Source organism: Pseudomonas sp. D47, from assembly GCF_045447305.1.
Taxonomy (GTDB): domain Bacteria; phylum Pseudomonadota; class Gammaproteobacteria; order Pseudomonadales; family Pseudomonadaceae; genus Aquipseudomonas.
The window spans coordinates 339,317-449,546 of record NZ_JBJGXU010000001.1 but is presented as its reverse complement, the minus strand read 5'-3'; the positions used below and the strand labels follow the sequence as shown (position 1 = coordinate 449,546).

The 110,230-nt window shown below is 60.7% G+C and carries 108 protein-coding genes and 1 pseudogene (1 of these 109 only partly in view); 56 read left to right on the top strand and 53 right to left on the bottom strand.

Features of this window, described 5'->3' with window-relative positions:
- The 5 genes from recG to exbB all read right to left on the bottom strand — a co-directional run.
- Positions 1-265, bottom strand: partial view of an ATP-dependent DNA helicase RecG gene (gene recG, locus ACI77I_RS02120; RefSeq protein WP_406996866.1) — the 5' end (the start) only. Its footprint begins 1,811 nt before the window's first position; the window shows 265 of its 2,076 coding nt (coding positions 1-265); the start codon lies at positions 263-265; its stop codon lies beyond the left edge, outside the window.
- Between the two features lie 8 nt (positions 266-273).
- The gene (locus ACI77I_RS02115) at positions 274-1,194 is read right to left on the bottom strand and encodes a LysR substrate-binding domain-containing protein (protein WP_406996865.1); all 921 of its coding nucleotides are present in this window, start codon (positions 1,192-1,194) and stop codon (positions 274-276) included.
- 142 nt (positions 1,195-1,336) lie between these two features.
- Entirely contained in the window at positions 1,337-2,086 is a 750-nt protein-coding gene (locus ACI77I_RS02110; protein ID WP_094948700.1) for an energy transducer TonB, read from the bottom strand.
- The gene (gene exbD / locus ACI77I_RS02105) at positions 2,083-2,508 is read right to left on the bottom strand and encodes a TonB system transport protein ExbD (RefSeq protein ID WP_094948701.1); all 426 of its coding nucleotides are present in this window, start codon (positions 2,506-2,508) and stop codon (positions 2,083-2,085) included. The genes ACI77I_RS02110 and exbD overlap by 4 nt, the downstream gene beginning before the upstream one ends.
- Before the next feature lie 6 nt (positions 2,509-2,514).
- Complete coding sequence (gene exbB, locus ACI77I_RS02100) at positions 2,515-3,495, bottom strand: tonB-system energizer ExbB (protein WP_094948702.1); 981 nt, start codon at positions 3,493-3,495, stop codon at positions 2,515-2,517.
- Positions 3,496-3,683: 188 nt separating this feature from the next.
- On the opposite strand from exbB, the gene ACI77I_RS02095 reads away from it, so the two are divergent.
- Positions 3,684-4,535, top strand: coding sequence for an SDR family oxidoreductase (locus ACI77I_RS02095; RefSeq protein WP_094948703.1), 852 nt, complete (start codon positions 3,684-3,686; stop codon positions 4,533-4,535).
- Between the two features lie 123 nt (positions 4,536-4,658).
- Here the strand turns inward: ACI77I_RS02095 and ACI77I_RS02090 are convergent, their stop codons facing one another.
- The 6 genes from ACI77I_RS02090 to ACI77I_RS02065 form a co-directional block, all read right to left on the bottom strand.
- The gene (locus ACI77I_RS02090; protein WP_094948704.1) at positions 4,659-5,402 is read right to left on the bottom strand and encodes a hypothetical protein; all 744 of its coding nucleotides are present in this window, start codon (positions 5,400-5,402) and stop codon (positions 4,659-4,661) included.
- Between the two features lie 56 nt (positions 5,403-5,458).
- A complete protein-coding gene (locus tag ACI77I_RS02085) occupies positions 5,459-5,839 on the bottom strand; it encodes a RidA family protein (protein ID WP_003176922.1) in 381 nt (126 codons plus the stop codon).
- Positions 5,840-5,877: 38 nt separating this feature from the next.
- Positions 5,878-7,983, bottom strand: a complete 2,106-nt coding sequence (gene spoT, locus ACI77I_RS02080) for a bifunctional GTP diphosphokinase/guanosine-3',5'-bis pyrophosphate 3'-pyrophosphohydrolase (RefSeq protein ID WP_017735756.1) — start codon at positions 7,981-7,983, stop codon at positions 5,878-5,880.
- Between the two features lie 60 nt (positions 7,984-8,043).
- On the bottom strand, positions 8,044-8,307 hold the full coding sequence (rpoZ, locus tag ACI77I_RS02075) for a DNA-directed RNA polymerase subunit omega (RefSeq protein ID WP_003176920.1): 264 nt from the start codon (positions 8,305-8,307) through the stop codon (positions 8,044-8,046).
- Positions 8,308-8,474: 167 nt separating this feature from the next.
- Complete coding sequence (gmk, locus tag ACI77I_RS02070; protein WP_010168203.1) at positions 8,475-9,095, bottom strand: guanylate kinase; 621 nt, start codon at positions 9,093-9,095, stop codon at positions 8,475-8,477.
- A 10-nt stretch (positions 9,096-9,105) separates the two neighbouring features.
- On the bottom strand, positions 9,106-9,969 hold the full coding sequence (locus tag ACI77I_RS02065) for a YicC/YloC family endoribonuclease (RefSeq protein ID WP_406996864.1): 864 nt from the start codon (positions 9,967-9,969) through the stop codon (positions 9,106-9,108).
- 217 nt (positions 9,970-10,186) lie between these two features.
- Between ACI77I_RS02065 and rph the strand changes: the two genes are divergently transcribed.
- Positions 10,187-10,909, top strand: coding sequence for a ribonuclease PH (rph, locus tag ACI77I_RS02060; protein WP_094948706.1), 723 nt, complete (start codon positions 10,187-10,189; stop codon positions 10,907-10,909).
- A gap of 22 nt (positions 10,910-10,931) precedes the next feature.
- Positions 10,932-11,300: a DUF4870 domain-containing protein gene (locus tag ACI77I_RS02055; RefSeq protein ID WP_094948707.1), complete on the top strand. Its 369-nt coding sequence runs from the start codon at positions 10,932-10,934 to the stop codon at positions 11,298-11,300.
- A 58-nt stretch (positions 11,301-11,358) separates the two neighbouring features.
- On the opposite strand, the gene ACI77I_RS02050 is transcribed toward ACI77I_RS02055, so the two are convergent.
- Positions 11,359-12,138: an exodeoxyribonuclease III gene (locus ACI77I_RS02050; protein ID WP_003195493.1), complete on the bottom strand. Its 780-nt coding sequence runs from the start codon at positions 12,136-12,138 to the stop codon at positions 11,359-11,361.
- 82 nt (positions 12,139-12,220) lie between these two features.
- On the opposite strand from ACI77I_RS02050, the gene pyrE reads away from it, so the two are divergent.
- The gene (gene pyrE, locus ACI77I_RS02045) at positions 12,221-12,865 is read left to right on the top strand and encodes an orotate phosphoribosyltransferase (protein WP_063033848.1); all 645 of its coding nucleotides are present in this window, start codon (positions 12,221-12,223) and stop codon (positions 12,863-12,865) included.
- A 186-nt stretch (positions 12,866-13,051) separates the two neighbouring features.
- Here the strand turns inward: pyrE and argB are convergent, their stop codons facing one another.
- The 4 genes and pseudogenes from argB to coaBC form a co-directional block, all read right to left on the bottom strand.
- Entirely contained in the window at positions 13,052-13,957 is a 906-nt protein-coding gene (argB, locus tag ACI77I_RS02040) for an acetylglutamate kinase (protein ID WP_015886532.1), read from the bottom strand.
- A 19-nt stretch (positions 13,958-13,976) separates the two neighbouring features.
- Positions 13,977-15,374: pseudogene (locus ACI77I_RS02035) on the bottom strand (phosphomannomutase/phosphoglucomutase); the annotation flags it as partial.
- Positions 15,375-15,638: 264 nt separating this feature from the next.
- Positions 15,639-16,094: a dUTP diphosphatase gene (gene dut / locus ACI77I_RS02030; RefSeq protein WP_016975923.1), complete on the bottom strand. Its 456-nt coding sequence runs from the start codon at positions 16,092-16,094 to the stop codon at positions 15,639-15,641.
- Between the two features lie 5 nt (positions 16,095-16,099).
- Positions 16,100-17,308, bottom strand: coding sequence for a bifunctional phosphopantothenoylcysteine decarboxylase/phosphopantothenate--cysteine ligase CoaBC (coaBC, locus tag ACI77I_RS02025; protein WP_048723622.1), 1,209 nt, complete (start codon positions 17,306-17,308; stop codon positions 16,100-16,102).
- A gap of 143 nt (positions 17,309-17,451) precedes the next feature.
- On the opposite strand from coaBC, the gene radC reads away from it, so the two are divergent.
- Positions 17,452-18,126: a DNA repair protein RadC gene (radC, locus tag ACI77I_RS02020; protein WP_094948710.1), complete on the top strand. Its 675-nt coding sequence runs from the start codon at positions 17,452-17,454 to the stop codon at positions 18,124-18,126.
- 30 nt (positions 18,127-18,156) lie between these two features.
- Here radC and ACI77I_RS02015 read toward each other — a convergent pair whose 3' ends face one another.
- Entirely contained in the window at positions 18,157-19,749 is a 1,593-nt protein-coding gene (locus ACI77I_RS02015; protein ID WP_242153482.1) for an ABC transporter substrate-binding protein, read from the bottom strand.
- A 458-nt stretch (positions 19,750-20,207) separates the two neighbouring features.
- Between ACI77I_RS02015 and rpmB the strand changes: the two genes are divergently transcribed.
- Both rpmB and rpmG read left to right on the top strand, forming a co-directional pair.
- A complete protein-coding gene (gene rpmB, locus ACI77I_RS02010) occupies positions 20,208-20,441 on the top strand; it encodes a 50S ribosomal protein L28 (RefSeq protein ID WP_003176907.1) in 234 nt (77 codons plus the stop codon).
- A gap of 11 nt (positions 20,442-20,452) precedes the next feature.
- Positions 20,453-20,608: a 50S ribosomal protein L33 gene (gene rpmG, locus ACI77I_RS02005; protein WP_003176906.1), complete on the top strand. Its 156-nt coding sequence runs from the start codon at positions 20,453-20,455 to the stop codon at positions 20,606-20,608.
- Positions 20,609-20,714: 106 nt separating this feature from the next.
- Here the strand turns inward: rpmG and ACI77I_RS02000 are convergent, their stop codons facing one another.
- Entirely contained in the window at positions 20,715-21,077 is a 363-nt protein-coding gene (locus ACI77I_RS02000) for a cupin domain-containing protein (protein ID WP_094948712.1), read from the bottom strand.
- A gap of 230 nt (positions 21,078-21,307) precedes the next feature.
- On the opposite strand from ACI77I_RS02000, the gene ACI77I_RS01995 reads away from it, so the two are divergent.
- Positions 21,308-22,801 (top strand): aldehyde dehydrogenase, encoded by a 1,494-nt coding sequence (locus ACI77I_RS01995; protein ID WP_406996863.1) that lies wholly within the window; start codon positions 21,308-21,310, stop codon positions 22,799-22,801.
- Between the two features lie 179 nt (positions 22,802-22,980).
- Positions 22,981-24,123, top strand: coding sequence for an MFS transporter (locus tag ACI77I_RS01990; protein WP_094948714.1), 1,143 nt, complete (start codon positions 22,981-22,983; stop codon positions 24,121-24,123).
- A gap of 123 nt (positions 24,124-24,246) precedes the next feature.
- On the opposite strand, the gene ACI77I_RS01985 is transcribed toward ACI77I_RS01990, so the two are convergent.
- Positions 24,247-25,815 (bottom strand): phospholipase D family protein, encoded by a 1,569-nt coding sequence (locus ACI77I_RS01985; protein WP_406996935.1) that lies wholly within the window; start codon positions 25,813-25,815, stop codon positions 24,247-24,249.
- A 60-nt stretch (positions 25,816-25,875) separates the two neighbouring features.
- Positions 25,876-27,300, bottom strand: a complete 1,425-nt coding sequence (locus ACI77I_RS01980) for a PLP-dependent aminotransferase family protein (protein WP_094948715.1) — start codon at positions 27,298-27,300, stop codon at positions 25,876-25,878.
- A 166-nt stretch (positions 27,301-27,466) separates the two neighbouring features.
- On the opposite strand from ACI77I_RS01980, the gene ACI77I_RS01975 reads away from it, so the two are divergent.
- A complete protein-coding gene (locus ACI77I_RS01975) occupies positions 27,467-27,691 on the top strand; it encodes a DUF1127 domain-containing protein (RefSeq protein ID WP_094948716.1) in 225 nt (74 codons plus the stop codon).
- On the opposite strand, the gene ACI77I_RS01970 is transcribed toward ACI77I_RS01975, so the two are convergent.
- On the bottom strand, positions 27,692-28,984 hold the full coding sequence (locus tag ACI77I_RS01970; RefSeq protein ID WP_406996862.1) for an NAD(P)/FAD-dependent oxidoreductase: 1,293 nt from the start codon (positions 28,982-28,984) through the stop codon (positions 27,692-27,694).
- A 115-nt stretch (positions 28,985-29,099) separates the two neighbouring features.
- Here ACI77I_RS01970 and ACI77I_RS01965 point away from each other — a divergent pair, with 115 nt between their 5' ends.
- On the top strand, positions 29,100-29,453 hold the full coding sequence (locus tag ACI77I_RS01965; protein WP_003176897.1) for a YkgJ family cysteine cluster protein: 354 nt from the start codon (positions 29,100-29,102) through the stop codon (positions 29,451-29,453).
- Positions 29,454-29,519: 66 nt separating this feature from the next.
- On the opposite strand, the gene ACI77I_RS01960 is transcribed toward ACI77I_RS01965, so the two are convergent.
- The gene (locus ACI77I_RS01960) at positions 29,520-30,008 is read right to left on the bottom strand and encodes an Lrp/AsnC ligand binding domain-containing protein (RefSeq protein WP_003176896.1); all 489 of its coding nucleotides are present in this window, start codon (positions 30,006-30,008) and stop codon (positions 29,520-29,522) included.
- Positions 30,009-30,164: 156 nt separating this feature from the next.
- Between ACI77I_RS01960 and dadA the strand changes: the two genes are divergently transcribed.
- From dadA to ACI77I_RS01930, 6 genes are all read left to right on the top strand, one after another.
- Positions 30,165-31,466, top strand: coding sequence for a D-amino acid dehydrogenase (dadA, locus tag ACI77I_RS01955; protein ID WP_242153472.1), 1,302 nt, complete (start codon positions 30,165-30,167; stop codon positions 31,464-31,466).
- Positions 31,438-31,791 (top strand): RidA family protein, encoded by a 354-nt coding sequence (locus tag ACI77I_RS01950; RefSeq protein ID WP_034116404.1) that lies wholly within the window; start codon positions 31,438-31,440, stop codon positions 31,789-31,791. The genes dadA and ACI77I_RS01950 overlap by 29 nt, the downstream gene beginning before the upstream one ends.
- A 79-nt stretch (positions 31,792-31,870) precedes the next feature.
- Entirely contained in the window at positions 31,871-32,944 is a 1,074-nt protein-coding gene (gene alr / locus ACI77I_RS01945) for an alanine racemase (RefSeq protein WP_406996861.1), read from the top strand.
- A gap of 116 nt (positions 32,945-33,060) precedes the next feature.
- Positions 33,061-33,609 carry a cupin domain-containing protein gene (locus tag ACI77I_RS01940; RefSeq protein ID WP_094948720.1) on the top strand — a complete coding sequence of 183 codons (549 nt, stop codon included), beginning with the start codon at positions 33,061-33,063 and terminating at the stop codon, positions 33,607-33,609.
- Between the two features lie 181 nt (positions 33,610-33,790).
- Positions 33,791-34,243: a cytochrome c5 family protein gene (locus tag ACI77I_RS01935; protein WP_176462875.1), complete on the top strand. Its 453-nt coding sequence runs from the start codon at positions 33,791-33,793 to the stop codon at positions 34,241-34,243.
- 137 nt (positions 34,244-34,380) lie between these two features.
- The gene (locus ACI77I_RS01930) at positions 34,381-36,303 is read left to right on the top strand and encodes an acetyl-CoA hydrolase/transferase C-terminal domain-containing protein (protein ID WP_406996860.1); all 1,923 of its coding nucleotides are present in this window, start codon (positions 34,381-34,383) and stop codon (positions 36,301-36,303) included.
- Positions 36,304-36,452: 149 nt separating this feature from the next.
- Here the strand turns inward: ACI77I_RS01930 and ACI77I_RS01925 are convergent, their stop codons facing one another.
- Positions 36,453-37,025, bottom strand: coding sequence for a xanthine phosphoribosyltransferase (locus ACI77I_RS01925; protein ID WP_094948722.1), 573 nt, complete (start codon positions 37,023-37,025; stop codon positions 36,453-36,455).
- 58 nt (positions 37,026-37,083) lie between these two features.
- Positions 37,084-39,093: a DNA helicase Rep gene (rep, locus tag ACI77I_RS01920; protein WP_094948723.1), complete on the bottom strand. Its 2,010-nt coding sequence runs from the start codon at positions 39,091-39,093 to the stop codon at positions 37,084-37,086.
- 257 nt (positions 39,094-39,350) lie between these two features.
- On the opposite strand from rep, the gene ACI77I_RS01915 reads away from it, so the two are divergent.
- Entirely contained in the window at positions 39,351-41,015 is a 1,665-nt protein-coding gene (locus ACI77I_RS01915; RefSeq protein WP_094948724.1) for a bifunctional diguanylate cyclase/phosphodiesterase, read from the top strand.
- 126 nt (positions 41,016-41,141) lie between these two features.
- Here ACI77I_RS01915 and ACI77I_RS01910 read toward each other — a convergent pair whose 3' ends face one another.
- Entirely contained in the window at positions 41,142-42,545 is a 1,404-nt protein-coding gene (locus ACI77I_RS01910; RefSeq protein ID WP_094948725.1) for a NorM family multidrug efflux MATE transporter, read from the bottom strand.
- 137 nt (positions 42,546-42,682) lie between these two features.
- Between ACI77I_RS01910 and ACI77I_RS01905 the strand changes: the two genes are divergently transcribed.
- Both ACI77I_RS01905 and ACI77I_RS01900 read left to right on the top strand, forming a co-directional pair.
- On the top strand, positions 42,683-43,603 hold the full coding sequence (locus tag ACI77I_RS01905; RefSeq protein WP_406978902.1) for a LysR substrate-binding domain-containing protein: 921 nt from the start codon (positions 42,683-42,685) through the stop codon (positions 43,601-43,603).
- A 175-nt stretch (positions 43,604-43,778) separates the two neighbouring features.
- The gene (locus ACI77I_RS01900; protein WP_406996859.1) at positions 43,779-45,755 is read left to right on the top strand and encodes a methyl-accepting chemotaxis protein; all 1,977 of its coding nucleotides are present in this window, start codon (positions 43,779-43,781) and stop codon (positions 45,753-45,755) included.
- Between the two features lie 48 nt (positions 45,756-45,803).
- Here the strand turns inward: ACI77I_RS01900 and ACI77I_RS01895 are convergent, their stop codons facing one another.
- Positions 45,804-47,303 carry a PLP-dependent aminotransferase family protein gene (locus tag ACI77I_RS01895; protein ID WP_242153466.1) on the bottom strand — a complete coding sequence of 500 codons (1,500 nt, stop codon included), beginning with the start codon at positions 47,301-47,303 and terminating at the stop codon, positions 45,804-45,806.
- Positions 47,304-47,444: 141 nt separating this feature from the next.
- On the opposite strand from ACI77I_RS01895, the gene ACI77I_RS01890 reads away from it, so the two are divergent.
- Positions 47,445-48,692, top strand: coding sequence for a benzoate/H(+) symporter BenE family transporter (locus tag ACI77I_RS01890; RefSeq protein ID WP_094948729.1), 1,248 nt, complete (start codon positions 47,445-47,447; stop codon positions 48,690-48,692).
- Between the two features lie 78 nt (positions 48,693-48,770).
- Here the strand turns inward: ACI77I_RS01890 and ACI77I_RS01885 are convergent, their stop codons facing one another.
- The gene (locus tag ACI77I_RS01885; RefSeq protein WP_094948730.1) at positions 48,771-49,685 is read right to left on the bottom strand and encodes an ABC transporter six-transmembrane domain-containing protein; all 915 of its coding nucleotides are present in this window, start codon (positions 49,683-49,685) and stop codon (positions 48,771-48,773) included.
- 113 nt (positions 49,686-49,798) lie between these two features.
- On the opposite strand from ACI77I_RS01885, the gene ACI77I_RS01880 reads away from it, so the two are divergent.
- On the top strand, positions 49,799-50,377 hold the full coding sequence (locus ACI77I_RS01880) for a TetR/AcrR family transcriptional regulator (RefSeq protein ID WP_406996858.1): 579 nt from the start codon (positions 49,799-49,801) through the stop codon (positions 50,375-50,377).
- 128 nt (positions 50,378-50,505) lie between these two features.
- Here ACI77I_RS01880 and ACI77I_RS01875 read toward each other — a convergent pair whose 3' ends face one another.
- Both ACI77I_RS01875 and ACI77I_RS01870 read right to left on the bottom strand, forming a co-directional pair.
- Positions 50,506-52,002 (bottom strand): YifB family Mg chelatase-like AAA ATPase, encoded by a 1,497-nt coding sequence (locus ACI77I_RS01875; protein ID WP_094948732.1) that lies wholly within the window; start codon positions 52,000-52,002, stop codon positions 50,506-50,508.
- Between the two features lie 214 nt (positions 52,003-52,216).
- Positions 52,217-52,480, bottom strand: a complete 264-nt coding sequence (locus ACI77I_RS01870) for an accessory factor UbiK family protein (protein WP_094948733.1) — start codon at positions 52,478-52,480, stop codon at positions 52,217-52,219.
- A gap of 421 nt (positions 52,481-52,901) precedes the next feature.
- Here ACI77I_RS01870 and glnK point away from each other — a divergent pair, with 421 nt between their 5' ends.
- The 4 genes from glnK (at position 52,902) to sutA (ending at position 55,683) form a co-directional block, all read left to right on the top strand.
- On the top strand, positions 52,902-53,240 hold the full coding sequence (gene glnK / locus ACI77I_RS01865) for a P-II family nitrogen regulator (protein WP_002555808.1): 339 nt from the start codon (positions 52,902-52,904) through the stop codon (positions 53,238-53,240).
- Between the two features lie 34 nt (positions 53,241-53,274).
- Positions 53,275-54,615, top strand: a complete 1,341-nt coding sequence (locus tag ACI77I_RS01860) for an ammonium transporter (protein ID WP_094948734.1) — start codon at positions 53,275-53,277, stop codon at positions 54,613-54,615.
- 211 nt (positions 54,616-54,826) lie between these two features.
- Positions 54,827-55,252, top strand: a complete 426-nt coding sequence (locus ACI77I_RS01855) for a secondary thiamine-phosphate synthase enzyme YjbQ (RefSeq protein ID WP_065938004.1) — start codon at positions 54,827-54,829, stop codon at positions 55,250-55,252.
- A gap of 101 nt (positions 55,253-55,353) precedes the next feature.
- The gene (gene sutA, locus ACI77I_RS01850; RefSeq protein ID WP_094948735.1) at positions 55,354-55,683 is read left to right on the top strand and encodes a transcriptional regulator SutA; all 330 of its coding nucleotides are present in this window, start codon (positions 55,354-55,356) and stop codon (positions 55,681-55,683) included.
- A 127-nt stretch (positions 55,684-55,810) separates the two neighbouring features.
- Here the strand turns inward: sutA and ACI77I_RS01845 are convergent, their stop codons facing one another.
- The 6 genes from ACI77I_RS01845 to ACI77I_RS01820 are packed head-to-tail and all read right to left on the bottom strand — an operon-like array spanning position 55,811 to position 60,393.
- Positions 55,811-56,506, bottom strand: coding sequence for an HAD family hydrolase (locus tag ACI77I_RS01845; RefSeq protein WP_094948742.1), 696 nt, complete (start codon positions 56,504-56,506; stop codon positions 55,811-55,813).
- Positions 56,503-57,402, bottom strand: a complete 900-nt coding sequence (gene xerC / locus ACI77I_RS01840) for a tyrosine recombinase XerC (RefSeq protein WP_406996857.1) — start codon at positions 57,400-57,402, stop codon at positions 56,503-56,505. The genes ACI77I_RS01845 and xerC overlap by 4 nt, the downstream gene beginning before the upstream one ends.
- A gap of 2 nt (positions 57,403-57,404) precedes the next feature.
- The gene (locus tag ACI77I_RS01835) at positions 57,405-58,121 is read right to left on the bottom strand and encodes a DUF484 family protein (RefSeq protein ID WP_094948744.1); all 717 of its coding nucleotides are present in this window, start codon (positions 58,119-58,121) and stop codon (positions 57,405-57,407) included.
- 13 nt (positions 58,122-58,134) lie between these two features.
- The gene (dapF, locus tag ACI77I_RS01830) at positions 58,135-58,965 is read right to left on the bottom strand and encodes a diaminopimelate epimerase (RefSeq protein ID WP_406996856.1); all 831 of its coding nucleotides are present in this window, start codon (positions 58,963-58,965) and stop codon (positions 58,135-58,137) included.
- A 3-nt stretch (positions 58,966-58,968) separates the two neighbouring features.
- Positions 58,969-60,216, bottom strand: coding sequence for a diaminopimelate decarboxylase (gene lysA / locus ACI77I_RS01825; protein ID WP_094948746.1), 1,248 nt, complete (start codon positions 60,214-60,216; stop codon positions 58,969-58,971).
- Between the two features lie 9 nt (positions 60,217-60,225).
- On the bottom strand, positions 60,226-60,393 hold the full coding sequence (locus ACI77I_RS01820) for a lipoprotein (protein WP_017845169.1): 168 nt from the start codon (positions 60,391-60,393) through the stop codon (positions 60,226-60,228).
- 238 nt (positions 60,394-60,631) lie between these two features.
- On the opposite strand from ACI77I_RS01820, the gene cyaY reads away from it, so the two are divergent.
- The 3 genes from cyaY (at position 60,632) to rnk (ending at position 61,727) form a co-directional block, all read left to right on the top strand.
- Positions 60,632-60,964 carry an iron donor protein CyaY gene (cyaY, locus tag ACI77I_RS01815; protein ID WP_094948747.1) on the top strand — a complete coding sequence of 111 codons (333 nt, stop codon included), beginning with the start codon at positions 60,632-60,634 and terminating at the stop codon, positions 60,962-60,964.
- Positions 60,965-60,966: 2 nt separating this feature from the next.
- Entirely contained in the window at positions 60,967-61,185 is a 219-nt protein-coding gene (locus tag ACI77I_RS01810) for a DUF1289 domain-containing protein (protein WP_094948748.1), read from the top strand.
- 131 nt (positions 61,186-61,316) lie between these two features.
- Positions 61,317-61,727, top strand: coding sequence for a nucleoside diphosphate kinase regulator (rnk, locus tag ACI77I_RS01805; protein ID WP_094948749.1), 411 nt, complete (start codon positions 61,317-61,319; stop codon positions 61,725-61,727).
- Between the two features lie 11 nt (positions 61,728-61,738).
- Here rnk and ACI77I_RS01800 read toward each other — a convergent pair whose 3' ends face one another.
- The 3 genes from ACI77I_RS01800 to ACI77I_RS01790 form a co-directional block, all read right to left on the bottom strand.
- The gene (locus ACI77I_RS01800; RefSeq protein ID WP_406996855.1) at positions 61,739-64,579 is read right to left on the bottom strand and encodes a class I adenylate cyclase; all 2,841 of its coding nucleotides are present in this window, start codon (positions 64,577-64,579) and stop codon (positions 61,739-61,741) included.
- 168 nt (positions 64,580-64,747) lie between these two features.
- Positions 64,748-65,002: a TIGR02647 family protein gene (locus tag ACI77I_RS01795; RefSeq protein ID WP_014720451.1), complete on the bottom strand. Its 255-nt coding sequence runs from the start codon at positions 65,000-65,002 to the stop codon at positions 64,748-64,750.
- 151 nt (positions 65,003-65,153) lie between these two features.
- Positions 65,154-65,438 carry a hypothetical protein gene (locus ACI77I_RS01790; RefSeq protein ID WP_094948751.1) on the bottom strand — a complete coding sequence of 95 codons (285 nt, stop codon included), beginning with the start codon at positions 65,436-65,438 and terminating at the stop codon, positions 65,154-65,156.
- A 125-nt stretch (positions 65,439-65,563) separates the two neighbouring features.
- Here ACI77I_RS01790 and ACI77I_RS01785 point away from each other — a divergent pair, with 125 nt between their 5' ends.
- A complete protein-coding gene (locus tag ACI77I_RS01785; protein ID WP_242153453.1) occupies positions 65,564-66,223 on the top strand; it encodes a glutathione S-transferase family protein in 660 nt (219 codons plus the stop codon).
- 116 nt (positions 66,224-66,339) lie between these two features.
- Here the strand turns inward: ACI77I_RS01785 and argH are convergent, their stop codons facing one another.
- Positions 66,340-67,734, bottom strand: a complete 1,395-nt coding sequence (gene argH, locus ACI77I_RS01780) for an argininosuccinate lyase (RefSeq protein ID WP_406996854.1) — start codon at positions 67,732-67,734, stop codon at positions 66,340-66,342.
- A 503-nt stretch (positions 67,735-68,237) separates the two neighbouring features.
- On the opposite strand from argH, the gene ACI77I_RS01775 reads away from it, so the two are divergent.
- From ACI77I_RS01775 to rsd, 7 genes are all read left to right on the top strand, one after another.
- Positions 68,238-68,984 (top strand): LytTR family DNA-binding domain-containing protein, encoded by a 747-nt coding sequence (locus tag ACI77I_RS01775; RefSeq protein ID WP_094948754.1) that lies wholly within the window; start codon positions 68,238-68,240, stop codon positions 68,982-68,984.
- Positions 68,985-69,122: 138 nt separating this feature from the next.
- Entirely contained in the window at positions 69,123-70,064 is a 942-nt protein-coding gene (hemC, locus tag ACI77I_RS01770; protein ID WP_094948755.1) for a hydroxymethylbilane synthase, read from the top strand.
- The gene (locus tag ACI77I_RS01765) at positions 70,061-70,810 is read left to right on the top strand and encodes a uroporphyrinogen-III synthase (RefSeq protein ID WP_094948756.1); all 750 of its coding nucleotides are present in this window, start codon (positions 70,061-70,063) and stop codon (positions 70,808-70,810) included. Before hemC ends, ACI77I_RS01765 begins: the two co-directional genes overlap by 4 nt.
- Before the next feature lie 39 nt (positions 70,811-70,849).
- Positions 70,850-71,965 (top strand): uroporphyrinogen-III C-methyltransferase, encoded by a 1,116-nt coding sequence (locus ACI77I_RS01760; protein ID WP_094948757.1) that lies wholly within the window; start codon positions 70,850-70,852, stop codon positions 71,963-71,965.
- 5 nt (positions 71,966-71,970) lie between these two features.
- Positions 71,971-73,212 carry a heme biosynthesis protein HemY gene (locus ACI77I_RS01755; protein WP_094948758.1) on the top strand — a complete coding sequence of 414 codons (1,242 nt, stop codon included), beginning with the start codon at positions 71,971-71,973 and terminating at the stop codon, positions 73,210-73,212.
- Positions 73,213-73,448: 236 nt separating this feature from the next.
- A complete protein-coding gene (locus tag ACI77I_RS01750) occupies positions 73,449-73,970 on the top strand; it encodes a disulfide bond formation protein B (protein ID WP_094948759.1) in 522 nt (173 codons plus the stop codon).
- Between the two features lie 207 nt (positions 73,971-74,177).
- Positions 74,178-74,636: a sigma D regulator gene (gene rsd / locus ACI77I_RS01745; protein WP_094948760.1), complete on the top strand. Its 459-nt coding sequence runs from the start codon at positions 74,178-74,180 to the stop codon at positions 74,634-74,636.
- A gap of 52 nt (positions 74,637-74,688) precedes the next feature.
- Here rsd and ACI77I_RS01740 read toward each other — a convergent pair whose 3' ends face one another.
- Positions 74,689-75,366 (bottom strand): FKBP-type peptidyl-prolyl cis-trans isomerase, encoded by a 678-nt coding sequence (locus ACI77I_RS01740; RefSeq protein ID WP_094948761.1) that lies wholly within the window; start codon positions 75,364-75,366, stop codon positions 74,689-74,691.
- 192 nt (positions 75,367-75,558) lie between these two features.
- Here ACI77I_RS01740 and ACI77I_RS01735 point away from each other — a divergent pair, with 192 nt between their 5' ends.
- Positions 75,559-76,749, top strand: coding sequence for an AlgP family protein (locus tag ACI77I_RS01735; protein WP_406996853.1), 1,191 nt, complete (start codon positions 75,559-75,561; stop codon positions 76,747-76,749).
- Here ACI77I_RS01735 and ACI77I_RS01730 read toward each other — a convergent pair.
- Entirely contained in the window at positions 76,746-77,210 is a 465-nt protein-coding gene (locus tag ACI77I_RS01730; protein ID WP_406996852.1) for a TIGR02444 family protein, read from the bottom strand. The genes ACI77I_RS01735 and ACI77I_RS01730 overlap by 4 nt on opposite strands.
- Positions 77,211-77,260: 50 nt before the next feature.
- Between ACI77I_RS01730 and ACI77I_RS01725 the strand changes: the two genes are divergently transcribed.
- The 3 genes from ACI77I_RS01725 (at position 77,261) to ACI77I_RS01715 (ending at position 80,465) form a co-directional block, all read left to right on the top strand.
- Positions 77,261-79,171 (top strand): ATP-binding cassette domain-containing protein, encoded by a 1,911-nt coding sequence (locus tag ACI77I_RS01725; RefSeq protein WP_242153433.1) that lies wholly within the window; start codon positions 77,261-77,263, stop codon positions 79,169-79,171.
- Entirely contained in the window at positions 79,171-79,743 is a 573-nt protein-coding gene (locus tag ACI77I_RS01720) for a mechanosensitive ion channel family protein (RefSeq protein WP_094948765.1), read from the top strand. Before ACI77I_RS01725 ends, ACI77I_RS01720 begins: the two co-directional genes overlap by 1 nt.
- 89 nt (positions 79,744-79,832) lie before the next feature.
- Complete coding sequence (locus ACI77I_RS01715) at positions 79,833-80,465, top strand: LysE family transporter (RefSeq protein WP_094948766.1); 633 nt, start codon at positions 79,833-79,835, stop codon at positions 80,463-80,465.
- A gap of 138 nt (positions 80,466-80,603) precedes the next feature.
- Here the strand turns inward: ACI77I_RS01715 and ACI77I_RS01710 are convergent, their stop codons facing one another.
- From ACI77I_RS01710 to ACI77I_RS01695, 4 genes are read right to left on the bottom strand one after another with little or no spacing between them, the layout of a single operon-like run.
- On the bottom strand, positions 80,604-81,344 hold the full coding sequence (locus tag ACI77I_RS01710; protein WP_406996851.1) for a penicillin-binding protein activator LpoB: 741 nt from the start codon (positions 81,342-81,344) through the stop codon (positions 80,604-80,606).
- 3 nt (positions 81,345-81,347) lie between these two features.
- Positions 81,348-81,935 carry a penicillin-binding protein activator LpoB gene (gene lpoB, locus ACI77I_RS01705; protein ID WP_094948768.1) on the bottom strand — a complete coding sequence of 196 codons (588 nt, stop codon included), beginning with the start codon at positions 81,933-81,935 and terminating at the stop codon, positions 81,348-81,350.
- Positions 81,936-81,970: 35 nt separating this feature from the next.
- Entirely contained in the window at positions 81,971-82,342 is a 372-nt protein-coding gene (locus ACI77I_RS01700) for a YcfL family protein (protein ID WP_406996850.1), read from the bottom strand.
- Positions 82,343-82,352: 10 nt separating this feature from the next.
- Positions 82,353-83,747 (bottom strand): COG3014 family protein, encoded by a 1,395-nt coding sequence (locus tag ACI77I_RS01695; protein WP_094948769.1) that lies wholly within the window; start codon positions 83,745-83,747, stop codon positions 82,353-82,355.
- Between the two features lie 267 nt (positions 83,748-84,014).
- Here ACI77I_RS01695 and ACI77I_RS01690 point away from each other — a divergent pair, with 267 nt between their 5' ends.
- Together ACI77I_RS01690 and ACI77I_RS01685 are read left to right on the top strand one after the other, a co-directional pair.
- Positions 84,015-85,910, top strand: a complete 1,896-nt coding sequence (locus ACI77I_RS01690; RefSeq protein WP_406996849.1) for an FTR1 family protein — start codon at positions 84,015-84,017, stop codon at positions 85,908-85,910.
- A gap of 2 nt (positions 85,911-85,912) precedes the next feature.
- Positions 85,913-86,368 carry a YaiI/YqxD family protein gene (locus ACI77I_RS01685; protein ID WP_094948771.1) on the top strand — a complete coding sequence of 152 codons (456 nt, stop codon included), beginning with the start codon at positions 85,913-85,915 and terminating at the stop codon, positions 86,366-86,368.
- A 120-nt stretch (positions 86,369-86,488) separates the two neighbouring features.
- Here ACI77I_RS01685 and elbB read toward each other — a convergent pair whose 3' ends face one another.
- A complete protein-coding gene (gene elbB / locus ACI77I_RS01680) occupies positions 86,489-87,154 on the bottom strand; it encodes an isoprenoid biosynthesis glyoxalase ElbB (protein ID WP_094948772.1) in 666 nt (221 codons plus the stop codon).
- 116 nt (positions 87,155-87,270) lie between these two features.
- Here elbB and ACI77I_RS01675 point away from each other — a divergent pair, with 116 nt between their 5' ends.
- Entirely contained in the window at positions 87,271-88,506 is a 1,236-nt protein-coding gene (locus tag ACI77I_RS01675) for a sterol desaturase family protein (protein ID WP_094948773.1), read from the top strand.
- Here the strand turns inward: ACI77I_RS01675 and ACI77I_RS01670 are convergent.
- Positions 88,487-89,122 carry a DedA family protein gene (locus tag ACI77I_RS01670; RefSeq protein ID WP_406996934.1) on the bottom strand — a complete coding sequence of 212 codons (636 nt, stop codon included), beginning with the start codon at positions 89,120-89,122 and terminating at the stop codon, positions 88,487-88,489. The genes ACI77I_RS01675 and ACI77I_RS01670 overlap by 20 nt on opposite strands.
- A 208-nt stretch (positions 89,123-89,330) precedes the next feature.
- Between ACI77I_RS01670 and hemB the strand changes: the two genes are divergently transcribed.
- Entirely contained in the window at positions 89,331-90,344 is a 1,014-nt protein-coding gene (gene hemB, locus ACI77I_RS01665; protein WP_406996848.1) for a porphobilinogen synthase, read from the top strand.
- A gap of 18 nt (positions 90,345-90,362) precedes the next feature.
- On the top strand, positions 90,363-92,585 hold the full coding sequence (gene ppk1 / locus ACI77I_RS01660) for a polyphosphate kinase 1 (RefSeq protein ID WP_094948775.1): 2,223 nt from the start codon (positions 90,363-90,365) through the stop codon (positions 92,583-92,585).
- 136 nt (positions 92,586-92,721) lie between these two features.
- Here ppk1 and ppx read toward each other — a convergent pair whose 3' ends face one another.
- Positions 92,722-94,224, bottom strand: coding sequence for an exopolyphosphatase (ppx, locus tag ACI77I_RS01655; RefSeq protein WP_406996847.1), 1,503 nt, complete (start codon positions 94,222-94,224; stop codon positions 92,722-92,724).
- A gap of 483 nt (positions 94,225-94,707) precedes the next feature.
- On the opposite strand from ppx, the gene ACI77I_RS01650 reads away from it, so the two are divergent.
- The 4 genes from ACI77I_RS01650 (at position 94,708) to ACI77I_RS01635 (ending at position 99,233) form a co-directional block, all read left to right on the top strand.
- A complete protein-coding gene (locus ACI77I_RS01650; protein ID WP_242153427.1) occupies positions 94,708-95,361 on the top strand; it encodes a DUF1120 domain-containing protein in 654 nt (217 codons plus the stop codon).
- Between the two features lie 135 nt (positions 95,362-95,496).
- Positions 95,497-96,183: a fimbria/pilus chaperone family protein gene (locus tag ACI77I_RS01645; protein WP_256589191.1), complete on the top strand. Its 687-nt coding sequence runs from the start codon at positions 95,497-95,499 to the stop codon at positions 96,181-96,183.
- Between the two features lie 7 nt (positions 96,184-96,190).
- Complete coding sequence (locus ACI77I_RS01640) at positions 96,191-98,692, top strand: fimbria/pilus outer membrane usher protein (RefSeq protein WP_406996846.1); 2,502 nt, start codon at positions 96,191-96,193, stop codon at positions 98,690-98,692.
- Positions 98,682-99,233: a hypothetical protein gene (locus ACI77I_RS01635; RefSeq protein ID WP_094948780.1), complete on the top strand. Its 552-nt coding sequence runs from the start codon at positions 98,682-98,684 to the stop codon at positions 99,231-99,233. The genes ACI77I_RS01640 and ACI77I_RS01635 overlap by 11 nt, the downstream gene beginning before the upstream one ends.
- On the opposite strand, the gene ACI77I_RS01630 is transcribed toward ACI77I_RS01635, so the two are convergent.
- Genes ACI77I_RS01630 through ACI77I_RS01615 form a run of 4 tightly spaced genes read right to left on the bottom strand, consistent with a single transcriptional unit; the run spans position 99,205 to position 102,047 of the window.
- A complete protein-coding gene (locus ACI77I_RS01630) occupies positions 99,205-99,942 on the bottom strand; it encodes an amino acid ABC transporter ATP-binding protein (RefSeq protein ID WP_094948781.1) in 738 nt (245 codons plus the stop codon). The genes ACI77I_RS01635 and ACI77I_RS01630 overlap by 29 nt on opposite strands.
- Positions 99,929-100,579 (bottom strand): amino acid ABC transporter permease, encoded by a 651-nt coding sequence (locus tag ACI77I_RS01625; RefSeq protein WP_094948782.1) that lies wholly within the window; start codon positions 100,577-100,579, stop codon positions 99,929-99,931. The genes ACI77I_RS01630 and ACI77I_RS01625 overlap by 14 nt, the downstream gene beginning before the upstream one ends.
- Positions 100,576-101,244, bottom strand: a complete 669-nt coding sequence (locus tag ACI77I_RS01620; RefSeq protein ID WP_094948783.1) for an amino acid ABC transporter permease — start codon at positions 101,242-101,244, stop codon at positions 100,576-100,578. Before ACI77I_RS01620 ends, ACI77I_RS01625 begins: the two co-directional genes overlap by 4 nt.
- Positions 101,245-101,261: 17 nt before the next feature.
- Positions 101,262-102,047 carry a transporter substrate-binding domain-containing protein gene (locus tag ACI77I_RS01615; RefSeq protein WP_406996845.1) on the bottom strand — a complete coding sequence of 262 codons (786 nt, stop codon included), beginning with the start codon at positions 102,045-102,047 and terminating at the stop codon, positions 101,262-101,264.
- A gap of 255 nt (positions 102,048-102,302) precedes the next feature.
- On the opposite strand from ACI77I_RS01615, the gene ACI77I_RS01610 reads away from it, so the two are divergent.
- The 6 genes from ACI77I_RS01610 (at position 102,303) to ACI77I_RS01585 (ending at position 109,599) form a co-directional block, all read left to right on the top strand.
- Positions 102,303-102,998: a FadR/GntR family transcriptional regulator gene (locus ACI77I_RS01610; RefSeq protein ID WP_094948784.1), complete on the top strand. Its 696-nt coding sequence runs from the start codon at positions 102,303-102,305 to the stop codon at positions 102,996-102,998.
- Positions 102,999-103,119: 121 nt separating this feature from the next.
- A complete protein-coding gene (trxA, locus tag ACI77I_RS01605) occupies positions 103,120-103,449 on the top strand; it encodes a thioredoxin TrxA (RefSeq protein WP_406996844.1) in 330 nt (109 codons plus the stop codon).
- A 236-nt stretch (positions 103,450-103,685) separates the two neighbouring features.
- Positions 103,686-104,945, top strand: a complete 1,260-nt coding sequence (gene rho / locus ACI77I_RS01600) for a transcription termination factor Rho (protein ID WP_094948786.1) — start codon at positions 103,686-103,688, stop codon at positions 104,943-104,945.
- A 156-nt stretch (positions 104,946-105,101) separates the two neighbouring features.
- A complete protein-coding gene (locus tag ACI77I_RS01595; RefSeq protein WP_406996843.1) occupies positions 105,102-107,105 on the top strand; it encodes an acyltransferase family protein in 2,004 nt (667 codons plus the stop codon).
- Positions 107,106-107,164: 59 nt separating this feature from the next.
- Entirely contained in the window at positions 107,165-108,631 is a 1,467-nt protein-coding gene (ubiD, locus tag ACI77I_RS01590; RefSeq protein ID WP_406996842.1) for a 4-hydroxy-3-polyprenylbenzoate decarboxylase, read from the top strand.
- Complete coding sequence (locus ACI77I_RS01585) at positions 108,631-109,599, top strand: CDP-6-deoxy-delta-3,4-glucoseen reductase (RefSeq protein ID WP_094948789.1); 969 nt, start codon at positions 108,631-108,633, stop codon at positions 109,597-109,599. Before ubiD ends, ACI77I_RS01585 begins: the two co-directional genes overlap by 1 nt.
- Positions 109,600-109,716: 117 nt before the next feature.
- Here ACI77I_RS01585 and ACI77I_RS01580 read toward each other — a convergent pair whose 3' ends face one another.
- The gene (locus ACI77I_RS01580) at positions 109,717-110,193 is read right to left on the bottom strand and encodes a sn-glycerol-3-phosphate transporter (RefSeq protein ID WP_094948790.1); all 477 of its coding nucleotides are present in this window, start codon (positions 110,191-110,193) and stop codon (positions 109,717-109,719) included.
- Positions 110,194-110,230 lie beyond the last annotated feature (37 nt).

The following is a 110,230-nucleotide window of genomic DNA, read 5'->3' as shown; positions in this document are numbered from 1 at the left end:
CACCGGTGCCGTCTTGCAGGCGCACCACCAAACTGCGGCGTTTGCCCATCACCACATCGGCGCCACTGACGGTGCCTTCGACCACCGCGTCCTGCCCAGGGCGCAGATGGCCGATGGGCACTACGCGCGTGCGGTCCTGATAGCGCAGGGGCAGGTGGAACAGCACGTCCTGGAGGTTCTCCAGGCCGACCTTGGCCAGCTTCTCGGCCATGGCTTCACCGACACCCTTGAGTGCGGTCACCGACACCTGCGACAACTCGGTCATACGTTTACTTAGCTCGCAGCGGGCGGCTTGGCCACCGAGCACAGGCGGATCGAGTCACCGAGGATCTCAATGGTTTTCGGGCGTGGAAAGCTGGCGCGCCAGGCAATCGCCACGGTACGGAACGGCACCGGGGGCGTGAGTGGGCGCACTTCGATCACGCCGGGGGCGTAGTGGTGGCTGTCCACTGCCGACAGCGGCAGGATTGAAATACCCAGGCCGGACGCGACCATGTGGCGAATGGTTTCCAGGGAGCTGGATTCAACCGTGGTGTGTTTGGCGCCGTCGTTGCCCTTGGTCAGGGTCGGGCAGGCTTCCAATACCTGGTCACGGAAGCAGTGACCTTCGCCGAGCAGCAGCAGGCTCTTGTCATTGAGCAGGCCGGCGTCGATGGTGTCTTTTTGCGTCCACGGGTGGGAAGCCGGCATCAACACGTAGAATGGCTCGTCGTAGAGCGGCAGGGTCAGCACGTCTGCCTCGTTGAAGGGCAGGGCGATGATGATTGCGTCCAACTCACCGTTGCGCAGTTTGTCGCGCAGTACGTGGGTGAAGTTTTCTTCGATATACAGCGGCATCTGCGGCGCGACGCGGTGCAGTTGCGGGATCAGGTGCGGGAACAAGTACGGGCCGACGGTGTAGATGGCGCCGACTTTCAACGGTGCGGTCAGCTGGTTCTTGCCGGCCTGGGCCAGCTCGCGAATGCTTTGGGCTTGTTCCAGGACCTTCTGGGCCTGGGCAACGATGCCTTCGCCTACTGGCGTGAGGCGCACGGCGCTCTTGCTGCGCTCGAAAATCAGCACACCGAGTTCGTCTTCAAGCTTTTTCACACCCACCGACAGCGTCGGCTGGCTGACATGGCAACGCTCGGCCGCGTGGCCGAAGTGCTGCTCTTGGGCGAGGGTCACGATGTAGCGTAATTCTGTAAGAGTCATAGCGGGCGTCCATGAGGTTGCGAGCCAAGCATACCGGCTGCAATCGATAGACGCACGTTATCAGAACTTTGGTGGGGATTGAGCGGGGAGTGTGGGAGATTTTGCAGAAGGTGGTGAGGGTTGCCCCTCACCATTCTCATTTTTAGCGGCGGCGCTTCTCGATGTTGTAAACAAACGGCGCGACGATTTCGACGCTGCCGCCTTTCAACATGTCGGCCGGTGGCTTGGGCAATGGCTGGGCACGACGGATCATGTCCAGGGTTGCGCGGTCCAGGTCGGCGTTGCCGGAGCGGCCCACCAGCTCGTAGGACAGCACGTTGCCTTCTGCATCGACCACAAAGCGCAGGCGGTTCAGGCCTTCCTTGCCCCGCTGTTGGGCGCCTGGCGGGTACTTCTTGTACTTCGCCAAGTGCGCCAGCAGGGTGCCTTCCCAGGAAGCTTTGGCCGCGACCTGCGCTGGCGATGGGCCGGGCACGGGTTGGGCGGATTTTTCCGCCGGCGCGTTGGTCGGTGGGGTTTCGCTCGGTGGGTCCTCGGAAGGTTTTTCCTTGGGCGGCTCGGGCTTCTTCTCCACAGGCTTGGGCGGCTGCGGTTTGGGTTTGGGCTTGACCGGCTTGGGCACCTGGATCGTTGGTTTAGGCGCCTCGGCCATTTTCGGCAAAGGCAGCTCTTCCACCGGCGCGGGCGGCTGTGGCGGTGTGACCACCTTTGGCGGCGCTGGCGGCGGCGGTGCCGGCATCGGCGCCAGGTCGATGACCATGGCCGCTGGAGGCAACGTCACCTGATGCGGCGCGGACCATTGAAGCGCGATGATGATCGCGACGGCATGCACGCCCAGCACGACGGCGAGGCTGGTGCCATAACGCGTCAGTTTGTGGCGCGTCGTGATCATTTCTTGGCTGCCGTCTCAAGTCCGACCAGGCCGACCTTGAGGTAGCCGGCTGCCCGCAGGGCATCCATCACGCTCATCAGGTCGCCGTAGTCCACGCCCTTGTCGGCCTGGAAGAAGATCGTCGTGTCTTTCTTGCCTTGGGTCTTGGCGTCGAGCACCGGGCCCAGGGTTTCAGCTTTGACTTCTTCTTCGCCCAGGAACAGGCGTTGGTCCGCCTTGACGCTGAGGAAGATCGGTTTCTCCGGCCGCGGCGCAGGCTTGGCGCTGGACGCGGGCAGGTCGACTTTGATGTCCACGGTCGCCAGGGGCGCCGCCACCATGAAGATGATCAGCAGCACCAGCATCACGTCGATAAACGGCGTGACGTTGATTTCGTGGTTCTCGACGAGGTCGTCGTCGCTTTGATTCAAATGCAGGCCCATGGCCGATTACCCCACTTTCACCATGTGCGGTTGCGAGCTGCGCTCGGTAGGCAGGTGATCGAGGTCGCGGCTGACCAGCAGCAGGACTTCTGCCGACGCGTCCGATACCTGGGCTTTATAGCCGGCAATCGAACGGGCGAAGACGTTGTAGATCACCACCGCAGGAATCGCGGCAACCAGGCCCAGGGCGGTTGCCAGCAGGGCTTCGGCGATGCCTGGGGCAACGACGGCGAGGTTGGTGGTCTGGGTTTTGGCGATGCCGATAAAGCTGTTCATGATGCCCCACACGGTGCCGAACAGGCCGACGAACGGCGCGGTGGAACCGATGGTGGCCAGCACACCGGTGCCGCTGCTCATGTTACGACCGCAGGCTGCAACCAGGCGCTCCAGGCGGAAGCTGACGCGTTCCTTGATGCCTTCTTTTTCGCGGGTGTTGGCCGACAGGCGCATTTCTTCAAGCGCGTCGTGTACCAGCAGGTTGGCCAGAGTGCCCTTCTTGGTCGCGGTGTCGCTGGCTTCCTTGAGGGTGGTGGCTTTTTTCAGGTGGACGATTTCAGTGCGCAGGCGACGTTTGGCGCCCAGCAGCTCGAAGCCTTTGCCGATCCAGATGGTCCAGGTAATGATCGAGGCGATAGCCAGGCCGATCATCACGGCTTTCACCACCACGTCGGCATTCTGATACATGCCCCATGGCGACAGGTCGTGTGCCATGCCCAGGCTGTTGTCTTCTTCCAGCACTACGCCGGATTCGTCAGCGGGTGCAGGATCAGCAGCCTGAGCCGGGTCGGTAGCAACCGGTGTGGCAGCAGGAGCCGCCGGGGTTGCAGCGTTCTGCTCAGCAGCAGCCGGAGCGGCTGGGGCGGTAGCGTCAGCGAATGCGGCGGTCGGTGCCAGCATTACGCTGAACAGCAGCGCAGCAATCGCACGCCAGGCGCGGGATGGGCTGTGAAGCTTGGTTGGCGAAGCGGGTTTTGTATGACGTGTCATGCTGGCCGGACCTAAGAGAAAAAATGAGTGATCGTCCTGCCAGACCCTGTTGGGTCGAGGACAAATGGGAGGTTATTATTGCAAGTAATTCTTGTTAACAAAAGTAATACAGTTACTTTATTTGTCCTTTTCCTGGCCGCAGGTCATCTGCGAAGGCTAATCTAGACCTTTGAGAACGGAGTTTTATGATGTCTGCGCCTTCTGTTGTAATTGCCGGTTGCGGCGATGTGGGTAGTCGGCTGGCTAGCCAATTACTGGCCTCGGAATGGGAGGTTCACGGGTTGCGGCGGGACATTTCGCGCCTGCCCGACGGCGTGATCGGCATCGCTGGCGACTTGTTCAAAAAGGATTGCCCTGACACCTGGCCGATTGGCGGGGTGGATTACCTGGTGTATTGCGCCGCCGCCACCGACCACGATGAGGCCGGCTATCGCGCGGCTTACGTGCAAGGGTTGCAGCATGTGTTGGAGTGGTTGAACGATTACGGTCAGGAACCCAAACATTTGCTGTTTGTGTCCAGCAGCAGTGTGTATGGCCAGCAGCATGGTGAGTGGGTCGATGAAACGTCCGACACCCAGGCGAAAGGCTATTCCGGCCAGGTGATGCTGGAAGCTGAGCAAGTGGCCCTCAACAGCGGCATTCCGGCGAGCATCGTGCGGTTGACCGGAATCTACGGCCCCGGCCGCGAATGGCTGTTGACCCAAGTGCGCCAAGGCTATCGCGTGGCGGTTGATCCACCTTTATACGGCAACCGGATTCACGCGGATGACGCAGCGGGCTTGCTGGCCTTTTTGCTGCGGCATGTGGAGCAGGGCGGTTCGCTGGATAAGGTCTACATCGGCGTGGACGATGCGCCTGCGCCATTGGCGGAGGTGGTGGGCTGGTTGCGCGACTACCTGGGCGTGACTGAGTGGGCTGACGACGCCAGCGTGCGTCGGGCGGGCAGTAAACAATGCAGCAATGCCCGAGCCAAAGCGTTGGGCTGGGTACCGACGTATCCGACCTATCGCGAAGGGTATGCGGCGATATTGAAAGGCTGAAACGCAGTTAAAAAATGTGGGAGCTGGCTTGCCTGCGATGACGGTGTCACATCCAACACGGTGTGACCGATACACCACTATCGCAGGCAAGCCAGCTCCCACATTCAGATCTGCGTCATGCGGTTATTTCTTTTCCAGCAACCACTGCCGTGGCCCCGGCGTAAACGAAGGCACTTCATCCGTTTGCGCGGTGTTCACCGCCTGGAAAATCTCCAGTTGCTTGCCTTTGCGGGCGAAGATCCACGGGTTGCCCTGACCGTTCAGTTGCAGCCAGATGCTGTCATAGCCGCCGCTCATGGAGGCGCAGTCACCCGCCAGGCACAGCGAGTACCGATCGACACTTGGCAAGCCGGCGACCTTGCCGTCAGCCTGGAACTGTACCGTGGCGCCGTCGCCGGTGCCGTCGGTGATCTTCCAGTCGCCGCCCAAGTAGGCTGCATACAGTGCGCGTTCGAAGTTCGCACCCAGTGGCGCGCCTTCGGGGGCTGGGTCTTTGGCGCGGGCAAACAGTTGCTCAGGCTCATTGTCGTTGGCCACTTGCAGCAGTTGCTTGCCTTTACGCTTGAGTTCAGTGGCGGAGCTGCCGTAGAAATCGACGCTCCAGGCGCCGGGCTTCTCACTGAGCAGCTTGCCTTCGGCGACTTCAAAACCGTTGTAGTAGCGCGCCTGCAAAGCCTTGGTGTTGACCTCCCACTCGAGGTTCGGGCCAAAGGTTTGCAACGCTTCACGCAAAGGGCCGCCCTTGGCTGCCGCGTTGATGGCGGCCTGGTTGATCCAGGTGCCGCTCACATCCAGGTCGGCGGGGTTGCTGGCGCAGCCGCCGAGCAACAGGGCGAGCGTTGATAAGGCTACAAGCGCTTTGCGCATTACGAAATCCTTCTGAAACGAAGTCGGCGCAGCCTGTGAAAGCTGCGCCGGGTGTTTTACTCGATGACCAGAATCGCGTCCATCTCAACCTGTGCGCCCTTTGGCAGGGCGGCAACGCCGATGGCGGCGCGGGCTGGGTACGGCTGTTCGAAGTACTTGCCCATGATCTCGTTGACCTTGGCGAAGTGGCTCAGGTCGGTGAGGAAGATGTTCAGCTTGACGATGTCCTTGAACGAACCGCCGGCAGCTTCGGCAACCGACTTGAGGTTCTCGAAGACCTGTACGGTCTGTGCTTCAAAACCTTCAACCAGTTCCATGGTCTTTGGGTCCAGTGGAATCTGGCCGGACATGTAGACGGTGTTGCCCGCCTTAATCGCCTGGGAGTAAGTGCCGATGGCGGCCGGGGCCTTGTCGCTGGTGATAACAGTCTTGGTCATGTGTGACTCCTTGTAAGAGATGATGACTATTTGAAGCGCTACGCACGCATGCGGGTGATGCGAATCACCCCGGTCAGGGCGCGCAGCTTCTTGATCACGCGGGCCAGGTGCACGCGGTCGTGCACGCTGACGACCAGTTGGACTACGCTGATGCGGCCATCGCGCTCATCCATGCTGATTTTCTCGATATTGCCGTCGGCCGCGTTGACGCTGCTGGCCAGCAGGGCGATCAGGCCGCGCTGGTGCTCCAGCTCAACGCGCAGCTCGACGTTGAATTCGCCAGTCACATCCTTGGCCCAGGAGAGCTGGATGCATTTCTCGGGGTTGTGGCGGATTTCGGTGATATTGCGGCAGTTGTCCAAGTGCACGACCATGCCTTTGCCTGCGGACAGGTGGCCGACAATCGGGTCGCCCGGGATCGGCGTGCAACATTTGGCGTAGCTGAGCACCAGGCCTTCGGTGCCGCGAATTGCCAGCGGGCCTTCGGGGCTTGGCAGCTGTTCGCCTTCGCCAAGCAGGCGGCGGGCGACCACATAGGCCATGCGGTTGCCCAGGCCGATATCTTCCAGCAGGTCTTCGATGGTTTCCTGGCGATACTCGTGGAGCATCGCTTGCACACGCTCGGCCGGGATCTTATCCAGGGCGCTGTCGAAACCGTTGAGCACCTTGTTCAGCAGGCGTTCGCCGAGGCTGATGGATTCGGAGCGGCGTTGCAGCTTCAGGGCATGGCGGATGTGTGTGCGCGCTTTGCCGGTAACCACGAAGTTGAGCCAGGCCGGGTTCGGGCGCGCGCCAGGTGCGCTGACGATCTCGACCGTGGAGCCGCTTTGCAGCGGCTCGGACAGCGGCGCGAGACGACGGTTGATCCGACAGGCGATGCAGCTGTTGCCGACGTCGGTGTGCACGGCGTAGGCAAAGTCGACCGCCGTGGAGCCTTTGGGCAGCTCCATGATCCGGCCTTTGGGCGTGAACACGTAGACCTCGTCCGGGAACAGGTCGATCTTCACGCTTTCGATAAATTCCAGGGAGTTGCCGGCACGTTGCTGCATTTCCAGCACGCCTTTGACCCACTGGCGGGCGCGGGCATGGGTACCTTTTGGCTGCTCGTCGCCGCTGGATTTGTACAGCCAATGGGCAGCGATGCCGTTGTTGGCCATCTCTTCCATTTCCCGCGTGCGGATCTGGATCTCGATTGGCACCCCATGCATACCGAACAGCGTGGTATGCAGCGACTGATAGCCGTTGGCCTTGGGAATCGCGATGTAGTCCTTGAAGCGGCCCGGCAGGGGTTTGTACAAATTATGTACAGCGCCCAGCACGCGGTAGCAGGTATCGACCTTGTCGACGATGATCCGGAACGCGTACACGTCCATGATCTCGTTGAAGGCCCGGCGCTTGCCGCGCATCTTCTTGTAGATGCCGTAGATGTGTTTCTGCCGGCCGCTGACCTCGCCTTCGATCTCGTCGATCGCCAGGCAATGGCTCAGGGACTCTTCGATCTTGTTGACGATTTCCTTGCGGTTGCCCCGGGCGCGTTTGACCGCCTGGTAGATGCGCGCCGAGCGCATCGGGTGCATGGCTTTAAAGCCGAGGTCTTCGAATTCGATACGAATGGCATGCATGCCCAGCCGGTTGGCGATGGGCGCGTAGATTTCCAGGGTTTCCTTGGCGATGCGCCGGCGTTTTTCGCCGGACAGCACTTCCAGCGTGCGCATGTTGTGCAGCCGGTCGGCCAGCTTGACCAGGATCACCCGAATGTCTCGGGCCATGGCCATGGCCATCTTCTGGAAGTTTTCCGCCTGGGCTTCGGCCTTGGTCTCGAAGTTCATCTGGGTCAGTTTGCTGACCCCGTCGACCAGTTCGGCCACGGTTTCGCCAAACTGCGCGCTGAGCGCTTCCTTGGCAATGCCGGTGTCTTCGATCACGTCATGCAGCATCGCGGCCATCAAACTCTGATGGTCCATGTGCATGTCGGCAAGAATATTTGCCACCGCAAGAGGATGCGTGACATACGCCTCGCCACTGCGCCGGCGTTGGCCGTCGTGGGCTTGTTCGGCGTAGAAATACGCTCGGCGGACCAGGTTGACCTGGTCTGGGCCGAGGTAGGTCGATAAGCGATCGGCGAGGGCGTCTATGCTCGGCAAAGGATTAACTCCTGCCGTTGGCTGTGACCCCGCGCCGTGCTACGTCGACCAGGCATAGGCTTAGACGGCCTCGTTGGACTCGTCCTCGAACGCTGCAAACAGCGGTTCGTCTTCAACGATCTCGGCGTTGGCGATGAACTCGTAGCTCATCAGGCCTTCAGCGATTTCACGCAGGGCTACAACGGTAGGCTTGTCGTTTTCCCACTGGACCAGTGGCTCTTTGCCGCCAGTGGCCAGTTGACGGGCACGCTTGGTAGAGAGCATGACCAGCTCAAAGCGGTTATCCACGTGTTCTAGGCAGTCTTCAACGGTTACGCGGGCCATGGTATTCCTCGGAGCGAATGCAAGATGCGCGCTGCCCGGTTGGGCGAGCGGACTAAACAGTTTAAAAAATCACCAGCGTTTAGGGAAGCGCTGATTTTTCCCGTGCCCTCGAAAAACCGCTACAAGTGCCAATGTAAAGCCCTTGCAGCGGTTTTGGGAAGAGCCAATCAGCCGAGCAGTTCGGCGAGTAATTTGCCGAAACGCTGCTGTTGGCGCTTTTGCTGGAGCTGATTGGTGCGGAAAATCGCCTTCAAATCGTCCAAAGCGTGGGCAAAATCGTCATTGATGATCAGGTAGTCGTAGTCGACGTAGTGGCTCATTTCGCTGACGGCTTCACGCATGCGGCCTTCGATGATCTCGTCGCTGTCCTGGCCACGGTTGGTCAGGCGCTGGTGCAAGGCTTCGAGCGACGGCGGCAGGATGAAGATCGAGCGGGCTTTGGGCATCAGCTGACGCACTTGCTCGGCGCCCTGCCAGTCGATTTCCAGGATCAGGTCGTGGCCTTCGTCCAGGGTCTGCTGCAGATGGCTTTGCGAAGTGCCGTAGAGGTTGCCGAAGACTTCGGCGCGCTCGAGGAAGTCGCCGTGCTCGATCATCTTCACGAACTCGGTACGCTCGACGAAGTGATAGTGCACGCCGTTCACCTCACCCGGGCGCATGGCGCGGGTGGTGTGCGAGACCGAGATGCGGATCTGCTCGTCAGCGTCGGTCAGGGCCTTGACCAGGCTGCTCTTGCCCGCGCCCGAAGGGGCGGAAATGATGTAAAGGGTGCCGGTGCTGTGGGTCATGGAAGTTGCCTTACTCAATATTCTGTACTTGTTCGCGCATCTGCTCGATCAACACTTTGAGGTTGACCGCAGCTGTCGTGCTGCGCGGATCAAACGCCTTGGAGCCCAGTGTATTGGCTTCGCGGTTGAGTTCCTGCATCAGGAAGTCCAGGCGCCGACCGGCGGCACCGGCGGACTTGAGCACGCGGCGCACTTCGAGGATGTGGGTGCTCAGGCGGTCGAGCTCTTCGGCCACGTCACTCTTCTGCGCCAGCAGGACCATTTCCTGCTCCAGGCGCGTCGGGTCGAGGTCGGCCTTCATGTCGGTGAAGCGGTCCAGGACCTTCTGGCGCTGGGTGGCGAGCATCTGCGGCACCAGCTCGCGTAGGGTGACCACGTCATCTTCAATCGAGGTCAGGCGCTCGTTGATCAGGCGCGCCAGTTCGGCGCCTTCACGTTCGCGGCCGGCCTTGAGCTCCTTCAAACCCTGGGTGAACAGGGCGAGGGCTTCGGCGTTGAGGGCTTGCGGGTCGGTGGCGTCGGCTACCAGTACGCCGGGCCAGGCCAGCACTTCCAGCGGGTTCAGCGCGGCGGGCTGCTTGATCAGGCCGGCGATGGTTTCTGCGGCGGCGACCAATTGCGCAGCGCGGTCGCGGTCGACCTGCAGCGGTTTGCCGGTGGTTTCTTCGGTAAAGCGCAGGGTGCATTCCAGCTTGCCACGGGAGATACCCTGGCGCAGCGCTTCACGTACCGCACCTTCGAGGTCACGGAAAGATTCCGGCAGGCGCAGGTGCGGCTCCAGGTAACGGCTGTTGACCGAGCGCAGTTCCCAGCTCAGGGTGCCTTGGACGCCGGCTTTTTCGACGCGGGCGAAGGCGGTCATGCTGTGCACCATGGAGGTACCTCGCGATGCAGTCCCGAAAATACGGGCTGGTGGGTAAATTGAAGCCGACAGGCTGCGAAGGCGCAGGATTGTAGCGCAGTGAGGCGGACGCGCCCAAACAATGGGCGCCAGGCCAGCCATTCGTAACCGGATTTTTTAGAAGTGCCCCGAAACGGTTCGCGGCTCTATAATGCTCAGCAGTTTTTCGTCCTCCGTACAGGTATCCCCTATGAAACGTCCAAGTGGTCGCGCTGCCGATCAGCTCCGCTCGATCCGCATCACCCGCAACTACACCAAACACGCCGAGGGATCTGTACTGGTCGAGTTTGGCGATACCAAGGTGATCTGCACCGTCAGCGTCGAAAACGGCGTGCCGCGTTTCCTCAAGGGCCAGGGCCAGGGTTGGTTGACCGCCGAGTACGGCATGCTGCCACGCGCCACCGGCGAACGTAACCAGCGTGAAGCCAGCCGCGGCAAGCAAGGCGGCCGCACCCTGGAAATCCAGCGTCTGATCGGTCGCTCCCTGCGCGCAGCCCTGGACATGTCCAAGCTGGGCGACGTGACCCTGTACGTCGATTGCGACGTTATCCAGGCTGACGGCGGCACCCGCACTGCCTCCATCACCGGCGCCATGGTGGCCCTGGCTGACGCACTGAAGGTGATCAAGAAGCGTGGCGGCCTGAAAGCCGGCGACCCGCTCAAGCAGATGATCGCCGCCGTGTCGGTTGGCATGTACCAAGGCGAGCCTGTGCTGGACCTGGACTACCTGGAAGACTCGGCCGCCGAGACCGACCTGAACGTGGTGATGACCAGCACCGGTGGTTTCATCGAAGTGCAGGGCACCGCCGAAGGCGCGCCATTCCAGCCGGCCGACCTGAATGCCATGCTGGCCCTGGCCCAGAAAGGTATGACCGAAATCTTCGAACTGCAGAACGCCGCGCTGGCTGACTGAGCCGGCCTCAAGGAGAAACGCCATGAATGACAGTCAACTTCCCGTGCCCACGCCTTCCTACGAAGTGCGTCAGGGAGCAATGTTGTGTCACCTCGCGGCGTTTCTGGGGTTTGTGTTCCCCTTCGGCAGTGTCGTAGGGCCGCTGATCCTGTGGCAGATGAAGAAAGAAGTGGACCCGTTCATTGATGATCAGGGCAAGGAAGCCTTGAACTTCCAGATCACCGTAGCCATTGCCTGGCTGGTTTGCATCGTGTTGGCCTTCGCGGTTATCGGCTTTTTCCTGATGACTGCCTTGGCGATTGCGACCGTGGTGCTGACCATCATCGGTTCGATCAAGGCCAACAAGGGGATCGCCTATCGCTATCCCTTTACCTGGCGGCTGGTCAAATAATGAGCACCCACAAAAAAACCGACAGCGATGTCGGTTTTTTTGTGCCTGGAAAAAGACCTTAGATGGTCAGTGTCCAGTCGTAGTCCACGATCAGCGGCGCATGCTGCGAGAACCGTGGCTGACGCGGCAGGCGTGCGCTGCGAACAAAGCGGCGCAGGCCAGGTGTCAGCAGCTGATAGTCGAAACGCCAGCCCAGGTTGAGCATCTCAGCCTGTTCGTTATCCGGCCACCAGCTGTACTGGTCGCCTTCGCGGCTGACTTCGCGCAGGGCATCGACATAACCCATGTTGCCGACAATCTCGTCCATCCAGGCACGTTCCGGCGCCAGGAAGCCCGGGGATTGCTGGCTGTCGCGCCAGTTCTTGATATCCAGCTTTTGTTGCGCCACGTACAGCGAGCCACAGTAAATGTACTCGCGACGTTTGCGTCGCTGTTTATCCAGATAACGGGCGAAATCGTCCATTAGCTTGAACTTCTGGTTCAAGTCTTCATCGCCGTTCTGCCCCGAAGGGAGCAGCAAGGTTGCGATGCTGACCTTGTCGAAATCGGCTTGCAGGTAGCGCCCGTAGCGGTCGGCTGTCTCGAAGCCGAGGCCGCTGATGACCGCCTTGGGTTGCAACCGCGAGTACAAAGCCACGCCACCTTGGGTGGGCACTTCGGCATCGCAGGCATAAAGGAAGTAGCCATCCAGTTGGAAGGCTGGGTCGTCCAGTTCAAAGGCGGAGGCGCGGGTGTCCTGCAGGCAGATGACGTCGGCATTCTGTGCTTGCAGCCAACTGAGCAAACCACGCTCGACTGCAGCCTGAATACCATTGACGTTCACACTGATGATCCGCATAAATGGCCCCAAAAATCGCGTGCGTGTATGATACACGCCGTCTACCTAATTAGCTAAATCCGTGGTATCTGAGGCTTTTTTCATGCAGGCGTATCAACGCGATTTCATTCGTTTTGCCATCGATCGCGGCGTTTTACGCTTCGGTGAGTTCACTTTGAAGTCCGGGCGCACCAGCCCTTACTTCTTCAATGCAGGCTTGTTCAACTCGGGTTCGGCCCTGGCTCAGCTGGGTCGTTTCTACGCGGCAGCCATCGTTGAAAGCGGTATTTCCTTCGACGTACTGTTCGGCCCAGCCTACAAGGGCATCCCTCTGGCGGCCGCGACTGCCGTGGCGTTGGCGGAACATCATGGGCTGGATTTGCCGTGGTGCTTCAACCGCAAAGAGGCCAAGGCTCATGGCGAAGGCGGCAGCCTGGTCGGGGCTCCACTCAAAGGCGACGTGCTGATCATCGACGACGTGATCACGGCCGGCACCGCCATCCGTGAAGTGATGCAGATCATCGCTTCCCAGGACGGTGCCAAGGCTGCCGGTGTGTTGATCGCACTGAACCGCCAGGAGCGCGGCAATGGCGAATTGTCGGCGATCCAGGAAGTGGAGCGTGATTTTGGCATTCCGGTAGTGAGCATTGTGTCGTTGAACCAGGTGCTGCAGTTCCTGGAAGACGATCCGCAGCTCAAGCAGCATTTGCCGGCGGTCAAGGCATACCGCGAGCAGTTCGGCGTCTGACACCGAAACCCATCCGGCACGCGGACCCGTGTGGGAGCTGGCTTGCCTGCGATAGCATCACCTTGGTACAACTGATTTACCGAGGTGCAGGCATCGCAGGCAAGCCAGCTCCCACATTTGGATCGAGTGCCAACAAAAAAGGCCCCGCTCAATTTGATTGAGCGGGGCCTTTTTATTTTCTGCCGATTAAGGACGCTTGCGGTTGCTGATCAGCGTGCCCACACCGGTATCGGTGAAGATTTCCAGCAGGATTGCATTTGGCACGCGGCCATCCAGAATCAGCGAGCTACCCACGCCGCCTTGCACTGCTTCCAGTGCGCAACGGATCTTCGGCAGCATGCCGCCGTAGATGGTGCCGTCGGCGATCAACTCGTCCACTTGCTGGGTAGTCAGGCCGGTCAGCACCTTGCCTTCCTTGTCCATCAAGCCGGCGATGTTGGTCAGCAGCATCAGCTTTTCAGCTTTCAGCGCCTCAGCCACCTTACCGGCTACCAGATCGGCGTTGATGTTGTAAGACTCACCATTGGCACCCACGCCGATTGGCGCGATCACTGGGATGAAGTCGCCTTTGACCAGCAGGTTCAGCAGGTCGGTGTTGATGCCGATCACTTCGCCTACCTGGCCGATGTCGATGATTTCCGGCTGGGTCATCTCCGGCGTCTGACGGGTAACGGTCAGTTTTTTTGCGCGGATCAACTCCGCGTCCTTGCCGGTCAGGCCGATGGCGCTGCCGCCATGACGGTTGATCAGGTTGACGATGTCTTTGTTGACCTGGCCGCCGAGGACCATCTCCACCACGTCCATGGTCTGCGCGTCAGTGACGCGCATGCCATCGATGAAGTGACTCTCGATCGACAAGCGCTTGAGCAGGTCGCCGATTTGCGGGCCACCACCGTGCACCACCACCGGGTTGATCCCGACGGCTTTCATCAACACGATGTCGCGGGCAAAGCCGGTTTTCAGCTCGTCGCTTTCCATGGCATTGCCGCCGTACTTGATCACCAGCGTCTTGCCGACGTAGCGTCGAATGTAAGGCAACGCTTCGGACAGGACCTTGGCAGTATTGGCAGCGGCTTCGCGTTCGAGGGTCATTCAGGGCTCCGGTAAAAAATCAGAACGGTAATTGGAGATCAGGGGCAACACGTTTCAACTGGGCGTGGAACACGTCCTTGATGCGCTGCAACTCAGCCTCGGTATCCGCCTCGAAACGCAGGACCAGCACCGGTGTGGTGTTGGACGCGCGAACCAGGCCCCAGCCTTTGGCGTAATCGACTCGCACACCATCAATGGTGGTCAGGTTGGCGCCTTCACCCCATTGCGCATCGTGCAGTGCGTCAATGATGCTGAATTTGCTCTCCTCGGTCACATGGATATTGATCTCTGGCGTAGAAATATCATTCGGAAAGGTCTGAAACAGCTCCTGCGCCGTAGATTTTTCCTTGCTGAGGATCTCCAGCAGACGGGCGGCGCTGTAAATGCCGTCGTCAAACCCGAACCAGCGCTCTTTGAAGAACACGTGGCCGCTCATTTCACCGGCCAACAGCGCGCCGGTTTCCTTCATTTTCTTTTTGATCAACGAGTGGCCAGTCTTCCACATGAGTGGGCGACCGCCGTATTCCTTGATCAGCGGGGTGAGGCGGCGGGTGCATTTCACGTCGAAGATGATTTCGGCGTTGGGGTTGCGGGCCACCACGTCGCGGGCAAACAGCATCAGCAGGCGGTCGGCGAACACGTTCTCGCCGGTGTTGGTCACCACGCCGACGCGGTCGCCATCACCGTCGAAGGCCAGGCCTACATCGGCGCCGGTTTCCTTGACCTTGGCGATCAGGTCCACCAGGTTTTCAGGCTTGCCCGGGTCCGGGTGGTGGTTAGGGAAGTTGCCGTCGACGTCGCAGAACAACGGGACCACTTCGCAGTTCAGGGCTTCGAGCAGTTGCGGGGCGATCACGCCGGCCGCGCCATTGCCGCAGTCCACTACCACTTTCAGGCGACGCGCGAGTTTGACGTCGCTGGTGATTTCGTCGGAGTAGCGCTGAAGAATGTCGACCTTGGTGATACTGCCGGTGCCGCTGGTCAGATCGTTGGTCTTCAGGCGGTCGTGCAACGCCTGGATTTGCTCGTTGGCGAGGGTGTCACCGGCGATGACGATCTTGAAGCCGTTGTAGTCCGACGGGTTATGGCTGCCGGTGAGCATGACACCGGACTTGCCGGCCAGTACGTTAGCTGCGTAGTACAGCGCAGGCGTCGGCACCAGGCCGACGTCGCTGACGTGGCAGCCGCTGTCGGCCAGGCCCTGGATCAATTGTTCTACCAGCTCCGGGCCGGACAAGCGGCCATCACGGCCAACCGAGACGTTAGGCTCGCCCTGGGCCAGGCTCTGGGAGCCGATGGCGCGGCCGATCCAGTAAGCGGTTTCGGCGGTCAGGGTCTTGGGCACCACGCCACGAATGTCGTAGGCGCGAAAGATGCTGTCGGGGAATGTCGGGGCTACTCGGGCTGCGGTACTCATCGCGAGGTGAAACTCCATCTGAAGGGGGCAAAGCTGGCCTGAATGTGGCTGACCGGCGGGCTCAAACTGAAGGGTATGACGACTTTTTTGGCAGAGAGTTCGTGGTGCAAAAATGCCATCGGCGCTCGCGCTTCATGCTTTATTCCACGTAATGCATTGATTCTAATGGGGAAATATTGCTCATTAGGTCCGCGCATTCTTCGTCCTGAAAAGCCTTGCGGTGGCGTCGGGCCGGACAAGGGTGCCCGGCCTGTTTCAGCTTAGTCAGTGACTGCCGGAATGCCCAAAACCGCCTGCGCCGCGCTGGGTCTCGTCGAACTCCTGAACCAGCTCGAAGTGCGCCTGCACCACCGGCACCAGTACCAGCTGGGCGATGCGTTCGCCGACAGCAATGTTGAAGGCGGTTTGGCCACGGTTCCAGCACGATACCATCAGCTCGCCCTGGTAATCGGAGTCGATCAGGCCAACGAGGTTGCCCAGCACGATACCGTGTTTGTGGCCCAGGCCGGAGCGCGGCAGGATCAGTGCCGCCAAGCCCGGGTCGCCCACATAGATCGACAGGCCGGTGGGAATCAGAATGGTCTGGCCCGGCTCGAGGACCGTGTCTTCCTTGAGCATGGCGCGCAGGTCCAGCCCGGCGGAGCCTGGGGTGGCGTAGGCCGGCAGTGGGAATTCGTTGCCGATGCGGGGGTCGAGAATCTTGGCTTGCAAAGCGTGCATGTAAATTAAACCTGGTTCAGCCGTTGGGCGATAAATGAGATCAGTTGGCGGGCAATCTTGCCCTTGCTGGTCTGGGCGAAAACGGTGGCGTGCAACTCGCGGTCGATCACGCTGATGGCATTTTCCTCACTGTTGAAGCCGATGCTCGGGTTGGCGACATCATTGGCAACGATCAGGTCGAGGTTTTTATCTTTCAATTTGCGTGCGGCGTAGTCCAGCAGATGTTCGGTTTCGGCGGCAAAGCCGACGCTGAACGGGCGGTCTGGACGCGTGGCGATAGTTGCCAGAATGTCCGGGTTGCGCACCATTTGCAGGAGCAGGCCGTCGCCACTTGTAGGGTCTTTCTTAAGCTTTTGCGGGGCGACGACTTCCGGGCGGTAGTCCGCGACCGCTGCCGACGCGATAAACAGATCGCAGGGAATCGCTGCCTCACAGGCCGCCAGCATGTCTCGGGCGCTGACTACGTCGATGCGCGTGACCCGATCAGGCGTCGGCAAATGCACCGGACCGGTGATCAAGGTGACGCGCGCGCCTGCCTCGACCGCCGCTTCCGCCAAGGCAAAGCCCATTTTTCCTGAGCTATGGTTGGTGATGTAGCGCACCGGGTCGATGTTTTCCTGGGTCGGGCCGGCAGTGATCAGCACGTGCTTGCCGGTCAGGGCCAGGTGCTGGAAGCACTCGGCGGCGCACAGCGCCAGGTCGGTGGCTTCGAGCATGCGGCCCATGCCGACATCGCCGCAGGCCTGGCTGCCGGACGCGGGGCCGAACACTTTGAGGCCTCGGCTTTGCAGGAGTTGGGTGTTCGCCTGGGTGGCCGGGTCGCGCCACATGGCCTGGTTCATGGCCGGGGCAATGGCGACGGTGGCGTCGGTTGCCAGAACCAAAGTGGTCAGCAGGTCATCGGCGATGCCTTGGGCGAGGCGGGCGATCAGGTCGGCGGTTGCCGGGGCGATGAGTACCAGGTCGGCCCATTTGGCCAGCTCGATATGGCCCATCGCGGCTTCTGCCGCCGGGTCCAGCAGGTCGAGGTGAACCGGGTGGCCGGACAGGGCTTGCATGGTCAGCGGGGTGATGAATTCACTGCCACCGCGGGTCATGACCACGCGCACTTCGGCGCCTTGGTCCAGGAGCCTGCGAACCAGCTCTGCGCTCTTGTAGGCGGCAATGCCGCCGCCGACGCCGAGAACGATGCGTTTCCGATACAGACGCTGCATTGGTTTGCCTTTCCAGTTCAGTGATGCCAGTTCAGTGACGCCTGCGATGCCCCCTCCCCAGGGGAAATCGCACGCAAAAAAGAGGGCTTAAGATAACACAGCGTCCGCGAGGCAACAGCGGCGCACACGCACACGGAGGTGGGATGAGTATTCGCGATTGGCCTGTGGCGGAACGTCCACGGGAGAAACTTTTGGAATGGGGCGCGGCAAGCCTGTCGGATGCCGAGCTGTTGGCGATCTTCCTGCGTACCGGGGTTTCCGGCAAAAGCGCGGTCGACTTGGCACGCCATTTGTTGGCGCAATTCGGTGGCCTTCGCCCATTGTTGGAGGCCAGCCAGACGCTGTTCAGCAGACATTTGGGGCTGGGGCCGGCGAAATTTGCTCAGTTGCAGGCCGTGCTGGAAATGTCCCGGCGCCATATGGCCGAAAGCCTGCGCAAGGAGTCGGTGCTGGAAAGCCCCTTGGCCGTGCGCGATTACCTCAAGGCGTTGTTGCGTCATGAGCCCCACGAGATCTTCGGCTGCCTGTTTCTCGACTCAAAGCACCGGGTGCTGGGCTTCGAGGCGTTGTTCCAGGGCACCATTGATGCTGCCGTGGTTTATCCCCGGCAAGTGGTCAAGCGCGCACTTGAGTACAACGCGGCAGCATTGATCCTGTGCCACAACCATCCTTCGGGGAGCGTCGAGCCGAGTGCGGCTGATCGAAAATTGACCAAGTTGCTGCAAAAGGCCTTGGAAGTCGTGGATGTGCGGGTGCTGGATCACATCATCGTGGGCGATGGCGACCCGCTGTCAATGGCGGAATACGGGTGGCTGTAGCCCCGCCCCCCATTGGGGCGGGGCGGGTGCTTAAGGCTTGATGCTGACCTTGGAGTAATCCTGGCGCCCGAACGGGCTTACCTGATAGCCCTCGACATTCTTGCGGGCCAGGGCGAACGCGGTCGGGTGCGCCAGCGGCAGCCACAAGGCCTGCTGCTGGATCTGCGCCTGAGCCTGTTGGTACAGCTTGCTACGCACGCCTTGCTCGCTGGTGGTCTTGCCGGCGCTGATCAGTTTGTCCAGCGCGGGGTCGCAGTAGCGCGCGAAGTTGGTACCGGATTTTACTGCCGCGCAGGAGAACTGTGGGGTGAGGAAGTTATCCGGGTCACCGTTGTCGCCGGCCCAGCCCATGAACAGCAGGTCATGCTCACCGGCCTTGGCGCGGCGAATCAGTTCGCCCCACTCGATCACGCGAATCTCGGCCTGGATGCCGATCTTGGCCAGGTCTGCCTGCAACAGCTGTGCACCGAGGTTGGGGTTGGGGTTCAGCAGGCTGCCGGTTGGGCGGGTCCAGAGGGTGGTTTTGAAGCCGTCCTTGAGCCCGGCGCGGTCTAGCAGCGTCTTGGCCTTGGCGATGTCGTGTGGATAACCCGGCAAGTCCTTGGCATAGCTCCAGGTATTGGGTGGGTAAATGCCATTGGCCGCTTCGGCGGTGCCTTCAAACACGGCTTTGAGGTAGCTGTTCTTGTCGAACGCCAGGTTGATTGCCTGGCGCACTTCGGGCTTGTCCAGTGGTGGGTGCTGGCTGTTGATGGCCACGAAGGCAGTCATGAAGGCGGCGGTTTTTTCCACCTTCAATGCCGGGTCTTTCTCGGCTTCGCCTACGTCTAAAGGCTTAGGCGATAGGGCGATCTGGCATTCGTCACGGTGCAGTTTCTGCAGCCGCACGTTGGCATCCGGGGTAATGGCAAAGATTAAGTTATCCACAGCCGGTTTGCCGGCGAAGTACTCCGGGTTGGCTTTGTAGCGAACCACCGCATCTTTCTGAAAGCGTACGAACACAAATGGACCGGTGCCGATCGGCTGGCTATTGAGCTTTTCAGGCCTGCCGGCCTTGAGCAGCTTGTCGGCGTATTCGGCCGGGTAGATCGAAGCAAAGCCCATGCTCAGGGCGGCGAGGAAGGTCGAATCGGCGTGATCGAGAGTGAAGCGCACGGTCAGCGGGTCGAGGGCGTCGATTTTCTTGACCAGTGTCGGCAATTGCAGCGACTGCGCATGCGGGAAACCGCTCTGGGCGATCTTGTGCCACGGGTTGGCCGGGTCGAGCATGCGTTCAAAGCTGAAACGCACGTCTTCGGCGGTCAGGCTGCGGCTTGGGGTGAAGTATTCGGTGCGGTGGAATTTCACGCCTGGGTGCAGCTTGAACGTGTATGTCAGGCCATCCGGCGAGACTTCCCAGCTGTCCGCGAGGCTCGGCACCAGCTTGCCGTGGGTGGCGTCGTAGTCCACCAGGCGGTTCATCAGTACGTCGGCCGAGGCATTGGTGGTGGTCAGCGAGTTGTATTGCACCACATCGAACCCTTCGGGGCTGGCCTCGGTGCAAACGCTCAAACTGGTAGCCGCCAGGGCCGTCGGCGCGATAAATAGAGGGGCTAGCAATAGCGGTAGGGCTGCGAGGCGCATATTTGGTTTCCTTTGCAGATCGAAGGCCCATCTGCGAGTGCAGTCTGGAAAAAGCCTACCGTAGTGGTCTGATTGATAAATGACTAGCCCATTTTTGCCTGTGCTTTTGGCCCAAATGCTGTTTTGATGGCGCCTCAGCGCGTTTCGCCGTGCACTTCACCGTGCGTGCGGGCGCTGTAAATCATTCTGTGCGACGAGCGGTCGGCTTTCACTGCGGCCCCTCCTGGCAACGGTTCAGGCGTCTGTCGCCGAGATTTACGCCGGTAAAAACACACGGGCTGTTGTTGCATTGGGGTCTTTCTGGTATAAAGCAGCGCTCTTTTCTAGGGGCCCGGTTCCTTCACTGTAGGTGTAGCCGGTAAGACCCTTAAAGAAACGCGGCGCCTGGCGCCAAATGACTGAGAGATTAAGCGGCCAACCCATGCCGGGTTGGGCATGTGGTTTTAGAGGGCTGAGGCATGTCGAGAGTCTGTCAAGTTACCGGTAAGGGTCCGGTGACTGGGAATAACATTTCCCACGCAAATAACAAAACCCGTCGTCGTTTCCTGCCGAACCTGCAGCATCACCGCTTCTGGGTTGAAGAAGAGAAACGTTTTGTTCGCCTGCGTGTATCTGCCAAAGGCATGCGTATCATCGACAAGCGTGGCATCACTGTCGTGCTGGCCGAAATCCGCGCCGCTGGCAAGATCTAAGGAGCTCTATCATGCGTGAATTGATTCGAATGATCTCTAGCGCCGGTACTGGTCACTTCTACACTACCGACAAGAACAAGCGTACTACCCCGGACAAGCTCGAAAAGAAAATGTTCGACCCGCGCGTTCGCAAGCACGTGATCTACAAAGAAGGCAAAATCAAGTAATTGATTTTCTTCCTTGTGAAAAAAAGCCCGCATCTCACGATGCGGGCTTTTTTTTGCCTGCGCGTTCCCACGCACTGCGTGGGAACGCCGCCTGTGACGCTCCGCGTCAGGCTTTCTGTTCGAACACCACGTAGATCTTGCGGCACGGCTCCAGCACTTCCCAGGTGCCGCTGAACCCGGCGGGGATCACGAAGCGGTCGCCGGCACGCAAGGTCTTGGCGTTGCCATCGGCATCGCGCAGTACCGATACGCCCTGCACGATCTCGCAGTACTCATGCTCGGTGTAATTGACCTTCCACTGCCCGACTTCGCCTTCCCAAACCCCGGCACTCATCTGGCCGCACGGGCTGTTGTAGTGGTTGTAGAGCGTTTGCTCGGGGTCGCCCTTGAGGATTTTTTCGGCGGCAGGCCGGTAGCGTTCGGGGGCGGTGTTGGCTTGGTTGAAGTCGACGATGTCCTGGATGCTCATGTGCGTGTCCCGTCTGGCCTGCGGTTGGAGAGCCCAAAGTCTATGTTTATTAAAATGAACATCGCAAGGGTGTTTACCGCCGTTGTGTCAAATATATTGAAACACCCCCAGCCGCTGGTTTAGGGTGGCAGCTGCCTTGAGCCGAACAGCAGGCTGGCCGGGCAAGAATTCTTTGAGGCTGCCGGGGGACATCACCTGGCCCTTGTATTCAATAAGAGGAGGACACTCGCATGACCACCCTGACCCGTGCCGACTGGGAACAACGCGCCAAGGATCTGAAGATCGAAGGCCGCGCCTATATCAATGGCGAATACACCGCCGCCGTTTCCGGTGACACGTTCGAATGCATCAGCCCGGTCGATGGCCGCCTACTGGCCACCGTTGCCAGTTGCGACGCCGCCGACGCCCAGCGCGCTGTAGAAAATGCCCGCGCCACCTTCAATTCCGGTGTCTGGTCGCGCCTGGCACCGGCCAAGCGCAAGGCCGCCATGATCCGTTTCGCCGCGTTGCTCAAGGCCAATGCCGAAGAGCTGGCGCTGCTTGAAACCCTGGACATGGGCAAGCCGATCAGTGATTCGCTCGGTATCGACGTCCCAGGTGCAGCCAATGCCCTGAGCTGGAGCGGCGAGGCGATCGACAAGATCTACGACGAAGTTGCCGCCACCCCGCATGATCAACTCGGCCTGGTAACCCGCGAGCCAGTCGGCGTGGTTGGCGCCATCGTGCCGTGGAACTTCCCGCTGATGATGGCCTGCTGGAAACTCGGCCCAGCGCTGTCGACCGGTAACTCGGTCATCCTCAAGCCGTCCGAAAAGTCCCCGCTGACCGCCATCCGCATCGCGGCCCTGGCCGTTGAGGCCGGTATTCCAAAAGGCGTATTCAACGTGCTGCCGGGCTACGGCCACACTGTGGGTAACGCACTGGCGCTGCACATGGACGTCGACACGCTGGTGTTCACCGGCTCCACCAAGATTGCCAAGCAACTGTTGATCCGCTCCGGCGAGTCGAACATGAAGCGCGTGTGGCTGGAAGCCGGCGGCAAGAGCCCGAACATCGTGTTTGCCGATGCGCCAGACCTGCAAGCGGCTGCCGAATCCGCCGCGGGCGCCATCGCCTTCAACCAGGGCGAAGTCTGCACCGCCGGTTCGCGACTGCTCGTCGAGCGTTCAATCAAGGATAAATTCCTGCCGCTGGTGATCGAGGCCCTCAGGGGCTGGAAGCCAGGCAACCCGCTGGACCCGGCAACAACCGTCGGCGCGCTGGTGGACACCCAGCAGATGAACACCGTGCTGTCGTACATCGAAGCCGGCCACGCCGACGGCGCCAAGCTGGTCGCGGGCGGCAAGCGCACCCTGGAAGAAACCGGTGGCACGTACGTTGAGCCGACGATTTTCGACGGTGTGACCAATGCCATGAGGATCGCCCAGGAAGAGATCTTCGGCCCTGTGCTGTCGGTCATCACCTTCGACAGCGCCGAAGAAGCCATCGCCATTGCCAACGACACCCAATACGGCCTGGCCGCGGCGGTGTGGACGGCGGATATCTCCAAGGCACACCTGACCGCTAAGGCCTTGCGCGCTGGCAGCGTATGGGTCAACCAGTACGATGGCGGCGACATGACCGCGCCGTTTGGTGGCTTCAAGCAGTCGGGTAATGGTCGCGACAAGTCGCTGCACGCCTTCGACAAGTACACCGAGCTGAAGGCGACCTGGATCAAGCTCTAAGCAATACTGCTGATCCCCTGTAGGAGCAAGCTGGTGTGGGAGCTGGCTTGCCTGCGATAGCAGCACCAAGGTGTGACTGACACACCGAGGCGTCTGCATCGCTGGCAAGCCCGGCTCCCACATAAGTTCGCTCCTACAGTTCGTTTGAAACCCAGAAAATTATCCACAGGAGCGTGGAAATGCGTTGGGCGACTTATTTCGCCGTCCTGGCCTCGGTACTCAGCGTTGGCCTGGCCCTGGGCGTCAGCATGCCGCTGGTGTCCCTGCGCCTGGAAAGCTGGGGCTACGGCAGTTTCGCCATTGGGGTGATGGCAGCCATGCCGGCCTTCGGCGTGCTACTGGGCGCGAAGGTCTCCAGCCGCATGGCTTCATGGCTGGGCACCGCCAACCTGATGCGCTTGTGCCTGTGGGCCGGTGCAGTGTCCATCGGCCTGCTGGCAATCCTGCCCAGCTACCCGGTCTGGCTGGTGCTGCGGCTGATGATCGGGGTGATCCTGACCATCGTGTTTATCCTCGGTGAAAGCTGGATCAACCAGTTGGTGGTGGAGCAGTGGCGTGGCCGCTTGGTCGCGCTGTATGGCTGCACGTATGCCTTGAGCCAATTGTCGGGGCCATTGCTGCTGGGCGTGCTCGGCACCGACCATGATTACGGCTTCTGGGTGGGCGTGGGCCTGTTGATGGTCGCGCCGCTGCTGTTGCTCGGGCGTTCCGGTGCGCCGACGGCCGAATCCTTCAGCGTCACCTTCGGCGATCTGTGGCGTTTTTGCCGGGGCCTGCCGGCGATTGCCTGGGCGGTGGCGTTGTTCGCTGCATTCGAGGCGATGATTCTGACGCTGCTGCCGGTGTATTGCCTGCAGCAAGGTTTCACGGCCGAGATTGCTTTGGCCATGGTCAGTACGGTGGTGGTCGGCGATGCGTTGCTGCAATTGCCCATTGGCGCATTGGCCGACTATCTGCCGCGACGCACGCTGTTCTTGAGCTGTGCGCTGCTGTTGCTGGCCTCCAGCCTGGCGATTCCGCTGTTACTGCACACGCCGCTGATCTGGCCGGTGTGGGTGGTCTTCGGCGCCAGTGCCGGTGGGTTGTTCACCTTGTCGCTGATCCTGATCGGCGAGCGTTACCGCGACGATGCGCTGGTGCGCGCCAATGCCCACGTGGCGCAGTTGTGGGGCATCGGTTGCCTGATCGGGCCGCTGGTGGCCGGTGCGGGCAGCCAGTGGATCAGCGGGCATGCATTGCCGTGGCTGATGGCAGCCGGGGCGTTGGGGCTGGTGGTGTTGTTGTTGCGCCAGGGCGCGTTTGGCGTCGCGCAACCGGCCTGACCCGAAATGCAATCAACCGTGGGAGCTGGCTTGCCTGCGATAGCGGTGTGCCAGCTGCCAATACAGTACCTGACACTCCGCCATCGCGGGCAAGCCCGGCGCCCACAGGGATCTACTCTGTCCTTAAAGCATTCGTTCCAGGCCGACTGACGTGGCGAACCAGGCATTGAACCGGCGCCACCAACTGCCGGGTTCATCGGTCAGTGTGTGCAATTGGCCGTTATCTTCGGTCACCCACACCACTTGCCCGTCCTGCAGTTTCGCCTGGTAGCTCAAGGCCGGTGCCATGCCTTGCAACGCCAGGTTACGCACATGCTCCGCCAGCTCGGGGCTGTCCACCAGCACGCCGACTTCGGTGTTCCACAGCACTGAACGTGGGTCGAAGTTGAATGAGCCGATAAACGACTTCTCCCGATCAAAGATCATCGCCTTGCTGTGCAGGCTGGAGTCCGAGCCGTGGAAGGCGCCTCGGCGAAACAAGTGCGGGCCGCTGCCGGCGCTGGGGTCGCCGGGTTGGCGGCGCAGCTCATAAAGTTTTACGCCGTGTTCCAGCAGCGCCTTGCGATACGGCGCATAGCCGCCGTGCACGGCCGGTACGTCGGTGGCCTCCAGTGAGTTGGTCAGCAGGCTCACCGACACCCCCGCATCGGCGCGGCCGGTCAGGTACACCAGCCCAGGCTGGCCGGGCACGAAGTACGCCGAAATCATGATCAGCTCGTGGTTGACGCCTTCCAGCTCCGGCGCCAGTTGGGTGGTGAGCAGCAAGCGCGGGTCGGGGTCGGCCTTGGCCAGCACCTTGCTCGGCGCGTCCCACAACGCCTGGTTCCAGGCCCAGATCAGCTCGCGGCGCCAGATGTCCATGCGTGGCTGGGTCTGGTAGGTGCGCAAGCGGTTATACAGGGTGTGATTCTGCTGGCGTGATTCGGCCAGCGAGTCTTGCAGGCGCACACGTGCGGCGGCCAGGTCGCGTTTGGACGGGGCGTTGGAGACGAAGTCATCAATCGGCTTGCTCAGCGCGCTGTTCCAGTACTGATCAAAACTGTGGCCGAGCTGCTCAGCCACCGGGCCGACGCTGAGCATGTCGATATCGGTGAAGTTCAGGTTGGGCTCGGCGTCGAAATACTCGTCGCCCAGGTTGCGCCCGCCGACAATCGCCACGCTGTTGTCCGCCAGCCACAGCTTGTTGTGCATGCGCCGGTGTTGCAGCGACAGGTTGAACAATCGGCCCATGGCCCGCGTCACGCCGGTGCTGCGGCCCAGGTGCAGCGGGTTGAACAGGCGGATTTCAATCTGTGGGTGGGCGGCGAGGGTGGCGATGATCTGGTCGAGGCCATCGCTGGTGGTGTCGTCCAGCAGGATGCGCACGCGCACGCCACGGTCGGCGGCCTTGAGCAGTTCATCCACCAGCATGCGCGTGCTGATGCCGTCGTGGACGATGTAGTACTGCAGGTCGAGGCTGCTTTGGGCGTTACGGATCAGTTCGGCGCGGGCCATGAAGGCTTCACTGCTGTTGGGCAGCAGGCGAAAGCCTGAGCGGCCCTGATACGGCGCCGCCTGCGCCTGGATCGAGCGGCCGAACGACGATTGGGCGGCGGGCAGGGCGTCGCTGGGCACGCGCGGCGTATCGACCGTAGCGCAGCCGCCCAGGGCCAGGGCGCCCAGCAGGAAAAACGGTAAAAGCCGTCGAGTCATCAAGGGCGCTGCTTCCAGGTCAGGGCGGTTGGGCATATGACGGCCAATTCCGGCGAAAGGTCAGTCTGACGCCTCGGCAAGCATCTTGATCGCGGCGGCGCCGACCTTGCGCACCGCTTCTTCGATCTGCGCGGTTGGCTTGGCAGCGTAGTTCATGCGCAGGCAGTTACGGTACTTGCCGGAAGCGGAAAAAATGCTGCCCACCGCCACCTGTACGCCTTGTTCCACTAGCACGCGGTTGAGCTTGAGGGTGTCGAAGCCTTCTGGCAGCTCGATCCACAGCATGAAGCTGCCCTGGGGCCGACTGGCGCGTGTGCCTGCCGGGAAATAGCGGCTGACCCAGTCGAGCATCAGGTCGCGATTGCGCTGGTATTGGGTGCGCATCCGCCGCAAATGTGGCTCGAAGTGGCCGTTTTTGAGGAATTCGGCGATGGCGATCTGTGGTTGGGTCGCAGTGGAACCGGTGCTGATGTATTTCATGTGCAGCACCCGCTCCAGGTATCGCCCGGGCGCAACCCAGCCGATACGCAAGCCAGGCGCCAGGGTTTTCGAGAACGAGCTGCACAGCAGCACGCGGCCGTCCTCGTCGAAGGATTTGATCGTGCGTGGGCGTGGGTAGCTGTAGGCCAACTCGCCATACACATCGTCTTCGATGATCGCCACGTCAAAGCGCTGGGCCAGGGTCAGCAACGCGCGTTTGCGCGCCTCCGGCATGATGTAGCCCAAGGGGTTATTGCAGTTGGGCGTCAGCTGGATGACCTTGATCGGCCACTGTTCCAGGGCAAGCTCCAGTGCTTCGAGGCTGATGCCAGTGACCGGGTCCGTCGGGATTTCCAAGGCTTTCATGCCCAGGCCCTTGAGGGTCTGCATGGCGCCATGGAAGCTCGGCGAGTCCACGGCAACGATATCGCCCGGCTCGCAAATGGCGTGGATGCTGGCGGACAGCGCCTCATGGCAACCCGTGGTGATCACGATGTCTTCGGCCGTCAGTTGGCAGCCGGAATCCAATGACAGTCGCGCAATCTGTTCGCGTAATTCCATACAGCCGAGGATGTTGTCGTAATACAGCCCCGGCAGATCCTGGCGGCGACTCACCCGTGCAAGGCTGCGCAGCAAGGGTTTCAGGGTCGGCGACAATACATCCGGCATGCCCCGGCCCATCTGTATGACGTCTTTGCGGGGCACCGCGCGAATCAGTTCCAGCACCTGATCCCACTGGGAAATCTCCACCGGGCGCTGGGCCGGGCGGCCTACCTCGGGCAGCGCCGGCAGCTCGCGCCCAACGGGTACAAAGTAGCCGGACTTGGGCTTGGGCATTGCCAGGCCGTTGTCTTCCAGCAAGCGATAGGCTTGTTGCACGGTGCTCAGGCTGACCCCGTGTTCCACGCTCAAGGCTCGTACAGAGGGCAAACGATCGCCGGGGCGGTAGAAGCCCTGTTCGATGCGAGTGCCCAGCAATTCGGCGAGGTTGACGTAAAGGGTCATGGCGGTCACTCCCGAGGGACCAGTACAGATACCGGGAAAATACAGGATTCAGGCACCCTTGGGCAGCATCTGTATGGATTTAATAAAGATGGGTTGAATCTGTAATGGTTTGGCGTGCGCGCTCACTCTAGTCACTCATGGCAACAAGCAAATGAGGGGCAGCAAAATGAGCGGCATAAGCGATGTGCGTCTGATGCTACACAGTCAGGAGTTGCAGGCAGGGCAGGAGCGGGGGACGGCGCCGCGCGATATCAGCCGATGGAGCCTGTTCTGGCACCGCCGCCACACGCGCAAAGCCTTGCTGCATTTGACCCGCGAGCAACTGCGCGACGTTGGGCTGACCGCCGAACAAGCGCGCCAGGAAGGCCTGAAACCGTTCTGGCGCGATTGATCAGATCAGCTCTTTGAACCGGTGCCAGAGCATCCCCAGCGCCAGCAGCGGCGAACGCAAATGTTTACCGCCGGGGAAGGTGATGTGCGGCACCTGGGCGAACAAATCGAAACGGCCCTGCTGCTGGCCGCTGATCGCCTCGGTCAGCAGCTTGCCGGCCAGGTGCGTGGCGTTGAGGCCGTGGCCGGCGTAGGCCTGGGCGTAATACACGTTAGGCTGGTCGGCCAGCCGGCCAATCTGCGGCAGGCGGTTGGCGCCGATGCCGATCATGCCGCCCCACTGGTAGTCGATCTTCACGTCGGCCAGTTGTGGAAACACCTTGAGCATCTTCGGGCGCATGTAGGCGCCGATGTCCTGAGGGTCGCGTCCGGAATAGTGGCAGGCACCACCAAACAACAGACGGCGGTCGGCGGATAACCGGAAGTAATCCACCGTCACCCGCTGATCACACACAGCCATGTTCTGCGGCAACAGGTTGGCGGCTTGTGCTTCGCTCAACGGCTCGGTGGCGATGATGTAACTGCCGGCGGGCAGCACTTTGCCGCTCAGGTGTGGGTTCAAGCCATTGAGGTAAGCGTTACAGGCCAGCACCAGGGTCTTGGCGCGCACATTGCCAAGGGCGGTGTGCACGTTGACCTCGGGGCCGTAGTCGATGCGCGTCACTTCGGACTGCTCGAACAGCTTCACGCCCAACTGCTGCGCGGCGGCGGCTTCACCGAGGGCCAGGTTCAGCGGGTGCAGGTGGCCGGAGCCCATGTCGATCATGCCGCCCACGTAGCGGTCGGAGCCGACCACGCTGCTCATCTCGTTGGCTTGCAGCAGGCGCACTTCATGGCGATAGCCGAGGCTGCGCAATTCTTCGGCATCCGCGGCCAGGTCGTGCAGATGCTGAGGTTTGTTCGCCAGGTCGCAATAGCCCCACGTCAGGTCGCAGGGGATCTGATAGCGCTCGACGCGTTCGCGCACGATCTCCACGGCTTCCAGGCCCATCAGCTTCATCTGGCGTACGCCGTCGCTGCCGATCACATTGGCGAACTGGTCCAGGCCATGGCCGACGCCACGAATCAGCTGGCCGCCATTACGGCCACTGGCGCCCCAGCCGATTTTGCGCGCCTCCAGCAACACCACGCTAAAACCGCGCTCGGCCAGCTCCAGCGCCGTGTTAAGCCCGGAATAACCACCGCCAATCACGCACACATCGGCGCTGACTTCGCCCGCCAACGCCGGGCAGTCGGGTTGTGGGACGCTGCTGGCGGCGTAGTAGGAAGCGGTGTGCCGGGCGCTGGCGGTCATGGGGAGCATCCCTGTTTGGAAAATTTGACGCAGGATACAGCGGTCGGACGAAGCTGTCTGCGCAGGGCGTTTTGCGTCAGAATCAACGCCTATTCGCCGTTCGGTACGTGTTTCGATGAGTTGCAACAGCCAGAAAATCAGCGCGCTGCGCCGACAGATTCCTTCGTTCGAGTGCGTCCCCGGCTGCCACGACTGCTGTGGGCCGGTGACCACATCGCCCGAAGAAATGTCGCGACTGCCACGTAAGACCGCTGCTGAGCAGGACGCGGCCATGGACGAGCTGAACTGCGTACACCTCGGGCCAAATGGCTGCACGGTGTATGACGAGCGGCCGTTGATCTGTCGGTTGTTTGGTACCACCAAGACCTTGCCGTGCCCCAATGGGCGGGGGCCGGTGGAGCTGATTCACCCGCGAGTAGAAAAGCAGATCCATGAATACATGGCGAGCACCCGGCAGGTGCTGGTCTAGCGGATGTACTCGGGCAAAAGGTGGGCGCAGGCAAGCCAGCTCCCACCTTTGATCGCGGCGTATCCGTTAATCCGGGATCGGCAGGTTCAGGCTCTCTTTCACCTCTTCCATCACGATATAACTCTTGGATTCCCGCACATGGGGCAACTTGAGCAAGATATCGCCCAGCAATTTGCGGTACGAGGCCATCTCGGAAATCCGCGCTTTCACCAAGTAGTCGAAGTCGCCTGACACCAGGTGGCACTCCAGCACATGCGGCAGTTTCAACACCGCACGGCGGAACTCTTCAAAAGTGTCGCCGGACTTGTAATCGAGGCTGATCTCGACAAATACCAGCAAACTCCCCTTCAAATGCTGCGGGTTGAGCCGCGCGTTGTAGCCCATGATGATCCCTTCGCGCTCCAGGCGGCGTACGCGTTCGGTGCACGGCGTGGTCGACAGCCCGACTTTTTCACCCAGCTCCGTGAACGAAATACGCCCGTCGGTTTGCAGGATGCGCAGGATATTGCGGTCGATCTTGTCCAGCTCCCGCTTGGTCTGGGTGTTGGTACGCATAGGGGATACGCCTCTGTGAAAAGGGTTTTTGCCGAGAATTGTCGCCAAATATAGGCATTTATATAGTGAAATGCACTGGTCATTGTTTTTTACACTGCGCTCATCATTGCTCGAATAACACACGTCAGCGGCTAAGCCCGTGATGAGGATATAAAAATGCGCGTTCTGGTCTTGGGTAGCGGCGTCATTGGGGTGACCAGTGCCTACTATTTGGCGCGGGCCGGCTTTGAAGTCGTTGTGGTCGACCGTCAGCCTGCTGCTGCCATGGAAACCAGTTTCGCCAACGCCGGCCAAGTGTCTCCAGGGTATGCCTCGCCATGGGCCGCGCCGGGCGTGCCGCTCAAGGCGATCAAGTGGTTGCTGCAACGCCACGCCCCGCTGGCGATCAAGGCCACCACCGATATCGATCAATACCTGTGGATGGCGCAGATGCTGCGCAACTGCACGGCCAGCCGCTATGCGGTGAACAAGGAACGCATGGTCCGCCTGTCCGAGTACAGCCGCGACTGCCTCGACGAGCTGCGCGCTGAAACCGGCATTGCCTACGAAGGCCGCAGCCTCGGTACGACTCAACTGTTCCGCACCCAGGCCCAACTGGATGGCGCGGCCAAAGACATCGCCGTGCTGAAAGAATCCGGCGTGCCGTTCGAGTTGCTCGACCGCGCCGGTATCGCCCGCGTTGAGCCAGCATTGGCCAGTGTCACCGACATCCTCGCTGGCGCCCTGCGCCTGCCGAATGACCAGACGGGCGACTGCCAGATGTTCACCACGCGCCTGGTGGAGATGTGCAAACAGCTGGGCGTGGAATTTCGCTTCGATCAGGACATCCAGCGCCTCGACTATGCAGGCGACCGTATCAACGGCGTGTGGGTCGACGGCAAGCTGGAAACCGCCGACCGCTACGTGCTGGCTCTGGGCAGCTACTCGCCGAAACTGCTCAAGCCGCTGGGGATCAAGGCGCCGGTGTACCCGCTCAAGGGTTACTCGCTGACCGTGCCGATCACCAACCCGGCGATGGCGCCGACTTCGACCATTCTCGACGAGACCTACAAGGTCGCGATCACCCGTTTCGACAACCGCATCCGCGTCGGCGGCATGGCTGAAATAGCCGGTTTTGACCTGTCGCTTAACCCGCGTCGACGCGAAACCCTGGAGATGATCGTCAACGACCTTTATCCTCAGGGCGGCGATTTGACCGAAGCCACGTTCTGGACCGGCCTGCGCCCGACCACACCCGACGGCACGCCGATTGTCGGTGCCACGCCCTTCAAGAACCTGTTCCTGAATACCGGCCACGGCACGCTCGGCTGGACCATGGCCTGTGGCTCTGGTCGTTTGTTGGCCGACCTGATGGCTTCGAGGACGCCACAGATCAGCGCCGAAGGCCTCGATATTTCCCGTTACGGCAACCACCAGGAGTCCGCAAAACATGTCCATCCAGCGCCAGCTCACCAATGAGCGCATGAGCCAGATCGTTGTTCACAGCGGTACCGTGTATCTGGCAGGGCAAGTCGGCGACGACATGAGTGCCGGGATTGAACAGCAGACCCGTGAAACCCTGGCCAATATCGAGCGTTTGCTGGACTTGGCCGGCACCGACAAAACCAAGTTGCTGTCGGTGACGATCTACCTGAAAGACATCGACGCCGACTTCGCCGGTATGAACGCGGTGTGGGACAAGTGGCTGCCTAAAGGCGTCGCCCCGGCCCGTGCCACGGTCGAAGCCAAGCTGTGCGAACCGGAAATTCTGGTAGAGCTGTCCGTCGTGGCCGCGCTGCCTTAAACCCAGATCCCTCTCCCGGCGCCGACGTTGTTGGTCGGTGCCGGTTTTTCTTCACTCTGCCGCCTAGAAGCCTGCTGCCATGCGTCCTGCCCGTGCCCTGATCGACCTCCAAGCCCTGCGCCACAACTACCAATTGGCCCGTGAAGTCACGGGGGCCAAGGCCCTCGCCGTGGTCAAGGCCGATGCCTATGGCCATGGCGCCGTGCGCGTGGCCCAGGCGCTCGAAGCCGAAGCCGACGGGTTTGCCGTGGCGTGCATCGAAGAGGCGTTGGAACTGCGGGCCGCCGGGATTCGCGCGCCGGTACTGCTGCTGGAAGGTTTCTTCGAAGCCGACGAGCTGCCTCTGATCATCGAGCATGATTTATGGTGCGTGGTGCATTCGCTGTGGCAGTTGGACGCGATCGAGCAAGCCCGGCTGAGCAAGCCGCTGACTATCTGGCTCAAGCTGGATTCGGGCATGCACCGTGTTGGCCTGCACCCCAAGGATTACCACGAGGCTTATCAGCGGCTGCTGGCCAGCGGTAAAGTGGCAAAAATCGTATTGATGAGCCACTTCGCCCGCGCCGACGAGCTCGACTGTGTACGTAGCAATGAACAAGTCGAAGTATTTGAGGCGGCGCGCCAAGGCTTGTCGGCGGAAGTCAGCCTGCGCAACTCGCCGTCGGTGATGGGTTGGCCGAGCATGTCCAGCGACTGGGTGCGCCCGGGCATCATGCTCTACGGCGCCACGCCGTTTGGTGAAGACCAGGCCATCGCCGCGCGTTTGCAGCCGGTGATGACCCTGGAGTCCAAAGTCATCTGCGTGCGGGAACTGCCGGCCGGTGAGCCGGTGGGCTACGGCGCCAAGTTCATCACGCCAAAGCCGATGCGCATTGGCGTGGTTGCCATGGGCTATGCCGACGGTTACCCACGCCACGCGCCGACCGGCACGCCGGTGCTGGTGGCGGGGCAGCGCAGCCAATTGCTGGGCCGCGTGTCCATGGACATGCTGTGTGTCGACCTGACCGACGTGCCCCAGGCCGGGCTTGGCTCCACGGTAGAGCTGTGGGGCAAAAATATCCTCGCCAGTGACGTCGCGGCTGCCGCCGAGACCATTCCCTACCAGATCTTCTGCAACCTGTGCCGCGTGCCAAGGCTCTATTCCGGGGCTTGAACGCCGCCGACGAGTGGAGCCGGCCAGGATTTAGGTCCAAGTGTTGTAAATACTGAACGCTGTCGCCATGATAACGCTCAATTACAACAACGCCTGAATCCTAGGAGGCTCCCGCATTGGACGTCGGCGAACGACTGCAATCCATCCGTAAACTGAAGGGTCTTTCCCAGCGCGAGCTCGCCAAGCGCGCGGGTGTCACCAACAGCACCATTTCGATGATCGAAAAAAACAGTGTCAGCCCCTCGATCAGCTCCTTGCGCAAGGTGCTGGGCGGCATCCCCATGTCCATGGTCGAGTTCTTTTCCGAGGAGATCCTCCAGGAAAAACCGACCCAAATCGTCTATAAAGCCAATGAGCTGATCGACATCTCTGACGGCGCCGTCACCATGAAACTGGTCGGTCGCGCGCACCCGAGCCGGGCGATTGCGTTTCTCAATGAGATTTACCCGCCGGGCGCCGACACCGGCGAAGAAATGCTCACCCACGAAGGTGAAGAAACCGGGATTCTGGTGGAAGGTCGCCTTGAATTAGTGGTCGGTATTGAAACTTTTGTGCTCGAAGCCGGCGATAGCTACTACTTTGAAAGCACCAAGCCGCATCGTTTTCGCAACCCGTTCGATGTGCCGGCGCGACTAATCAGCGCAGCCACACCCGCGAACTTTTAACAAAAGAGGCGTCCTGCCAGCGTTGCAGAGGCACCCGAGCAGTATTCCGTATGACTGAATCTCCCTTTAGTTAATAGGGTTGTTTCAGCCGGACGGGCTAACCGTTATACTTTCGCCGCCTGCGAAACCGTGGCCGCAGGCGTGAATAGCCACCATTGAGGGTGAACGCGTGAACCTAATTATGAAAATGCTGGCTGCACCAGCAACCGTACTGGCCCTATGGGCTGTCAGCGCCCAAGCTGCGACCAATGATGAAATTGCCAAGCGCCTGGAGCCTGTCGGCCAAGTCTGTGTTCAAGGCCAGGAATGCAAAGGCATGGAAGTGGCGGTGGCAGTCGGTGGCGGCGGCGGTGCAAAAACGCCGGATGACGTAGTCGCCAAGCACTGCAACGCATGCCACGGCACCGGCCTGCTGAATGCTCCGAAGATCGGTGATACCGCTGCCTGGAAGGAGCGGTTAGGTCATTTGGATACTGTATTGGCGGAGCTCAAAATTGAGGATCCGCAGAAAGGGACCAAGGGGTTGGCCCAGGTCGCCAAGCATGGCTTGAACGCTATGCCTCCGATGGGGACTTGTGCTGATTGCAGCCTTGAGGACCTTGAGGGTGCGATCAAGAAGATGTCAGGGCTGTAAATTGCCGATCTTCGCCAAAAAAGCCGCTGACCAGCGGCTTTTTTGTGCTTGGGATTTGTACTTAGAGGCTGTTCATTGCAGCAAAGACCCGGCAAGCTCGGTCCAACCCCTAATCATGGAATGTTCAGGAGGGTCGGATGGTGCAGTTGTGTTCAATCGAGCAAGCAGTTGACGACGTACTGGCGCGTTTGCCCGCGCATATCCACATGGGCATGCCCCTTGGCTTGGGCAAGCCCAACCTGTTCGTCAACGCGCTGTACCGGCGCATCGCCACGTTGCCTGAGCGGGCGCTGACGATCTACACCGCGCTGGCCTTGGGCCGCCCAACCATGGGCGATGGTTTGCAAAAACGCTTTCTCGAACCCTTTATCGAGCGGGTGTTCGGTGATTACCCTGAGCTGGATTTTCTCGCTGACCTGCACAAGGACAGCCTGCCGAACAACATCCGCGTGCAGCAGTTCTTCATGCAGCCCGGCAGCCTGCTTCACAGCGCATCGGCGCAGCAGGATTACGTCAGCAGCAATTACAGCCATGCCGCCCGCGACATCAACGCCGCTGGCCTCAATCTGGTGGCGCAACTGGTGGCCAGCAGCACTGAGCATCCTGATCGCCTGAGCCTGAGCTGCAACCCCGATATCACCCTTGACCTGCTGCCCATGATCGAGAAGCGCCGCCAAGCTGGCGAAACCATCCTGATCGTTGGCCAAGTTCACAGCGATTTACCCTACATGCCCGGCGATGCCGAACTGGGCATGGATGCGTTCGACTACCTGATCGACGAAAAGGACAGCACCACGTTGTTCTCCACACCGAACATGCCCGTGGGTTTTCAGGACCACTTTATCGGTCTGCATGCCAGTACCTTGGTGCGCGATGGCGGCACCTTGCAGATCGGCATCGGCTCCATGGGCGATGCGCTGACCGCCGCCTTGCTGGCGCGTCAGGCCGATAACGACGCCTATCGGCTGCTGTTGACCGACCTCGATGTGTACCAATGGGCGCCGCTGATCAGCCATGAAGGCGGCGTCGCGCCGTTCGCCCATGGCTTGTACGGTTGCAGCGAAATGTTCGTCAACGGCCTGCTGGTACTGGCCGATGCCGGGATTATCCGTCGCAAGGTCTACCCGGATGTGGCGACTCAGGAGCAAGCCAACGCCGGCACCCTGGACGATGCGGCGCAGCCCGACGGCGTCTCGATTCACGGTGGCTTCTTCCTCGGGCCGCGCAGTTTTTACCAGCGCTTGCAGGAAATGACTCACGCCAAGCGCCTGGAATTCAACATGACCCGCATCAGCTACATCAACGAGCTCTACGGTCAGGAAGAGCTCAAGCGCCTGCAGCGCCTGGACGCGCGGTTTATCAACAGCGCGATCGTGGTGACGCTGCTCGGTGCAGGTGTGGCGGATCAGCTGGAAGGTGGCCGTGTGCTCAGCGGCGTCGGTGGGCAGTACAACTTTGTTGCCCAAGGCCATGCGCTGGAGGGCGCGCGTTCGATCCTGATCCTGCGCAGTTGGCGCGAGTCGGCGGGGGAGGTCAGTTCCACTATTGTCTGGGAATACGGCCACTGCACCATTCCTCGTCACCTGCGCGATATCGTCATCACCGAGTACGGGATTGCCGATTTGCGTGGGCAGACGGATGCCAAAGTGATTGAGGCGCTGTTGAATATCACCGACTCCAGGTTCCAGGGCGATTTGATCGAACAGGCGCAGAAGGCCGGCAAGTTGCCCAAGGATTTCCAGCTGGCCCCGCGCTTTGCTGACAACACGCCGCAGCGGCTCCAGGATATTCAGGCGCGGCATCGCCGTTTGTTTCCGGAGTATCCGTTGGGCACCGATTTCACGGATGAGGAAAAGGATCTGTTGCGGGCGCTGAACTGGCTCAAGAGCAAATTTAAGCTGACGGAGATTCTGGAGCTGGGCAAGGCGGCGCTGGACGCACCGGAGCCGCAGGTGTTTCCCAAGCATCTGGAGCGGATGCGGTTGGATAAGCCGGACGGGCTGAAAGAGGATCTTTACCAGCGTTTGCTGCTCGCCGGCCTGCAGGCAACCGCGCACTGACAGGCACTACAAATCAAATGTGGGAGCTGGCTTGCCTGCGATAGCGAGGTGTCAGGCGACAGAGATGTCGACTGTCGGGCCCTCATCGCAGGCAAGCCAGCTCCCACATTTTGACTTGTGCCCACCCCAATTATTTGGGGTGTTATCGATTACTCGATAAAGGTCACAACGCCGCCAGCCAGCGACTTCACCCGTGCCAGCGACTCAACCCGATAACCCTGCGCATCCAGCTCCGCACGGCCACCCTGGAACGACTTCTCGATCACAATCCCCAAGCCCGCGACAGTCGCGCCGGCTTGCTTGATGATCGAGATCAGCGCCTGGGACGCCTTGCCGTTGGCCAGGAAGTCATCGATCACCAGCACGCGGTCGCTGCTGGTCAGGTGGCGCGGGGAGATCGCCACGGTGCTTTCGACCTTCTTGGTGAAGGAATACACGGTCGCCGACAGCAGGTTTTCCGTCAGCGTCAGGGATTGCTGCTTGCGGGCAAAAATCACCGGTACGCCAAGGTTGAGGCCAGTCATGATCGCCGGCGCGATGCCCGAGGCTTCGATGGTGACGATCTTGGTGATGCCCGAGTCCTTGAACCGCTCGGCGAATTCGTCGCCGATCAGTTTCATCAGCGCCGGGTCGATCTGGTGGTTCAAAAAGGCGTCGACCTTGAGTACCTGATCGGAAAGCACGATGCCTTCTTCGCGAATTTTCTTGTGCAGTGCTTCCACGGAAAGCTTCCTCTAATGGCGCGGTGTGCGCCGAAAGTAGATTAAAAAGTAGTCGATTCTAGCGCTTTAACATCGCGCGTATATCCGCCAAGGCGGTGTTGCCGCGAACGGCCTTCACCTCGGTCGGGGTGTCGTCATTGCCTTCCCAGGCCAGGTCGTCCGGCGGTAGCTCGTCAAGGAACCGGCTGGGGGCACAATCGATGATTTCGCCGTATTGCTTGCGCTTGGCGGCAAAGGTGAAGGCCAGCGTCTGACGTGCGCGGGTAATGCCCACGTAGGCCAGGCGCCGTTCTTCTTCGATGGTGTCGGCTTCGATGCTGGAACGGTGCGGGAGGATTTCCTCTTCCATGCCCATGATGAACACGTAGGGGAATTCCAAGCCCTTCGAGGCATGTAAGGTCATCATCTGCACGCCTTCGGCACCGTCTTCCTCTTCTTGCTGGCGCTCGAGCATGTCGCGCAGCACCAGCTTGCCGATGGCGTCTTCGACAGTCATCTCGCCTTCTTCGTCCTTCTCCAGCGTGTTTTTCAACGCTTCGATCAGGAACCAGACGTTGCCCATGCGGTAATCGGCGGCTTTGTCGCTGGAACTGTTGGTGCGCAGCCAGTTTTCATAGTCGATGTCCATGACCATGCTGCGCAGCGCGCTGATCGGGTCTTCGCCGGCGCACTGCTCGCGCACCTTGTCCATGAAGCGTTTGAAGCGCGACAGGCGGTCGGTGAAGCGCGTGTCCAGGTGTTCGCCCAGGCCGATTTCGTCGGTGGCGGCGTACATCGAGATCTTGCGTTCGGTGGCGTAGTTACCGAGCTTTTCCAGGGTGGTGGAGCCGATCTCCCGACGCGGCACGTTGATCACGCGCAGGAAGGCGTTGTCGTCGTCTGGGTTCACGATCAGGCGGAAGTAGGCCATCAGGTCTTTTACTTCCTGGCGTCCGAAAAAGCTGTTGCCACCCGAAAGCCGATAGGGAATCTGGTGGTGCTGCAGCTTCAGCTCGATCAGCTTGGCCTGGTAGTTGCCGCGATACAGGATCGCAAAGTCGCTGTAGGGGCGATCGGTACGCAGGTGCAGCGTCAGCAATTCGACGGCTACGCGCTCGGCTTCGGCGTCTTCGTTGCGGCAGCGGATCACGCGAATCTCGTCGCCATGGCCCATCTCGCTCCACAGTTGTTTTTCAAACTCGTGGGGGTTGTTGGAGATGAGCACGTTGGCGCAACGCAGGATGCGGCTGGTGGAGCGGTAGTTCTGCTCCAGCATCACCACTTTCAGGGACGGGTAGTCGTCCTTGAGCAGCATCAGGTTTTCCGGGCGCGCGCCACGCCAAGCGTAGATCGACTGGTCGTCGTCGCCTACCACGGTGAACTGGTTGCGCTTGCCGATCAGCATTTTCACCAGCAGGTATTGGCTGGCGTTGGTATCCTGGTACTCGTCCACCAGCAGGTAGCGGACTTTGTTCTGCCATTTTTCGAGGATGTCGGCGTGTTCCTCGAACAGTTTCACCGGCAGCAGGATCAGGTCGTCGAAGTCCACTGCGTTGAACGCCTTGAGCGTGCGCTGATAGTGGGTGTAGACAATGGCGGCGGTCTGTTCCTTGGGGTTGCGTGCGTTTTCCAGGGCCTGGGGCGGCAGGATCAGGTCGTTTTTCCAGGCGCCGATCATGTTCTTGATCTCATCTACGCCGTCGTCGCCTGCGTATTCCTTTTGCATGATGTCAGTCATCAGCGACTTCACATCGGTCTCATCGAAGATCGAGAAGCCCGGCTTGTAGCCCAGCCGCGCATGCTCCTTGCGGATGATGTTCAGGCCCAGGTTATGGAACGTGCACACCGTGAGGCCACGGCCTTCGCCGCCCTTGAGCAGCGTGCCGACACGCTCTTTCATTTCGCGCGCCGCCTTGTTGGTAAAGGTCATGGCGACGATGTACTGGGCGCGGATGCCGCAGTTCTGGATCAGGTGCGCGATCTTGCGGGTGATCACGCTGGTCTTGCCGGAGCCAGCACCGGCGAGCACCAATAGAGGGCCGCCGACGTAGTTCACGGCTTCTTGCTGCCGGGGATTGAGTCGGGACATACAGAGTTTTAGGAGTCGTTGTTCAAAAGGGCGGGCATTTTAACAGGCTCGCAGGATTCTGCTCTCACAGAACGACAGTGTGACGTACCACTCGATCTAAATTTGCCGGTTTTGTTACTTTGCCGCAGGATGTAGGGGGCTTTTTGAGGCTAATCCTTACAGCCAGCGTATTTGATAACCCTTATCATTGGTGATTATCAGGCCGCGCGTCATAATGCCGGCCGCCAACGAAATTTTGCAGAGTCTAGGGAGCTAGCTTGTCTACGCCTGTCGAACCCTTGCGTTTGCTGCTACTGGCCGATGAGCCAGCGTGGGCAGCGTTGTTGCGCGAGTGCCTGGTGCCGATGGGCGATGGGGCTGTGCTGATCAGCGCGCCCAACTGGGACTCGGTGAGCCGTCTGTTCGATGACGACCACACTGCTGTGCTACTGACCACGCCCAATCTGCAACCCGGCCCCGGCCGTTGCAACTTGCCGTGTGTGTTGCTGTTGGAACAGGAACCGCTGGTTTCGCCCGTGGGCGTGAGCGATTGGTTGATCCTCAATGCATTGGATGCCGATATATTGCGCCGCTGCCTGCGCCATGTCCGCGAGCGTGGCGTGCTGGAGGCTACCTTGCAGCGCCTGGCCGAACAGGACCCGCTCACCGGTATCGCCAATCGCCAGGGGTTCCAGACCTTGCTGGCGGCGCGGCTGGCTGAAAACGAAGGCCGTGGCCTGGCCCTCGGCCATCTCGACCTCGACAATTTCCGGCATGCCAACGACGCATTAGGCCACCAGGCCGGTGACCGGCTTATCCTGCAAGTGGTCTCGCGCCTCAAGAGCCAGCTCGAAGCTGGCGACCAACTGGCGCGCCTGGGCAGCGACGAATTCGCCCTGCTGATTGATACCCGCCGCGCGCCCCAGCGTGCTGAATGGATGGCTGAACGCATCACCGAAGCCATGGCCGAACCCTATTGGGTCGACGGCGAAAGCCTGCTGATCGGCTGCAGCCTGGGTGTGGCGCATGCCCGCGCGCGCGCCGGCGCCGACCCGTTGATGTGGCACGCGCACATCGCCATGCAGCAAGCCAAAAGCACCCAAGGCTGCACGTTTCATATCTTCAACGAACGCATCAACCGCAACGCGCGCAGCCTGGCCGACCTGGAAAGTGAATTGCGCCGTGCGTTGCGCCGTGACGAGTTGGAACTGCATTACCAACCGCGCCTGGACCTGGACGATGGGCATATCGTCGGCCTGGAAGCCTTGGTGCGCTGGCGCCACGGTGAGCGTGGGTTGTTGCCGCCCAGCGAATTTGTGCCGTTGGCCGAACAGAGTGGCCTGATCGTACCGTTGGGTTACTGGGTGATCTCCCGAGCCCTGCGCGACATGCAAAACCTGCGCGAACGCGGCCTGCCGCCGCTGCACATGGCGGTCAACCTGTCGTTTCGCCAGTTCCAGGACAGCCAATTGCTCTCAACCCTCAGCCGGCTGATTGCCGAGCGCGGCGTGGAGGCGCAGTGGCTGGAGTTTGAACTGACCGAAACCGCCGTGATGCGCCGCAGTGACTTGGTCAAACAGACCATGGACGCCCTCGGCCGCTTGGGTGTGCGGTTTTCCCTGGATGACTTCGGCACCGGGTTTTCGTCGTTTGTGCACCTCAACAGCCTGCCCATTGCCTTGCTGAAGATCGACAAGAGCTTTGTCGGCGGTATGGAAGAGCGCGAAGAAAACCGCAAGCTGGTGCACGCCATGATCAACCTGGCCCACAACCTCAACCTGGAAGTGGTGGCCGAAGGCGTGGAAACCCCTGAGCAGCTGGCGCTGTTGCGGTTGTTCGGCTGCGACCAGGCCCAGGGTTACTTGATCAGCAAGCCGTTGCCGTTGCCGGAGTTGGTGGAATATTTGACGTTCGGTAAAAGCCAGCAGGCTTTGCTGGGTTGAATTGCGAACCCAATCAACACTGTGGGAGCTGGCTTGCCTGCGATGGCATCACCTGGTTATGCCTGACACACCGAGGTGCCTGCCATCGCAGGCAAGCCAGCTCCCACATTGACCGAGTACATCCTATTAGTCAGGTTGCATGGCTTGGAATACAGGCTGTATTTCCGGCTCCCGGCGAATCATCCGCTTCATCTTCGCCTCAAACGCCCACGTCAGGCTGACTGCCGCACACGCCAGGCCTAGCGCCAAGCCCCACCACACGCCGGTCGGCCCCCAGCCGAGGGTGAACGCCATCAACCACGCGGCCGGCGCGCCGATCAGCCAATAGCAGCCCAAGCCCACCAGAAAGGTGGTCTTGGCATCTTTCAGCCCACGGATGCAGCCCATGGCGATGGTCTGCACACCGTCGAACAACTCAAACCACGCGGCTACGGCCAGCAAGCTGACGGCCAGGACGATAACGTCATGGAAGGCCGGGTCGTTATGGTCGAGAAATAACCCGATAAGCGCATCGGAAAACAGCCACAACACTGCCGCAAATCCCAACATCACCACCGCGCCAAAGCCGATACCAACCCGCCCCGCCATGCGCGCCTGCAGCAACTGCCCGGCGCCGTAATGCTGGCCGATGCGCATGGTGATCGCGTACGACATCCCCGCCGGCACCATGAACGCCACCGAAACAATCTGCAGGGCAATCTGATGCGCCGCCAATTGCGTACTGCCCATGGTGCCCATGCACAGCGCGGCGAAGGCAAACAAGCCGACTTCCACCGCGTAGGTGCCGCCAATCGGCAGGCCCAGGCGCCACAGCTCGCGCAGATACTGGGTGTTGAGGCGCAGCAGGCCCGAACTCAGTGGGTAGGCCGCATACGCCCGGTTACTGCGGATGTACCACATCAGCGCCAGGGCCATGCCGTTGGCGACAATGGCCGTGACCAGGCCGATGCCCATCAAACCGAGTTTCGGCAGGCCGAACATGCCCTCGATCAGCGCATGGTTGAGGAAGTAGTTGAGCACCGTGCCGCACAGGCTGATCACCATCACCGGCGTGGCCTTGCCGATGGCACTGGTAAAGCCGCGCAACGCCATGAAGCTCAGGTAGCCGGGCAGGGCGAACGGCAGGATGGTCAGGAATTGCCCCGCCGCGTGCACGTTGGTTTCGGTTTGGCCAAACATCAGCAGCACCGGCTTGAGGTTCCACAGCAGCAAGCCGGCCACCAAGGCCATCAGCCAGGCGAGCCAAAGCCCGGCCTGGGTCAGGCGAGTGGCGCCTTCGATGTCGCCCGCGCCGTGGCGGATGGCCACGAGGGTGCCGACGGCGGCAATCACGCCGATGCAGAAAATCGCCACGAACGAATAGCTCGCCGCGCCCAGGCCGCCACCGGCCAAGGCTTCGGGGCTCAGGCGGGCCATCATCAGGGTGTCGGTCAGCACCATCAGCATGTGCGCCAACTGTGAGGCAATCAACGGCCCTGACAGCCGCAGAATGGCCCAGAGTTCAGTACGCACCGGAGGCTGCATGATCATCACGCTCAAAAAGTCGAAGGGTTGGGAAAGGGTTGATTCTCGGCGCTCCTGACGCATTACACAAAAGGATAAAAGCGATCGTTTACATGATTAAAACTCATGGTAGGGTTCGGTATTGCCCTGTCGCAGGTTCATTTATGGCACGTCGTCTCCCCCCGCTTTATGCCCTGCGCGCATTCGAGGCAGCCTCACGGCACAACTCCTTCACCCGGGCGGCGCAGGAACTGTCGATCACGCAAAGTGCCGTCAGCCGGCATATCCGCACGCTCGAAGAGCATTTCGCCTGCCGCCTGTTCCAGCGTAGCGGCCGCAACCTGCAGCTCACCGAAGCGGCGCGCCTGCTGCTGCCCGGTGTGCGTGAGGGCTTCGCCGCCTTGGAGCGGGCCTGTCATACCCTGAATGCCGAAGACGACATCCTGCGCATGAAAGCGCCATCGACCCTGACCATGCGCTGGTTGCTGGCGCGCCTCAGCCGCTTCCGGGCGTTGCAGCCGGGCAATGAGGTGCAACTGACCAGTGCGTGGATGAGCGTGGATGAAGTGGACTTCAACCAGGAGCCGTTCGATTGCGCGGTATTGCTCAGCTACGGGCATTTTCCGGCGGACTGGGAGGCCAGCTACCTGTTCCCCGAGCTGCTGATCCCGGTGGGCGCACCGAACCTGCTGGAAGACGGGCCCTGGGATGTCACACGCCTGGCGTCCGCTGAGCTGCTGCACCCAACGCCCGACCGCCGCGACTGGCGCAATTGGCTCGAGCGCATGGGGCTGTCGTCCCAGGTGTCGCTCAAGGGCGGGCAAGTGTTCGACACCCTCGAATTGGGCATGATCGCTGCCGCGCGCGGGTACGGCGTCTCTATGGGCGACCTGCTGATGGTGGCCGAAGACGTGGCCCAGGGGCGATTGAGCCTGCCGTGGCCGACGGCGGTGGCGAGTGGGGAAAATTACTATTTGGTGTGGCCTAAAACCCGTCCGGGCGGTGAGCGCTTACGGCGGTTGGCGGAGTTTCTCCAGGGTGAGGTCAAGGCCATGGAATTACCCCAGGTCGAGCGCCTCGACTGAGGCGCTACACACCTTTGTGCAATCGTTTGCGCGATACCCCTGTGAATCGCTCAAGTATTGCCCGCGCCCGCCGAAGAAGGTGTGTTGGAACGCACCGTGCCAACGTTTCCCACCCGATAATTTGCCGAGCAGCGCTAAGAGATCAGGATGATCCTGGCCTCGGCCAGGAGCTGTCATGTCTCAACCTCGTGCTCGGATTGCCTCCCAGTTAGGCCTCGCACTCGCCGTGATTCTGGCTGTCGTTATCAGCGGCAGTACGGTTTTCGCCCTGCGTTCCCTCGACTCTGCCAACCTCGACACGCGCGAGGAGCACCTGGCCAGCGAGGCGCGCTTGCTTGCTGACCAACTCAATACCTTCCACAGCACCTTGCGCGAAAGTACCCAGCGTTTGAGCGGGCTGTTTGAAAAGCGCTTCGGCGCCGGTTTGAGTGTGCGTGGGGAGCAGCAGGTCACGGTGGCTGGCGTACAGACACCGAGCCTGTTCTTGGGCCTCGACCTGTTGAACAACAATTTCGATGAGGTCGATGAATTCAAGGACACCTCCGGCGGTGTGGCCACCGTGTTCGTGCGCAGCGGCGAAGACTTCATTCGCGTCAGTACATCCCTGACCAAACAAGACGGCAGTCGCGCCATCGGTACGGCCCTGGACCACCAGCATCCGGCTTATCAACGGCTGCTCGCCGGGCAGAGTTATGTCGGCCGTGCTGTGCTGTTCGACCGCTCCTACATGACCCAGTACACCCCTGTGCGCGATGCTGCCGGCAAGGTGATTGCGGTGCTGTTTGTCGGTTTCGACTACACCGACGCGCAGAAGGCCCAGTTCGATAACCTCAAGCGCTTCCGTATCGGCCAGACCGGCTCCCTGGCCTTGTTGGACGAACAGAAACACTGGCTGGTGCCACCGGCCGGCGTGCAGGCGCTGGACCAGGCGATCCCAGTGATGCTCGACCTGGCCAAGAACCCAGGCAAAGGCAGCTTCTGGAGCGACAAGAACGAAGATTTCTACAGTGTCTCGGTACCGTTCGACGGCGGCCCGTGGGCGGTGGTGGCGAGCATGCCGAAGTCCGAAATCCGCGCAGTGACCTGGGCGGTGGGTATTCGACTGGTGATCGGCAGCGTGCTGGCGATGTTGCTGGCGGTAGGCGCGGCGGTGTGGTTGCTGCGCAGCAAATTGCAGCCGCTGAGTGACTTGGTACGCCAAGCCGAAGCCCTCGGCGCGGGTGATTTGAGCGCGCGTCTCAATGTGTCCAGCCATGATGAAATCGGCCAATTGGCGCGCAGCTTCAACCAGATGGGTGAAGCGCTGTCGACCATGGTCTCGCATATCCGCAAGGCCGCCGAAGAGGTCAACGGCCGTGCCCAGGCGTTGTCCGGTTTGTCGGGTGGCGCCTATGAAGGCATGGAGCAGCAGTCCGGCGAGATCACCAGCATGGCCGGCGCGGTGGAAGAATTTAGCGCCACCTCGCTGAACATCGCCGACAACATGGGCAACACCGAGCGGTTGGCCCAGGAAAACGCGCAGCAAATCCGCATCGGCCGGACCTCGATGCAAGAGGCCTCGTCGTCGCTGGAACATATCGCCACCGCGCTGAACAGCACGGCCACGGTGATCAATACCTTGGGCCAGCGCTCCCAGGAAATCGGCGGGATCGTGGGTGTGATCACCTCGATTGCCGAACAGACCAACCTGTTGGCGCTCAACGCGGCTATCGAAGCCGCCCGCGCCGGTGAACAAGGCCGCGGTTTTGCCGTGGTCGCCGACGAAGTGCGCAACCTGGCCTCGCGCACCCGCCAGGCCACCGATGAAATTTCCGGGATGATCCAAAGCATCCAGCAGGAAACCGGCAACGCCATCAGCACCATGGAACACGGCAACGTGTTGATGCAGGAAGGCCTGTCGCTCAACGCCGACGTGGCTTCGGCCCTGGCGCGGATCGACGAGCAAAGCCGCTCGGCGGGTCAGCAATTTGCGGCGATCACCACCGCTACCCAAGAGCAGAGCAGCACCGCGACCTTGCTGAGCAGCAACTTGCAGAGCATTGCGCTGGCCAACAGCGAGCAGCGTGAAGTGGTGTCGAACCTGGCGATTACCGCCAAGGAGCTGGAGACCTTGGCGGCAGGTTTGCGGCATGAAGTAGACCGGTTTCGCTGAAGTCGACACAAAAGCGCCCGCTACTGAGCAGCCCCTGTGGGCCGTGGGCTAGCGGGTTTTGAGCGCGTTCGCCAGGCGCAGCATGGCGGTTTCGATTTCATGTGCGGTCAAGGACGAGTAGCCCAATAGCCAGCCCTGTTTCTTTTCGTCACCGGCATACAGTCGGCTGAGACCGGGCAGTTGCACGCCTGCGCTGGCGGCCTGGCGGATGGTTGTTTCTTCCGACCAACCTTCATGCAACACGCAGGGGATTTGCAGGCCTCCCTGGGGCCGAGATGCCGTGACGACATCGCCCAGGTGCTTGCCGATGGCGTCGAGCATGATGGCTTGGCGCCCGGCATAGAGTTTGCGCATCGCGCGTACATGGGCGTTGTAGTGACCGTCCTCCATAAAGCGCGCCAGTGTCAGTTGCAGGATTTGCGGCGTGTGGCCGTCCATCATGCTGCGGGCGTAGGTGAAGGCTTTGGTCAGTTCATGGGGCAGCACCATGTAGCCCATGCGCAAGCCGGGGTAGAGGGTCTTGCTGAAGGTGCCGATGTAAAGGGTGCGCTGATACTTGTCCAGGCCCTGCACGCAGGCAGTGGGTTTGCCGTCGTAGTGAAACTCGCTGTCGTAGTCATCCTCGATGATCCATTTGCCTTTTTCCGCGGCCCAGTTGATCAATTCAAAACGTCGCTCCAGCGTTAACGTGGCGCCGGTCGGGTATTGATGAGAGGGCGTGACATACACGCAATTGGCGCCGCTGCGATCGGCGTGCAGCAGGTCGGTGCGTATGCCCTGACCATCGACATCGATGGGCACTACCTTGGTCTCGGCGGTTTCAAAGGCTTTCCTGGCGCCAAAGTAACCCGGATTCTCCAGCAGGATCGGTTTGCCGACGTCCACTAGCAACTGCGCACACAAAAACAGAGCCTGGCGAGTGCTGCTCAGCACCACCACCTGATTGGGGGAGCACTTGGCCCCACGTTCGAGGTTCAAGTAGGTGGCGATGGCGTTGCGTAACGGCTCGGCCCCTTGCGGGTCACCGTGCAACAGCACGCTACTGCGACAGTCTTTCATCACCTGGCGTTGCAGGCGCTCCCAAACGTCGGTCGGGAAGGAGCGGGTTTCGGGCAGGCCAGTGGCGAATGCTTTGATTACCTGTTGGTCGCACACGCCACCGCTGTCGAGGATCATTCGCCCCCGCTGGCTCAAGCCGGCGCCGCTTATCGCCTGGCTGCTTTTGACTTCCTGCGCCTTGATGCGTCGGCGGGAGGCGCCGCGCAATTGGGCGCCTACGGCCTCGCACACATAACTGCCGGAGCCCTCGCGCCGTACGATGAAACCATCGCGTTGCAACTGCACGTAGGCGTTCTCCACCGTATCGCGGGCAATGCCTAATGACTTGGCCAGTACCCGCGTCGCGGGCAGCTTCAGGCCGGGCGCAAGCGCCCCGTCGAGGATAAGCGCACGCAGTGCGCGCTGAATGCGTTGGTGCAGATCCAGAAGCTGAAACTCTTCCTCGTTGAGCCGCATCTGCAGCGTTTCCAGCTCGAAGGTTTTCGCCATGCGGTCTGCCCCATTTGGATGAATTGGTCTGCAACAGCAGGCCAGTCTAGCCGTAGGCTTGCACCTGTGTCTCAGGCTTTCCCCGGTAACTGACCCATCAGGCAAGGCTCAATCCCTCTTATTGCAAGGAGCAACACACCCATGTCTTCTCTGGTATCGCCGTCGTCGCTACGCCTGCGCGACCTTTTCCCGCCCGTGATTGCGGGGCTGATTTCAGTCATCGTCAATTATGGCGGCACGTTTATTCTGGTGTTTCAGGCTGCCAAGGTGGCCGGGCTCAGTCCCGAACTGACAGCCTCGTGGGTTTGGTCGATTTCAATTGGCGTTGGCGTGACCGGGCTGTTTCTCAGTTGGCTGAGCCGTGAACCGATTATCACCGCGTGGTCGACCCCCGCCGCAGCGTTTCTGGTGGTCGCGCTCTCTACCACGCCTTACGCCGAGGCGGTCGGCGCTTACATGATTTCAGCCGCTGCGTTTGTATTACTGGGGCTGTCCGGCTTCTTTGAAAAAGTCATTCGGCTGGTTCCGCCGGGCATTGCTGCGGCCATGCTGGCGGGCATTTTGCTGCAGTTCGGCATCGGCGCGTTTGGTGGCATGAGCCTGGACCCTGTCTTGGTCGGGTTGTTGATTGCCGCTTATGGGGTACTCAAGCGGTTTACCGCCCGCTACGCCGTCGTTGGCATTTTGGTGCTGGGGCTGGCATTTCTGCTGCTGCAGGGGCGCGTGGATCTGTCGAGCCTGTCCTTGCAGTTGGCCGCGCCGGTATTCACCGCGCCGCAGTTCTCGCTCAATGCGCTGCTCAGTGTGGCGCTCCCGCTGTTTCTGATCACCCTCACGGGCCAGTACATGCCGGGCATGCTGGTATTGCGCAACGATGGTTTCAAGACCAGCGCCAACCCGATCCTGACGGTTACCGGGCTGGGCTCGTTGTTAATGGCACCGTTCGGCTCTCACGCGTTCAACGTCGCAGCGATCACCGCCGCCATTTGCACTGGCAAGGAAGCTTCGCAGGATCCGCACAAGCGTTGGGTCGCGGGGGTTGCCGCAGGTGTGTTCTACATACTCGTCGGGGTTTTCGGGGTGACGCTGGCCGCCGTATTCATGGCGCTCCCGGCGGCGTTCATTACCACACTGGCCGGGTTGGCCCTGCTTGGCACCATCGGCGCCAGCCTGGCCAACGCTATGGCTGACGTCACATCCCGTGAAGCCTCGTTGATCACCTTCCTGGCGTGCGCCGCAAATATCACCCTACTGGGGATCGGTGGAGCGTTTTGGGGATTGCTGATCGGATTGGCCGCGTACGCGCTGCTCAATGGCCGCTTGCCACGTCGCAGCGTGCAGGTTACGCCGGTTTCCGAGGCGGTGGTGACGGCCAAGGAAGGGGCCTAATGATGCGTGCCCCTCCAGTAGAAATCGCCAAGGCCTGCGAGTGGTCAAGGCGCTGGACAATGGGGCGGTGACCGATACCTAGCGCTCGCCCAGGCCTGGGTCCACGCGCTTGCCGATATCCTTGAGGCGCGCCAGTTGATCGACCATGCCTGGCGCCTCGTCCAGGCTGCTGACGAAGGTCCACAGGTAAGTCATCACGGCGTACACGTGGCCGGCCTTGACCGCCGGCGACAACGCCAACTGACTGATCGCCACCACAAACAGCAGGGCTGCCAGCGTACCGATAAACAGGAACGCGGCGGCTTCGCGGTCAGACAGCCAGATGCGCAGGCGCGACAGTACTTGATAGTGGCGCTGCAAGGTCTGTGCGCCGACCTTTTCCACCAGGCCGATTTCCTTCTCCAGGCGGTCGTTCAAGCGTTCATGCAGCTCCTGATTGCGCCGTGCAAAGCGTGGCAGCAAGGTGGTGCACAACAGCAACGCGGTCAGGCATGCCAGGCCGATCCACGGTTCGATCACCAACAACATCACCGCCGCGCCGACGATCGACACCAACGCCGTGGCGATGATCGGCACGTGTTTTTCGAAGAAGTCGACAAAGTCCCGTGCCAACACCACCCGCGCCGCAGCCCGTGAGGTGCTGTGGTTTTGCAGGCGCTGATTGAGGATCACCGGCACCGCGAGGTCGGCATAGATCCGCGTGAACGTGCGCGTGTCCAACGCCCGACGCGCCGCCCCGACGACCCAGAACGCCAAGACTACGGCGGCGTAGAACAACGCGCTGCCGGCATCGCCACGGATAATTGAATCCACCGCGAACCCGGCAAACAGCGGGTACGCCAGCAGCAGCGCATTCTCCAGCGCAACCAGCGACAAGGTGCAGAACAACTTGCCGGGATAAGCCCGAGCGATGGCTTTCAACGTCTGGCTGGCGGACTGTTGGCCGATTTTCTTGCTTTCTTCGATCAGAATTTTCGGGGTGGCGGATGACATGGGGTGCACCAAAGGAGTGATAGACGCTATTATTGAGCGACTGCTCAAGTATCCTTGAGCGATCGCTCAAAAAGCAAGCGCCGTTTATCTACCGGCGCCTGAAGGAATTGCCCATGTCGCGTATCGACCGTAAAGACCAGATCATCGCCGCTGCCCTGGAACTGTTTCGCAGCAAGGGGTTTGCCGATGTGTCCACCCGCGACTTGGCCGAACATGCCGGCCTGTCGCGCAGCCACGTCTACCACTACTTCAGCGACTGGAATGAACTGCGCCGCGAAGCCTTTGTGCGTTTTGCCAATGAGCAACTGGATGAAGTGCGCGCGCCGCTGGTGGGCTTGCCGCCGCTTGAGGCGCTGGTGGGTTTCTTGCGCGACTGCCTGCCGTGTACCGCCGATGCCGGCTGGGCACTGTGGCTGGACGCCTGGGACGAGGCGATGCACGACCCGCAAATGGCCCAGGCGTATTTGGTGATCAACGCCCAATGGCAAGGCATGCTCGCCGAGGTGATCGAACAGGGCGTCGCCGCTGGCGTGTTCCGGTGTGATTCGCCCCAGCGCGCTGCCCGGCAGATCTTCGCGATGGCGATGGGTTATGCCGATGACCTGATGCTGAATCCCTCCACCGATTCGGCGGAGTCGGTGTTGGATGAGGTGATGGAAGTGGCGAGGCTGTTGCTGGATTTGCGCGCCTAGGCCTCCGCACCACTTTTGGCGGCCACCGCATTCTTCTGTGGCGAGCGGGCTTGTTGTGGCGAGCGGGCTTGCCAAAACAATCCTGCTCGCCACGACAGCCGACGTGCCACATATTTTGGGTTTTCAAGCTAGCCCACCGCTGCAGGCCGGTACTGCAATGCCTCGGCCAAATGATGCCGAGTGATGTGCTCAACCCGCTCAAGGTCGGCCAGCGTGCGCGCCACCTTGAGCAAACGGTGAGCCGCTCGCAACGACAATGTCAGCCGCTCGCAGGCGCTTTCCAGCCAGCTTTCATCGGCTTTCGCCAGTTGGCAATGTTTGCGTAGCCCGGGCAGATCAAGGAAGGCATTGGCGCAGCCCTGGCGCTTTAGTTGGCGCTCGCGGGCTTCGGCAACCTCAGCCGAGGCCTTCGCCGTGTTATCGCCAGGCTGTTGGGCCGGGTTAAGTGCCGTGGTTTCCCGGGCGACGGTCAGGTGCAAGTCGATCCGGTCCAGCAACGGCCCTGAGAGTTTATTGCGATAGCGCTGGATCTGCTCTGGCGTACACCGACAGCGTCCACTGGGTTCGCCCAAATAGCCGCAAGGGCAGGGGTTCATGGCGGCCACCAGTTGAAAGCGTGCCGGGAAACTCACCCGGTCGCGCGCACGGGAAATCACGATATGCCCCGACTCAAGCGGTTCGCGCAGCACTTCCAGGACCTTGCGATCGAACTCCGGCAACTCATCCAGAAACAACACACCATGATGGGCGAGGGTGATTTCCCCCGGTTGCGGTTTTGACCCGCCGCCCACCAGTGCCGGCCCCGACGCCGAATGGTGCGGCTGGCGAAACGGGCGGTGCGGCCAATGGCTCAGCGGCGCGAGGCTGACCACCGACTGAATCGCCGCCACTTCCAAGGCTTCCTGTTCACTCAACGGCGGCAGCAAACCGGGCAAGCGGCTGGCGAGCAAGGTTTTGCCGGTGCCAGGTGGCCCGCTAAACAGCAGGTTATGCGCGCCTGCTGCCGCAATCAGCAGCGCGCGCTTAGCCGCCAACTGCCCTTGTACTTCGCTAAGGTCTGGATAGGGTTTATTCAAGTACAGCAGGCCATCGGACTTGTAAGGCTCAATCGGCACATGCCCATTCAAGTGCGCCACCACCTGTAGCAAGTGATCCACCGCAATCACCTTTAACCCCGACGCCAAGCACGCCTCCTCGGCATTCGCCCGAGGCACTATCACGGTGCGTCCGGCCTTGCGCGCCGCCAGCGCTGCCGGTAACACGCCTTTCACTGCTCGCACTTCGCCCGACAGTGCCAATTCCCCCAGGCATTCCACGTCATCGAGCATCAATGCCGGCACCTGCACACTGGCTGCCAGAATCCCGAGGGCAATCGCCAAATCAAACCGCCCGCCGTCCTTGGGCAGGTCGGCGGGCGCGAGGTTGAGGGTGATGCGCCGCGCTGGATATTGCAGCGCCGAGTTGAGGATGGCGCTGCGCACGCGGTCTTTGCTTTCCTTGACGGCGGTTTCCGGCAGGCCCACCAATGTCAGGGACGGCAGACCATTGGCCATATGCACTTCGACGGTGACGGCAGGGGCTTCGACGCCAATTTGGGCGCGGCTGTGGACGATGGCGAGGGACATGCTCGTTCCTTGAAAGAGAGGCCGCTTCCTGCGGGTTTTTCAAGGGTAGACGAGGCGGGGAAGAGCGAAGTGGGGGAGGTTTTACAGAACGTATCCGGAGTCGTTCGCAGAGCTTTACGTGGGGGCTGGCTTGCCTGCGATGCAGACGCCTCGGTGTATCAGGCAGACTGAGGCGATACTTTCGCAGGCAAGCCAGCTCCCACACTGACCGCGTTTATTCAGCAGACGGCGGCGTCAACTTGGCTTCCAACTCCGCCACTTTAGCCTCCAGGCTCTCCAACCGCGCACGCGTGCGGGCCAGCACCACCATTTGGCTGTCAAACTCTTCCCGGCTTACCAGGTCGAGTTTGCTGAAGCCGCTTTGCAGCAGCGCCTTGAACTGGCTTTCGATTTCGTTGCGGGGCAGTGGGGTGTCGCCGCTGAACAGGCGAGAGGCGTGGCCGCTCAGGGCGTCGAGGAGGTCTTTGGGCGCGAGCATGGGAAATATTCCGGAAAACTGTTGGCGGGCAGTGTATCACGCAGCGTCTATAGTCCTTTCACGGCCGCGGGCGCACGCTTTTCGCGCAGAGGCTCGGGCGGCGATGCACTGTTTTTGTGCGCATTGCAGCCGCCAATACGCCCCGCAGGTGGGCATAAGTGGGCAAAGGACTGATTTCAGTGGTTTTTACGGAGCTGGCAAGGTTTCTGCTTAGACGATCATGACCCATGCACTGATGCAGTCGCTGTGACGAATGCAGTGCGCCGACGGATCAGGGGTACAGGTTTCGTCACCAGTGGTTCGCTGGCGTCGTAACGGCAACTGCCGAGGCGACGACGCGTTACAAAGCCAGGCACTGCGCTTAGACTTGAGACGGGTTTGTTTTCCTGGGGCAAGTCCACCAATTCGGGAGAGAGTTTTCATGAAGCTAGTCACTGCCATCATCAAGCCGTTCAAGTTGGACGATGTACGCGAGTCACTGTCCGAGATCGGCGTGCAGGGCATTACCGTTACTGAGGTCAAAGGCTTCGGGCGGCAGAAGGGTCACACCGAGCTGTATCGCGGCGCGGAATACGTGGTCGATTTCCTGCCAAAGGTGAAGATTGATGTCGCCATTGACGACAAGGATCTTGACCGGGTTATCGAGGCGATAACCAAGGCGGCCAACACCGGCAAGATCGGTGACGGCAAGATCTTCGTGGTCAATCTGGAACAGGCTATTCGCATCCGTACCGGCGAAACCGATACCGACGCAATCTAAGCCGCCAAACCCCAACGCCCCAGGAGAAAACAATATGACTCTGCGTAAATTCGCAGGGCTAGGAGCCCTGTTGTCCCTCGTAATGCCGGCCTTGGCATTGGCGGCGGACCCAGCCCCTGCTCCAGTCCTCAATTCCGGCGACACGGCGTGGATGCTCACATCCACCGCGCTGGTGCTGTTCATGACCATTCCGGGCCTGGCGCTGTTCTACGGCGGCATGGTTCGCTCCAAAAACATTCTTTCCGTGATGATGCAGTGCTTCGCCATCACCGGCCTGATCACCATCTTGTGGTTCGTTTACGGCTACAGCATGGCGTTCGACACCACCGGTATGGAAGCAGGCGTCGTCAACCTCAACTCGTTCGTGGGCGGCCTGTCCAAACTGTTCCTGTCGGGTGTGACCCCGGCGAGCATCACCGGCCCTGCGGCGCTGTTCCCTGAGGCGGTGTTCGTCACCTTCCAGATGACGTTCGCCATCATTACTCCTGCGCTGATCGTCGGTGCTTTCGCCGAGCGTATGAAGTTCTCCGCGATGCTGATCTTCATGGGCGTCTGGTTCACCCTGGTCTATGCACCGATTGCCCACATGGTGTGGGGCGGTCCGGGTTCGTTGTTGGGCGACTGGGGCGTGCTGGACTTCGCAGGCGGCACTGTGGTGCACATTAACGCCGGTGTGGCTGGCCTGGTGGCGTGCTTGGTGCTGGGCAAGCGCAAAGGCTTCCCGACCACCCCAATGGCGCCTCACAACCTGGGTTACACCCTGGTGGGTGCGGCCATGCTGTGGGTCGGCTGGTTCGGCTTCAACGCCGGTTCCGCTGCTGCGGCCAACGGCACTGCCGGTATGGCCATGCTGGTCACCCAGATCGCTACCGCTGCTGCGGCGCTGGGTTGGATGTTCGCCGAGTGGGTCACCCACGGTAAGCCAAGCGCACTGGGCATCGCCTCGGGTGTGGTGGCGGGTCTGGTTGCAATCACCCCGGCTGCCGGCACCGTGGGCCCAATGGGCGCCCTGGTGATCGGTTTGGCGGCGGGCGTGGTGTGCTTCTTCTGCGCCACTACCCTGAAACGCAAACTGGGCTACGACGACTCGCTGGACGCCTTCGGCGTGCATGGTATCGGCGGTATCCTCGGCGCGATCCTGACCGGCGTGTTCGCTGCGCCTTCCATGGGCGGCTTCAACGCGGCGACCACTGACATCGCGGCGCAAGTCTGGATCCAGTGCAAAGGCGTGGGCTTCACCGTGATCTACACGGCTATCGTGACCTTCATCATCCTCAAGGTGCTGGATGCGGTCATGGGCCTGCGGGTTACCGAGGAAGAAGAGGCCGTGGGCCTCGACCTGGCGCAACACAACGAGCGCGGTTACAACTTGTAAGTACGCGAAAAAAAGGTGCCCGGCTTGCCGGGCATTTTTTTGCCTGGCGTTTGTCAGTGATAGGAAGCTGTACCGGTTTTTGCTCCGCGTTTGTGATGGGGCGCACGCGGTACTTTTCATCGTGCAAAAGTCTTACATGCATGTAGGCGTATTCGGCACTTTGTTTTTTCCCTGAGCGCGCTAGAATGCGCGCCGATGGGCGGAGAACTGTATGTGGCAACAGACCCTGATTACCCTACGGGCCAAGCCCCGGGGCTTTCACTTGGTAACGGATGAGTTGCTCGCCGGCTTGCCTGAATTGAAGGCGTGCCGTGTGGGCCTGTTGCATTTGTGGCTGCAGCACACCTCGGCCTCGTTGACGGTCAACGAGAATGCCGACCCGGCGGTTCGCCGTGACTTCGAGCGTTTTTTCAACTCGCTGGTGCCGCAAGGGCGTGCAGGGTTCGAACACAACGACGAAGGTCCGGATGATCTGCCGGCGCACTTCAAGGCCAGTCTCCTGGGCTGCCAGCTGAGTTTGCCGGTCAAGGCCGGCCGCTTGGCGATAGGGACCTGGCAAGGTGTTTATCTGGGCGAGCACCGTGATCATGGCGGTGCTCGTAAAGTCCTCGCCACCTTGCACGGTGATGGGGCATAAGCCACTGGTTATCCAGTGGATGTGATTTTTTTCCGGCAACCTCGACAGAGGGCGAAGCTGGGCTATAACTAATCTGCTTTTCGCAAGTCATGAGGTAGAACATGAGCGACGATGATCTGGAAAACGACGAACTTGAAGTAGACGACGAGACTGACGATAGTCTTGACGCGGCAGCTGCTGAAGACGGTCCTGACGAAGGCGATGACGGTGGCGATGACGCGCCTGTCAAAGTAGCCAAAGGCAAAGCCAAGGCCGCTGTTTCGGTAGATGAGCTGCCGAGCGTTGAAGCCAAGAACAAAGAGCGCGATGCGCTGGCCCGTGCGATGGAAGAATTCCTCGCTAAAGGCGGCAAAGTGCAGGAAGTCGAGGCCAACGTGGTGGCAGACCCACCGAAGAAGCCGGATAACAAGTACGGCAGCCGACCTATCTGAGGTCAGCTCTTGCTTGTAAGAAAAAGCCCGCCGTCGCTGCGGGCTTTTTCATGGCTGTAACAAACGTGCAAGCCCGCCGCCGTTATATGTGTGAGCAAGCAAGCCAGCGCCCACATTAGGTTTTGCGTTACGTCCAGCTGTTCAGCAGCGCTGGTAACTCCGCCAAGTTACGAATCTGCGCATCCGGGCGCTTATCCGCCTCCCAAGCCTTACCCGTCGGGTTAAACCACACCGCGCGAAGCCCTGCCTGCTGCGCCCCGGCGATGTCATCGCCTGGGTGATCGCCGATATGCACCGCCTGACTGGCGTCCACACCGCCGCGTTGCAGCGCCTCTTGAAACAACCGCGCATCCGGCTTGGCAATGCCGATATCTTCGGCGCGCAGGGCAAAGTGGAAATAGTCCGCCAGGCCCACGCGCTGCACGTCAGCGTTGCCATTGGTGATCACGCCCAGTAGGAAATGCTGGCGCAGCGCCTGCAACATCGGCTCGGCTTCGGGAAATGGCGTGAGTTGGTGTCGGGCATGTATGAATGCTTCGTAGCACACGTCTGCCATTTGCGTGGCCTCAGGCTGTGGATAGCCTGCCTCTTCAAACGCATGCATCAGTACCCGATGGCGCAGGATGCTGATGCGGTGTTTGAGCTCAGGATGGCGCTCCAGTACCTGCTGGCGAAGGCTGGCGAAGTGCTCCAAGGGCAAGTCGCCGACCTTGGTGGCGTGCACCGCCAGCCACTCGCGCATCGACGCCTCGGCGCCGATGATGACCGGTACGTTGTCCCAGAGTGTGTCGTCCAGGTCGAAGGTGATCAGCTTGATACTCATGAGTCGCCGCCCTTGATGCGTTTGGCCCGTGGATGGGCGCTGTCGTACACCGTTGCCAGGTGCTGGAAGTCGAGGTGGGTGTAGATCTGTGTGGTCTTGATGTCGGAGTGGCCGAGCAGTTCTTGCACCGCGCGCAGGTCCTGGGATGATTCGAGCATGTGGCTGGCAAAAGAGTGACGCAGCATGTGTGGGTGCAGGTTCTGCCCCAGCTCACGCTCGCCCGCAGCCTTGACCCGTACTTGAATGGCCCGTGGCCCCAGGCGTCGGCCTTGCTGGCTGATAAATACGGCATCGTCCACCGGGTTGGCCAATGCCCGCAGCGGCAACCATAGTTGCAAGGCTTCCCGAGCCTTGCGGCCGACCGGCAGCACGCGGGTCTTGCTGCCCTTGCCGAGTACCTGCACCAAGCCGTCCGCCAGGTCCAGTTGGTCGAGGTTCAGGCCGGTCAGCTCCGACAGGCGCAGGCCCGAGGAATAGAACAGCTCAAGGATGGCCTGGTCGCGGTGGGCGAGGAAGTCATCCTCGACGGCGCCGTCGAGCAATTGCAGGGCGCGATCGGTGTCCAGGGTCTTGGGCAGGCGCCGTTCGCCCTTGGGCGGGGCCAAGCCGTTGGCCGGGTCGTGGTCGCACAGGCCTTCGCGGTTGAGGTAGTGATACAGGCCGCGCACCGCCGACAGCAGCCGCGACAAGCTGCGCGAGGACTGGCCTTGCTGGTGCAGCCGCGCGACCAGGCTGCGCAGGCTTTGGATATCCAAGGCCTTCCAGCTGGCGATCTGTTGTTTTTCGCAGTACGACAGGACCTTGTTCAAGTCCCGTCGATAGGCTTCCAGCGTATGGGGCGACACCTGGCGCTCGTTGCGCAGGTGAGTGCAATAAGCGTCCAGTTGCCGCTCCATGGCTAGCGCACCGCGCGCAGGGCAGTGGTGAAGCGCGGCAATACGCGGCCCAGCACTTCGGCGATGTAGGTCAGGAACAGTGTGCCCACTGAGCTTTTGTAGTGCTGCGGGTCCCGGCTGGCGATGGCCAATACGCCGTGCAGGCCTTGATGGCTGAGGGCGACCACGGCGGTGGAGCCGATCTGCTTGCGCTGTTCGGCGCCAAATAGGAAGTCCAGCTCATGCTCGCGCAAGGTGCCGCTGATGGTCTTGCCTTCCGAGAGCAGGCCGCCGATGGCGGTTTGTGCTTCGCCGCCGCTGACCCAGCGACCCACCGGCATCGCGTTGTCGCTGAACAGGATCAGGCTCACAAACGGCACCTGGAAGTCCTGGCGCAGACTGTCTTCCACGGCGATCACCGTTTCTTCCAGGCTGGTGGCGTCCATCAAGGTAAGAATCAGGCGACGGGTCTTGTCGAAAAGACGGTCGTTATCGCGGGCCACATCCATAAGGTGCGAGAGCTTGTGGCGCATTTCGATATTGCGCTCACGCAGGATTTTCATCTGCCGCTCCACTAGGGACACGGTATCGCCGCGCTGGTGAGGGATGCGCAGCGCGGGCAACAGTTCTTCGTGCTGGGTGAAGAAGTCCGGGTTAGCCTCAAGGTACGCCGCGACAGCGGCGGCCTCCAGACTTTCGCTCGGGGACGCTTCGGCGGGTACTTGAGGCTTATCGGTCATTAGATTTGCTCACTCATAGACGGACCTGTCCTTCGTATACGCGCGAGGCCGGCCCGGTCATCATCACCGGGTGGCCAGGGCCTGCCCATTCGATGGACAAACGTCCGCCGGGCAGGTCGATCAGCAGCGGCGAATCCATCCACCCCTGGCTGATCGCGGCCACGGCCGCAGCGCAAGCGCCGGTGCCGCAAGCCTGAGTTTCGCCGGCGCCGCGCTCCCATACACGCAATTGCGCGCGGGAACGGTCGATCACCTGCAGGAACCCCACATTCACCCGTGCCGGAAAGCGCGGGTGATGTTCGATTCTCGGCCCAAGCTCATGCACCGGGGCGTTATTGATGTCGTCGACGCGCAGCACGGCGTGGGGGTTGCCCATCGACACGGCGGCGATGTCCACCGTCTTGCCCTCAACGTCCAGCGCGTAGTGGGTGGCCTGCTCGGTGGCCTGGAACGGAATGTCCGCCGGCACCAGGCGTGGCGCGCCCATGTTGACGCTGATCTGGCCGTCGCTGCGAATATCCAGCTCGATGATGCCGCTCTTGGTCTCGACCCGAATCTGGCGCTTGGCGGTCAGGCGCTTGTCCAGCACAAAGCGTGCGAAGCAGCGCGCACCGTTGCCGCACTGTTCCACTTCGGAGCCGTCGGAGTTGAAGATCCGGTAACGGAAATCCACGTCCGGGTTGCTCGGCGCCTCGACGATCAGCAACTGGTCGAAGCCAATGCCGGTGTGACGGTCGCCCCACTGTTTCGCGTGTTTGGGCAGGATGTGCGCGTGTTGGCTGACCAGGTCGAGGACCATGAAGTCGTTGCCCAGCCCGTGCATCTTGGTAAAACGCAGCAGCATGGCTTACTCCGGCAGCAGGCTTTCGCCAGCATACAACTCGGCTACCGTCTCGCGGCGACGCACTTCAAACGCTTGATCACCGTCCACCAGCACCTCGGCGGCACGGCCGCGGGTGTTGTAGTTGGAACTCATGACAAACCCGTAGGCTCCGGCCGAGTGCACGGCCAGCAAGTCGCCTTCTTCCAGGGCCAGCTGACGCTCCTTGGCCAGGAAGTCGCCGGTTTCGCAGATAGGGCCGACGATGTCGTAGTTACGGCCTTCGCCAGTACGTGGCTTGACGGCAGTCACATCCATCCAGGCCTGGTACAGCGCCGGGCGGATCAGGTCGTTCATCGCCGCGTCGACGATGGCGAAATCCTTGTACTCGGTGTGCTTAAGGTACTCGACCTGGGTCAGCAGCACGCTCGCGTTGGCGACGATATAACGGCCCGGCTCGAACATCAGGGTCAGGCCGCGGCCTTCGGTGCGCTCGCGCACGGCCTGGATGTAGTCTGCGATCTGCGGTGGTTCTTCATCGCGATAACGCACGCCCACACCACCACCGAGGTCGATGTGTTGCAGGTAGATGCCGCACTCGCCGAGGCGGTCGGTCAGCGCCAGCAGGCGGTCGAGCGCATCCAGGAACGGTGGCAGGGTGGTCAGTTGCGAGCCGATATGGCAGTCGACACCCAGCACTTCAAGGTTCGGCAGTTGGGCGGCGCGGATGTACACATCCTCGGCGTCGGCAATGGCGATGCCGAACTTGTTCTCTTTGAGACCGGTGGAAATGTACGGGTGGGTGCCGGCGTCAACGTCGGGGTTGACGCGCAAGGAGATCGGCGCGCGAACGCCCATTTCGGCAGCGACCACCTGCAGGCGCTCCAACTCGTCGGTGGATTCGACATTGAAGCAGTGCACGCCGACTTCGAGGGCGCGGCGCATGTCTTCGCGGCTCTTGCCGACGCCGGAGAAGACGATCTTGTCAGGCGTGCCGCCAGCAGCCAATACACGCTCCAGCTCGCCACGGGAGACGATGTCGAAACCGGCGCCAAGGCGCGCCAGGACATTCAGTACACCCAGGTTGGAGTTGGCCTTGACCGCGTAGCACACCAGGTGTGGAACGCCCTTGAGCGGGTCGGTGAAGGAGCGGTATTGGGCTTCGATGTGCGCACGCGAGTACACATAAGTCGGGGTGCCAAAGCGCTGGGCAATCGCGGACAGCGCCACGCCTTCCGCGAACAGCTCGCCGTCCCGGTAGTTAAAAGCGTCCATGAGTTTCCCTTAATAGGTGTCGTGCTTGTGCGCTTTTGCCGGCTTTTGCGACGATTGCGCCTGTTCATTCGGGTCTTTGCTGTCATCGGGCAGGTACAGCGGGCCTTTTTGACCACAGGCACTAACGAGGCAAGCGACCGCGACGAGCGCAGCAAGGGACGAGATCAGGCGCTTCATGGCGAAATCCTTGAATATGCATTAATTGCGCCCGAGTATACCGACCACCCGCCAGCTTGCCTATGCGCCGCAATACCCGTCCGACGGGGGTTTGCCGAGACGGTCAGGAAGCGTCCTACCCTTGATGGGGATATTTCATTCCGCCATTCGTGATGAAATCGGTATCCTTTGCAATCGGCGGGGCTCGCCCGTATCGTGCGGCGCTTGAGCAAAACCAGACACTTTTGAGGTTGCCACAATGAGTTTGACCGAAGCCCGTTTTCACGACCTGGTGGATGCGACACAACAGGCGCTGGAAGATATTTTCGACGACAGCGGCCTGGACGTGGACCTGGAAAACTCGGCCGGCGTGCTGACCGTCAAGTTTGAAAACGGTACCCAACTGATTTTCAGCCGCCAGGAGCCGCTGCGTCAGCTGTGGTTGGCGGCACGTACCGGTGGTTTTCACTTCGACTATGACGAGGAGGAAAATCGTTGGGCGCACGACACCACCGAGGAGCTGCTGAGCGAAATGCTCGCTCGCCTCACGAAGGAACAGTCCGGCGCTGACCTGGACTTCGACGAGATCTGATCGTGACCCAGCCTGCATCCGTTCGCCCGCCGAAGCCGCTGTTCAGCAATGTCAGCCCGGCGGTGCCGTCACCTTGTATCAGTTTGTGTCGCCTGGACGAGCAAAAAGTCTGTCTCGGCTGCTTCCGTCATGTGGAAGACATCCGCGAATGGCGCTCCGCCGACGATGCCCGGCGCCGGGTGATCTGCGCCGAGGCCGAGCAGCGCCGGAGCCACGTCTGAGACCGTCTTGTTTATTTGTGTCGCTGTGGTAGTGTCCGGGTACACCTCAACTCATCGAGGTCCGTGAGAACCCCGCCTTTTTCTGGCGGGGTTTTGCTTTTGTGTGCAGAAAAAAGGAGTCTGCCTGAATCATGACCGCACCTTCCATCATTCTTACCCGTCTTGACGTGCAGCGTCTGGAGCAACTGATCGACCGCGTAGGCGAGGGCTCGCCGGGCGTCGAAGCCCTGCAACGCGAACTCGATCGTGCCGAAGAACTGGTTGGCCACGATGAAGTGCCTGCAAGCGTCGTGACCATGAACTCCAGCGTGCATTGCCGTGAGCAAGGCAGCGGCAAGGACTACCACCTGACCCTGGTTTACCCCAAGGACGCGAATGCCGACGAAGGCAAGATCTCGATCCTGGCCCCAGTGGGCAGTGCGTTGCTCGGCCTGCAAGTAGGCCAGCACATCGATTGGCCGGCGCCGGGTGGCAAGACCCTCAAGCTTGAATTGCTCAGCGTTGAAGGCCAGCCCAAAGACGGCGGCGCATTCTCTCTGTAACTAGAGCCGCTTTAAACTTGTTTCAGTGCTTTGTTGAGTGACAGCTCCAACTCGGCCTTGTAGCGCAGGTACAAGTTGCTCGGGCTTTGCACATCACCGAGTAGTCCGGACAAGTCCAGGTCGGTGATGTAGCAGCGGTAGCGCTCGGGTTCCCGGCGCTGCCCGACGATTTCCTGGGCGACCACTGCAAACAGCTGGTCGCCAAACTCCAGTTCGCAAAATTCCCGCTGATTGCAGTACAGGGTGATGCCTACTTGGCCGGGCGCCGCCTTGCCGATAATTGCCTGCACGTCATAAAACGGCTTATTCGCCGGGTTCTGCGGTGACGGGCGAGGTTCGATGCCGCGTGCGCGATTACTGCCTGATGGCAACAGTTGGTAATACAAGGTTTGCACCTCGGCCAACGGCTGCTGTGTGTCCAGCGGCGAGAGTGCTTCGCGGCGATAGATGATCGACTGCAAGAAGCGCTGCAACGGCGCCAACAGGCTCTGCTCATCATGAAACGGCAAGCGTTGCCGCCAGAGCGCGTTGAATTCATCGAGTACATACAGCTCGGCGAAGCCTTCATTGACCCGGTAGAACACTTGCACGCAATCGGCCAAACCCATCGGTAGCAACAACGCCAGGTCATGGTCCTCCAAGGCCATGGCGTCCAGGTGCAGCGGGCTGTAGCTGGCCAATTCTTCGCTGAGGTAAGCGATCAGCGCGTCCTGGGTTGGCAGTGACACATGGGTAGCCTGGCCCGGCGTCAGCTCCATCACGTGATAGTGCTGCTGTACCTGCAACAGGTAGCGGTGGTTGGACTGGCCGAGCAGCAGGTTCTGTGCGGTATCGAAGATTTCTTCCACGCGCTGGGCAATGAACTGCGCACGGTTGTGACAGAAACAGCGCACCCGCAGGCGGGGCAAATGGTCCGACGGCAATTGGTTGAGGTAGTCACGCAGGCAGTCGAGCAGCGCGTGAGGGCCGTCGTAGCGGCTCACCATCACCTCGTTCCAACTGTTGCGCGTGACCTGATCCAGGGTCAGCACCAGGTTGTCGCGCACACCGGCATAGCTCAGGGAGTCGGTGCGCTCGGTGGTCATCAGGATATTCAGGTCGCGGTGATGCTTGAGCGGGTCGATGCCGACGTTGACCAGCAACAGCACTTCTTCCGGCACTGCCGAGCGCAACAGACGCTCCTCATCGACGCTGGTCAAGGGCAGGGCGATGGTCTGTTGCAGGCTGCCCAGCAGGTTGAACAGCTCGAATTCGGTCATGTCGCTGACGCCCGGGTGCAGCGCCAGGCGCGTGCTGCTGTCAATCACGCCATTGCGGTGGCACCAGGTGAGCATTTCCAACAGGTCGCGACTGCGCTTGATCGGCGCGAAGTGCTCCCATTCCAGCGCCGTGAGGTTGCCGTTGTACAGGCCCCAATGGTGCTGGCCCGGCTCCTTGCGATTGGGTGATTGCACCAGCGTGAGGGTGTCTTCGGCCAAATCAGGCGCGATGCCGGGGTTGATGAACTCGACCTTGCCGGCCTTGCGTTCGAACGCCGCGTACAAGCGCCGGCCCAGCACATTGAGGTCGCGCTTGTTGATCAGGCTGACGGTCTGCTCGGTGCGGGCGAACTGGGTGAGAAAGCGATAGCTGTAATTGAGCTCATTGACCAGCGCGCGGCGCTCGGAGGCGACCTGGCGCACTTTCCACTGGCTGCGGCTGTCCAGCAGGGCCAGTTGGCGCTGGTCCCAGCCCCATTCGTGGGCCAGGCGCTCCAGCAACAAGCGTTGCCAGCCGCTGGCGCGTTGGCCGGCGCTGAGCTTGCGGTTGACCTTCAGGTACAGCGCACGCCTTACCAGTTCCAGGCGTTCCGGCTCGTTGCGCACCTTGAGGTATTCCTCAATGCGGCGGTAAACCACGATGTACGGGTCCAACTCGTCCAGGTCCACCTGGTTGGCGAACACGGCACGTTTAAAGCGCAGGCTCAAACAGTGCACGTTCGGGTGTTCGCTGGCGTAAACCTCAGTCAGCAGCAGCTTGAGCACCGATTTGTAGGGCGACTCGATGCCCTTGAACAGCTGCCATAGCCCGGCACCAATGAACTCGCCCGGTGGGATGTTGGCCAGGTGGCCGAGGTCGAGGGTTTCATCGGCGCGGATAAAACGCTTGGAGATCAGCGTGTGGGTGAACTCGGCGTAACGGGTTTCTTCGTACACCGGCACCAGCCACCAGATCGGCGTGCGCCCAGCCAGCCAGATGGCGGTGCGGTAGAACTCATCCAGCAGCAGGTAATGCTGGGTGGTGCCGCAGTCGTCGGAGCTCAGTTGCGTGTCGCGTTCACCCAGTACAAAACGCGTCGGCTCGATCAGGAAAAAGTGCGCCTCGGCCCCCATGGTCAGCGCCCAGGCTTCGAGCAGTTGGCATTTTTTGCGCAGTTCGGCGAGTTCCGCTTCGCCAAGGTCAGGCGCGTGGCACACCCACACGTCCATATCGCTCTGATCGGCCTGGGCCAGGGTGCCGAGGCTGCCCATTAGGAACAAGCCGTGGATCGGCCGGGGCGGGTTGCCATGGCGTTGCTTGTAGGAAAACGAGCGGGTCAGGCGTTGGGCTTCGGCCAGGGCTTGGGCGTCGGGTTCGAAATTCGACAGCCCAGCCGGCGTGCTGCCTGAGACATACCCCGGCAATAGCGGGTGATTGACGTGGAAAAACAGCGGCAACAGGGTCAGCACGCTTTGCTGGCGCGGCGTCAGGCCCTCGACTGCCCGGGCCATGCGGCCTTCATTGAGGCCCATGAACCGCGCGCGCAGCTGGGTCAGCACCTTGCGGTCGATGCCTTCGTCCAGGTCGGGGCGGATTTCATGGGTGCGGGTCATGTCGAACTCGGTGGCTCGCAGGGCCCGACGTGGGCGGCCATGTGGGAGTTTACAGACACAAGCGTAGGAGGTTTAGAGGGAAATGGTTTTCGGCGTCAGAATTTTGTGTCGTCCACAGCAACGCCCTCGGAATCCGCAGAGGGCGGACTCCATGGGCGGTATCAGAGGTCAGGCAGCTTCTTTGGTGTTGGCGGTGGTCAGGATGGTCAACAGGGTTTGTGCCTGCTCTGCAGCGTCCCGGCCAAGGCTGGTCAGGTAGCCCCCGTCTGGCTGGTCGATAAGTCCTTTCGCATGGAGGCGCTTGGCCGCGGCGATGGCAGTGGGAGCGGCGGTCTGGTGGACTTTCAGACCTTCCTTGGTGCTGTCCAAGGGGAAGAGTACAAGGATTTCCAGTTCGGCAACCAATTCAGGGGTATACGACATAAGGACTCCAGACGTTCTAAAATTTATTAGAGGCTAGCAGGGCATAAGGTGAACGCACTTTGCCGGGCTGTCCAGTGAGAAAGTCGTGGGTCTTGATATGGCGCAGGTTTGTGGCGAGGAAGCAGGCGTCCCGGCCACAAAGGTGCTCGATTCAGTCGTTTTCCGGAGGCAATTGCGGCAGCGCCCGCAGCGCGGTTTCGTACCATTCGGTATTGAATGCGCGGTCTTCGTCCAGCATCTTGTCGATTTCCACGGCCAGCACGTGAGCCATGAGATGCAGAATCTCTTCGCGCTCGTAACCCACCAGCGTCAGCTTATTCAAGGTGGCTTTGGCGGCAGGTGGATTGTCGCTTTCGATCTGGTTTTCGATGACCTGGGTCAGCGTACTTTCGGTGAACTCTTCTTCGTCGCTGTCGATATCGGTCGGCTCGCTCATGGCAGGCTCCTCAAGGAAAGGGCGTCAGTTTACCCCCATTCAGGCAGGTGATGCTGCTGGTCAGGTGGGGCTGCACGCACTATAACTTCTGCAGCCAACCCCATACCCGGCCTGGAGGCATCGCAATGCTCAAGCTTTACGGATTTTCGGTCAGCAACTACTACAACATGGTCAAACTGGCACTGCTGGAGAAAGGCCTGCCATTTGAAGAGGTGCCGTTTTACCCGGGCCAGACGCCAGAAGCCCTGGCCGTCAGCCCGCGCGGCAAAGTGCCGGTGCTGGGCGTCAAGCAGGGGTTTATCAACGAAACCAGCGTGATCCTCGAGTACATCGAACACACCCAAGAAGGCCCGTCGCTGCTGCCGGCCGAGCCTTTTCAGCGGGCTCAGGTGCTGGCACTGTGCCGGGAAATCGAGCTGTACATCGAATTGCCTGCCCGTGCGTGTTTCGCCGAGGCGTTCTTCGGGATGCCGGTGCCGGAGGCGGTCAAGGAAAAATCCAAGGCCGAATTGCTGTTAGGGGTCAGCTCTTTAAGCAGGCACGGCAAGTTTGCGCCGTATGTGGCGGGGGAAAATTTTACGATTGCCGATCTGTACTTTATGTACAGCGTGAACCTCGCCTGTGGTGTGGGCGAGAAGCTGTTTGGCGTGGATTTGCTGGCTGAGTTGCCGAAGGCTAAAGCGTTGCTGGAGCGCTTGCATGGCATGCCCAACGCCCAGAAAGTGGCGGCGGACAGGGAGGCGGCGATGCCGGCGTTTATGGCGATGATTGCTGCCAAGAAGTAAATTCTCGGCGCCTTTCAGGACGCTATCGCGGGTAAGCCCGCTCCCACATTCGACTGCATTCCAAGGGTGGAACTCGGTCAATGTGGGAGCTGGCTTGCCTGCGATGCTTTTAGCTTTTAGCGACTGGCGAGCAGTTCCCGGCCGCGCACGACGGCTGCCTTGACCTGCGCCGGCGCAGTGCCGCCGATGTGATTGCGCGCATTCACCGAACCTTCCAGGGTCAGCACGGCAAACACGTCCTGCTCGATCTGGTCGCTGAACTGGCGCAGTTCTTCCAGGCTCATTTCCGCCAGGTCCTTGCCGGTGTCCACGCCGTATTTCACGGTGTGGCCGACGATTTCGTGGCAGTCACGGAACGGCAGACCGCAGCGTACAAGGTAGTCCGCCAGGTCGGTCGCGGTAGAGAACCCGCGCAAGGCCGCTTCACGCATGATCGCGTGCTTGGGCTTGATCGCCGGGATCATGTCGGCAAACGCACGCAGCGAATCACGCAGGGTGTCGGCGGCGTCGAACAGCGGCTCTTTGTCTTCCTGGTTGTCCTTGTTGTAGGCCAGCGGTTGGCCTTTCATCAAGGTCAGCAGGCCCATCAGCGCGCCGAATACGCGGCCGCTCTTGCCACGTACCAGTTCGGGCACGTCGGGGTTTTTCTTTTGCGGCATGATCGAGCTGCCGGTGCAGAAGCGGTCCGGCAGCTCGATGAACTGGAATTGCGCGCTGGTCCACAGCACCAATTCTTCGGAGAACCGCGACAAGTGCATCATCGCAATGCTGGCGGCGGCGCAGAACTCGATGGCGAAGTCACGGTCGGACACGCCGTCCAGGGAGTTGCCGCCCACAGCGTCAAAACCCAGCAGCTGCGCGGTGTACTCGCGGTCGATCGGGTACGTGGTGCCGGCCAATGCGGCACTGCCCAACGGCATGCGGTTGGCGCGCTTGCGGCAATCCACCAGGCGCTCGTAGTCGCGGCTGAGCATTTCGAACCAGGCCAGCAGGTGATGGCCGAAGGTCACAGGCTGCGCAGTTTGCAGGTGGGTGAAACCGGGCATGATCGTGCCGGACTCACGCTCGGCCTGTTCCAGCAGACCTTGTTGCAGGCGGGTGATTTCGGCCAGGATCAGGTCGATTTCATCGCGCAGCCATAGGCGGATATCGGTCGCTACCTGGTCGTTACGGCTGCGACCGGTGTGCAGTTTCTTGCCGGTCACACCGATGCGATCGGTGAGGCGGGCCTCGATGTTCATGTGCACGTCTTCCAGGTCGACGCGCCAGTCGAACGTGCCGGCCTCGATCTCACCGCGAATGGTGGTCAGGCCATCGATGATGCTGTCGCGCTCGGCGTCGGTCAGCACGCCGACCTTGGCCAGCATCGTGGCGTGGGCGATCGAGCCCATGATGTCGTGGCGGTACAGGCGCTGGTCGAAGGTGACGGAGGCGGTGAAGCGCGCGACGAAGGCGTCGACGGGTTCACTGAAGCGGCCGCCCCAGGACTGGTTGGTCTTGTCGGTGCTCATGGATTCGCTCGTGATCTGCTTAAAAGAGGCGTGGAGGTGTGCCGCCGATAATAACAGGGTTGCCTGCGCAGGCGATGCTGCGGGTGGTCGGCATTTTTATTTGTGCGAAGGATGGCTAAGTGCCTTGCCGCCGAACGCATCCGGGAAGAGACTGGAGGGAGGCGTTAATTGAAACGATATTTGACGATTGAGCAATATCGTCTCAGCGAGCGTCTACAGTTGCACTGATAGAGCGTGAATGCACCAAAGTCGGGTGATGCGGTCATATCCCTGACTAGCCATTTAAAAACGGGGGTATTCGGATTGTGTATCAGCAAACCCTACGACGATGCCCGAAGGCAGCAGGTCTTGGGCGCAATTGAACAGGTCCGGGTAAATATGGGTGCCGCTGCCGGGGCACTTTTTGCCGCTCGCACTAGTCTTAGCGTGGATCGCTGTGACGCAAGTCACCGCACCTGTCTACGCTATCCTTGTGCGAGACTCACGCAGGAATCCAGCGCAATATGAATGTCCTGATCGTTGATGACGAACCCCAAGCCCGCGAGCGACTGAGCCGTCTGGTCAGTGAACTCGAGGGTTATACAGTCCTTGAACCGAGTGCCACCAACGGCGAGGAGGCGTTGACGCTGATCGACAGCCTCAAGCCGGATGTGGTCTTGCTCGATATTCGCCTGCCGGGCCTTGATGGCCTGCAAGTGGCCGCCCGCCTCAGCGAGCGAGAATCGCCGCCTGCCGTGGTGTTGTGTGCAGCTCAAGAAGAGTTTTCTGCACAGACGCTCGAAGACAGTGGTGTCAGCTTTGTCGCCAAGCCGGTGACCGCCGAAGCGCTGCTCAAGGCCCTGAAAAAAGCCGAGCGCCCTAACCGCGTGCAACTCGCCGCGCTGACCCAGCCGGCAGCCCAGAGTGGTAATGGGCCGCGCAGCCATATCAGCGCGCGGACGCGCAAAGGTATCGAGCTGATTCCACTGAACCAGGTGGTTTACTTTATTGCCGACCACAAGTACGTGACCCTGCGTCACGAGGACGGCGAAGTCTTGCTCGATGAGCCGCTCAAAGCCCTTGAGGATGAATTCGGCGACCGCTTTGTGCGCATCCACCGCAACGCGCTGGTGGCCCGCGAGCGAATAGAACGCCTGCAGCGCACGCCTCTTGGGCACTTTCAGTTATTCCTGAAAGGGCTTAACGGCGACGCCTTGATCGTCAGCCGACGCCACGTCGCGGGTGTGCGCAAGATGATGCAGCAGCTTTAGCCCAAGGCCTTTGGCGCGGTCTGCATACTTTATCCCGGTGTGATGCGGCCAGGGAGGCCCCGCACTTGCTGATTCAAATCAAAGCGTATTTGCCTGAGCTGTTATTATCTGCCGTATCTATTCAGTACGGATTGATCCATGTCCTCTCGCGAAATCCGCATCGCCACCCGTAAAAGCGCCTTGGCCTTGTGGCAGGCCGAATACGTCAAAGCCCGTCTTGAGCAGGCCCATCCGGGGCTGAAAGTATCCCTGGTGCCCATGGTCAGTCGCGGCGACAAGCTGCTGGACTCGCCATTGTCGAAGATCGGCGGCAAGGGCTTGTTCGTCAAAGAACTGGAAACCGCGCTGCTGGAAAACGAAGCCGACATCGCCGTGCATTCGATGAAAGACGTGCCGATGGACTTCCCCGAAGGCCTGGGCCTGTATTGCATCTGCGAGCGCGAAGACCCGCGCGACGCCTTTGTTTCCAACACCTACGCATCGCTGGAAGAACTGCCCCTGGGCAGCATCGTCGGCACCTCGAGCCTGCGTCGCCAGGCGCAGTTGCTGACCCGGCGCCCGGACCTGCAAATCCGTTTTCTGCGCGGCAACGTCAACACCCGCCTGGCCAAGCTGGATGCCGGTGAATATGACGCGATTATCCTCGCGGCGGCCGGTTTGATTCGCCTGGGTTTCGAAGACCGTATCACCTCGGCCATCAGCGTCGAAGACAGCTTGCCTGCGGGTGGCCAGGGCGCAGTGGGCATCGAGTGCCGCACTGCCGACAGCGAAATTCACGCCCTGCTCAAACCCCTGGATCATCAAGACACCGAAGTCCGTGTGACGGCCGAGCGCGCCCTGAACAAACACCTCAACGGTGGCTGCCAGGTGCCGATCGCCTGCTACGCCGTGCTCGAAGGCGAAAACCTTTGGTTGCGCGGCTTGGTAGGTGACCCGGCAGGTGGCACGCTGCTCACCGCCGAGGTGCGCGGGCCGCAACGCGATGCCACCGCATTGGGTATCCAGGTGGCAGAAGAGCTGCTGGAGAAGGGCGCTGGCGCCATTCTGCAGAAAGTCTACGGCGAGGCCGGCCCGCAGTGACCGACTGGCGTGTGCTGCTGACGCGGCCTGCCGAGGAGTCGTTGGCCCTGGCCGCGACGTTGTCCGACGCCGGTATTTTCAGCAGCAGCCTGCCATTGCTGGGCATCGAAGCCTTGCCGGTAACGGCTGAGCAGCAGGCGGTTTTTCGTGACCTGGGCCGTTATAACGCGGTCATTGTGGTCAGCAAACCGGCTGCGCGACTGGCCTTGCAACTGTTGGATCAGCCCTGGCCGCAGTTGCCGTGGTTCAGCGTCGGCGCGGCCACCGCGCAGGTACTGGCCAACCACGGCCTGACTGTTCACTACCCGCCAAGCGGCGACGACAGCGAGGCCTTGCTTGCATTGCCGGCCTTGCGCGAGGCTATTGCACAGCCAAACGCCCGAGTGCTGATCTTGCGTGGCGAGGGTGGGCGGGGGCTGCTGGCTGAGCGTTTACGCGAGCAAGGTGCTAGTGTCGACTATCTGGAGTTGTATCGTCGTTTCCTTCCAGCTTACGACCCGGGGGCGTTGATGCAACGCATCCAGTTGGAACGCTTGAACGGCGTGGTGGTCAGCAGTGGGCAGGGTTTTTTGCACCTGCAAGCCTTGGCTGGCGAAGATTGGCCTGAGGTAGCGCAGCTGCCGTTGTTCGTGCCCAGCCCGCGGGTCTATGAAATGGCGCGGGCCGCTGGCGCAGAAAAAGTTGTGGATTGTCGCGGCGCGAGTGCCGCGGCTTTGTTAGTGGCGTTGCGCAGCTGTGCCATATAAGGCCGCCGCCCCACTCTCTGATACGCAAAGGACGGATACGTGAGCGAAACAGCCTTGCCTAAAGATGAAGCCCAACCCGCACTTGATGTGCCGGTTGAGTCACCGGTCAGCGCGCCACGCCGTGGCAATGGTCTGGCAATCGTAGCCCTGTTGCTTGGCGCCGCAGGTGTTGCCGCCGGCGGTTGGGGCATCTGGCAGGTCCGCGCCCTGCAAGCCAGCAGCCAGCAACAGCTGGGCCAGGTGCAGACCCTCGATGACCAATCCCAGGCGCTCAAGCAGAGCCAACAACAGCTGGCCGCTCGCTTGGCACAGTTGCCCGCAGCGGATGAGCTGGAGGAGCGTCGCCGTCTGGTCGCCCAGTTGCAGGGTGATCAGCAGCGCTTGAGCCAGCGCTTGGAAACCGTGCTGGGTGCCAGCCGCCAGGACTGGCGGCTGGCCGAGGCCGAGCACCTGATCCGCCTGGCCAGCTTGCGTCTTTCCGCACTACAAGACATCAACAGTGCTCAGTCGCTAGTCCAGGGCGCCGACGAAATTCTGCGCGAGCAGAGCGACCCAGGTTCCTATGCCGCGCGTGAGCAGTTGGCCAAGAGCCTCGCCGCGCTGCGCAGCACCGAGCAGCCGGACCGCACCGGCCTGTACCTGCAACTGGCGGCACTGCGTGATCAGGTCGTGCAACTGGCGGCCATTGCCCCGCAATACCAGCTCACCGAACCGGCCTCCCAAGGGCGCCCAACCACCGATACGCAAAGCCGCTGGAGTGAATGGTGGGAGCAGATCTCTCGCTACTTCCGCATCGACTTCAACCCTGACGACAACATTCGTCCGTTGCTTGCCGGCCAGGGCCTGAACCAAGTGCGCCTGGCCCTGAGCCTGGCCCTTGAACAAGCGCAATGGGCCGCGCTCAACGGTGAAACGGCGGTGTACAGCCGCTCCCTGGGTGAGGCGCGCAGCGTGCTGCAAGACAACTTCAACCAGGACAACCCGCAGAGCAAGGCGATGCTGGCGCGGATTGCCGAGCTTGAGCCCAAGGCCGTCTCTGTGGTCACGCCGGACCTGGCTGCAAGCCTGGCCGCCGTGCAGGCCTATCTTGAACGCCGTCATCTGTCTGCCGATGAAGCCAAGGCGTCGGCGGGCACGCCGGCGACCAAGGAGTAGAGCCGATGAAGCGCTTCTATGTGATTTTGGTGCTGGCGATTGCAATCGCCCTGGCACTGGCTGTGGGTATTTCGAAACACACCGGTTACGTGCTGATTACCTACCCGCATCTGCTGCATTACGAGTCGAGCCTGTGGGCCACGCTGGTGGCGGTGTTTGCAGTGGTTCTGGTGATCTACTTGATCCGCGTGCTGCTGAGCTTGCTCACCACCTCCGGTGGCGTGGTCAACCCGTGGTCGCGGCGCAACCGGAGCCGTCGGGTACAGATCGCGATTGAACAGGGCCAGATGGACCTCGCCGAAGGCCGCTGGGCCAGCGCCGAACGCCACCTGCACCGTGCCGCCGAAGCCGAGCGTCAACCGTTGCTCTACTACCTTGGCGCAGCGCGTGCGGCCAATGAGCAGGGCCGCTATGAAGAGGCTGACGCTTTGCTGGAGCGCGCCTTGGAGCGTCAGCCCCAGGCGGAGTTGGCGGTCGCCTTGAGTCATGCGCAATTGCAGATGGACCGCGGCGACACTGAAGGTGCGCTGGTCACCCTGCAAGCGATGCACGAGCGTCATCCGCATAACCCGCAGGTGTTGCGTCAGTTGCAGCGCTTGCATCAGCAGCGGGGCGATTGGCCGTCGGTGATCCGTCTGCTGCCGGAGTTGCGCAAGGACAAGGTGCTTCCCGCCAGCGAATTAGCTGAGCTGGAGCGTCGCGCCTGGGGTGAAAACCTTGGCCTGGCGGCCCAGCGTGAAGAGCAGGGCGAGGCCGGTTTACAGTCTTTGGACCGGGCATGGGAGCAACTGACTTCCGCCCAGCGCCAGGAGCCACAACTGGTGCTGGCTTACGCTGAGCAGCTGCGTCGATTGGGCGCCGATGCCAAGGCCGAGGAGGTACTGCGCGGCGCGATCAAGCGCGGTTACGACAGCCACCTGATCCGGCTTTACGGTTTGCTGCGTGGCGCAGACCCGGCTCGACAACTGAAATTTGCCGAAGGCTGGCTGAAGGACCATCCGGGTGATGCCAGCCTGCTGCTGACCCTGGGTCGCCTGTGTTTGCAAACCAGTTTGTGGGGCAAGGCGCGGGACTACTTGGAAAACAGCCTGCAGGTGCAGCGCAATCCTGAGGCATGCGCTGAGCTGGCGCGTCTGCTTGCCCAATTAGGTGACACGGAGCGTAGCAACCAATTGTTCCAAGAAGGGCTTGGCCTGTTGGACAGCCGTCTGTTGGCCGCACCATTACCCGTTCCTGCACGGGTTTGAAGTAGGAAAGAGGGTGGAGGTTGGCTCAGAAGCGTCTGAGGGCCAGCCCTCCATCACTGTGCAAATGCTGGGTCTAAAGCCCTGCGTAGTAAATTCCTACTGCTGACGGCTTGAAGTCATCCATGTTCTGGCGGCATATCCCCATGCTCTTGCGGAATTGTCTGCTCTAGCGCGTATTGAAAGGGGTCGGGCCTTTCCTCTACCGTAACGACCTATCTCTTGCGGTACGGATAACAATGTCTTTGGCCCCTTCACGCTCCTTGTTTTTCCTGGCGTTCATGGCTGGTGCGCTGACGTTGGGTGCGTCTTTTTATCTTGAGTATGGCGCGCTGCTCCGTCCGTGTTTCCTGTGCCAGATGCAACGCATCTTTCTGGCAACCTTCACGCTGATCAATTTGATGGCTGCGTTCCATAGCCCACGGCGCTCTGCGGCCTACTTTTATGCGATGGGCAGCATGGGGTGTGCATTGCTCGGCGCCATCACTGCCGTGCGGCAAGTGCTGCTACAAAATGCCGCGCCGGAGCAGGCCACCGATTGCTGGCCGAGCTTGCAGTACATGATCGAAAACCTGTCGTTATGGCAGGCCCTGCAATTGACGGTCAAAGGCACCGTTGATTGCGTGGAGATCAACTGGACACTGTTTGACTTGAGCCTTCCCGAGTGGAGCCTGTTGTTCTTCGTGGCGATGCTGATCCTGGGCATCATGCAGTTTTCACCACTGTTATTCGGCCGCCGCTTGGGCCTTGCAACGCAGTAAAAGTAAGTCGCAGTGGGTAGGAAGGGATTAAACACTTGTATGAACTTTCTCTCCTGCGTACCTTGAAGCGATAGTCATGCGGGCATAATCTGGCCCGCACGCATTATCGAAACCGTTTGTCAGATGCGGCTTTGTCCGGCTGCCGCTTTATCCTTGAGTTGCGCGGGCACAGAGCGGCAGCGCCCCCTATAGGGAAGAGAGATCATCATGCTGGAAAGTTGTCAGAATGCTCAGGAACGCTGGGGTGGGGTGCACAAGCTGATCGACAGCTGGTTGAAGGCACGTCACGAACTGGTTCGAGCCTTTGATGCTCTCGGCGCCAAGCCCGAGGCACTGGCTGAGAATCGCGAACCGCTGCAAGACTTTTGCGGTGTATTGGTGGACTACGTGTCTGCCGGCCATTTCGGGGTCTACGAGCAACTGACCAAAGAGGCGGAAGCCTTTGATGATCAGCGCGGTCTGGAATTGGCCGAGACCCTTTACCCACGCATTGATGTCATCACGGAAAAGCTGCTGGCGTTCACCGACCTGTGTGATGCCGGCAAATGTGTTGCGGAAAAATTCAAAGAGCTCGGTGGGTTGCTACATGAGCGTTTCGAACTGGAAGACTGCCTGATCGAAGTGCTGCACAACGCCCACAAGGAAGAGGCGGCCACCCAGGCCTGACCCTTCGCGGCGAGAAAAAAACGGTGCGCATGGCGCACCGTTTTTTATTGGGTCAGTGGCGGGTACCGAGCAATTCGATCTCGAACACCAGCGGCGTATACGCGGGTATCAACTCACCTGCACCGTCGGCGCCATAGGCTTGCGCCGATGGAATCACCAGGCGCCATTTCGCACCTACCGGCATTTGTTGCAGGGCGCTGCTCCAGCCGCTGATCACGCTGTCCAGGCGAAACCACTGCGGCTGCGTGCTCTTATCGAAGACGGTCCCATCGGGTAACCGACCCACGTATTTCACTTGTACCTCATCACTGGCCAACGGTTTGCTGCCGTTGCCGGGTGTGAGTTCCGTAAGCAGGATGCCATCTGCCAATTCGCGTACGCCGCTTGCGGTTTTTTCCTTGGCTAAAAATTGCTGCTCAGCGGCGAGTGCTTTTTCGCTGCTTGGCACCTCGGCGTCGGCTGCGCTTTGTGCTTCGTGCTGGGCCAGGATCTGCTCGATGCGTGCGTTGTCCAGCGCCAGTGGTTTGCCTTGGTAGGCTTGCTTGAGGCCGTCGACGAGGGCCTGGATCTGCAGGTCGGGGACTTCCTGGCGCAAGCGTTCGCCGAGGCTCGCCCCCAGGCTGTAGGCAAGATCGTGTGGGTCTTGGGCAGTGGTTTTGGGCGGCGATTGCTCACCCGCATTGGCTGCAAAAACCGCCAAGCCAAGCACTAAAAAAAGGTAACGCGACATGAGCATTCTCCCGCCGAAAGTGCGACGGATTATGCCAGTGTGAGTGCGCAAAAAGTGCCGTGGATTTTCGTTATATCGATAAGATTTTTCGCACGGTGCAACGCAAGGCAAACGATACTGTCAACATGCCCTAGCGGCGGTAAGAGCAGAGGGCTAGTATGAGCCGCACCCACGTCAGCCAGGAGGTAAACCATGTCGGCCAAACAGAAGCCTGTAAATACCCCGTTGCATTTGCTCCAACAACTTTCGGGCAGCTTGCTCGAACATCTGGAAAGCGCGTGTTCCCAGGCCTTGGCCGATGCAGAAAAACTGCTCGCCAAACTGGAAAAACAACGCGGTAAAGCGCAAGAAAAGCTGCACAAGTCCCGCACCAAACTGCAAGACGCCGCCACTGCCGGCAAGGCCAAGGCTCAAGCCAAAGCCAAAGGCGCGGTCAAAGAACTTGAGGACCTGCTGGACGCTCTCAAGGATCGCCAAGCTGAAACCCGTACCTACATTTCCCAACTCAAACGCGATGCTCAGGAAAGCTTGAAGCTGGCCCAGGGCGTTGGTCGAGTGAAAGAAGCTGTGGCTAAAGTGCTGGGCGCTCGTACTCCGGCAAAAGCTGTTGCGTCGAAGGCTTCGGCTAAGACTGCGGTCAAGCCAGCGGCTAAAAAAACTGCTGCTGCAAAACCAGCCGCTAAGCCAGCTGCCAAAACCGCTGCTGCAAAACCAGCCGCTAAGCCAGCCGCCAAAACTGCTGCTGCGAAACCGGCCGCTAAGCCAGCTGCCAAAACCGCTGCTGCAAAACCAGCCGCTAAGCCAGCCGCCAAAACTGCTGCTGCGAAACCGACCGCCAAGCCAGCTGCCAAAGCTGCTGCTGCGAAACCGGCCGCCAAGCCAGCTGCCAAAACTGCTGCTGCGAAACCAGCTGCCAAGCCAGCTGCTAAAACTGCTGCTGCAAAACCGGCCGCCAAGCCAGTTGCCAAAACTGCTGCTGCAAAACCGGCCGCCAAGCCAGTTGCCAAAACTGCTGCTGCTAAACCGGCCGCCAAGCCAGTAGCCAAACCTGCTGCTGCGAAACTAGCCGCCAAGCCAGTAGCCAAAACTGCTGCTGCGAAACCAGCCGCCAAGCCAGCTGCCAAACCTGCTGCTGCGAAGCCAGCCGTTAAGCCGGCTGCCAAACCTGCTGCTGCCAAACCAGCCGCTAAGCCAGCAGTTGCAAAACCAGCTGCAAAGCCAGCAGTTGCAAAAGCAGCCGCAAAACCTGCTGCTGCAAAGCCTGCACCGGCCAAGCCAGCAGCCCCGGCTGCTACCCCGGCTGCGTCCACCGCGCCAACCGCATCGGCCAGCAGCACCCCTGCACCGGTAGCGCCAAGCACCACCCCAACCAGCGCTTCCTAAGTGCCGGTGGCCATGGCGCGCAGCGATTGCAGCGCGTCGTGGTCAAGGTTGGCGGCTTCGGTCGCCAAGCCTTCAAGCCATCCTTGGTGATCCTCGCTTTCTCCGATCGGCCATGCTTGCGTTAGCGTCTCCAGCCGCGTCAGCAACTCCCGTTCCGCCTCCTGCTCCAGGGCTTTGACCCGTTCGCGTAACGCCGCCAATGGCTCATCCTGCTGCGCCATGGCTCGCCACTGCACGCGCACCTGTCGTAACGGTTCGACCACTTCTTTCTGCCACGGCCGCGCAATGTCCTGCAGCGCCTGCATGCGTTCGGATGTCGACGCCACGCCGCGTTGCTCCAGCCACGCGCCACAGAGCAGCAGGCACACATCCGCGCCTTTGGCCTGTAAACGCAGGCAAGCGGCTTCGACGCCCGGGCGGGCGTAAATCGAGAGGGCAAAGCTCCACAGGTCAGCGCACATATTCACACCCAAGCCAGCGGCCAACGAAGCTGGTAGACTCCGCCGCCATTATGATCCGACTTCAAAGCCTAACATTACAGCGTGGCCCGCAACGTCTTCTTGAAGACGCCGAGCTGACCCTGCACGCCGGTCACAAAGCCGGCCTGATCGGTGCCAACGGCGCCGGCAAATCCACGTTGTTCGCTCTGTTGCTGGGTGAGCTGACCCCAGATTCCGGGGACTGCCTGCTGCCGGCCGACTGGCGCATCGCCCATATGCGCCAGGAGATCGACACCCTGGACCGTATCGCGGTCGACTACGTGCTCGATGGCGACCAGCGCCTGCGTCAGGTGCAACACGACCTGGCCGAGGCCGAGAAAGCCCAGGACGGCGCCGCCCAGGCCCGCCTGCACTCGGAACTCGACAGTGCCGACGGCTACACCGCCGACGCCCGCGCCCGCAAGATGCTTGCCGGCCTTGGTTTTACCAACGAGCAGATGGATCGCCCGGTTGCCGACTTCTCCGGTGGCTGGCGCATGCGCCTGAACCTGGCCCAGGCGCTGATGTGCCCCTCGGACTTGTTGCTGCTCGACGAACCGACCAACCACTTGGACCTTGATGCGATCCTGTGGCTGGAAGATTTCCTCAAGAGCTACCCGGGCACTTTGCTGCTGATTTCCCACGACCGGGATTTCCTCGACGCCGTGGTCGACAACATCGCCCACGTCGAACAGAAGAAAATCACTCTGTACCGTGGCGGCTACACTGCGTTCGAACGTGCGCGCGCCGAGCGCCTGGCCCAGCAGCAACAGGCTTTCGAGAAGCAGCAGGCGCAACGTGCGCACATGGAAAGCTACATCGCCCGGTTCAAGGCCCAGGCCACCAAGGCCCGTCAGGCCCAGAGCCGGATCAAGGCGTTGGAGCGCATGGAAGAGCTGTCGGCGGCCCACGTCGATTCGCCGTTCGACTTTGTCTTCCGCGAGTCGGTGAAAATCTCCAGTCCGTTGCTGGATCTTTCGGATGCACGCCTGGGTTATGGCGACAAAACCATCCTGGAGAAGGTCAAACTTCAGCTTACGCCGGGCGCGCGCATCGGTTTGCTCGGCCCTAACGGTGCGGGCAAGTCGACGCTGATCAAGAACCTGTCGGGTGAATTGCAGCCCCTGGCTGGCCGCCTGACCCGTGGTGAGAACCTGGTGGTGGGCTACTTTGCCCAGCATCAGCTGGACTCCCTCGATGCCAAGGCCAGCCCGCTGCTGCACCTGCAACGCCTGGCGCCGACCGAGCGCGAGCAAACCCTGCGCGACTTCCTCGGCGGCTTCGACTTCCGTGGCGCGCGCATTGATGAGCCGGTGCTGAATTTCTCCGGTGGCGAAAAGGCCCGACTCGCCCTGGCATTGATCGCCTGGGACCGTCCGAACCTGTTGCTGCTTGACGAACCCACTAACCACTTGGACCTGGAAATGCGCCTGGCGCTGACCATGGCCTTGCAGGAGTTCAGTGGTGCGGTGCTGGTGGTCTCTCACGATCGCCACTTGCTCAAGAGCACCACCGACAACTTCCTGCTGGTGGCTGACGGCAAAGTCGAAGAGTTCGACGGTGACCTGGACGACTACGCACGTTGGCTGACGGAATACCGCCTGCGCAACGCGCCGGCCAGCAATACGCCGGTCAACCCGGACAAGACTGACAAGAAAGCCCAGCGCCAGGCTGCCGCCGCACTGCGCCAGCAGTTGGCACCGCACAAGCGCGAAGCCGACAAGCTGGAAGCCGAACTGGGCAAGGTGCACGAGCGCCTGGCCAAGATCGAAGCCAGCCTGGGTGACAGCGCCGTGTACGAGGCGGCGCGCAAGGACGAACTGCGCGACCTGCTCGCCGAACAGGCCAAGCTCAAGGTGCGTGAAGGTCAGTTGGAGGAAACCTGGATGGAAGCCCTCGAACTGCTCGAAAGCCTGCAAGCGGAGCTGGAGGCGCTGTCCTGATGGAAGCGCTGCAATTGCCGTTGCCGACGCAGTGGGTCGAACCTGCCTGGGTCGGCGTGCAAATCCTGCTGATCCTGCTGGCCGGCTACCTTGCCCAACGCTTCGTCGCCAAAGGCCTCACCCGTCTGGGTGAGCGTTATCCGTTCCCGCCGCAACTGCTGATGCCGCTGCGCGGAGGCTTGCGCTGGCTGATCATGGGCAGCGCGCTGATCTTCGTGCTGGGCCGCCTCGGTGTGTCCGCCACGGTGTTGTGGACGGCGCTGTCGGGGTTTGTCGCGGTGGCTGCCGTGGCGTTCTTCGCCATGTGGTCGGTGCTGTCCAACCTGTTGTGCGCGATCTTGATCTTTACTGTCGGGCCGTTCCGCCTCGGTGACATCGTCGAGCTGGTGGATACCGTCGACAAGCCGGGCGTCAAAGGCCGGGTCGTTGCGATCAATCTGCTCTACACCACGCTGATCGAAGTCGAAGAAGCGGGCACCGACAGCGCAATGGTGCAAGTGCCCAACAGCCTGTTCTTCCAGCGCTCGGTGCGGCGCTGGCCTGGCACTCATGTGTTTCCGGGCGACCGCTAGCAGCCAGCCCCATCAAAAATAGATAGCCAGCCTTTGGTCGGCGGAGTTAGCTTTAGGTACAACCGCTAACTCTCTCCCTGAGGTGTGTAATGGCACTCGACACATGGCTGGCCTTTTTCGTGGCCAGTTGGATCATTTCCCTTTCCCCTGGCGCCGGTGCCATCGCTTCGATGTCAAGCGGCCTGCAATACGGTTTCCTGCGCGGTTACTGGAATGCCATTGGCCTGCAATTGGGCCTGGCGATGCAGATTGCCGTGGTCGCGGGCGGCCTGGGTGCCATTCTGGCGGCGTCTTCCACCGCGTTTTATGCGATCAAATGGTTTGGCGTGGGCTACTTGGTGTACCTGGCGATCAAGCAATGGCGAGCCTTGCCCATGGACATGAGCGAGGACGCGGCGATTCGCCCAATCGGCAAGCCAATGGCGATGATGTTCCGTGGGTTCCTGGTCAACGCCAGCAACCCCAAGGCCCTGGTGTTCATGCTGGCGGTGCTGCCGCAATTCGTGAACCCGCAGGCGCCGCTGCTGATCCAGTACCTGATCCTGGGCGCGACCATGATCAGCGTCGATATGATCGTGATGGCAGGCTATACGGGGCTGGCGTCGAAAGTCTTGCGCATGTTGCGCACGCCTAAGCAGCAAAAGCGCATGAACCGCACGTTTGCCGGGTTGTTTGTTGGCGCTGCTGGCTTTCTCGCCAGCTTGCATCGCGCAACGGCGTAACTGACGAAACCAGATTAAAAATGTGGGAGCTGGCTTGCTTGCGATAGCAGCACCTTGGTGTAACTGATACACCAAGGTGTCTGCATCGCAGTCAAGCCAGCTCCCACATTTGATTTGTGTTGCTTGTGAAGTCGCGGCTCAGCGCAGAATCTTCGGCGCCTCATCCCTTGGCAGGTTATTGCGCAGCGCAGGCTTGCCCGGGTCTTGATACCCGCCGCTCAATTGCTCCGCCAACTGCCGTGCCACATCCTCACCCAAGGCTTTCGACACTTCCTTCACCACGCGCGGCCGGTTCAAGCTCACGCGAACATCGCGGCTGTTCACCAGCTTCGTGTCCTGGCCTTCACCCATGGCGGTAAACGCCGAGGTGATCTCAAAGGTGCGCGTGTTGATCAGGCTGAAATCCGCCACCAGCGTCAGGCCGAGCACGGCCGAATAGCTATTGGTGTGGTCCAGGGCGTTGATGTCCTGGGTGAAGTCGATGTCTGACAGGGTGCCGAACAACACGTAGTCCGCGCCCTTGAAGTTGCCGGCCTTGATGCGCTTGATCACGTCATACACGTCACCCTTGGCATCGGCGGTGTAAGGCGTGCCCTGCACCAGCTGGAACTGGCGCGACTTGAGAATCTCGCCCTTGATATCACCGCTGAATTTACGCAGCTCGGTCTGTTCGATGTAGCTGGTGCGGCTTTCGTACTCGCTGTAGCTCGACGCACCGCTGGCGTTATACGCGCTGGCTTGGAAGTTATTGCTGGCCGAAACCGCGTGGATGTATTCCTCGACCCGCGCCTCGTAGGCAAGGTCGGTCACCGCGATCTTCGGGGCGGCCGAGGCGCCAAAGGCGCACAGCAGGCCGATCATGCCGATCCATGCACGCATTGCTTAGCGCTCCGTGGTTTTGCGGATTTCTTTTTCGTCCATCCATTCGGCCAGGCCGCTCTCGACGTCGATCAGTTGCAGGCTGAACTTGTAGAACACGTCCTTGTAGTCCGAGCTGCGTTTGACGATGGAGCTGATGGAGCCTTCCAGGCGGTACTTGGCGGCGACCATGTTGCCGGTCTTGCTGACCGTGGATTTCTTGTACAAGCCGCTCTGGTTCTGCAACTTGAGCTGGTCGACCTGGCTTTGCATGTCGGTGTTATCGCTGGCGAAGCGGGCGGTGCCGGTCTTCATCAGTTGGGTCTTGATCGACGTGGTGATCTCGCGGGTGTCGATGTACTCGCTGGTCTTGTTCTTCACGTCATACACCTGCACCACCGGGCGGCCTTGCAGGATGCCGGACTGAGCCAGGGAGCGGGTCATGCTTTCGGCGATCATCTGCAGGTCGGTGGAACCGAACTCGTTGGTCACCAGTTCCACAGCCTTGGTGTCGCCGTAGCTGATGTTCTTGCCGCCGAGTACCGGCGAGGTGTTGGAGCAACCGCTGGCCAGAAGGGCGACGACGGCGATGATCGAGAAGCGTGCAAACATGGGGAAATCTCTCTGAATTCTGATAGAGCAGCGGCTCAAGGGGTTTTCACTTCAAGACGGAAGTCCGCGGCCTGGGGCAGGTTAGCGATGGCCGGCAGGAAGGTTGCCTGGTTGGCGTAAAGGTTCAGCACTTTCCAGGTTTCTTCATCGCCTACCGGGAAGCCATCGGCACCCAGCCAGGCGAAGCGGTAGTACATCATCTGGTTGCTGCTGGTGATGTTGCTCAACTGCACTTTGGCGGTGAGGAAGCCGTTTTCACGGGCCACACGAATGGCGCCGACGGCGATGCCCTTGAATTTGCCCATCACCACGATTTTGCTGGCGGCGCTGCCAGGCTCCGGCGGCGGCGGGGTGGCGCAGCCGGCGAGCAGGACCAGCGCCAGGGCGCCGAGGGTGAAATGACGCATAGCGTGCTCCTTAAGGTTGTTTGAGGGCGATGGCTTGAGTGGAAGTGCTCGGCACTACACGGGCCGCGAGGCCGCCGGCGAATACTTGGTTGCCGACCACGCGCAGGGTGATCACTTGGTAGCGCTGATCGGCCTTGACCGTCACCAGCGTGCCGCCTAGGGCGTTGGGCAGGCTGACCTGATGGTCACCGTGCTTGAGGCGCAGGCGCGTCACTTGGGTCATGTCCGGCAGCGTGCGCCAGGTGCGGGTGTCGGCCCCTTCGGTCACGGCCGAGGCGATGCCCAGTACCAGACCTGCCATGGGGTTGGCCTTGTTCAGGTTGTTTTGCGCAATGCCACGGCTGACTGCACGCACGGTGGTGCGCAGGATGATCCCCGGCATGTCGTCACGCAGGGCGCGGCGCGACATGGCGGTGGTGCTGTTGAGTGCGGTGAGGTTCTGTTGCTTGCCGTCGACGCCGATCTGGGCAAAGGTCGCCGTGGAGTTGTCAGCCTTGATCACCGGGAACGACAGCGGCGTGATCACCAGGCGGCCGTCGATCGGGATCGGCAGTGGCAGGCGAATCGAGTCACGCGCCGGTGCCAGGCCGCTCTGGACCACAATCAGCACGTCGGTCTCGTCGGCACCGACCTTGGATTTGTCCAGGTTCAGCAACGCTTGCTCCAGCAGCGGCGTATTGGGGCGCAGCTCGGCGGCCTTGCGATAGCCGGGCGCCGCCAGGTCTCTTTCGCCCAGGGCTTCGTAGACAAAGCCCGCCAGGTAATGGCTGAACGCACTCTGGTAGCTGTTTTTCAGGCCGACCACTTCCGGCGCATCCAGTGCTTCTATCGGGTAGCCGCGCAGGTCTTTGATCTGGGTAGTGACGCCCTGGCGCTCGGCTTCGTTTTCGCGCTTGAGGTATTCCTTGTCGCGCAAGTCGGCGATGACCGCTTCGCGCTCGTGGGTCTTCTTGATCTCGGTGCGGGCACCATCGAAGTCGTTCAAAGCCAGCAGGTTCAAGGCCATCTGGGTGGTCAGCATGACCTTTTCGTAGTCATAACCCTCGTAGCGACGCACTTTGTCGTTGACCATGAAGCTGCCGAACTGGGCGAGGTACTTCTCGCTGTCGAACTTGACCGACTCTTCCCACTTGTAGACTTGCAGGTCGGCGCTGCGCCAGGCGGTCTGGCTACCGGTGAGGTCGCCTTTGGCCCGTAACAGCTCGCCCTTTTCAAAGAAATAGAGCAGGTCCTTGTCTTCGCCGGTGTTGTTCTTTTCCAACAGGGTCAGGGCGCCGTCGACATTGCCGGTGGCCAGCTGTTGGTTGGTGGCTTGCAGCTCGGTGTCGTAGCTGCGAAACATCGTACAACCGGATAACAAGGTAACCGCCGCGAGTGCGAGTGGGGTCAAGGCGCGAAATGCCATGTAAACGTCTTCCCTGAAAGTCATCAGCCGATGTGCTAGTTCCTCATAAGAACGAGGAAATAAATTCCCTTTCGCAATAACAGGGCGCGGCATTATAGGCGCCGCGAGTGGCAAAACAATGGCTTTTTGCTGTGATGTAATCGACAAATGCCATCGCTGGTATCTCGAAATAACGCATCCCTTCCGACGAGAAATCATTAACGCCTTGAGTCAAACCTTTTAACGATAAACAATGTGTTACTTCGCATTTCCACTTGAGATTCATTCATGACTGCCCCCTACCGTTTTCTCGCCTGGCTGCTGTTGCCGGTGTTGATGTCGTGCAGCTTCAACCTGCTGGCTGCGACTGCCGAAGGCGCCCCGCAAGCCCTGCATCTGCTGGATTACATTGGTGCTGACTACCCACCGACGGTGGAGGCGGGCAAGGTTATCGATGAGTCTGAATACCGCGAACAGCTAGAGTTTCTCGGCGTTTTGCAGGGCTTGGTGGCTGAACTGCCGCAAAGGCCGGAGCGCGCGGAGCTGGTCAAGGGCGTCGACGAATTGTTAGCGGCTGTAACCGCTCATCAGGATGGCGCGACAGTCGCCCGCCAAGCCCGTCAGTTGGGCGCCAAACTCGCGGTGGCGTATGAAGTCAGCCAGGCGCCGGCGATCACGCCAGACCCCACGCGTGGCGCACCGCTCTATGCCCAGCATTGCTCGGTATGCCACGGCACTGCGGGCGCGGGTGATGGCCCAGCGTCCACAGGCATGACGCCGCCGCCCGCTAACCTGCGCGATGCCGTGCGCCTTGATCGCCTCAGCCTCTATGCGATCTACAACACGCTCGGCCTGGGCGTTGAAGGCACCGACATGCCGTCCTTCGCCGATCAGTTGGACGACCGTCAGCGCTGGGACTTGGCAACCTACATCGCCGGCTTCACGGCTGATCCGGCCGCGGCCAAAAGCGAACAACCGTTCAACTTGGCCGACCTGGCCCGCCAGACCCCCAATGAAGTGCTGGCGGCCAGTGGTCCGGGCGCGGCCGCGACGTTCCGCGCCCAGCGCGCGCAACCGCCGCAGGTCAAGCGTGGCCCGGCGCAGTTGCTCGATTACACCGCCAGCACACTGGACAAGAGCCTCGTCGCGTTCCGTAATGGTGATCACGAGCAAGCTTACGACTTGTCGGTGGCCGCGTACCTGGAAGGCTTCGAGCTGGTGGAAAGCTCGCTGGATAACGTCAATGCCAACGTGCGCAAGGACACCGAGAAAGCCCTGATGGCCTACCGGCAGTCGTTGCAGGACGGCCTGCCGATCGAGCAGGTGCAACAGCGCCTGGACGTGGCCAAGGGCAAACTCACCGAATCTGCCGGCTTGCTGGGCAGCGATGGCTTGAGCTGGTCGTTGAGCTACATCTCCGGCTTGCTGATCCTGTTGCGTGAAGGCCTGGAAGCGATTCTGGTGCTGGCGGCGATCCTGGCGTTCCTGCGTAACACCGGCCAACAGTCGGCGGTGCGCAGCGTGAACGTCGGCTGGGGCCTGGCGCTGTTGGCCGGCCTGGCGACCTGGGCATTGGCGGCGTATGTGATTGACGTCAGCGGCGCCCAGCGCGAATTGCTTGAAGGCTGTACGGCGTTGTTCGCCAGCGTGATGGTGTTGTGGCTGGGCGTGTGGATGCACGACCGACGCCACGCAGCGGCTTGGCAGGATTACATCAAGAGCAGCCTGGTGGGCGGCGGCGGGCGATTTGGCTTTGCGGTGCTGGCGTTCTTCTCGGTGTACCGCGAGTTGTTCGAAGTGATCCTGTTCTACGAAACCCTGTGGCTGCAAGCCGGCCCCGCCGGGCACAACGCGGTACTGGCGGGCGGCGCCACGGCGCTGGTGTTGCTGGTGGGCCTGGCGTGGGTAATCCTGCGCGGTTCGGCGAAGCTGCCATTGGCGTTGTTCTTTGGCATCAACGCGGCGCTGCTGTGTGCCTTGTCGGTGGTGTTCGCCGGGCATGGCGTCAAAGCGTTGCAGGAGGCGGGCATTTTCGGCACGCGGCCGGTGGCGTTCTTTGACTTCGACTGGCTGGGCATCCACGCCGATGCCTACTCATTGAGTGCGCAGGCGGTGGCGATCCTGGCGATTGTGGTGCTGTACGGCCGCAGCCGCCTGACTGAAAAACGCCGCGTGGCGGCCTAACCATGCGCGTATGGATCGATGCCGATGCCTGCCCACGGGCGGCCAAGGACCAAGTGGTGAAGTTCGCCCTCAAGCGCGAGTTCGAGGTGGTGCTGGTGGCGGGGCAGAGCCAGATCAAGCCGAGTTTCGCCTGTGTAAAGCTGATTGTGGTGCCCAGCGGCCCAGATGCGGCGGATGACTACCTGGTGGAGCACGCGGTGCCTGGGGAGTTGGTGATCTGCAGCGACGTGCCCCTGGCCGACCGCCTGGTGAAGAAGGGCGTGACGGCCCTCGACCCACGCGGTAAGGAATTCAGCCCGGCCAACATGAGCGAACGGCTGGCAGTGCGTAACCTGTTTACCGATCTGCGTGAGCAGGGCCAGATGGGCGGCGGCCCACCGCCCCATGGGGAAAAGGACAAGCAGGCGTTTGCCAATGCGCTGGACAGGATACTGACCAAGTTGATGCGCCAGGCCTGACCTCTTGTGAGCAGGGCTTTTTGTGGCTGACGGGTTTGTTGTGGCGAGCAAGGCTTGTTGCGGGGAGCGGGCTTTTCGTGGCAAGCCCGCTAGCCACAACATAAGTGTTCGGCGACCCGATCAATCATTCTCGTGGGTCAATTCCAACACCCGATCCACCAGTTTGTTGATGCCTGACGCCACTTCACTGATGCTCTTGCCGAGCATGTAGGCCGGGGTGCTCACCAGTTTGCGTGCCTTGTCCTCGACAATATCCTCAACCCCGCATTCCTGGTGGGTGGCGCCCATCTTGTCCAGGGCAGCGGCGGTGTCGGCGCAATTGCCGATGGTGCAGGTGACGCCGGGGCCGTAGATCTTCGCGGCGAGTGCTGGCGAGATACAGATCAGCCCCACCGGCTTGCCCGCTTCAGCAAACGCTTCAGCCAGCGCCAGCACCTGCGGGTTGACGCTGCAACCGGCGCCTTCCACGGCAAAGTTCGACAGGTTCTTCGCCGCGCCAAACCCGCCGGGCACGATCAGCGCATCGAAGTCTTCGGCGCTGGCCTCACGGATGTCCTTCACGTCACCCCGGGCGATGCGCGCCGATTCGACCAGCACATTGCGCGACTCAGGCATTTCCTCGCCGGTGAGGTGGTTGATCACGTGGTGTTGAGCGATATCCGGCGCAAAGCATTGAACCTGGGCACCACGCTGGTCCAGGCGCAGCAAGGTGATGACGCTTTCGTGTATCTCTGCACCGTCGTACACGCCACAGCCGGAAAGGATCACTGCAACTTTTTTGCTCATGAGTATTTCTCCCTATTTCATGGCGTTAAATGTCTACTAATTTGTCACCTGTTGCCAATGGGATCTTGCTCCGCTACACCTAATCTTGATGTAACAAAAATAGACCGGACTAGCCCATGGACTTCGTGCCTTACGCGGTACCGTTTTTCATCGCCTTGATCGTGGTTGAGCTGCTCGCCGACCACTGGCGCGGCGAGCGCAACTACCGGGTGGCGGACGCCATCAACAGCCTCAGCACCGGCGTGCTCTCGACCACCACGGGGCTGCTGACCAAAGGCGTGGGCCTGCTGACCTACGCGTTCGCCCTCAAGCACCTGGCACTGATCGAACTGCCTGCCCAGAGCGTGTGGACCTGGGTGTTCGCCTTCGTCTTCTACGACTTCTGCTACTACTGGCTGCATCGCTGCGGCCATGAGCGCAATATTCTGTGGGCCGCGCACTCGGTGCATCACCAGAGTGAGGACTACAACCTGACCACCGCTTTGCGCCAGACCAGCACCGGCTTTCTGCTGAGCTGGATCTTCTACTTGCCTCTGGCCGTGGTGGGCGTGCCGCTGGTGGTGTTTATCAGCGTGGCGTCGCTCAATCTGCTGTATCAATTCTGGGTGCACACCCGCCATGTGCCCAAGCTCGGCTGGTTCGAGTGGTTCTTCGTCACACCGTCCAATCATCGGGCCCACCATGCACAGAACGCTCTCTACATGGATCGCAACTACGGCGGGGTGTTCATTATTTGGGACCGCCTGTTCGGCAGTTTCCAGGAAGAAGACGATAACGAACCGGTGATCTTTGGCGTCACCACGCCTTTAGCCAGTTGGAACCCGCTGTGGGCCAACCTGCAGTTTTATGCGCAGTTATGGAGTGACGCACGACGTACCGAGAGCGGGTGGGACAAGCTGCGCATCTGGTTCATGCGCACCGGCTGGCGCCCGGCAGACGTTAAAGCCAAATACCCGCTGGCTAAGCCTGACTTGAGCCAGTTCCGCAAATTCGAAGTGCCGTTGGACGCGCGCCAGCAGGTCTACATCGCCCTGCAATTTGCAGCGTATGTGGGGTTTGGCAGTTATCTGATGAATTTTGGCGAAGGGCTGTCTACGGCGGCGCTGATCCTGGGCTGGAGTGCGATGGCGTTGGGGTTGTTTACGCTGGGCGTGGCCCTGGAGAACCGCCCTTGGGCGCTAAAGGCTGAGCTGGTGCGCCTGGGGCTGAATGTGCCGCTGGTGTGGCTGGCGCCGGCGGTCGGGCTGTGGCCGGCCAGCAACTTAGGCTGGCTGGGCCTGGTGAGTTACAGCTTGCTCAGCGTGATCGGCCTCTACTGTTGCAGAGACCGGCTTACTCGATTGGCGTCTTAGGCGCCTCGACCGCGGCGGGCTCGGCGGCGAGCCGGGCTTTTGCATCTTCGCAGGCCTGGCGGGCAATGCGTGCGTTCTTGAAGCGGCGACGCAGCCACAGGCCTAAGCCCAGCAGCAGTAGCGCGCCCAACACCCACAGCTCATATTTCTTGATGCTGCCCAGCATGCCTTCCAATACCGCGCCAAAATGGTACGCCGCAGCGCCAAGCGCTGCCGCCCACACCGCTGCGCCAATGCCGTTCAGCACCAAATAGCGCAAAGGCGGGTAACCGGACAAGCCAATCGCCACAGGCATGACGGTGCGCAGACCATAGACGAACCTGAAGCTCAGCACCCAGATGTCCGGATGCTTACGGATATGTTCCAGCGCTTTGTCGCCCATCAATTGCCAGCGCGGCTTGCGCGCCAGCAGTTTGCGGCCGTGCTTGCGCCCCATGAAGTACCACAGCTGGTCGCCGGCGTAGCTGCCACAAAAGGCAACGACCACGACCAGATTGATGTCCATGTATCCACGGAACGCCAAGAAGCCTGCGAGAACCAGGATGGTCTCGCCTTCAAAGAACGTGCCCAAGAAGAGCGCAAAGTAGCCGAAGTCATGCAGAAATTGTTGAAGCATGGTCTGGGGTGCTGGCGAAATGAACGCGCAGCCTACGCCTTCGTGAACATTCATGAAAGTATCGAGATGTGTCACGAAGTGAACAATTCCTACATAAACGACGAATGCGACTACAGGTCGCATCGATAAGCACAACTGTCATTCCTTCGTCATAATGGCCGCTTATAACTGCAACGCTCGCCCGTAAACGCGGGCTCAGGAGTCTGTCGTGAGCTTTACCCCTGCCAATCGCCTGTTCCCTGCCACCCGCCTGCGCCGTAACCGTCGTGATGATTTTTCTCGCCGCCTGGTCCGTGAAAACGTGCTGACGACGAATGATCTGATCCTGCCGGTGTTTGTGCTGGACGGTGAAAATCGTCGGGAAGCAGTGGCGTCGATGCCGAGTGTGGAGCGTTTGACCATTGATCAGTTGCTGATCGAGGCGGCGAACTGGGTCGAACTGGGGATCCCGGCGGTTGCGCTGTTTCCGGTGACGCCGTCTGAACTCAAGTCGCTTGATGCTGCGCAAGCCTGGAACCCGCAAGGTATCGCTCAGCGCGCCACCCGCGCCTTGCGCGAGCGTTTCCCGGAACTGGGGGTGATCACCGACGTGGCGCTGGACCCGTTCACCACCCACGGCCAAGATGGCATTCTTGACGAAGACGGCTATGTTCAAAACGACATTACCGTCGATGCGCTGGTTAAACAGGCGTTGTCCCACGCAGCCGCAGGCGCCCAGATCGTCGCGCCGTCGGACATGATGGATGGCCGCATCCAGGCGATTCGCGAAGCCCTGGAGCTGGCCGGTTACGTTAACGTACGGATCATGGCCTACTCGGCCAAGTACGCCAGCGCCTATTACGGCCCGTTCCGCGATGCGGTGGGCTCGGCGCTGAACCTGGGCAAGGCTAACAAGGCCTCGTACCAGATGGACCCGGCCAACAGCCATGAAGCCCTGCACGAAGTGGCGGCCGACCTGGCCGAAGGTGCCGACATGGTGATGGTCAAGCCTGGGATGCCTTACCTGGACATCCTTTATCGGGTCAAAGAGGAATTCAAGGTGCCGACCTTTGTCTATCAGGTCAGCGGTGAATACGCCATGCACATGGCCGCGATCCAGAATGGTTGGTTGAGTGAAGGGGTGATCCTCGAATCCCTGACTGCCTTTAAACGTGCTGGCGCTGATGGCATCCTGACCTACTTCGCCGCCCGCGCTGCCCAATTGCTTAGAGAGCAACAATAGCCCTCACAGGAACACTCGATGAATACCGAAGGACTCTCAGAAGTTGCCGTAAAAGACGCTCACCCGGTGGTGGAACAAGTCACCGAGACCCCGCCGGAGCTGGAGCCCGCAGCGCCTGCGGTAGTGGCCGAAGCCCCGGCGCCAGCCCCGGTGGTCGCGGTGACCAACCTGGATGACAGCAGCCTGTACATCCACCGCGAGCTGTCACAACTGCAATTCAACATTCGCGTGCTCGAGCAGGCGCTGGATGAGTCCTATCCGCTGCTGGAGCGGCTGAAATTCTTGCTGATCTTCTCCAGCAACCTGGACGAGTTCTTCGAGATCCGTGTCGCCGGCCTCAAGAAGCAAATTACCTTCGCCCGCGAACAAGCCGGCGCCGACGGCCTGCAGCCGCATCAAGCCCTGGCGCGCATCAGCGAGCTGGTGCACGGCCATGTAGACCGCCAATACGCGATCCTCAACGACATCCTGCTGCCGGAGCTGGAAAAACATCAGGTCCGCTTCATCCGTCGTCGCCACTGGACCACCAAGATCAAGACCTGGGTGCGCCGTTACTTCCGTGACGAGATTTCACCGATCATCACCCCGATCGGCCTCGACCCGACACACCCGTTCCCGCTGCTGGTAAACAAGAGCCTGAACTTCATCGTCGAGCTGGAAGGCATTGACGCCTTCGGTCGCGACTCGGGCCTGGCGATCATCCCGGCGCCGCGGCTGTTGCCACGGATCATCAAGGTACCGGAAGAGGTGGGTGGCGCTGGCGACAACTATGTATTCCTGTCGTCGATGATCCATGCGCATGCCGATGACCTGTTCCAGGGCATGAAGGTAAAAGGCTGCTACCAGTTCCGCCTGACCCGTAACGCCGACTTGGCACTGGACTCCGAAGACGTCGAAGACTTGGCCCGCGCCCTGCGCGGTGAGCTGTTCTCGCGCCGCTACGGTGACGCAGTGCGCCTGGAAGTGGCCGATACCTGCCCTAAACACCTGTCCGACTACCTGCTCAAGCAGTTCAACCTGGCTGAGTCCGAGTTGTACCAGGTCAATGGCCCGGTGAACCTGACGCGCCTGTTCAGCATTACCAGCCTGGACAGCCACCCGGAACTGCAATACACGCCGTTCACGCCGCAGATTCCGAAACTGCTGCAAAACAGCGAGAACATCTTCAGCGTGGTGAGCAAGCAGGACATTCTGCTGTTGCACCCCTTCGAGTCCTTTACCCCGGTGGTCGACCTGCTGCGCCAGGCCGCCAAAGACCCGCATGTATTGGCCGTGCGCCAGACCCTGTACCGCTCCGGCGCCAACTCAGAAATCGTCGATGCGCTGGTAGACGCCGCGCGTAACGGTAAGGAAGTCACCGCGGTGATCGAGTTGCGTGCGCGGTTTGACGAAGAGTCCAACCTGCAATTGGCCAGCCGCCTGCAGGCAGCCGGTGCGGTGGTGATCTACGGCGTGGTCGGCTTCAAGACCCACGCCAAGATGATGCTGATCCTGCGTCGCGAAGCCGGTGAGATCGTGCGTTACGCGCACTTGGGTACCGGTAACTACCACGCCGGTAACGCCAAGCTCTACACCGACTACAGCCTGTTGACCTCCGACGATGCCTTGTGTGAAGACGTCGGCAAGTTGTTCAGCCAGTTGATCGGCATGGGCAAGACCTTGCGCATGAAGAAGCTGCTGCACGCGCCGTTCACGCTCAAGAAGGGCATGCTCGACATGATTGCCCGCGAAACCCAGTTCGCCCTCGACGGCAAACCGGCGCACATCATTGCCAAGTTCAACTCGCTGACCGATCCGAAGATCATCCGCGCGCTGTACAAGGCCAGCCAGTCCGGTGTGCGCATCGACCTGGTGGTGCGCGGCATGTGCTGCCTGCGCCCAGGCATTGTCGGCGTGTCGCATAACATCCATGTGCGCTCGATCATCGGCCGCTTCCTGGAGCACACGCGGGTGTTCTACTTCCTCAACGGCGGCGAAGAGCAGATGTTCCTCTCCAGTGCCGACTGGATGGAGCGCAACCTCGATAAGCGGGTGGAGACGTGCTTCCCGGTGGAAGGCAAGAAGCTGATCATGCGCGTCAAGAAAGAGCTGGAAAGCTACCTGACCGACAACACCCACAGCTGGAGCCTGCAATCGGACGGCCGTTACGTGCGTAACACCCCGACCGGCAACCAGAACCCGCGCAGTGCGCAGGCGACGTTGCTGGAGAAGCTGGGTAGCCCGATTCTTGTGGTGAATTAAGGCTGTACTTGGCACCCAAAAAATGGCCCTTTAGAGGGCCATTTTTATTTGCACTTTTGAGTGATGGGCAGGGCAGTGGTGGCAAGCCCGCTCGTCACAACAAGCCCGTCTGCCACAATAGCCATCAGCGCCCGGGTTAGCGCAGGTTTAATGTGAACCCCACCCGCGTCAGCCACTCCGCCTCCTGGGCGAAGTCCGCCTGGGTCAGTTGGTTTTCATCGAGCCAGCCTTTGGGGAACACCACGTCCAGGCTGTCGCCGTTGGCGCGCAGGGCCACCTGGGGCATTTCCTGGGTGCCACGGATGTGGTGGAACAGGATCGCAAAGCGCAGCAGCACGCACAGGCGGATCAGCTTGCTGCCCTCGCTGCCGAAGTCGGCAAACTTGTCCTTGGGGATGTTGCGGCGATGGCCGCGCACCAGCAGGGCGAGCATTTGTTGGTCTTCGCGGGAGAAGCCGGCGAGGTCCGAGTGCTCGATCAGGTAGGCGCCATGCTTGTGGTAATGGTAGTGGGCGATGTCCAGGCCCACTTCATGCACCTTGGCGGCCCAGCCGAGCAGCTCGCGCCAGACGCCGTCTTCCAGGTCCCAGTCTTCGGCTACTTGGTCGAAAGCATGCAGGGCTTTGCGTTCCACGCGCGCGGCTTGTTCCAGGTCGACGTGATAACGCTCCATCAACGAGCTGAGGGTGCGCTCACGCACGTCTTCATGGTGATGGCGGCCCAGCAGGTCGTAGAGCACGCCTTCGCGCAGGGCGCCGTCGCAGTGGTCCATGCGTTGCAATTCGAGGGCGTCGAAGATCGCCTCGAGGATCGCCAGGCCAGCCGGAAAGATGGTGCGACGGTCGGGCTTGATACCGTCGAAATCGATTTTCTCTGCATCGCCCAGCTTGAACAGCTTGCGCTTGAGCCACGCCAGGCCTTCGGCGTTGACCTCACCGGTGCCATGGCCGCCAGCTTTCAGCGCCAGGCCAATAGCGCGAATGGTGCCGGACGAGCCGATGGCCTCATCCCAGGTCAGGCGGTGCAGGGCGTGCTCGATGCTCATGATTTCCAGGCGCGCGGCCGTGTAGGCCTGGGCATAGCGCGCCGAGGTGATCTTGCCGTCCTTGAAATAACGTTGGGTGTAACTGACGCAACCCATCTGCAGGCTTTCGCGCAGCAGCGGTTCAAAACGCTGGCCGATGATGAATTCGGTACTGCCGCCACCGATGTCGGCCACCAGGCGCTTGCCAGGGGTGTCAGCCAGGGTGTGGGACACGCCGAGGTAGATCAGGCGTGCTTCTTCGCGGCCCGAGATGACTTCTACGGGGTGCCCGAGGATTTCCTCGGCGCGGCGGATGAATTCGCCGCGGTTGCGTGCTTCACGCAAGGCGTTGGTGCCGACGATTCGCACGGCGCCCAGGGGCATGCCGTTGATCAGTTGGGCAAAACGCTTGAGGCAATCGAGCCCGCGCTGCATGGATTCTTCATTGAGCTGGCGCTCGTCGTCGATCCCGGCAGCCAGTTGTACTTTTTCGCCGAGCCGCTCAAGGATGCGGATTTCGCCGTTCTGGGCCTTGGCCACGACCATGTGAAAGCTGTTGGAGCCCAGGTCGATGGCGGCGATCAGGGACAGATTCTTGGCTTGGGATTGCGGCATGGTTTGGGGGTCTCGGTCGATAACCCGACCATCGTGCCACGATCGACCGCCGCCGCCAACGCGTGTGCTTCAGTAATTTGCGTGATGCTGTCTGTGAGGAATTCTTGTGGGAAATGTAGGATTGTTTTGTAAGTGTGCGTTGAATGAGGTGTTCGATACTGTAGGGAGTTTTAACTGTCTACTGTTGCAAGGCGCCTTATTGTTTTTCCTACAGTGGAAGAGTCGATAGGGATCTTTATTGTTTTGCTCAGTACTACATTGTTTATGGGTTAAGGCGATTATTTGTTTTTACTATTCCCACAGTGACTGATGTGTTGTCTGATTCTTTAAGTCAGTGCCAAAGCGACAGACTGTCATCGGCAATTTTGCCTGGGTGGTATTTATTTATCGTCGTGCATGTCCCGGAAGATAGTTGTTAGGCGATGGAGTCGCCAAGGCGCAAATAAAAAACACCTGATAACTTATTTTAGTGACAGGATAAAAATGAAAAGAATTGTTGGATTGACTCTCGGTATCGCGTGCCTGACTGCAGCCTTGAGTGCTCAGGCAGCGGGCAGCGCCCAATTAAGCGTCAAGGGTACGATCAAACCTGCAGCCTGTAGTCTCAGCCTGACGGGCAACGGTGAGATCAACTACGGCACGATTCACTCCGGCGATTTGTCCCAGGCAGCGTTCACCCCGCTCGCAGAGAAGACCACTGGCTTTAACGTCAGGTGCGATGCGAAGAGCACGTTCGCAATCACCTTCTCCGATTTGCAAATGGGCAGCAAGGTGACGAATATCCTGGGTGCGGGGTATAGCGAATCGCAAAACTTTGGTTTGGGGGCTGTAGGCGCCCAGCGCACCGGTGGCTATTCGGTCACTCTCCGGGACCTGGTGGCGTCCGGTACAACCCTACAGCCAATCATGCGTAACAGCAGTGGTAACTCTTCCGCCCCGTGGCAGCTCAGTGATGGCAAAGTTGCACAACTCAGCCAGTACTCGTGGCGCTATGGTGCTGCCGTCGCACCCGCCTCTATTAGCCAGTTGACGGGCACTATTGCGGTGAAAGCGGTCATCAATAGGGCGGCGGATCTAAACTTGACCAACGAAGTCCGCCTTGATGGGCGCGCGACGATTGTATTGAATTACACCTAAGCAACGGAAAACAGCCGATCAAGAAACTAACACTTCCTGATGGGCTGTTTTTTTTAGGGTGTTTGTCTGCCAATGGTCAGCTTTATCGGTTGCGGGGAACATTGAGTGCGTAATTGTTCAGTACTAAGTTGTGCCGTGTTGTTGAGTGCAAGTGCTTGTCTGTTATTTACTGCCGTTGCAGCGGCGGACGGCATGCAGCCTGAAACAACTGTGGTGGTGCTTTATGAAGAAGAAGGCGAAGCCACAATAAATGTTAAGAATACCGATGCAGGGCCGGCGTTGCTTCATTCGGTCGTGGAGAACGTGCCCGAAGACCTGGAGCTGCTACTGATCGTCACACCGCCCATCGCCCGTGTGGAGGCGGGAGACACGCAATTGGTGCGTTTCATCAGCACCTTGAAGGAGCCGCTCAAGACTCAACGGCTCAAGCGCGTTTCCTTCGAGGGCATTCCCCAGGCGCGCGCAGCGAAAGGCGCGACCATCGGTATCACCATTCGCCAGAACTTGCCGTTGATCCTGCACCCACAAGGCCTGCCTCGGCATAACACACCCTGGGAGTTGCTGAAGTGGAAACGCGTGGGGGAGCGTCTTACCGTTCATAACGACAGTGCCTATATCGTGCGCATGACGGCGGATGTGCAGCTGCTTCCACAAGGCGTCAACGCTGTGATGCCGCGTACTTACATCTTGCCGGGCGAGGCGCTGGCGGTGACAGTCGACAGCCCTTTGGGCAGTGTGGCTGAGGTCGAGATTCAGCCGGCTACTGTCTATGGGTTCGCAGTAGACAGGTATCGGGCCCCGATCAATGCCGATGAGGGTTGATCGACGCATGGCAAGCCCATCGAATAGGACCATCACGGCGTCTTTTTGGCTTGGCAGGCCGACGCTGCTCATGGGGTTTGCGACGCTGTGGGGGTTGCCCGGCCTTGTATCTGCGCAGGAGCTTGGTGAGGGGTTCGACCTTGCGGCACTGACAGCCCACGGTATCGACCCGAAGGTCTCCGATTACTTTCGCAACGCGGCGCGCTTTCGTGAGGGCGTCCAAGTGGTGGGGTTGCGCGTCAATGGCAACCCGCTTGGGCTGGTAGATGCACGGTTCGATCAAGAAGGCCGGTTATGTTTCACCCCTGGGTTTCTGGAAAAAGCCGGGCTGGTAACGCCTCGCGCAATCATTCAAGAGAACGCCACGCCGGACCAGGCCTGCCATGACTTCTTCGGGCAATTCCCGACGACGATGGTGAGGCTGCGCCCCGGCATTGACGAGGTGACGCTGGTAGTACCGACCCAGTCATTGCGTGATCCCCAGTGGGATGCGGGGCATTTCTCCAAAGGTGGGGCAGCGGCGTTGTTCAACTATGAAGTGCTGGGTTTCGACAGCCGTTCGCGCAGTGGGCCCAGCCGGTTCGTCTCCGCCTATACCGAGGCGGGTTTTAACCTTGATGACTGGATTGTTCGCAGCCGCCAGTTCTATGTGTCTGACAACGGTAAGGCCCGTACCGAACACCTCTACGCTTATGCACAGCGTGATATCGCCGCGCTGCAGTCGACTTTTCAGGTGGGCCAGATCTCCAGTAATAACCCACTGTTTGGCGGCGTGCAGTTGTCCGGCCTGCAGTTTTCCCCTGATGGGCAATCACGCACGCCTGCAGGCAGCAACAATGCCGTGGTGGAAGGGCTTGCGCAGAGCCAGTCACGCATTGAAGTTCGTCAGTCCGGCGTATTGATCCACAGCACGCTAGTGCCCGAGGGCCCCTTCCGTTTGACGGGGCTGGCATTGCTCAATGGCACCAGTGACCTGGAGGTCAGCGTAATCGATGTGCGTGGCGCCAGGCGTAGCTTCGTGGTGCCGGCGGCTTCATTCGCGGGGGCTGTGCCGGCGGCACCGGGTTACTATTTTTCTGCCGGTAAGCTGCGCAAAAATGCGGGCGAAGAAGGCCCGACGCCGGTGGTTGCCATGGGCAGCGGCACCTGGGGGTTGGGTCGCGACTCGTCTGCAGGCTTTGGCTTGTTGAGTACCGATGACTACTGGGCGGCAGGCGGCACACTGAGCAGCATATTCTTCCAGCGGGTTTCCGTGGGCACACGGCAGAACTTGTCCAGAGACAGCAAAAATGCAGTGTCCGGGGTGCGTAGCAGTGTGTCGGTTAGCAGCCCGCTGGCCGCCAATATCGACGTCAGCCTCAGCGCAACGAACCAAACGCGGGGTTATCGCGAGGTACTTGAAGTCGGCCGGTCATACAGGGGCGACGAGCTCAATTCGCGTTTCAAGAACCAGTACACGGCAAGCGTGAGTTGGGCGGATGCCACGCTAGGCGTTTTCTCTGCGGGCTATACCCGCAGTTCTCAATTTGACGGGCAAACCGCCGAACATGTGTCGGCCTCGTGGAACACATCATTCAGTCGCGCTGATGTTGCATTGATTGCCGATGCGCAGGTAGGCGGCACGCAGTCTGGCCGCGACACCACGCTTGCCGGCCGGCGACGTGATAACAGTCAGGAGAATGACCTGTCCTTGCGGCTACAGGTCAGCGTGCCCCTGGGCGGGGATCGTCGCGTGAGCAGCTACACCAGTCGCCGTGGCGACCGGTTCACCGCGGGTGCAGCGCTCAGTGAGCGGGTCAATGAGTACGTGAATTACGAAGTAGGCGTCGAACGGGACATCAGGGCTCGGGAGCAATCTGTTCGCGGGAACGTGGACGTCCTGGCGCGTTATTCCCGCGTTGGCCTGGGTGTCAGCCGTGATCCGCTGGGCACCAACTACACAGGGCAGTTGCAAGGTGGCGTGGTGGCTCACGAAGGAGGGGTGACCTTCTCGCCTTATACCGTGCAGGACACATTCGGCATCGTCTCGGTAGGCGACATTGGCGCTGCAAAAGTCGAAACGCCCCAAGGCCCGGTGTGGACCGATTCCAGCGGGAAGGCGGTGATCGCCGGTTTGCCGGCCTACACCAACAGCCGAGTCGAGGTACAGACCCAGTCCTTGCCCAAGCGCGTGGACCTGAAAAACGGCACCCAGGTGCTCACTGCCGGGCGCGGTTCCTTTAATGCCGTGAATTTCGACGTAGTGAAAGTGCGCCGCGTATTGCTCACCGCGAATGATCAGCAGGGCCGGCCATTGCCCCAGGGCGCCTCGGTGTTCGGTAAGAACAATCGCTTCCTGACCAGCGTGGTGGGTGAGGGCATGATTTTCCTCAACGACGTCGATGAGGCGCAAAGCCTGCGGGTTTCGTTGCCGGATTCTTCCACCTGCCTGTTGCGCATTGACCTCGAGACCCCGCCAGACAATGACAAGTTCTATGAAACCAACTCGGCCGTGTGCCATGGCCAATAAGCTTAAGAACCTACCTTTGGCGTTGCTCTGCACAGTGCTGGCAGTGCCTGACGCTTGGGCCGAAAACTGTCGGTTATCGCTGAGTCAGCCGCGCATCGACTATGGCGCTATACGCCGAGAAGCGCGCGTTGAAAGCGCCTCCTTGGTGCTCGGCACTCGCTCGTTGCGCCTGAGCGTTCTTTGCACTGAGCCTGCGGCCATAGCGCTGCGTTTTATCGGCATAGCGGCCGATGGGCAGGGTTTTCAGTTTGGTCGCCAGGGGCGTTTTCGCTTGACCCTCAAACACGCCCAGGTGGATGGGCATGCAGTCGGCTGGGTTGCTGCGCAGCTGCCCGGCGAGCCTGCCAGTGGGCAACTGCTGCCCGGCCAGACGTTGATGGCGCGAATAGCAGGGATGCCCTTGGTAGGCCGGCAATTGACCGCCCAAGTTGATATCGACACCGAACTGCCCGCCGACGCCTTGCACGTGCGCGACGAGACGCGCCTGGAAGGGCTGGGCAGTTTCGAGCTGGTCAGCCCGGCTGTTCCACCGAGCCAATGAAGTTGGCAAGTTCCGGCGTTCTGGGGTTGGCGAACAAGGTCTTGGGATCGCCCACTTCATGCACCTTGCCTTGGTGCATAAACACCAGCTTGTCGCCGACTTCCCGGGCAAAACGCATTTCGTGGGTCACCATGATCAAGGTCATGCCGTCTTTTGCCAGTTGGCGCACCACACTGAGCACTTCATTGACCAATTCCGGGTCCAGGGCCGAGGTGATTTCGTCGCACAGCAGCACCTTGGGTGACATGGCCAGTGCACGCGCAATGGCCACGCGTTGCTGCTGGCCGCCGGACAGGCGATCCGGGAAGGCGTCGAACTTCTCGCCCAGCCCCACGCGTTCCAGCATCTGCCTGGCAAGCTGTGCGGCTTTGGCCTTGGGCACTTTCTGTACCACTTGCGGCGCGAGCATGACGTTTTCGCCCACTGTCAGGTGTGGGAACAGGTTGAACTGCTGGAACACCATGCCGACCTTCTGCCGCAGGCTGCGCAGGTCGGCGCGCGCGGCGTCAAGGTACTCGCCGTCGACTTCGATCACGCCGTCGTTAATCGATTCCAGGCCATTGAGGGTTCGCAGCAACGTGGATTTGCCCGAGCCACTGCGGCCGATGATCGCCACCACCTGGCCTTCATCCACCGTCAGGTCGATGCCCTTGAGTACGTGGTGGTCGCCGTAATACTTATGCAGGGCAGAAATTCTAAGCAGAGGCATGCAGTCTCCTTTCCAGGTAGCGGGCACTGAGGGACAAGGGGTAGCAGAGCAAAAAGTAACCGAGGGCCACCAAGCCGTAGACCATAAAGGGCTCGAAGGTGGCATTGGCGAGCATGCCGCCGGTCTTGGTCAGTTCGGTAAAACCTATAATCGAGGTCACGGCGGTGCCTTTGACCACTTGCACCGAGAACCCCACGGTAGGCGCCACGGCAATGCGCAGGGCTTGGGGCAGGATCACGTAGCGCAGTTGTTCAAGCGGGTTGAGGGCCAGGCTGGCCGACGCTTCCCATTGCCCGTGGGCGATGGATTCGACGCAGCCGCGCCAGATCTCGGCCAGGTAAGCGCTGGTAAACAGGGTCAAGGCAACTGCCGCCGCCAGCCAGGGCGAGATATCCACCCCCAGCAGGGCAATGCCGAAAAACACCAGGAACAGCTGCATCAACAGCGGCGTGCCCTGGAACAGTTCGATATAGGTGCGCGCAACATTACGCGGGAAGGCTTTGCGGCTGATGCGCATCGTCATCACCAGCAAGCCGATCAGACCGCCGCCGATAAACGCTACCAACGACAGCAACAGCGTCCATTGCAGGCCGGTGGCCAGGTTGCGCACGATGTCCCAGAACGAAAAATCACTCATCGGCTGTTCCTCATCACAAACCGGCGGCCAATCCAGTTGAGCAACTGGCGAATCATCAACGCCATGCACAGGTACACCAGCGTGGTCAGTGCGTAGGTTTCAAAGGCGCGGAAGTTACGCGACTGAATAAAATTGGCGGCAAAGCTCAGCTCTTCGGTGGCGATCTGCGAACACACCGCCGAGCCGAGCATCACGATGATGATCTGGCTGCTCAGCGCCGGCCACACTTTGCCCAGCGCCGGCAGCAGCACCACGTGGCGGAACGCCTCGAAACGCGTCATCGCCAAGGCGGCAGCGGCTTCCAGCTGGCCGCGCGGGATGGCCTGGATGCCGGCGCGGATGATCTCGGTGGAATAGGCCCCCAGGTTGATCACCATCGCCAGCACGGCGGCTTGCCATTCGGTGATTTTCAGCCCCAGGGACGGCAGGCCGAAGAAGATGAAAAACAACTGCACCAGGAACGGCGTGTTGCGGATCAACTCGACATACACACCGAAGAACCAGGCGAACGGCTGGATCTTCCACGCCCGCACCACGGCGCCGACGGTGCCCAGGGCCACCCCCAATATCGCGCCGATGACCGTCAGCTCAAGCGTGAACAGCGCGCCGCGCAACAGCAGGTCGGTATTGGCCAGCACGGGCATAAAGTCGAATTGATAGGCCATCAATCAGCTCCGTTGCTTCAAAGATCAGCAGGCAGCGGCTCTTTAAGCCACCGCATTGCATTCTTTTCCAGGCTGCCGTCGGCCTTGGCCGCCACCAGGATCTGGTTGACCTTCTCCAGCAGCGCCGGCTCGTTCTTGTTCACGCCCACGTACACCGGCGAGTCCTTGAGTTTCACTTTCAGCGCCGGTACGCGTTTTGGGTTGCGCTCACTGATCGCCACCATCACCACGTTACCGCTGGCGATCAGGTCGACCTGGCCGGCCAGGTAGGCGGCGATGGTCGAGTTGTTGTCTTCAAAGCGCTTGATGGTGGCTTCCTTGGGCGCAACAGCGGTCAGCTCGATGTCTTCAATGGCGCCACGGGTCACGCTGATGGTCTTGCCCTTGAGGTCGTCGGTGCTGCTGATGGCCGCGTCAGGTGGGCCGAACACGGCCAGGTAGAACGGCGCGTAGGCCTTGGAGAAATCGATGACCTTTTCCCGCTCGGGGTTCTTGCCCAGGCTGGAAATCACCAGGTCGACCTTGCCGGTGGTGAGGAACGGAATACGGTTGGTGCTGTTGACCGGGGTCAGCTCCAGCTTGACCTTGAGTTGGTCGGCCAGCAGCTTGGCCGTGTCGATGTCCAGGCCGCGGGGCTTCATGTCGGGGCCGACCGAGCCGAACGGCGGGAAGTCCTGAGGCACGGCGACCTTGAGGGTGCCACGGGCGACGATATCGTCCAGACCATTGGCCTGGGCGGGTGCCTGGCTCAGCATCAGGCTGGCAAACAGGGCAGTGAGCAGGGCGCTGTAGCGCTTGGTCATGGCAACTCTCCGAAAAAGGCGAAGGGGTTTTCTGACTTTGCTCAGTGCACAGCCCATGCCATCACTGTCTGAATCGTCCGCGAAGCCGGTATTTGTTGAGCTGCAGTGGTCTTACTGGTCTGAACAGTGCTTAGGCTTTTCGCACCCTTTTCGAGCGTCGACAAAACCGTGCGAGCCCCTTTGGGGCGTGGCTTGCCGCCAGCCGCGAATAGCTTTACAACTACTCGCTACGTTGACTGCAACCTTGAGTTTTTTATGAATTCCATCGCCCAAGCCGTACCGGAAGCGGCCCTGCAGGCCATCCGCAAACTGATCAAGGAACAGGGCTTCGCAGCGGGCGATGCGTTGCCGTCCCAGCGCGACCTGGCGGTGCAGTTGGGCGTCAGCCGGGCGTCGTTGCGCGAGGCGTTATCGTCTCTGAGTGCCTTGGGCGTGGTCAGCGTGCAGCCCGGCAAAGGTGTGTTTGTGCAGGCGGCCGACGAGTCTCCGGGGTTTGCCTGGCCGTTCGCAGCCCAGGCCACGCCGCTGGATATCTTCCAGTTGCGCTATGCTTTGGAAGGGTTTGCTGCGGGGCTGGCTGCCGTGACGCTGACGGTCGAGGAGTTGGATGGCCTGCAAGATAATGTCGAGGCCATGCGCAAGGTGCTCAAGGCCGGCGACTTTGAAGCCGCCGCCCGGCTGGACTTCGAATTTCACCAGCGGATCCTGCTGGCCAGCGGTAACCAGGCGATGGTGAGCATCCTGAGTGCCAGCGCCGAGGTGTTCCTGGAGAGCCAGAAGCTACCGTTCATCCGGCCGGAACGGGCGATGGAAACCTGGCAGGAGCACCGCAAGATCCTGCGCGCGCTGGCCCGTCGCGCCAGCGCGGCGGCACAGAAAACCATGCAGGAACACGTGCGCAATGCGGCATTGCGCACGGGCATCGCGTTCGTCACGCCCGTGTCGCCCTGAGGTGGGCTATACCCAAACTCATGCACGGTCATAGCAAGACTCAATTAGAGGCGGCTTCCTGAACGAGGGAAGGGCAGCTATGATGGGCAACGTTTTTTTTGCTTACAATCCGGAGACATCCATGAGCAACGATCTTATCAAGCACGTCACCGACGCGACCTTTGAGGCCGAAGTACTCAAGGCTGCTGGCCCGGTGCTGGTTGACTACTGGGCTGAATGGTGCGGCCCTTGCAAAATGATCGCTCCGGTTCTGGACGATATTGCAACCACCTACGAAGGCAAGCTGACCATTGCCAAGCTGAACATCGACGACAACCAGGATACCCCGCTCAAGCACGGCGTGCGTGGTATCCCGACGCTGATGCTGTTCAAGAACGGCAACGTCGAAGCCACTAAAGTGGGCGCGCTGTCGAAGTCTCAGCTGCAAGCTTTCCTCGACGCGAACATCTAAGCGTCGTCAAAAAAGCCCCGCAAAATTGCGGGGCTTTTTCGTGAAACAGGGCTAGACGCTCCGAAACTCAGGTGGTACATTCGGCCCCGCACTGGTTTATCCACTGCCCCCTGCAAGCCGTCGCCGACGCATTCCTTTTCGATTAGTACGCGATCCTGTCGCCTTCTCTGCGGCGCGGCCTCATTAAGCCAAAAGCTTAATTTCCCCCCCTCCATAAATGATTACGTCATTCCTATATGAATCTGACTGAACTCAAGCAAAAGCCGATTACCGACCTGCTCCAACTGGCCGAAGAAATGGGCATAGAAAATATGGCCCGTTCGCGCAAGCAGGACGTGATTTTCTCCCTGCTCAAAAAGCACGCGAAAAGCGGCGAGGAAATCTCCGGTGATGGCGTGCTGGAGATTCTCCAGGACGGCTTCGGCTTCCTCCGCTCCGCTGACGCTTCCTATCTCGCCGGCCCAGACGACATCTACGTCTCGCCGAGCCAGATCCGTCGCTTCAACTTGCGCACCGGTGACACCATCGTTGGCAAGATCCGTCCTCCGAAGGAAGGTGAGCGTTATTTCGCCCTGCTCAAGGTCGACACGATCAACTTCGATCGCCCCGAGAACGCGAAAAACAAGATTCTCTTTGAGAACCTGACGCCGCTGTTCCCGACCGTGCGCATGAAGATGGAAGCCGGTAACGGTTCCACCGAAGACTTGACCGGTCGTGTCATCGACCTGTGCGCCCCGATCGGTAAAGGCCAGCGCGGCCTGATCGTCGCACCGCCGAAAGCCGGTAAGACCATCATGCTGCAGAACATTGCAGCGAACATCGCCCGTAACAATCCTGAAGTTCACCTGATCGTGCTGTTGATCGATGAGCGTCCGGAAGAAGTAACCGAAATGCAGCGCACCGTGCGCGGCGAAGTGGTTGCCTCGACGTTCGATGAGCCGCCAACCCGCCACGTGCAGGTTGCCGAAATGGTGATCGAGAAGGCCAAGCGTCTGGTTGAGCACAAGAAAGACGTGGTGATCCTGCTCGACTCCATCACCCGTCTGGCCCGTGCCTACAACACCGTGATCCCGAGCTCCGGCAAGGTCCTCACCGGTGGTGTCGATGCCCACGCCCTGGAGAAACCAAAGCGTTTCTTCGGCGCCGCGCGGAACATCGAAGAAGGCGGCTCGCTGACCATTATCGCCACCGCGCTGGTTGAAACCGGCTCGAAGATGGACGAAGTGATCTACGAAGAGTTCAAGGGTACCGGCAACATGGAACTGCCTCTGGACCGCCGTATCGCGGAAAAGCGTGTGTTCCCTGCGATCAACATCAACCGCTCCGGCACCCGCCGCGAAGAGTTGCTGACCGCCGACGACGAACTGCAGCGCATGTGGATCCTGCGCAAGCTGCTGCACCCGATGGACGAAGTCGCCGCCATCGAGTTCCTGCTCGACAAGCTGAAAGCCACCAAGACCAACGACGAGTTCTTCTTGTCGATGAAGCGTAAGTAATACGACGCTTCAGGTCCGAAAAATGGCGCCCTTTGGGGCGCCATTTTTTTTGCGCTGAAAAAAGGGAGGTTTGCACGGCAGGAGTGTCAGTAAAGAAACAAAAAGGGTAAGTGCGCCTACGCTTGCCTCCATCTGTATCAGAACTGACTACGATTTATGACTGCGCTTGCTTACCGAAGAGACATTGACGGCCTGCGTGCCATCGCTGTCCTGGCTGTTGTGCTTTTCCACTTTGGGGTTCCAGGCGTTACCGGCGGCTTTGTCGGCGTTGATGTGTTCTTTGTGATTTCAGGTTTCCTGATCACCTCGATCATCTGGCGCGAACGCGAAGCCGGGCGTTTCAGCTTTCTGGATTTTTGGGCTCGACGCGCCCGGCGTATCCTGCCGGCGCTGATTGTCATGATGCTGGCGTCATTGGTGGTCGGCTGGTTTCTGATGGCGCCCAAGGACTACGAAGAGTTGGGGCGCTCGATTCACAATCAGGCGATTTTCATCTCTAACCTGTTCTTCATGCGTCAGGACGGCTACTTCGATACGGCCTCCGACATGAAGCCGATGCTGCATACCTGGTCGCTGTCGGTTGAAGAGCAGTTCTACATCGCATTTCCGCTGCTGCTGGTGTTGCTGTCGAGCCGGCTGAAGCAATGGCGTGGTGCTTTGTTTGTGCTGTTGCTGGTTTCATTTGCGGCGAGCGTGTGGGCGGTCTCTCATGAGCCTGAAAAGGCCTTTTTCCTGTTGCCTATGCGCGCCTGGGAGTTGTTGGCAGGCGCCATGCTGGCCGTCTTGCCGGTGCGTACTCAACGCGTAAGCCCGAGGCTGGCCCAGGCTGTCAGTCTGATCGGCCTGGGCCTGATTCTAGTGGCGGTATTGGGTTATGACGCCGACACGGCCTTCCCTGGGGCCACGGCCCTATTGCCGGTGTTGGGTGTGGTGGGACTGATTTGGGCCAACGGCCAACACTCGACGCTGGTCGGGCGGTTGCTGGGCAGTCGTGTATTGGTGGGCATAGGGCTGATTTCCTATTCCTGGTACCTGTGGCACTGGCCGGTGCTGGTGTTTGGCAAGTACGCCAGTATCTTTGGCCTGGCGCCCTGGGAGCTGACGGCGCTGTTCTTCTTGAGCCTGTTACTGGGTTATGGGTCCTGGCGGTTTGTCGAGGGGCCGTTTCGTGAGCGGCGCCTTTTAGCGGGGAGCCGGTCGGTCCTGGTTGCGGGTGTCATGGCCCTCGTAGGCCTGGGCCTGGCCGGCAAAGGCCTGGTCTGGTCGGATGGGTTTGCAGAGCGCTTGTCACCCCAAGCACTGCAGTTTGCCCAGGCGCATACTTGGAGCCCTAAGCTCATGAGTTGCCTGGGCGATGACAAGAAAAACACTCACCGTGAACCTTGCCATTTTGGCCCGCAAACGAGCGCGGCGCGGGCCCTGGTATGGGGTGACAGCCATGCCTCGGCGCTCATTCCGGCGCTAAGCGACGCTTCGAGCAGGTACGACTTCAGCATCACCCAGGCCGGTTACGCCGGTTGCCTGCCTTTCTACAGAAAAGAAAACACGCCCGGATGCAGAGCCTTCAACGAGCACGTTACCCAACTGCTGAGCCGCGAGCAGTTCAGTGATGTGGTGCTGGTCGCGCGTTGGAGCCTTTACGTTTATGGAGAGCGTTCCGGTGATACGGGCGCGTCCATTCATGACCCGGCGACCGGGAAGTATGACCGCGCCATCGCTCAACAACTGTTTGCCGACGGTTTGAGTGCGTTGGTGCAGCAAATTCGGGCCAGTGGCCACCGGGTATGGTTGGTCAAGGAAGTGCCGCTGCAGGACTTCAACGTCCCTTATCGGCTCGCCCGCTTGGCGATGTTGGGGCGCCCAACCGATAAAGAAGGCTTGCCACTGGCCGAACATCTGGAGCGCCAGGCTTATATAAGCCGCGTGTTTGAGCGAATCGCGGCGGCGGATTCAGGGGTTCGAGTTCTGGATCCGGCGCCTAAGCTGTGTGATGTGAACGGCTGGTGTCGGGTCGAGCTTGATGGCCACTCGCTCTATACCGATGACAACCACCTATCAATCGCGGGCTCGCGGCTTGTGGAGGGGTTCCTTGAACCCTTCTTCCACGCGCTGCGCAACACATCCACTGAATCAGATGTGAGTCGCGCTGACGTGCAATAAGCTGTCAGCGCTCTTAAGAGCAGGTAGGATGTACGCCTATTTTACGGGTGGCATGGTTAATGAAATTCAAGGATCTTCGGGATTTCGTGCAGCAACTTGAGCAGCGCGGAGAGTTGAAACGCATCCAGGTGCCGGTTTCCCCGGTACTGGAAATGACTGAGATTTGCGACCGTACCCTGCGCAACAAGGGCCCGGCGCTGCTGTTCGAAAAACCGACCGGCTTTGATATCCCGGTGCTCGGCAACCTGTTCGGCACCCCGGATCGCGTCGCCTTCGGCATGGGCGCTGAATCGGTCAGCGAACTGCGCGAGATCGGCAAGCTGCTGGCCTTTCTCAAGGAGCCCGAGCCACCCAAGGGCCTGAAGGACGCCTGGTCGAAGCTGCCGATCTTCCGCAAGATCATTGCTATGGCGCCTAAAGTGGTCAAAGACGCCGTGTGCCAGGAAGTGGTCATCGAAGGCGATGACGTCGACCTGGCCATGCTCCCGGTGCAAACCTGCTGGCCCGGCGACGTCGGCCCGCTGATCACCTGGGGCCTGACCGTTACCAAAGGCCCGAACAAGGATCGTCAGAACCTCGGCATCTACCGTCAGCAAGTGATTGGCCGCAACAAGGTCATCATGCGCTGGTTGAGCCACCGTGGCGGCGCCCTGGACTTCCGTGAATGGTGCGAAAAGCACCCCGGCAAGCCATTCCCGGTGTCCGTGGCCTTGGGCGCTGACCCGGCGACCATCCTCGGCGCCGTTACGCCTGTGCCCGACAGCCTGTCCGAATACGCCTTCGCCGGCCTGTTGCGCGGCAACCGTACCGAACTGGTGAAGTGCCGCGGCAACGACCTGCAAGTGCCGGCCACTGCGGAAATCATCCTCGAAGGTGTGATTCATCCGGGCGAAATGGCCGATGAAGGCCCTTACGGCGACCACACCGGCTACTACAACGAAGTCGACAGCTTCCCGGTGTTCACCGTCGAGCGCATCACCCACCGAATCACACCGATCTATCACAGCACCTACACCGGCCGCCCGCCGGATGAGCCGGCCATTCTCGGCGTGGCACTCAACGAAGTGTTCGTGCCGATCCTGCAAAAGCAGTTCCCGGAGATCACCGACTTCTACCTGCCGCCCGAAGGCTGCTCGTACCGCATGGCCATCGTGACCATGAAGAAGTCGTACCCAGGCCATGCCAAGCGGGTAATGCTCGGTGTGTGGTCGTTTTTGCGACAGTTCATGTACACCAAGTTCGTTATCGTCACCGACGACGACATCAATGCACGGGACTGGAACGACGTGATTTGGGCCATCACCACGCGCATGGACCCCAAGCGCGACACGGTGATGATCGACAACACGCCGATCGACTACCTCGACTTCGCTTCGCCGGTGTCGGGCCTGGGCTCGAAGATGGGCCTGGATGCTACCCACAAATGGCCGGGTGAAACCACTCGCGAGTGGGGCCGGGTGATCGTCAAGGATGAAGCCGTGACTGCTCGTGTCGATGCGATGTGGAAAGAATTGGGAATAGATTGATGCGTGTAACCCTGCAACCTTCCGGCGCGGTACTGGAACTTGTCCCTGGCGAGCGAATCCTCGAAGGCGCGCGCCGCCTGGGCTACGAGTGCCCGCAAGCGTGCCGCAATGGTGTGTGTCATGTGTGCGCGGCATTGCTGGTGGAAGGCCGGGTGCAGCAAGCCGGTGAGGTGCGTGACCATGGTGAGTTCTACACCTGCATCGCCGAGCCGCTGGAAGATTGCATCGTGTTATGGGATGGCGTGTTGGCGCCGGGAGAGTTGCCGTTGCGCAAGTTGTCGTGCCAATTGAGTGAGTGCGTGGAAGTCGGTGGCGATGTATGGCGCGTGCGCCTGCGGGCTCCGGCCGGCAAAGCGGTGCGTTACCACGCCGGGCAATACCTGATGATCGAGCGGGAGAATGGCGAAAAGTCGGCGTTCTCCCTGGCCTCGGCGCCCCACGCCGGGCGTGAGCTGGAGTTGCATGTGCTGGTCCGCGAGGACAGCGCCCGCAGCCTGATTGAGCAACTGCAGCGTAATCAGATGGCCCGCATCGAGCTGCCGTTTGGTGATACCCACCTGGCCGAGCTGCCGGACGGGCCGTTGGTGCTGATCGCCGCCGGCACCGGCATGGCGCAAATGCACAGCCTGATTGAGCATTGTCGCGCCTCTGGCTTCAAACACCCGGTGCACCTGTACTGGGGCGTGCGTCGCCCGGAAGACTTCTACGAAATCGAGCACTGGGACCAATGGAAGCAACTGCCTAACTTGTTCCTGCACAAAGTCGTCAGCGACCTGTGCGGTTGGGAAGGGCGTTGCGGGTTGCTGCATGAAGCAGTGTGCGAAGACATCAGCGACCTCAAGGCCGTGCACGTCTACGCCAGTGGTTCACCGGCGATGATCTACGGCACCTTGGATGCGCTGGTCGATGCTGGCATGGACGCGCACCAGATGCGCGCCGATGTCTTCGCCTACGCGCCGCGCCCTTAATGTGGGAGCTGGCTTGTCTGCGATAGCCATGCTGCGATAGCGGCAGTCAGTGCGACATGGGCTGGCTGACACCTCGCTATCGCAGGCAAGCCAGCCCCACACTGATAAGCGGTGCTGTCAGAAACGCACCCCCGCCGTCAGCATCGCCGCATTAAAGCCCAGCAACACCAACTCGCTGGCCACCGGGCCGAAGTTCACGCCCACCGAGGGGATGATCGCCGGTGCCACGCCAAAGCGGTTGAGGGGGATTTTGTCTCGGTACTTGCCGCGATACCCCTGAAGCGCGCCTGCAGTCACCTTCACGTAGAACGGCGAATCGCCAAGGTCGTAGCGTTTGCCTGCGTAAACGTAATATGAACGCTGGCTGAACGAGTTGCGAAAGGTCGCCCCGCCATACACCAGCCCGGACGCTTCGTTGCGTTCCAGGTTGATCAAATCCTGGTTGTTGTTGTGCTTGGGGTCCGGTGAAAAGTGCTGGGTGTAGACGCTCGTCTGGGCATACCAGAAGCCCTTATCGTCTTTGGCGGTAGCCTCAGAGGCCAAGGCGGTGGCGGCTTGTGCCATAAGCAGCAAGCCGGAATAAAAGTACTTCATGGTCCGACCTCGATAGTCGTTTGAATAGGCGGCTAAT

What these genes read in the sequence shown, in the direction of transcription:
- rph (WP_094948706.1), top strand. Translation starts at nt 10,187, where the DNA reads ATGAAACGTCCAAGTGGTCGCGCTGCCGATCAGCTCCGCTCGATCCGC.
- ACI77I_RS02095 (WP_094948703.1), top strand. Translation starts at nt 3,684, where the DNA reads ATGTCTGCGCCTTCTGTTGTAATTGCCGGTTGCGGCGATGTGGGTAGT.
- gmk (WP_010168203.1), bottom strand. Translation starts at nt 9,095, where the DNA reads ATGACCCACAGCACCGGCACCCTTTACATCATTTCCGCCCCTTCGGGC.
- ACI77I_RS01975 (WP_094948716.1), top strand. Translation starts at nt 27,467, where the DNA reads ATGAGCGGCATAAGCGATGTGCGTCTGATGCTACACAGTCAGGAGTTG.
- argB (WP_015886532.1), bottom strand. Translation starts at nt 13,957, where the DNA reads ATGACCCTCGAACGCGAAGCCGCTGCCAATACTGCCAAGGTCCTGTCC.
- dut (WP_016975923.1), bottom strand. Translation starts at nt 16,094, where the DNA reads ATGCACGCTTTGCAAGCCAAGATTCTCGACCCCCGCATCGGCAACGAA.
- sutA (WP_094948735.1), top strand. Translation starts at nt 55,354, where the DNA reads ATGAGCGACGATGATCTGGAAAACGACGAACTTGAAGTAGACGACGAG.
- ACI77I_RS02065 (WP_406996864.1), bottom strand. Translation starts at nt 9,969, where the DNA reads ATGGTGCACAGCATGACCGCCTTCGCCCGCGTCGAAAAAGCCGGCGTC.
- ACI77I_RS01775 (WP_094948754.1), top strand. Translation starts at nt 68,238, where the DNA reads ATGAATGTCCTGATCGTTGATGACGAACCCCAAGCCCGCGAGCGACTG.
- rpmB (WP_003176907.1), top strand. Translation starts at nt 20,208, where the DNA reads ATGTCGAGAGTCTGTCAAGTTACCGGTAAGGGTCCGGTGACTGGGAAT.
- trxA (WP_406996844.1), top strand. Translation starts at nt 103,120, where the DNA reads ATGAGCAACGATCTTATCAAGCACGTCACCGACGCGACCTTTGAGGCC.
- ACI77I_RS01870 (WP_094948733.1), bottom strand. Translation starts at nt 52,480, where the DNA reads ATGCTCGCGCCCAAAGACCTCCTCGACGCCCTGAGCGGCCACGCCTCT.
- exbD (WP_094948701.1), bottom strand. Translation starts at nt 2,508, where the DNA reads ATGGGCCTGCATTTGAATCAAAGCGACGACGACCTCGTCGAGAACCAC.
- ACI77I_RS01685 (WP_094948771.1), top strand. Translation starts at nt 85,913, where the DNA reads ATGCGCGTATGGATCGATGCCGATGCCTGCCCACGGGCGGCCAAGGAC.
- ACI77I_RS01690 (WP_406996849.1), top strand. Translation starts at nt 84,015, where the DNA reads ATGACTGCCCCCTACCGTTTTCTCGCCTGGCTGCTGTTGCCGGTGTTG.
- ACI77I_RS01730 (WP_406996852.1), bottom strand. Translation starts at nt 77,210, where the DNA reads ATGTGCGCTGACCTGTGGAGCTTTGCCCTCTCGATTTACGCCCGCCCG.
- rsd (WP_094948760.1), top strand. Translation starts at nt 74,178, where the DNA reads ATGCTGGAAAGTTGTCAGAATGCTCAGGAACGCTGGGGTGGGGTGCAC.
- ACI77I_RS01675 (WP_094948773.1), top strand. Translation starts at nt 87,271, where the DNA reads ATGGACTTCGTGCCTTACGCGGTACCGTTTTTCATCGCCTTGATCGTG.
- rnk (WP_094948749.1), top strand. Translation starts at nt 61,317, where the DNA reads ATGACCGCACCTTCCATCATTCTTACCCGTCTTGACGTGCAGCGTCTG.
- ACI77I_RS01615 (WP_406996845.1), bottom strand. Translation starts at nt 102,047, where the DNA reads ATGACCAAGCGCTACAGCGCCCTGCTCACTGCCCTGTTTGCCAGCCTG.
- ACI77I_RS02110 (WP_094948700.1), bottom strand. Translation starts at nt 2,086, where the DNA reads ATGATCACGACGCGCCACAAACTGACGCGTTATGGCACCAGCCTCGCC.
- ACI77I_RS01620 (WP_094948783.1), bottom strand. Translation starts at nt 101,244, where the DNA reads ATGGCCTATCAATTCGACTTTATGCCCGTGCTGGCCAATACCGACCTG.
- ACI77I_RS01595 (WP_406996843.1), top strand. Translation starts at nt 105,102, where the DNA reads ATGACTGCGCTTGCTTACCGAAGAGACATTGACGGCCTGCGTGCCATC.
- rep (WP_094948723.1), bottom strand. Translation starts at nt 39,093, where the DNA reads ATGTCCCGACTCAATCCCCGGCAGCAAGAAGCCGTGAACTACGTCGGC.
- ppx (WP_406996847.1), bottom strand. Translation starts at nt 94,224, where the DNA reads ATGCCGCAATCCCAAGCCAAGAATCTGTCCCTGATCGCCGCCATCGAC.
- ACI77I_RS01970 (WP_406996862.1), bottom strand. Translation starts at nt 28,984, where the DNA reads ATGACCGCCAGCGCCCGGCACACCGCTTCCTACTACGCCGCCAGCAGC.
- coaBC (WP_048723622.1), bottom strand. Translation starts at nt 17,308, where the DNA reads ATGCAGCGTCTGTATCGGAAACGCATCGTTCTCGGCGTCGGCGGCGGC.
- dapF (WP_406996856.1), bottom strand. Translation starts at nt 58,965, where the DNA reads ATGCTGCTGCGTTTTACCAAGATGCACGGGCTGGGCAACGACTTCATG.
- ACI77I_RS01890 (WP_094948729.1), top strand. Translation starts at nt 47,445, where the DNA reads ATGTCTTCTCTGGTATCGCCGTCGTCGCTACGCCTGCGCGACCTTTTC.
- ACI77I_RS01935 (WP_176462875.1), top strand. Translation starts at nt 33,791, where the DNA reads ATGAAAATGCTGGCTGCACCAGCAACCGTACTGGCCCTATGGGCTGTC.
- ACI77I_RS01985 (WP_406996935.1), bottom strand. Translation starts at nt 25,815, where the DNA reads ATGACTCGACGGCTTTTACCGTTTTTCCTGCTGGGCGCCCTGGCCCTG.
- ACI77I_RS01585 (WP_094948789.1), top strand. Translation starts at nt 108,631, where the DNA reads ATGCGTGTAACCCTGCAACCTTCCGGCGCGGTACTGGAACTTGTCCCT.
- ACI77I_RS01930 (WP_406996860.1), top strand. Translation starts at nt 34,381, where the DNA reads ATGGTGCAGTTGTGTTCAATCGAGCAAGCAGTTGACGACGTACTGGCG.
- ACI77I_RS02055 (WP_094948707.1), top strand. Translation starts at nt 10,932, where the DNA reads ATGAATGACAGTCAACTTCCCGTGCCCACGCCTTCCTACGAAGTGCGT.
- alr (WP_406996861.1), top strand. Translation starts at nt 31,871, where the DNA reads ATGCGTCCTGCCCGTGCCCTGATCGACCTCCAAGCCCTGCGCCACAAC.
- ACI77I_RS01740 (WP_094948761.1), bottom strand. Translation starts at nt 75,366, where the DNA reads ATGTCGCGTTACCTTTTTTTAGTGCTTGGCTTGGCGGTTTTTGCAGCC.
- ACI77I_RS01610 (WP_094948784.1), top strand. Translation starts at nt 102,303, where the DNA reads ATGAATTCCATCGCCCAAGCCGTACCGGAAGCGGCCCTGCAGGCCATC.
- ACI77I_RS01755 (WP_094948758.1), top strand. Translation starts at nt 71,971, where the DNA reads ATGAAGCGCTTCTATGTGATTTTGGTGCTGGCGATTGCAATCGCCCTG.
- ACI77I_RS01855 (WP_065938004.1), top strand. Translation starts at nt 54,827, where the DNA reads ATGTGGCAACAGACCCTGATTACCCTACGGGCCAAGCCCCGGGGCTTT.
- ACI77I_RS01880 (WP_406996858.1), top strand. Translation starts at nt 49,799, where the DNA reads ATGTCGCGTATCGACCGTAAAGACCAGATCATCGCCGCTGCCCTGGAA.
- ACI77I_RS01990 (WP_094948714.1), top strand. Translation starts at nt 22,981, where the DNA reads ATGCGTTGGGCGACTTATTTCGCCGTCCTGGCCTCGGTACTCAGCGTT.
- ACI77I_RS01710 (WP_406996851.1), bottom strand. Translation starts at nt 81,344, where the DNA reads ATGCGTGCATGGATCGGCATGATCGGCCTGCTGTGCGCCTTTGGCGCC.
- xerC (WP_406996857.1), bottom strand. Translation starts at nt 57,402, where the DNA reads ATGGAGCGGCAACTGGACGCTTATTGCACTCACCTGCGCAACGAGCGC.
- argH (WP_406996854.1), bottom strand. Translation starts at nt 67,734, where the DNA reads ATGAGCACCGACAAGACCAACCAGTCCTGGGGCGGCCGCTTCAGTGAA.
- cyaY (WP_094948747.1), top strand. Translation starts at nt 60,632, where the DNA reads ATGAGTTTGACCGAAGCCCGTTTTCACGACCTGGTGGATGCGACACAA.
- rpoZ (WP_003176920.1), bottom strand. Translation starts at nt 8,307, where the DNA reads ATGGCCCGCGTAACCGTTGAAGACTGCCTAGAACACGTGGATAACCGC.
- ACI77I_RS02085 (WP_003176922.1), bottom strand. Translation starts at nt 5,839, where the DNA reads ATGACCAAGACTGTTATCACCAGCGACAAGGCCCCGGCCGCCATCGGC.
- ACI77I_RS01670 (WP_406996934.1), bottom strand. Translation starts at nt 89,122, where the DNA reads ATGCTTCAACAATTTCTGCATGACTTCGGCTACTTTGCGCTCTTCTTG.
- lpoB (WP_094948768.1), bottom strand. Translation starts at nt 81,935, where the DNA reads ATGTTTGCACGCTTCTCGATCATCGCCGTCGTCGCCCTTCTGGCCAGC.
- ubiD (WP_406996842.1), top strand. Translation starts at nt 107,165, where the DNA reads ATGAAATTCAAGGATCTTCGGGATTTCGTGCAGCAACTTGAGCAGCGC.
- ACI77I_RS01885 (WP_094948730.1), bottom strand. Translation starts at nt 49,685, where the DNA reads ATGTCATCCGCCACCCCGAAAATTCTGATCGAAGAAAGCAAGAAAATC.
- ACI77I_RS01800 (WP_406996855.1), bottom strand. Translation starts at nt 64,579, where the DNA reads ATGACCCGCACCCATGAAATCCGCCCCGACCTGGACGAAGGCATCGAC.
- ACI77I_RS02000 (WP_094948712.1), bottom strand. Translation starts at nt 21,077, where the DNA reads ATGAGCATCCAGGACATCGTCGACTTCAACCAAGCCAACACCGCCCCC.
- glnK (WP_002555808.1), top strand. Translation starts at nt 52,902, where the DNA reads ATGAAGCTAGTCACTGCCATCATCAAGCCGTTCAAGTTGGACGATGTA.
- ACI77I_RS02090 (WP_094948704.1), bottom strand. Translation starts at nt 5,402, where the DNA reads ATGCGCAAAGCGCTTGTAGCCTTATCAACGCTCGCCCTGTTGCTCGGC.
- ACI77I_RS01635 (WP_094948780.1), top strand. Translation starts at nt 98,682, where the DNA reads ATGGCCAATAAGCTTAAGAACCTACCTTTGGCGTTGCTCTGCACAGTG.
- lysA (WP_094948746.1), bottom strand. Translation starts at nt 60,216, where the DNA reads ATGGACGCTTTTAACTACCGGGACGGCGAGCTGTTCGCGGAAGGCGTG.
- rho (WP_094948786.1), top strand. Translation starts at nt 103,686, where the DNA reads ATGAATCTGACTGAACTCAAGCAAAAGCCGATTACCGACCTGCTCCAA.
- ACI77I_RS01900 (WP_406996859.1), top strand. Translation starts at nt 43,779, where the DNA reads ATGTCTCAACCTCGTGCTCGGATTGCCTCCCAGTTAGGCCTCGCACTC.
- ACI77I_RS02050 (WP_003195493.1), bottom strand. Translation starts at nt 12,138, where the DNA reads ATGCGGATCATCAGTGTGAACGTCAATGGTATTCAGGCTGCAGTCGAG.
- ACI77I_RS01630 (WP_094948781.1), bottom strand. Translation starts at nt 99,942, where the DNA reads ATGCCTCTGCTTAGAATTTCTGCCCTGCATAAGTATTACGGCGACCAC.
- ACI77I_RS01715 (WP_094948766.1), top strand. Translation starts at nt 79,833, where the DNA reads ATGGCACTCGACACATGGCTGGCCTTTTTCGTGGCCAGTTGGATCATT.
- ACI77I_RS01835 (WP_094948744.1), bottom strand. Translation starts at nt 58,121, where the DNA reads ATGACCGATAAGCCTCAAGTACCCGCCGAAGCGTCCCCGAGCGAAAGT.
- ACI77I_RS01700 (WP_406996850.1), bottom strand. Translation starts at nt 82,342, where the DNA reads ATGCGTCATTTCACCCTCGGCGCCCTGGCGCTGGTCCTGCTCGCCGGC.
- elbB (WP_094948772.1), bottom strand. Translation starts at nt 87,154, where the DNA reads ATGAGCAAAAAAGTTGCAGTGATCCTTTCCGGCTGTGGCGTGTACGAC.
- ACI77I_RS01950 (WP_034116404.1), top strand. Translation starts at nt 31,438, where the DNA reads ATGTCCATCCAGCGCCAGCTCACCAATGAGCGCATGAGCCAGATCGTT.
- ACI77I_RS02115 (WP_406996865.1), bottom strand. Translation starts at nt 1,194, where the DNA reads ATGACTCTTACAGAATTACGCTACATCGTGACCCTCGCCCAAGAGCAG.
- ACI77I_RS01910 (WP_094948725.1), bottom strand. Translation starts at nt 42,545, where the DNA reads ATGATCATGCAGCCTCCGGTGCGTACTGAACTCTGGGCCATTCTGCGG.
- ACI77I_RS01725 (WP_242153433.1), top strand. Translation starts at nt 77,261, where the DNA reads ATGATCCGACTTCAAAGCCTAACATTACAGCGTGGCCCGCAACGTCTT.
- ACI77I_RS01820 (WP_017845169.1), bottom strand. Translation starts at nt 60,393, where the DNA reads ATGAAGCGCCTGATCTCGTCCCTTGCTGCGCTCGTCGCGGTCGCTTGC.
- ACI77I_RS01965 (WP_003176897.1), top strand. Translation starts at nt 29,100, where the DNA reads ATGAGTTGCAACAGCCAGAAAATCAGCGCGCTGCGCCGACAGATTCCT.
- ACI77I_RS01845 (WP_094948742.1), bottom strand. Translation starts at nt 56,506, where the DNA reads ATGAGTATCAAGCTGATCACCTTCGACCTGGACGACACACTCTGGGAC.
- ACI77I_RS01695 (WP_094948769.1), bottom strand. Translation starts at nt 83,747, where the DNA reads ATGGCATTTCGCGCCTTGACCCCACTCGCACTCGCGGCGGTTACCTTG.
- ACI77I_RS01580 (WP_094948790.1), bottom strand. Translation starts at nt 110,193, where the DNA reads ATGAAGTACTTTTATTCCGGCTTGCTGCTTATGGCACAAGCCGCCACC.
- exbB (WP_094948702.1), bottom strand. Translation starts at nt 3,495, where the DNA reads ATGACACGTCATACAAAACCCGCTTCGCCAACCAAGCTTCACAGCCCA.
- dadA (WP_242153472.1), top strand. Translation starts at nt 30,165, where the DNA reads ATGCGCGTTCTGGTCTTGGGTAGCGGCGTCATTGGGGTGACCAGTGCC.
- ACI77I_RS01640 (WP_406996846.1), top strand. Translation starts at nt 96,191, where the DNA reads ATGGCAAGCCCATCGAATAGGACCATCACGGCGTCTTTTTGGCTTGGC.
- ppk1 (WP_094948775.1), top strand. Translation starts at nt 90,363, where the DNA reads ATGAATACCGAAGGACTCTCAGAAGTTGCCGTAAAAGACGCTCACCCG.
- ACI77I_RS01895 (WP_242153466.1), bottom strand. Translation starts at nt 47,303, where the DNA reads ATGGCGAAAACCTTCGAGCTGGAAACGCTGCAGATGCGGCTCAACGAG.
- pyrE (WP_063033848.1), top strand. Translation starts at nt 12,221, where the DNA reads ATGCAGGCGTATCAACGCGATTTCATTCGTTTTGCCATCGATCGCGGC.
- ACI77I_RS01860 (WP_094948734.1), top strand. Translation starts at nt 53,275, where the DNA reads ATGACTCTGCGTAAATTCGCAGGGCTAGGAGCCCTGTTGTCCCTCGTA.
- radC (WP_094948710.1), top strand. Translation starts at nt 17,452, where the DNA reads ATGAGTATTCGCGATTGGCCTGTGGCGGAACGTCCACGGGAGAAACTT.
- ACI77I_RS01995 (WP_406996863.1), top strand. Translation starts at nt 21,308, where the DNA reads ATGACCACCCTGACCCGTGCCGACTGGGAACAACGCGCCAAGGATCTG.
- ACI77I_RS01960 (WP_003176896.1), bottom strand. Translation starts at nt 30,008, where the DNA reads ATGCGTACCAACACCCAGACCAAGCGGGAGCTGGACAAGATCGACCGC.
- ACI77I_RS01720 (WP_094948765.1), top strand. Translation starts at nt 79,171, where the DNA reads ATGGAAGCGCTGCAATTGCCGTTGCCGACGCAGTGGGTCGAACCTGCC.
- ACI77I_RS01735 (WP_406996853.1), top strand. Translation starts at nt 75,559, where the DNA reads ATGTCGGCCAAACAGAAGCCTGTAAATACCCCGTTGCATTTGCTCCAA.
- ACI77I_RS01795 (WP_014720451.1), bottom strand. Translation starts at nt 65,002, where the DNA reads ATGTCGTATACCCCTGAATTGGTTGCCGAACTGGAAATCCTTGTACTC.
- ACI77I_RS01750 (WP_094948759.1), top strand. Translation starts at nt 73,449, where the DNA reads ATGTCTTTGGCCCCTTCACGCTCCTTGTTTTTCCTGGCGTTCATGGCT.
- ACI77I_RS01905 (WP_406978902.1), top strand. Translation starts at nt 42,683, where the DNA reads ATGGCACGTCGTCTCCCCCCGCTTTATGCCCTGCGCGCATTCGAGGCA.
- ACI77I_RS01625 (WP_094948782.1), bottom strand. Translation starts at nt 100,579, where the DNA reads ATGAGTGATTTTTCGTTCTGGGACATCGTGCGCAACCTGGCCACCGGC.
- rpmG (WP_003176906.1), top strand. Translation starts at nt 20,453, where the DNA reads ATGCGTGAATTGATTCGAATGATCTCTAGCGCCGGTACTGGTCACTTC.
- hemC (WP_094948755.1), top strand. Translation starts at nt 69,123, where the DNA reads ATGTCCTCTCGCGAAATCCGCATCGCCACCCGTAAAAGCGCCTTGGCC.
- ACI77I_RS01980 (WP_094948715.1), bottom strand. Translation starts at nt 27,300, where the DNA reads ATGACCCTTTACGTCAACCTCGCCGAATTGCTGGGCACTCGCATCGAA.
- ACI77I_RS01785 (WP_242153453.1), top strand. Translation starts at nt 65,564, where the DNA reads ATGCTCAAGCTTTACGGATTTTCGGTCAGCAACTACTACAACATGGTC.
- ACI77I_RS02015 (WP_242153482.1), bottom strand. Translation starts at nt 19,749, where the DNA reads ATGCGCCTCGCAGCCCTACCGCTATTGCTAGCCCCTCTATTTATCGCG.
- ACI77I_RS01790 (WP_094948751.1), bottom strand. Translation starts at nt 65,438, where the DNA reads ATGAGCGAGCCGACCGATATCGACAGCGACGAAGAAGAGTTCACCGAA.
- ACI77I_RS01650 (WP_242153427.1), top strand. Translation starts at nt 94,708, where the DNA reads ATGAAAAGAATTGTTGGATTGACTCTCGGTATCGCGTGCCTGACTGCA.
- ACI77I_RS01875 (WP_094948732.1), bottom strand. Translation starts at nt 52,002, where the DNA reads ATGTCCCTCGCCATCGTCCACAGCCGCGCCCAAATTGGCGTCGAAGCC.